The organism is Nonomuraea turcica (assembly GCF_030718205.1).
GTDB lineage: Bacteria > Actinomycetota > Actinomycetes > Streptosporangiales > Streptosporangiaceae > Nonomuraea.
Genome location: NZ_JAUZQF010000019.1, coordinates 1 through 114,158 on the forward strand (window position 1 = coordinate 1; position 114,158 = coordinate 114,158).

Here is a 114,158-nt window from a genome sequence, read left to right on the forward strand (position 1 = left end):
CCCCTCGAGCGCACCAGCCAGCCGGACAGGGACCTCTCGACGATCCACCGGCGCGGCAGAACCTGGCCAGCACAGTTGGATAGTGCCAATAACCATGGCCATGTTCCAACTAACGTGTCACGGCTCACGAACTCGGGCTCGCGCAGATTGAACTGGCGACCGCGCGGGCCTCAGCCAGGCGAAGATCTCTCGCATCGAGGGCTCCGACACCGTCCCCCCACTGCCCCTCCTCGCCAGGCTGGCCGAGGCCCTGGACACCACTCTCAACGCCCTCGACAACGACGACACCCAGGTGAGCTTCTCCGGATACCGCACCGACGCTGCATGAGAGCCCATCAAGCACTCCGCGCTTCGGTGGTGTGACGGGGACTATCAATGTGCGGTCGGCCTGGGCGAGGTGTCAGTGCATGAAGGGGCGCGTCAGTGAGCGGTCACGTCGGCGCGCAACGCCTGCTCGATCCAGCGGTAGGCCGCCGTCTGAGGCCATGGCTGCTCCATGCCCCGGACGATCGCCACCAGCTCCCACAGCCGCTCCGACCGTGGATCATGCTCGTCGAACCCGCGCAGCATCTCCTCACCGCTCTGCCCGGCTAGTTCCAGGACGCGTTCGAGCACGGGAGCGGCCTCGGGGGAGTCAGGGGCGATGCCTGCGGTGAGCGCGGCGCCGACCTCATCGAGCAGCGCGGCCGAGGTCCGCCGCCAGGCGTCGAGGTCCTCGCGCGGCCGCGCCCAGAAGTCCTCGCTCATCGTGCGCAGGCTTTCCTGGAAGTCAGGGTCGGCCAGCAGGCCGGCGAGCTCCAGCCAGGCGTCGAGTTGCGCGCTGGTGGGTTCTTCGGGGAGGTCGGGCAGCATGGCGTCGCGCATGCAGGCCAGCCACTCGCGGCGGGCCGCGACGTCGCCGCCGACCTCGTCGATGAACGCGTCGAGCAGCCCGGCCATCTCGGCCTTGCCCACCCGCCCGAGCGCGTGCAGCCTGCGCAGGTCCTCTTCGGCGGGGTCGTCGTTGTCCAAGGTGGCGCGCAGGACCGCCCTGGTCCGCTGGAGCGCGGAGATCTGGGTCTCGACCACCTTCAGGTGCAGGGCCAGGACATCCTTGAGGCGGCGGCGTCCCAGCGAGCGGATCGTCGCCAGGTCGAGGCCGATCTCGCGCAGTGTGCGTACGAGCTCCAAGTGGGCCCGGTGCTCCTCGGTGTAGCGACGGTAGCCGGACGGGGTGCGGTCGGGAGCGGGCAGGACGCCCTCGTCCGAGTAGAAGCGGATCGTCTTGACCGGCAGCCCGGTGAGCGCGGCCAGCTGGCCGATCGAATAATGCACTTGAGTCTCCAGTTACGGGAGACTTTAGCGTACCGCGCATGGCAAAGAACAAGATCGCCAGGGCTGTCACGCTGCACCTGGCCGCCGGCGAGGCGAACCCGGCGAACGTCGGCAAGGACCTCGGCCCGCTCGGCATCAACCTCATGGAGTTCTGCAAGCAGTACAACGCGCTCAGTGCCGCCCTGCGCGGGCACGTGGTCCCCGCTGTGGTGACCGTCTTCGAGGACCGGTCCTTCGAGGTCCGGGTCAAGCAGCCGACGACGGCGTCGCTCATCCGCAGGGTGGCGGGGCTGAACGGTGGCAGTCCGCGGCCGGGGCACCAGAGCGGCGGTGTCGTGACCATGGCGCAACTCAAAGAGGTGGCGGCGGCCAAGCTGGCCGACCTCAACACCACGGATCTGGACCAGGCTGTCAAGATCATCGCCGGTACTGCCCGGTCTATGGGGCTGACGGTCAAAGAGTAATCAGTCGCATGCGCTGCGTGACGTTGGGTAGTAGGTCCGGCATGATGATCAATCCGTACGCAGGATCGCCTTTCAGTTACGTCGCCGAGCCGGCCGCGGCGCCGTACTCGATCGTCGAGCTGATGCCCGGGGCCCGCAACCTGGTGGAGTACGTGGGGTTGCGGGCCGGCGAGCGGGTGCTGCTGCTCATGGAGCACACCGTCGACCCGGTCGTCGTCCAGGCGATCGCCGCGGCGGCCGCCTACCGGGATGCCGACGTGCGGATCCTGTCGGTGGCGCCGTTCAGCCCTGGGGGATGGGACCGGGAGGCGCCGCTGGAGATCGAGGCGGCCGCGTTCCGGGAGTCCGACGTCGTGATCAGCGGGACGTGGTGGGGCGAGGTGCACACGGCGCCGCTCTTCTTCGACCAGATCGCGTCCCGCTCCGCCCGGTTCCTGTCCCTGCATATGACCGCGACGGCCGGAGCACTGCTCACCGGAGGGCGGCTTCCCACCGAGGTCTTCTACGCGCTGCTGGGCCGCGCGCTGCGGCAGTTGTCGGGAGCCCGGTCGATCCGGGTGATCTCCGAACGGGGAACCGACGTGACGTTCTCCGGGCTGACGTTCGAGTCCAATCCGGGTGGCGCGTTGCGGCCCGGTGACTGGCGGCCCTTCCCGTACGGGGGCGCCAACTTCTGGCCGACCGACACCGAGGGCGTCCTCGTCATCGAAGACTGCACGGTCACCGGCGTGCCGGAGGAACCCGTCCGGGTCACCCTGGAGGGCAACCTGGTCCGGAAGATCGAGGGCGGGGCGGCCGCCGAGCAGCTGCGGCGGTACGCGCCCGGCGGCTACTACATGCGGCACGCCCTGTTCGGGCTCAACCCGAAGGTCCGGGTGTCCGGAGGGACGCAGTTCGAGCGGGAGAAGCACGCAGGGGCCTTCTACTGCGGCCTCGATGGGCTGACGGACGGGGTGCCGGTCACGACGGGACCCGGGTTCGCGCATTGCGACTGCCAGGTCGACCGGCCCACCGTGCTGGTGGACGATGAGGTGTTCGTCGAGCGCGGGCGGCTGCTGATGCTCGATGAGCCGGAGATCCGCGAGGTCGCCGCCGCGTTCGGGCCACCGGAGGTGATCCTCGACGACAACCCCGTCATGATCCTGCCCCGCCGCTACACCGGCGCGCCCAAGAGCGTCAGCGGTGTGGGCCGCAGCTCCCCCTGATGATCAGCTCGGTCGGCAGGACCACGCTGCGCGGTTTCCTGCTTGCGGCGCGCAGCACCAGCTCCGCCGCCCGATAGCCCATGTCCCGTCCTGGCTGGGCGATCACCGTCAGCGGCGGGGCGCACAGCTCGGCCCAGGGCACGTCGTCGTACATCACCAGGGACACGTCCCGCGGCACCCGCAGGTCCAGCTCTCTGGCCGCCAGCACCGCCGCCTCCCCGAGGACGTTCCCCCCGGCCACCACCGCCGACAGGTCGGGGCGGCTCTGGAGCAGGCCGGAGGCGGCGGCGTAGGCGGAGTCGCGGCTGCCGGTGCCGAACACCACCAGCTCCTCGTCCACCGGCGCCCCCACCGCGTCCCTGAAAGCCGCCGCCCGGCGATCGTGGCCGGGCCCGCCGAGGAAGGCGATGCGCTTGTGGCCCAGGCCTCGCAGGTAGCGGACGGCCGTGCGGATGCCGGCCCGGTCGTCGGCCACCACGGCCGGCACGTCCAGCGGGCGGGCCTGCGCGGCGGCGGACAGGCCGTCCAGGGCCATGAGGTCCGCCAGGGTCGCGGGCCCGAGGTCCTCGTCGGCGGCATGGGAGGGAAGGCGGTCGGCGAAGACGACGGTCATGCCCGCGCGGATCGCCGGGGTCCAGGTCTCGGCGTCGCCTGACGGCACCGCGATCAGGCGGTCCACGCTCTGCTCCAGCAGCATGCCGATCAGCTCGGACTCCTGCTCGGGGTCGCCGCCGGTCGAGCCGAGCACAACCGGCTCGCCGGCCGAGCGGGCGCAGGCGAGCACGCCCTCCGCCAGCTGGCCGTAGAAGGTGTCGGTCAGGTCGGGGACGAGCAGCCCCATGCCGCCGGTACGGCGCTGGCGCAGGTTGCGCCCGAGCGCACTGGGGCGGTAGTCGAGCTGCGCGGCGACGGCCAGGACACGTTCCCTGGTCTGCGGGCTGGCCGAGCCGCCCGACAGCACCCTGGATACGGTCGCGACGCCGACGCCGGCCGCCTCGGCAACATCTTTGATCGTCGCCCGCCTCTCCATGGAAACGATTCCATCATGGTTTTCACTCAAGGGGAAGACTCACGCAGCGACAAAGGCTGGTCACACGGGAACCCTTGACACCGATGTCCTCTTTCGGGTGAGATGCTTGAAAACGTATCCACGGAAGTGGGCACACGGTACAAACATCCGGGCTACCGCCCTGGAGCGCGAAGGAATGTCATGGCATCCATCGTTCTGACGAACGTCGACAAGATCTACGCCGGTGGCGTAAAGGCCGTGAACGGGCTCAACCTTGAGATCAAGGATGGCGAGTTCATGGTGCTGGTCGGTCCGTCCGGTTGCGGTAAGTCGACCGCGCTCCGGATGATCGCGGGCCTCGAGGACATCAGCGGCGGTGAGATCTCCATCGGCGACAAGGTCGTCAACCACCTGCCGCCCAAGGACCGCGACATCGCGATGGTCTTCCAGAACTACGCGCTCTACCCGCACATGACGGTCGAGGAGAACCTCGCCTTCGGCCTCAAGCTCCGCAAGATGCCCAAGCCGGAGATCCAGAAGCGGGTCAACGACGCCGCCAAGATGCTCGGCCTGGAGCAGTACCTCAAGCGCAAGCCGGCCGCCCTGTCCGGTGGTCAGCGCCAGCGTGTCGCCATGGGCCGCGCCATCGTTCGTGAGCCGCAGGCCTTCCTCATGGACGAGCCGCTGTCCAACCTCGACGCCAAGCTCCGCGTCTCCATGCGCGCCTCGCTCAACACGTTGCATGAGCGCCTCGGCGTCACCACTGTCTACGTCACCCACGACCAGGTCGAGGCCATGACCCTGGGCGACCGCGTCTGCGTGCTGCGCGACGGTCTGCTCCAGCAGGTCGACACCCCTCAGAACCTGTTCGACAAGCCGGTCAACCTGTTCGTGGCGGGCTTCATGGGCTCGCCGTCGATGAACTTCGTCACCGCCGAGCTGGTCCGCGACAACGGCGCCGCCGTCACCTTCGCCGACATCAAGCTGTCGATTCCCGAGTCGACCTTCACCGACAAGCCCGGCCTCGACCAGTACATCGGCAAGAAGATCATCCTCGGCATCCGCCCGTCCGACTTCGAGGACGCCACCTCCGCGGGCAACCACGCCAACGGCTGGGCCACGCTGCCGGTCAAGGCGGAGGTCACCGAGGAGCTGGGCTCCGAGATCAACGTCCTGTTCCTGATCGACGCCCCGCCGGTCGAGCACAAGGACACCGTCGCCGCCGCCGACACGGGTGACGACGACGAGGCGGCGCTGCCGCTCGTGGGCGACAAGTCCCTGTGGACGGCCCGCGTCAACGCCCGCAGCCACGTGCGCCCCGGCCAGAACATCGAGCTGGTCGTCGACACGCACAACATGCACTTCTTCGACCCGGCCTCCGGTCTGGCGATCGGCCACGAGGCCAACCGCTGACCGCGAGCCGCAGTTCTCGATCGTGAGCCAAGCTCACGATCGCTGGGCCCCCACCGCGACCCCCTCCCGCGGCGGGGGCCCTTCCATGTCCGCAGGCGGAATCCCGCCAGCGTCCGTTCCTCAACGTCCGAGCTTGCCCGACACGAGGCTCTGCAGGCTGCGCGGCACCAGCCTGCCGACCGCCACGATGGCCTTGTAACGGATGTCCGGCACCGACACCCGCTTGCCCAGCGCCAGATCGCGCAGCGCTTCCCGTACCACGTTGTCGGCCTTCAACCAGAGGAAGCCGGGAATGCCGGAGGTGTCCATGGAGGCCCGCTGGTGGAACTCGGTCCGCACGAACCCGGGGCACAGCGCCATGATCTTGATGCGCGGATTGCCGACCTCGGCTGCGGCGGACTCGCTGAAGTTCACCACCCATGCCTTGGAGGCGCTGTAGGTGCCGCGCGTGAAGAACGCCGCCACGGACGCCACGTTGATCACCGCCCCGCGGTCGCGCTCGCGCATCCCGGGCAGCGCGGCCAGCGTGAGCCGCAGCACGGCCTCGCAGTGCACCTTGAGCATGCGCACCTCGTCGGCGACCGGCACGTCGGGGAAGCTGCCCGGGTGACCGAACCCGGCGTTGTTGATCAGCAGGTCGACGCCGTCGCGCAGGCGGGATTCGACCGCGGCGATCCCGTCGTCGGTGGCGAGGTCGGCGGGCAGCACCTCGACGCTCACGCCGTACCTGAGCTTGAGCTGGCCGGCGGCCTCGGCCAGCCGGCTCTCGTCCCGCGACACCAGGACGAGCGAGTAGGCCTCGGCGGCCAGGCGCCGGGCGAAGGCGGCGCCGAGGCCGGCGGTGGCGCCGGTGATCAATGCGGTGGGCATGCCTGAACCCTAGCGTCCGTGACAGGATGAACGGCGTGCGCCTCGTCCTGGCTGTGCTCCTTTTCGCCGTAGCTGTCACCGCCTGCTCGCCTGAGGCTTCGCCGCCTGCCGGGACGCTCACTCCGCGTGCCGGGACGACGACCGCCGCCCCGCAGGCCCCGCAGAGCCAGGAGACGACCCCGGCCGAGCGGGGCGAGTTGCGGTTCAGGAAGATCGGAGAGTTCGACAAGCCGGTGGCGTTCGCCGTGCGCGAGGGGGATGACCGCCTCTACGTCGCCGAGCAGACAGGCCGGCTGCGGACCTCAGACGGCAAGACGGTGATCGACCTGTCGGGCGAGGTGAGCGGCGGCAACGAGCAGGGCCTGCTGGGCGTCGCGTTCCACCCGTCCGGCCGGTGGGTCTACCTCGACTGGACCGACACCCAGGGCCGCACCCACGTCACCGAGTGGGCCTACGACGGCTCCCAGGCGACGGGCCGGCGCGACGTGCTCACCCAGGACCAGCCCTTCCCCAACCACAACGGCGGCCAGCTCGCCTTCGGCCCCGACGGCCACCTCTACATCGCGCTCGGAGACGGCGGCGGCGCGGGCGACCCCGAGGGCAACGGACAGGACATCGGCACGCTGCTCGGCAAGATCCTGCGCATCGACCCGCGGGCGGGCCGGCCCTACAAGGTGCCCGAGGACAACCCGTTCGTCGGCAAGGACGGCGCGAAGGCCGAGATCTGGGCGTACGGGCTGCGCAACCCGTGGCGGTTCTCCTTCGACCGCGAGACCGGCGACCTGTGGATCGGCGACGTCGGGCAGAACGCGTGGGAGGAGGTCGACTATCAGCCGGCGGGTTCGGAAGGCGGCGAGAACTACGGCTGGAGCCTGCGCGAAGGCGACAAGTCCTTCAAGGGCGGGAAGGAGCGCGAGCTGGTCGACCCGGTGCTCGTCTACCCGCTCAACCAGGACGGCAACTGCTCGGTGATCGCCGGATACGTCTACCGGGGCGAGAAGATCCCGTGGCTGCAGGGCCAATTCCTGTACGGCGACTTCTGTGCCGGATGGATCAAAGCCGCCCCCGTCGACGAGTTGGAGAAGGCGGCCGAGGTCGGAGAGGTGGAGCAACTGTCATCGTTCGGCCAAGGGCACGACGGCGAACTCTACGCGCTCAGCCTCCGGGGCCCTGTCTATCGGATCGAGCCTGCCTGACGCGCTCAATCAAGCTCTCCACCTGGTCGTTCAGCATCGCCCCGCGGGCCCAGCCCGCGTAGTGGGCGAGGAAGACCACCACCTCCCGCAACTCCGTCTCGCTGAGGTCGCCGGCCCGCAGGGCGAGGTCGAGCTGGACGTCCGTCAACTGGTCGAGGCCCTGGCCGACGAGCAGCCCGAGCAGGAGCAGGCGGCGCTCCCTGACCGACAGGACCGTCCTCGACCAGACGTCGGCGAACTGGCGTTCGGCCGACATGCCGAAGGAGTCCACGGTCTCCATGGCGGGTTCTGTCATCCCATGCTCCGATGTCGATACGGATCCTCATATCTTTAGCTACTTCCTGAGTTGAACCAATGGGGGTTGCATGAACGTTGTACGGGTCCGCGAGCCATGGAGCGAGGACCCCACGACGTGCGGCTTTTTGATCTGTAACAAGTAAAGCCAACCTTCGGCCAAGATTTGGTCAAGATTTCTCACCCTGCAAGGGGCTCATTCCGCCTGAAAGCGGGCACAACAACTCCGTTGGTCCGTAAATGCGGAGGTAAGCCCTGGTGAAAAAGACACGGGCTTTGATCGCGCTCCTAGCCGCGATCTTCATGCTGTCGGCGTGCGGGCAGCCGGAATTCACCTATGTCCGGGACCGGACGGGCACCACGTACTTCAAGGTGCCGGCCTCGTTCACGCAGCTCAACGCCAGCGCCATCGAGATGTATCTGTCCGGCGACCATCCCAACTCACAGGCGGCGCAGCTGCGGGCGCAGCGGGTCTGGTCGACGGCCTTCGACCAGTCCACGGAACCGTCGGTCGACCACATCCTGGGCTCGGCGGATCCTTTCGTCTACGCCACCGTGCACCAGCTGACCGAGGAGCAGCGGGACGCGATCTCGCTCAACAGGCTGCGCGACTTCGTCCTGCCGGTCACCGAGCAGGTGCGCGAGGCCTACCTCCAGCAGTCGATCGCGACCGGCCAGCCGCCGACCCTCAACAACTTCGAGCTTCTCAACGACGAGGTCCTGACCCTGGACGCCGGCGCCCGGGGCGTCCGGGTCCGCTTCAACTACCAGATCGGCAACGACGTCCAGACGTTCGACCACACCGCCATTCTCGACGAGAAGGGTTCCACGGTCTCCGTCATGCTCATCGGCTGCCAGTCGCTCTGCTTCAGGAAGCGCGCCGGCGAGTTCGACAAGATCGCGAGTTCTTTCAAGCTGCTCCGGCTGCCTGGATGAGGGAGCACCATTGACCACGACCATTCACCATGAAGGGCTGCGTGCCCCAGGCAGCGGGCCTTCCGATCCCGAATCCGTGACCAGGAAGAAAATGCAGTTCTGGGATCGGAGCAAGTTCCTCATCGTTCTGGTGGCGGCCTACTTCATCCTCACGTGGAAGGTGATGGCCGACTTCGAGGGCGTCGTCACGTTCCCCGAGGCCGCCCGGGCGATCGCGCAGGCGTACCAGTGGATCTTCTGGTTGCTCGGCGCGGAGCTCGTCCGCCAGCTGCACTTCTTCGTCAGTGAGCACTGGTCGGCCTACCACCGGTTCTGGAGCCAGAAGGTCTTCGGCGGCTTCGACCGCTGGACGCATCGCCGATTCGACGACTGGACGAGATACCGGCTCTCGCGGGCACTCAAGATCACGTTCTTCGTCGTGCTGATCGCCTTGGTGCTGGGGGCGGTGCTGGACGTCAGCCCGTTCCAGGCGTTGTTCCAGGTGCCCGCGCTGATCTGGCAGGCGCTGCCGTTCTTCCTGCAGATCGTCTTCCTGTTCTTCTTCGTCATCATCCAGTTCGTGGGCCTGTTCTGGTTCCTGTCCAGGGGCGGCGTCGAGACCTACTTCCCCGACGACATCAAGACCCGCTTCCACGACGTGTGGGGTCAGGACCACGTGGTCGAGCGCGTCCGGGAGAACATCGTCTTCCTGGAGCGGCCCGACGAGATCGAGAATCGCGGCGGGTACGTCCCCAGCGGCCTGCTGCTGTGGGGTCCGCCGGGCACCGGCAAGACCCTCATGGCCGAGGCCGTGGCCGGTGAGACCGGCAAGCCGTACGTGTTCGTGGATCCGGGCGCGTTCACGAACATGTTCATGGGCATCGGCATCCTCAAGGTGAAAAGCCTGTTCAGGAAGCTGCGCAAGCTGGCGCTCCGGTACGGCGGCGTGATCGTCTTCTTCGACGAGGCCGACTCGCTCGGCAAGCGCGGCCGGCTCGCCCAGCAGGGCCCCAACGTGCCGGGCGGCGGCTTCTCCGGCCTGTCCGGGTACGCCGGCTGCCACGGGCTCAACTACCTGTCCGAGGAGACCCGCCAGGTGCTGGCCTTCCGTGCCCGGCGCGAGGACGGGGAGGAGCCTGGCCGGCGTAACCGCTTCATGATGGGCGGCGGCATGATGGGCAGCGGCGATCCCGGCACCCTGCAGGCGCTGCTCACGGAGCTGTCCGGGCTCAAGAAGCCGCGCGGGTTCTTCAACCGCCTGGTCAGGCGGCTGCTCGGCATGCGGCCCAAGCCGCCGCCCAAATACCGCATTCTCGTCATGATGGCCACCAACCGGCCCGACGCGCTCGACGAGGCGCTGCTCCGGCCCGGCCGCATCGACCGCATCTACAAGGTGGGCTACCCGTCCAAGGCCGGGCGGGTGCGCACTTACCAGGGCTACTTCGACAAGGTCGACCACGAGCTCACCGAGCAGCAGATCGACAAGCTGGCCACGATCACCCCGTACGCCACCGGTGCCACGATCAAGGACCTGGTCAACGAGTCGCTGATCACCGCCATCAGGGACGGGCGCGAGATCATCACCTGGTCGGACGTGCTGCGCGCCAAGCGGCTCAAGCAGCTCGGCCCGCCCGAGGATGTGGAGTACATCGAGCGCGAGCGGCACGCCGTGGCCGTGCACGAGGCCTGCCACGCCGTCGTGGCGTACGTGACCCGCTTCCACCTCGAGATCGACATCGCCACCATCGAGAAGGGCGCCGATTACCTGGGCATGGTCGCCTCGATCAAGCCCGAGGACCAGTTCACCCGGTGGAAGTCGGAGCACGAGGCCGACATCATGGTCTCGCTGGCGTCGCTGGCCGGGGAGCGGATGTTCTTCGGCGAGGACAACTCCTCCGGCGTGTCCGGCGACCTGTTCTCCGCGACCTACCTCACCGCGATGATGGAGTCGTACTGGGGCATGGGCTCGGGCGTCACCTCGCTGCCCGCGCTCCAGGAGCTGGAGATCATGGGCGGCAAGGCCGTGCGCAAGCCCCTCCCCGGCGGCGGCTCGATCGGCATCACCGAAAGGGAGCCCAGCAAAAAGGAGCCCGACCTCACCCCCGACGTGCTGGGGGAGCGGATCGAGTTCAACCTGGTGCGGCTGCTGGAGAAGACCGGGGAGCTGCTGCAGGAGCACCGCAGGGACGTGCTCTGCGTGGCACACGCGCTGGAGACGCACAAGACGCTCAACGGCGACGACGTGGTGGCGATCATCCGGCGGGAGCCGGGGCCGCTCATCGACGGCACGATCTACGCTTCCGACGAGCTCTACCAGGAGCTGGAGGAATACCACCGCGACGCGGCCAGGGCGCACAAGGAGCACAGCCGCATCGATCGCGACCTGCCCGGGGCCGTCGAGCGGGAGGCCGAGCCCGTGCCGGTCGCCCTCGGCGGGCACGGCGTCACGGTCATCCCGCCGGCGCCTCCGTCCTCGCCGCCGGTCACGACCATCCAGCCGCCGGTGATGGCGCCGCCGGCCGCGCCCGGCTACCGGATCGCCGGCGACGCCAGCCAGGCCTCCGCCGCCGATCAGGTCGATCGGCCGGAGTTCGTGCCGTGGGCGCCCGAGTCGACCTCGGCGCCCCCACCGGTGCCCGTCATGGTCCAGCCGGCCGCCGCGCCGCCGCCCCCGCGGCGGCGGAGCCCCGGCCGGGTCTGGCTGGTCATCGCCAGCCTGCTCGGGCTCGTGGCGCTGTCCGCCATCGCCGCGCTGGCGGTGACGGGCAACGGCGCGAACGGGGCGGGCTCCTCCCTGGTGGCCTCGCCGGGCCTGCTGTTCCTGCTGTTCGTCGTGATCGTCGCGGTGATCGTGGGCGCCGGCCTCGCACTGGTGGCGATCAAGGGGGTACGCGCGGCGCAGGCCAAGGCCGAACGCGAGCGCGACGAGGCCCACGCCCGGGCCCAGCTCCTGGCCGCGGCCATGGACCCGGACACCGCCATGCGGCTGCTCGGCTACGACGGCAACGGGCGCGACGGCCGTACCTGAGCGTGGCGCACGACCGGCGCGGGCTCAGCGCCGGTCGTGCTCCTCGTGGACCCTGCGCAGCAGCGCCATCAGCTTCTCCTCTTCGCGGATGCGCCTGCGGTATTTCTCCGGCAGCTTCTTGAGCTGCTCCTCCTCGTGGCACAGCTTCCCGAACAGCTCCTCGCGCGGCTGCGGGTCGTGCTCGACCTCCAGGTACGCCTGGGCGTGCCGCCGCGCCGCCGAGACGGCGTTCTGCGCGCGGCCCTTCGCGCTGGTCAGCGAGGCGACCACGGTGATCACCAGCACACCCACGATCACCGACAGGGACAGGCCGGTGCTGATCTCGGTGACCGGCACGGGCTGGCCGTCGTTGATGAATGGCACGTTGTTCTCGTGCAGCGCGTGCAGGACGAGCTTGACCCCGATGAAGCCCAGGATGGCGGCCAGGCCGATGGCGAGGTAGATCAGCCGGTCGAGCAGGTCGTCGAGGAGGAAGTAGAGCTGCCGCAGCCCCAGCAGGGAGAACGCGGTGGCGGTGAAGACGATGTAGATGTTCTGGGTGAGGCCGAAGATGGCCGGGATGGAGTCGAGGGCGAACATGATGTCCGTCCCCCCGATGGCGATCATGACGAGCACCATCGGGGTCATGACCCGCTTGCCGTCCTGGACGGTGAACAGGCGGTCCCCGTCGTAGACCTCGGTGGCCGCGAAGAGCCTGCGGGCCAGGCGGACCATGACGTTGTCGGTGTCGTGGCTCTCCTCGCTCTCAGGCTTGAGCAGGTTTCCGGCCGTGACCAGCAGGATCAGGCCGAACACGTAGAACGCCCAGGCGAAGGTGTTGATCAGCGCCGCGCCGATCAGGATGAACCCGGTCCTGGCCAGCAGCGAGAACACGATGCCGAACAGCAGCGCCTTCTGCTGGTTGGCCCGCGGCACCTTGAAGCTGGACATGATGACGAGGAACACGAAGAGGTTGTCGACCGACAGCGCCTTCTCCGTGATGTAGCCGGCGAAATACTCCGTCCCCGGATCGGGGCCGCCGAAGATCCACACGCCGGCGCCGAACACCAGGGCGATGCCGATGTACAGCGCCGACCAGATCGTGGCCTCGCGCAGCGAGGGGACGTGCGCACGGCGGACGTGGAAGACGAAGTCGAACAGCAGCAGCCCGACGATCCCCGCGATCGTCAGCCACCACACCAGCGGCGAGACGCCCATCAGCCGCGCACCCCGCAAGACAGTACGTGCATGAGCAAAATACCCCTCGATGATCGTACGGTGAGGCGAACCCGATACGTATGACCCGCGCCTTACGGGTTATGCGTGGCTCGTCCGGCCGCCCTCGTGTGCGCCCTGCTCACCGGCTGGCGCCGCAGGACGCCAAGGGGAGCAATCGTGACGGCTTCATGACGGGCGCAGGCGTTTGGCTTGGTAAAACTTGTGCTGATTAACACGGCGTTCACATGTGGGCAAAAACGGGGAAACGGCTGTCCATAAGACTCGGCGTGGCTGGAAGGAACCCTGAAAGGACCGCCGTGAGCTACAAGGCTGAGTACATCTGGATCGACGGCACCGAGCCCACGGCTCTGCTGCGCTCGAAGACCAAGATCCTTGCCGATGGGGCCGAGCCTCCGGTCTGGGGCTTCGACGGCTCCAGCACCAACCAGGCTGAAGGGCACTCGTCGGACCGCGTGCTCCGCCCGGTGTTCGTCTGTCCCGACCCGATCCGCGGCGGGGACAACGTCCTCGTCCTGTCCGAGGTCGAGGAGATCAACGGGGACCCGCACGTCAGCAACACCCGCGCCCTGCTGCGCCCGATCGCCGAGCAGTTCGCCGACCAGGAGTCCTGGTTCGGCATCGAGCAGGAATACACCTTCTTCAAGGGCAGCCGCCCGCTCGGCTTCCCCGAGGGTGGTTTCCCCGCCCCGCAGGGCCCCTACTACTGCGGTGTCGGCGCCGACGCCATCTTCGGCCGCGAGATCGTCGAGCTGCACCTCGACCGCTGCCTCGCCGCCGGCCTGGCGATCTCCGGCATCAACGCCGAGGTCATGCCCGGCCAGTGGGAGTTCCAGGTCGGCCCGGCGAGCCCCGTCGAGGTCTCCGACCACATGTGGATCGCCCGCTACCTGCTCTACAGGACGGCCGAGGAGTTCGGTGTCGAGGCCACCCTCGACCCCAAGCCCGCCCGCGGCGACTGGAACGGCGCCGGCGCGCACACCAACTTCTCCACCAAGGCCATGCGCGAGGGCTACGACGCCATCGTCGCCGCCTGCGAGTCGCTCGGCGAGGGTGACAAGCCGATGGAGCACATCTCGCAGTACGGCTCCGGCGTCGAGTCCCGCCTCACCGGTGCCCACGAGACCGCCCCGTGGAACAAGTACAGCTACGGCGTCTCCAACCGTGGTGCGTCCGTGCGTATCCCGTGGCAGGTCGAGGTCGAGAAGAAGGGCTACATCGAGGACCGTCGCCCGAACGCCAACATGGACCCGTACGTCGTCACCCGCCTGCTGGTGAACACCGTCTGCGCGGCCCTGGAGAAGAAGGGCCTGGTCTGACCTTCCTCGTGAAACGGGGCCCCCGGGCGGGGGCCCCGTTTTCCGTTCACGGGAGGCGGAAGTCGAGGTCGGGAACGATCTCCGCGACATCCATCTGCGCCTTCTGCAGCCGGCCCGAGTGGTCCCAGTTCATGGCCTGCCAGCGGGTGAACTGGTCGAGCACCCACACGCCGGACTGTCGGCTGCCGTTGCCGGACTTGCCGTTGCCGCCGAAGGGCAGGTGCGCCTCCGCTCCTGAGGTGGAGTTGTTGACGCTGACCATGCCGGCCGAGATGCCCTCGCGGAAGCGGAAGGCGTGCTTCGGGTTGGTGGTGTAGATCGAGCTCGACAGGCCGTAGCCGGGCAGGTTGGCCAGCTCGACGGCCTCGTCGAGAGTCGCGAACGTGGTCACGCCCACGATCGGGCCGAACGTCTCCTCCATGAAGAGGCGGTCGCCGGGCTTGACGCCGTCCACGACGACCGGGTGGTAGTAGAGGCCGCCCTCTCCGTCGAAGTCGCCGCGCGGGTTGTCCTTGGTGATTTTTCCGGTATTTCCGGACACGACCCTGTGGTGGGGCTCGATCCAGTTCAGATACTCCTCGTACCGGTCGGCGAACTTCTGGTCCAGCAGCGGACCGGCCAGCACGTCCTGCGCGGGGTCGCCGATCCTGGCCTCACCCACTGCCCGCGCGAACCGCTCCACGAAGGCGTCGTGCACGCTCTCATGCACGATGACCGTGCCTAGGCTGGTGCAGCGCTGGCCGGCGGTGCCGAAGCCGGAGAACAAGGCGCCCTCGACGGCCAGGTCCAGGTCGGCGTCCGGCATGATCACCATCGGGTTCTTGCCGCCCAGCTCCAGGCAGGCCGACTGCAGGTGCCGCCCGGTCAGCTCGCCGATCTTCCTGCCCACCTCGCTGGAGCCGGTGAACCCGACCTTGTTGACGCTGCCCTCCTCCAAGGCCAGCTCCAGGCCGCGGAAGGTCTCCGCGCCGTCGGCGAAGACGACGTTCAGCACGCCGTCGGGCAGCCCGGCCGCCACGAACAGCTGGAACATCGCGTGCGCGGAGGCGGCGGCGTATTCGGCGGGCTTCCAGACGACGGCGTTGCCGCACAGCAGGGCCGGAACCAGATACCACGACGGCACGGCCACGGGGAAGTTGCCCGCGGTGACGACCGCCGCCACACCCACCGGGTTGCGGAAGGTGAAGAGGTTTTTGTCCGGCATCTCCGACGGCACCGTCTGCCCGTAGAGCCTGCGGCCCTCGCCGAGGAAGAAGTCGCACGTGTCCACGATCTCCCGCACCTCGCCGAGCGCCTCGGCGTACGGCTTGCCGATCTCCTCGGTGACCAGCCGGGCCAGCCGCTCGGTGTTGGCCTCGACCAGCCGCCCGATGGAGGCGATCACCCGGCCGCGCACCGGGGCGGGCACCTTGGCCCACTCGCGCTGGGCCTCCTTGGCGGTGCGGCAGGCGGCGGCGAACGTGCCGGCGTCGGCCATGCCGACCTGGGCCACGACCTCGCGCGGCCGGGCGGGGTTGGTCGATTCGTACGTGCTCGTGGCGGCGGCTTCCTTGCCACCCACGAGGGAAACGATTTGTCGGCTCACCGGGGCCCTCCTTATAGGTTCTGCGGACAGACAATCATCCCGCCGCAAGAAACCCAACTTTCAGGCGCTCTCCTGAGCCAGCCTACGCAGCTCCGGGCCATAGGCCGGATCGGCGAGGGCCGCGGCGAACTGGGCCTTGAGGTAGTTGAGCGGCGAGCCCGTGTCCCACCACGTGCCGTCGATGACCTGCCCGTACACCGGGTGGGCGGCGGCGTGGCGGTCCAGCGCGTCGGTGAGGTAGATCTCGCCCTCGGGGTTCTCGTGCCACTTACGCGTGGCGGCCTCCAGCTCCTCCACGACGCCGGGGGTGACGACATAGCCGCCGATGGCGGCGTACCGGGACGGGGCCCGCTCCGGCGACGGCTTCTCCACCAGGCCAGAGATCCGCAACCGGCCGCCGCCCAGGTCCTCCTCGACGACGGGCACGCCGTAGCGGGAGGCGTCCTCGACCGCCATCGGCATCAGGGCCAGGACGGGGGCCTTCGTGGCCTCGTACGCGCTCTTGAGCTGCTTGGCCCGCGGCACCTCGGCCACGAACACGTCGTCGGCCCAGAGCACCATGAACGGCTCGTCGCCGATGACGCGGGCGGCGTTGAGCACGGGCGTGCCGTTGCCGTAGGGGCCGTTCTGGTACAGGTAGGTGATGTGGGCCAGGGACGACAGCTCGGCCACCGCGTCGGCCAGGTCGTCCTTGCCGTCGGCGCGCAGCTGCTGCTCCAGGTCGGCGTCCGGGGCGAAGTGCCGCTGCACCAGGTCCTTGCGGGCCGAGGTGACGATGGTGATCTCGTCGATGCCGGAGTCCACGAGCTCCCGGATGGTGTGCTCGATGACGGGTTTGTCGCCGATCGGCAGCATCTCCTTCGGCATTGCCTTCGTCAGCGGCAGCAGCCGGGTGCCCAGGCCGGCCACCGGGATCACGGCTTTGCGGACCATACGACTCTCCTTGATCGATCGACGGGGAGAGTGCCGACGTTACCTCAGGCACATTCCATGATCACCGCCTGGATCGTGTGCCGGGCGTTGGACGCCATCGCGTGGTTCGTGTGCTGGTAGTAGTCCAGCTGGCCGACCGCCATGGACAGCGCCCAGCCACGGCCCCGCGCCCAGGTGTCGTCGTCCACGTCCAGTCCGGTGCGGAAGGCGTCTCTGGCGTCCGGAGTGAGCAAGTTCCACGCGAGGATCAGGTCGCAGGCCGGGTCGCCCACGCCGGCCGTGGCGAAGTCGATCACGCCGGTGAGCCGGCCGTTCTCGACGAGCAGGTTGCCGGGCATCAGGTCGGAGTGCGTCCACACGGGCGGGCCCGGCCACTCCGGCGTGCGTGCCGCCGCGTCCCAGATCGCCGTCGCCGCCGCCGTGTCGATCAGCCCGTCCAGCTCGCCGATCGCGTGCCGGGTCGCCTTGTCCAGCCGGCTGAGCGGCCCCGCCCGGTATGCTCTCGGCCCGTCCGGCAGATCCACCTGCCGGAAGGCGGCCACGAACGCCGCCAGATCCTTGGCGAGAGGCTCGTCCCCGGTCTCGGGGTTGGCGCCGGGCAGCCATCGGCACACCGACCACGGCCAGGGGAAGCCCTCACCGGGCACGCCCGCGCCGAGCACCTCGGGAATGGCGAGCGGCAGCAGCGGGGCCAGCCGCGGCAGCCACAGATGCTCCTTCTCCACGTCGCCGACGCCCCACTCGGCGAGCGGCAGCCGTACGGACAGGTCGTCGCCGAGGCGGTAGACGGCGTTGACCGTGCCCGGCGAGGGGAAGCGCTCGATCGGCAGGTCCGCCCACTGGGGGAACTGCGCGGCCAGCAACCGGCGCACGAGGGTCTCGTCGGTCTCCACCTCGTCGTCATGCATTTTGCCCATGGACCGCCATACCAGCGTTCCGGCAGGCGGCCCGTCAACTCGATATTCGTCGACCCGGCGGGGCGGGCCGGGGACAGGAACGTGCTTACCAAGAGCGGCTCGAGGTGGGGAAGTCGGCAGAGCTCGCGATGTCCCGCTGGGTGATGACCGCCAGCCGCTCGGCCAGGTCGGCCAGGGCGCGGGCGGCCGCCAGCTCGTCCCCGATCTCGGGCACCGCCGGGTCGGACGGGTTGCGCCTGGCACGGCCGTTGCCCGTGATGACGGTGTCGTCGTCGGTGGTGAGCGCCGCCCGCGCCGCCGTGTCGTCACCGTCCTCGGTCAGCAGGATGCGCACGTTCCATTCTTTTGCTTTCATGGCCACACGCGCTTCCCTTCGACCCTCCGGTTATGCGGTGAAGTCGGCAAAATCGAAGCCCGGCGACACGATGCAGCTCACCAGCACGGGCTCGTCGCCGGCCGGCCGGGCCGACTGCCACACCCCGCCGGGCACGATCGCCTGCGGCGCCTGGCCGACCTCCACGTCCGGCCCCAGGGTGACCATGGCGTCGCCGATCGTCAGGCTGAGCGGGCCGCCGCGGTGCCACAACCACACCTCGTCCGACCTGACCATGTGCGGCACGGACTCCTCGCCCGGGTTGAGCAGGAAGTAGATGCCGGTGGCGCTCGCCCGCGGCCCGGAGTAGCCGTCCGGGTGGAACGTCACGGGCGACCTCCACGTCTCGCGGAACCAGCCGCCTTCCGGGTGGGGGAGGAGGTCGAGGGCGGCGGCGACGGGCGGTCGCTCGACGAACGCGACCGGGGCGCCCGTGACGTCCCTGCGCAGGAACCGGGTGCCGTCGAGGACGACCTGCCCCTCCAGCGGACTGGCCAAGGCCGCGGCCTCGTCGGGCACCTGGACGGACGGGCCGTCGGGATAAATCTTCAACTCCACCTGACGCATTTTAAGTCGGATATTTCTGGGGCCGGGCGGCCGGTTCTGACCTTGCGTCTTTACCCGCGATTCGGCTTTGTGTCCCAATGTGTTCATCGCCTCATGAATGGATACCCCGGGCCATCCGATCAACAACGAGGCGATAACCGATGAAAGCGGATCAACGGCGCAACCTGCTGGACAGTCGCGCCTCCCGGCGTCAGGTGCTCACCTACGCCACGGGCGTGGCCGGGGTCATCGCGCTCGGCTAGGTGCCGAGCGGGGCGACCGACCCCGTGCCCGCTTTATCCGCCAACCCCTTCACGCTGGGCGTCTCCTCCGGCGACCCGCGCCCGGACGGCGTGGTGTTATGGACCAGGCTCGCCACCCAGCCGCTGGCCGACGACGGGATGGGCGGCATGCCGCGGACGCCCGTGCCGGTCCGGTGGGAGATCGCCGAGGACGACGGCATGCGGCGCCTGGTGCACAAGGGGGTCGCCACCGCCCGCCCCGAGCTCGCCCACGCCGTCCACGTCGAGGTGAACGGGCTGCGCCCCGGCCGCGAATACTGGTATCGGTTCACGGTCGGCGACGAGACCAGCCGCGTCGGACGCACCAAGACCGCGCCCGACCCGCGCTGGGCCACCGAAGTCGCCTTCGCGTACGCCTCCTGCCAGCAATGGGAAGCGGGCTTCTACACGGCCTTCCGCGACATGGCCGCACAGGACCTGGACCTGATCGGCCACCTCGGCGACTACATCTACGAGTACGGCATCGGCGCCACCGGCGGCCAGCGCAGGACGTCCCTGTCGGCCGCGCACAACGCGCCCACGATGACGCTCTCGCAGTACCGCCTGCGCTACGCCCTCGTCAACTCCGACCCCGACCTGCAGGCCGCCCGCGCGGTCGCACCCTGGTTCTTCACCCCGGACGATCACGACGTGGAGGACAATTGGGGCAGCGACCTGTCGCCCACCGGCGGTACCCCGGAGAACTTCCTGCGCCGCCGCGCCGCCGCCTTCCGCGCCTACTTCGAGAACCAGCCGCTGCGCCCCTCGACCCTGCCCACGGGCCCGGACATGTCGGTCTACCAGCGCATCGGGTACGGCCGGCTGGCCACGTTCCACGTTCTGGACGAGCGGCAGTTCCGCAGCCCCGCCAACATCACCGCCCGCCTGGACCCCTCCCGCTCCATGCTGGGCGAGCAGCAGGCGGCGTGGCTGCTCGACGGCCTGGGCCGCTCCCGCAGCAGCTGGAACATCCTGGCGAACCAGGTGATGATGTTCCAGCTCGACCGGCTCACCGACCCCGGGCTCCAGCAGCTCAACCCCGACACCTGGGACGGCTACACCGCCGAGCGCGACCGCCTCTGGGCCGGCATCGCCGAGCGCGAGGTCGCCAACCCGGTCGTCATAACCGGCGACGCCCACGTCAACTGCGCCGCCGAGCTCAAACGCGACTTCGCCGACCCGGACTCGCCGGCGGTCGGCGTCGAGTTCCTCGGCACCTCGATCACCTCCGGCGGCAACGGCGCCGACATGACCACCGGCGGAACCGAGTGGCTCGCCGCCAACCCGCACCTGAAGTTCTTCAACAACCAGCGCGGCTACGTCCGCTGCCGCGTCGCCAAGGACACCATGCGGGCCGACTACGTGGTCGTGGACAAGGTCACCACGCCCGACGGCACCGCGTCGGTACGCAAGTCGTTCGTCGTCGAGTCGGGCCGGCCGGCCCTCCAGGACGTGTGAGATCATGAGGAAATCGTTCTTCGCCGCCGCCGTGCTCGCCGTGCTCGCCGTGATCCCCTTGGGCGCCGTGCCCGCGGCCGGCTCGACCATGGACCCCGAGCTGCCCAGGACGCCGGCCGGCCAGGTGCTCGTCGTGCACGCCAACCTGCAGGACTCGGTCCGTCCGGCTGACGCCGGCGACACCACCGATCTGGAGAACTTCGCCGCCCGCCTGGCCACCAAGGTCCCGGCCGCCCCCGACGCGCTCGTGCTCAACGAGATCCTCGGCCCGGGGGCCCGCCGCCTGGCCACCAGCCTCAGCAAGGCCACCGGGTACAGGTACCGGGTGGAGGTCGCGGGCGAGCGGTCCGCGTTCCAGGCCGACGGCTCCGTCCGCGAGAGCGCCGTCATCCTCAACACCGACACCATGACCGTCGCCAGGCCCGGCGGCTTCGAACGCGTGCAGGACGAGGACCAGGCGCACGTGGGCGCCGCCAGGCGCGACGGCACGCTGCGGGTGCCGCTGCTGGCCGTGCACCCCGGCGGTGACCCGGCCCCCGCCGCCGCCACCTTCGCCGCGCTGGCCGACGCCAGGTTCCCGGACCCGTCGGGGGTGACGGTGATCGGCGGAGACTTCCGGGCCGGCCGCTGCGCCGTGCCGAGCGAGGACCAGGCCGTGGGTTGCGCGCCGCAGGCGTTCTGGGCGGATCTGACGGGTGCCAAGGCGTACAGCGACGCGTTGTTCGACAAGGCCGACGCGCAGAGCAGGAACCACAGCGGGTACGTGTTCGCCCGCGGCCAGGTGCTCGCCGCCGGCCTCGACACCGCCTACGACGCCGACCTGCCGGACCGGGCCTCCTGCAAGCCGCACTTCGACGCGGGACGGCCGCGCTCGGCGCCGGGCGCGTGCCGCGGCGTCTACTACGCCGACGCGCCGTTCGGCTGGGCGCTGCTCGGTGCCGGGCAGCCGGTCCAGCAGTCGGTCGCGCCGAGCAGGATCGTGCTCGACCACTGCGAGCTGGCCGTACGCCAGGCCGAGGTGGCGGCCAGGATCGTCAACAACACCGGCGACGCCCTGTCCAGGCCCGTCACGGTGACGGCCGCCGCCCCGCTCACCGCCACCCCCGCCACGACCTCCCTCGACGTCCCCGCCGGCCAGGGCGCGCTCGCCATCGTCAAGATCACCGCGCCCCGGGAGACGCCGCCCGGCGAGCACCGCGTGACCGTACAGGTCGGCGACCAGACCACCGAGCTCCCGGTCACCGTCACGCAGACGTGCGTGGAGCCCAAGGTGTACGCCAGCAGCTTCCACGCCGGCTTCGGGCCCGAGCGGGCGGTCGACGGGGACATCGCCACCTTCTGGCACTCGGAGTATTCGCCGCCCACTCCGCTGCCGCAGTCGATCACGCTCAGCCTGGGCGAGGTCAAGCGCGTCGGCAAGGTCGATTACCAGCCTCGCTTCGACGGCAACCTCAACGGCACGCTCTTGGACTACAAGGTGTACGTCAGCGCCGACGGCCAGAGCTTCACCGAGGTCACGGCCGGCACGTGGGCGGGCGACGCCCGGCTCAAGACGGCCACGTTCACGCCGGTGGACGCCCGCTACGTGCGCCTCGAGGGGCACCGGGCGCTCGGCGGCTCCTACCTGTCCGCCGCGGAGGTCACGGTCGGTTGACGGCGGCCGGGGGATCTCCACGACTCGCGGCGAAATGTCGGTCGGGCTGGCTAGTCTGCGGCAGGTGATCGAACGGTGGAGCCGGGATCAGGTGCTCGCCCTCGCCCCTGACGCCTCTTCCCAGAAGGCTGCCCAGGGGATCGCGGCGCCGGGGAAGTGGTCGTCGCGTGGCACGACGGGCACGGTCCTGTATGGCGAGTGCAAGGGCAGCGGGGCCAAGCCCTACCTGGCGTGCGTCGACCTGACCGAGCCCGCCTACCGGTGCAGCTGCCCGAGCAGGAAGTTCCCCTGCAAGCATGCGCTCGGGCTGCTGCTCATGTGGTCCGCGGACGGGGTGCCGGAGGCGCAGGCGGCGCCGCAGTGGGTGACGGAGTGGCAGGAGGCGCGGGCGGAGCGCGCGGCCAAAGCCGCGGCCCGCCTCGACGCCGCCCGCGCCAAGGCCGCCGCCGACAGCCAGGTGGACGCGGCACAACCAGGCCCGGGCACGCCAGCCGGCCCCAGCACCGGCGCCTCCGGCCACGGGCAGGGTGCGGCAGGGCCGGGCGCTGGGCTCGGCACGGCCTCCGGTCCGCAGGGCGCGGCAGGGCCGGGCGCGGGGCCCGGCACTGGTGCCTCTGGTCAGGGGCAGGGTGCTACGGGGCCGGGCGTCTCGGGCGGGGCGGAGTCGCCGCGTCATGCGCGCGTCGCCTCCGGGCTGGCCGAGGTGGAGCGCTGGCTGGCCGACCAGGTGCGGCAGGGCTTGGCGGGGGCCGCCGAGCACGACTGGGACGGCCTGGCCAAGCGCCTCATCGACGCCCAGGCCCCAGGCCTCGCGGGCATCGTCTCCCGCCTGGCCCAGGTGCGGGCGGAGGACGACTGGCCGGGCCGGCTGCTGGAGGAATACGCCCTCATCAACCTGCTCGCCGTCGCCTACCGGCGGCGGGCCGAGCTGCCCGGTCCGCTCGCCCAGACCGTCCTGATCCGCACCGGGTTCCCGGTCACCAGGGAAGAGGTGCTTGCCGGGCCGGCGGTGCGCGACCACTGGGACGTGCTGGGCAGGCGAGAGGAGGTGCAGGACGGGCTGACGGCCCGCCGCGTCTGGCTCCGCGGTCGCCGCAGCGGCCGACCGGCGCTGATCCTGTCCTTCGCTCCGCAGGGCCGGCCTTTGGACGCCTCCCCGGTCACCGGCATCGTCATCGACGCCGACGTGGCCTTCTACCCGGGCGCGGCCCCCTTGCGCGCCCTGATCGCCACCCACCACGGCACCCTCACAGCTCATGGCACCGCTGCCGAGGCCGGCCCTGCGGCCCCGCGCGCTGCTGCCGAGGCCGACCCGACGGCCCCGCGCGCCGCTGTGCCGCAGGCCGTTCCTCCCGGCCTGTCGCCGGAGCAGGCGCTCGATGAGGTCGCAGGGGCGCTGGCCGAGGATCCGTGGACCGAGTCCTGGCCGCTCGTGCTGGCCGGGGTCGTCCCCGAGCGGACCTCGCTCGGAGGGCTCCCGCTGCACCCCAGATCCCGTGACCCGTGGCGGCTGATCGCCGTCTCGGGCGGACACCCGCTCACGGTCGCCGCCGAATGGACTCCGCAAGGCCTGCGCCCCCTGACCACCTGGGACGACGAGGGAACGGCGGTGATCGTGTGAGCACCTGGGAGGAGCTGGCGTCGGCGGCGCTGGTCGGCACCGACCGCAGGCCCTACCACGGGGTCCTACTCGAGGACGCGGCCGTCGCGGTGGCCAGGAGGCGGGCCGGGCGCGCCGCCGAGCGCCTGGTCAGGATCATGGGGGGCGAGCACGAGAGGCTGCTGCCCGAATGGCTCGCCGCGGCGGCGGGGACCGGTCGCCGGGTGCCTCCTTATGCGCTGCCCGAGCTGCTCGAACGCGGCCGCCGCGACCGCTCGATCCGGGTCCACCTCGGCGTGCTGGCCGGGCAGCGCGGCAGGTGGCTGGCCGGTCACAACCCGGCGTGGGCCTACCTGCTGGAGGAGCCGACGGGCCAGACGTGGGAGCTGGGCGGTTCGGCCGACCGGCGGGCGCACCTGCGTGCGCTCAGGGCGGCGGATCCCGGCCAGGCCAGGCGGCTGCTGGAGAGCACGTGGGAGCGTGAGACGCCCGACGACCGCGCCGAGTTCGCAGACGTGCTGGCCGACGGGCTGAGCATCGACGACGAGCCGTTCCTGGAGTCGGTGCTGGACGACCGGCGCAGGGAGGTGCGCCAGGCCGCCGCCAACCTGCTCGCCGGCCTTCCCGGCTCGCGCCTGTCCCAGCGGATGGCCGAGCGGGTGCGGGCGTGTGTCGCCATCGCCGGCAACGTCATCACCATCGAGGCCCCCCGCGAGTGCGACAAGGCCATGGAACGCGACGGCGTCAGGCCCAAACCCCCTCGGGGCATCGGCGAGCGGGCCTGGTGGCTCCAGCAGATCATCGCCCGCGCGCCGCTCGCGGTGTGGGGCCACCCGCCCGCCCGATTGCTCAGGATGCGGATCCCCGACTGGGACGCCGACGTGAAGGCCGCCTGGGTGCGTGCCGCCGTGCTGCAGAAGGACCCCGAGTGGGCGCGGGCGATGTTCGGGTGGGACCCGATCGCCGACCTCCTGGAGTCCCTCCCGGCCGACGAGCAGCAGGAGCTCGCCGCCGATTTCGTCCGCACGCACGACCTGGACAGCCAGCTCATCATGGTCCTGGGCGGCGTGTCCTCCCACTGGCGCGAAGGGCTGGCCACCGCCGTTCTCCGCAAGATCGTGAAGGTGGCCGCCACGCAGCCGTGGAACCTCGGCGAGCTGGTCAAGCTGGCCGGCGAGCGCATCGACCCGGCGTTGTTCCCGCTGGCGGAGAGCTACTCGCCGGTCGAGTCCATCCAGCAGGTCGCCGCGCTGCTGCGCTTCCGTGCCGACATGTACAAGGAATTGAAGGAGACCCCGTGACCGTTCTGCGCCCGCACGCGGAGGACCAATACGCCGAGGAGCTGGCCCTCCTGGCCAAGGACGACGACCGGCCCCGACCGCCGGGCTGGAAGTTGTCGCCGTGGGCCGTCACCACCTACATCCTGGGCGACGGCGACCGCGTCACCCCCAAATACGTGGGCGCGCGCCGCATCGTCGAGGTGGCCGTCGCCACGCTGGCGACCGACCGCGCGTTGCTGCTGCTCGGCGTGCCCGGCACCGCCAAGACGTGGCTGTCGGAGCACCTGGCCGCCGCCATCAGCGGCGACTCGACGCTGCTCGTGCAGGGCACCGCCGGCACCGCGGAGGAGGCCATCCGGTACGGCTGGAACTACGCCAGACTGCTGGCCGAGGGCCCCTCGATCGAGGCGCTGACTCCTTCGCCGGTGATGCGGGCGATGGCCGAGGGCCGCATCGCGCGCGTCGAGGAGCTGACCCGCATGCCGTCGGACGTCCAGGACGCGCTGATCACCGTCCTGTCGGAGAAGACGCTGCCGATCCCCGAGCTCAACCGGGAGGTGCAGGCCGAGCGGGGCTTCAACGTCATCGCCACCGCCAACGACCGCGACCGGGGCGTCAACGAGCTGTCCAGCGCGCTGCGCCGCCGCTTCAACACCGTGGTGCTGCCGGTGCCGGCCACCGCCGAGGAGGAGGTGGACATCGTGGCCCGCCGCGTCACCCAGCTCGGCCGGGCGCTGGAGCTGCCCGAGACCACGACCGGCCTGGAGGAGATCCGGCGCGTGGTGACGGTCTTCCGCGAGCTGCGTGCGGGCGTCACCGAGGACGGCAGGACCAAGGTGAAGTCGCCCAGCGGGACCCTGTCCACGGCAGAGGCGATCTCGGTCCTCACCAGCGGCATCGCGCTGGCCGCCCACTTCGGCGACGGCGTCCTGCGCCCGTCCGACGTGGCCGCCGGCATCGTGGGCGCGGTGGTGCAGGAGCCGGTGTCGGATCGGGTGGTGTGGCGCGAATACCTGGAGACCGTGGTCAGAGAGCGTTCCGACTGGCGCGACTTCTACCGCGCGTGCCGCGAGGTCTCATGAGTGTGCATGTTCTGGGCGTGCGGCACCACGGGCCGGGGTCGGCGCGGGCCGTCCGGGCCGAGCTCGAGCGCCTGCGCCCCGACGCGATCCTCATCGAGGGCCCGCCCGAGGCCGACCCGCTCATCCCGCTCGCCCCGGAGCTGGAGCCGCCCGTCGCACTGCTCGCGCACGTGCCGGGCGACGCCGCCAACGCCGCTTTCTGGCCGTTCGCCGGGTTCTCGCCGGAGTGGCAGGCCATCCTGTACGGCACCTCCGCGGGCGTCCCCGTGCGCTTCTGCGACCTGCCCGCGGCCCATTCGCTGGCCGGCCGGACCGATGAGGAGGTCTCGGAGCTGCGGGCCGACCCGATCGGCTCGCTCGCCGCGGCCGCCGGATACGACGACCCCGAACGCTGGTGGGAGGACGTCGTCGAGCACCGCGGCGACACCCCCTTCGAGGTGATCGCCGAGGCCATGGCCGCCGTACGCGAAGGCTACGAGCCGGACGAGCGGGAGGCCAGGCGCGAGGCTCACATGCGCAAGACCCTCCGCGCGGCGCTCAAGCAGGGCTACGGCAGGATCGTGGTGGTCTGCGGGGCCTGGCACGTTCCGGCGCTGGCCGGGCCGCTGCCGCCCGCGACAGCGGACACCGCGCTCCTGCGTGGGCTGCCGAAGGTGAAGGCCGAGCTGACCTGGGTGCCGTGGACGTACGGGCGGCTGGCCTCGTGGAGCGGCTACGGCGCGGGCATCACCTCGCCCGGCTGGTACCACCACCTGTTCACCGCGCCCGACCGGCCCGTCGAGCGATGGCTGGCCGAGGCCGCCGCCGTGCTGCGCGATGAAGGTCTGCCGGTGTCGTCCGCGCACGTCATCGAGTCCGTACGCCTGGCCGGCAGCCTGGCCGCGCTCCGCGGCCGCCCGCTGGCGGGGTTGAGCGAGGTCACCGAGGCGGCCAGGGCCGTGCTGTGCGAAGGCGACGACCTGGCCGTGGAGCTGATCCAGCGCCGCATGGTCGTGGGCGACCGGTTGGGCCACGTCTCCGACGGCACGCCGATGGTGCCGCTCCAGCGTGACCTGCGCGAGCAGCAGCGGCGGCTGAAGCTCAAGCCGGAGGCGCTCGACCGCGAGATCGACCTCGACCTGCGCAAGCCCCTCGACCTCGAGCGCAGCCATCTGCTGCACCGGCTGCGGTTGCTCGGCGTCGGCTGGGGGACGCCGGGGCAGACGCGCGGCAAGGGCACGTTCAGGGAGACATGGACGCTGCAGTGGCGTCCGGAGCACGATCTCGCCCTCATCGAGCACGCCGCCCTGGGCACCACCGTGAGGGCCGCCACCGCCCAGCGGGCCAGGGACCTGGCGGGCGCGCCGGGGGCGGCGCTGGCGGACCTGACGTCGCTGGTCGAGCAGTGCCTGCTCGCCGACCTGTCAGAGGCGCTGCCCGAGGTGCTGGCCGCGCTGTCGGCCAAGGCGGCGCTCGACACCGACGTCACACACCTGATGGCGGCCCTGCCCGCGATGGTGCGTGCCCACCGTTACGGCGACGTACGGGGCACGTCGGCCGAGGGGCTGGCGGTGATCGTGCGCTCGATGCTGGAGCGGATCTGCGTCGGGCTGCCGGTGGCGGTGACCGGGCTGGACGACGACGCGGCGGCCGATCTGCTCGAACACGTGGACGCGGTGCACGCCGCCGTCGCCCTCCTCACCGACCCGCCCTCCGACGGTGGGGCGTCGGCAGGGGAGGGCGTGTCATCCGAGGGCGTGTCATCCGAGGGCGTGCCATCTGAGGGCGGAGAAGCCGGGGCGGCGCCGCGGAGCCGGTGGCTGGTCACGCTGCGCGGGATCAGCGACCGGCAGGACCTGCACGGGCTCATCGAAGGGCGGCTGACCAGGATCCTGCTGGACTCGGGCGAGCTCCAGGACGCCGGTGACCGCATGTCCAGGGCCATGTCCAGGGGGCAGACGCCGGCCAGGGCGGCGGCGTGGGTCGAGGGATTCCTGGCCGGAGGCGGGCTGCTGCTGGTGCACGACGCGAGGCTGCTGGCCCTGGTCGACGACTGGATCGGCGGGCTTTCTGGTGACCAGTTCACCGACGTGCTGCCGCTGTTGCGCCGTACGTTCGGCAGCTTCGCCGTGCCGGAGCGCCGGGCCATCGGGGAGCGCGTCCGCTCGGCCGGGCGCGTGGAAGCGGAAGGGGAGCAGGACGTGGACGAGTCGCGCGCGGCGGCGGCCGTCACCACCGTGCTGGCGATCCTCGGAAAGGCGGGCGGATTCGGGCAGGCGGACGAGCTCCGGAAGGCGGATGGACTCGGGAGGGCGGGCGGATGAGCGCGGCAGATGACGAGCGGATGCGCCGGTGGCGGCTGGTGCTGGGCGGCGGGGACGCCGACGGCACCGGGTGCGGGCTTCAGGGCGCGGACGTGCAGATGGACGCGGCCCTGGCCGCCGTCTACGACCAGGATGGCCGGCAGGGCGGGCTGGGCGCGTCGGCGCCGCGGGTGGCCCGCTGGCTGGGCGACATCAGGACCTACTTCCCCTCCACTGTCGTCCAGGTCATGCAGAAGGACGCGATCGAGAAGCTCAACCTCACCAGGCTCCTGCTGGAACCGGAGATGCTCGAGGCGGTGGAGCCCGACGTGCACCTGGTCGGCACCTTGCTCGCGCTCAACAAGGTCATGCCCGACCAGGCCCGCGAGTCGGCCAGGGCCGTGGTGCGCACGGTGGTGGCGGAGCTTGAGCGCAGGCTCGCGCAGAAGACCAGGGCGGCCGTGACGGGCGCGCTCGACCGCGCGGCCAGGACACATCGCCCCAAGCGGGTGGCCGACATCGACTGGAACCGGACGATCAGGGCGAACCTCAAGAACTACCTGCCGGAACGCAACACCGTCGTCCCGTCACGGCTCGTCGGCTACGCCCGGCGCCAGCGGTCGGTGCAGCGCGAGGTGGTGTTGTGCATCGACCAGAGCGGGTCGATGGCGGCCTCGGTGGTGTATTCGAGTGTGTTCGGGGCGGTGCTGGCGTCGATGCGCTCGCTCAAGACGTCGCTGGTGGTGTTCGACACGGCGGTGGTGGATCTCACCGAGCGGCTGCACGATCCGGTCGAGCTGCTGTTCGGCACCCAGCTCGGCGGCGGCACCGACATCAACCGGGCCATCGCCTACTGCCAGGGGCTCATCACGAGGCCGGCCAACTCGATCTTCATTCTGATCAGCGACCTGTACGAGGGCGGCGTGCGGCAGGAGATGTTGCGCAGGGTCGCCGCGATGACGCAGGCCGGCGTGCAGGTGATCGTGCTGCTCGCGCTGTCCGACGAGGGCGCGCCGTTCTACGACCACGACAACGCCGCCGCGCTGGCCGCGCTGGGGGTGCCCGCGTTCGCGTGCACGCCCGACGCGTTCCCCGACCTGATGGCGGCGGCGATCGAGCGGCGCGACATCGCCCAGTGGGCCGAGCGGCAGGTGAGCGCGTGAGACCGCGACCCCGCATCGGGGCCGCGGTCACATGACGCTCAGTGGGCGGCCTGTTCCGGCCGGGCCCGGCGGGGCATCAGGAACGACAGCGCGAGCGTCAGCACCAGCAGCCCGACCTCGACCCATACCGTTACCTGCATCGACGCCCCGAAGCTCCACTCGGCGGCGAGCAGGTTGAAGAACAGCGTCCCCAGCACGGCGGTGCCGAGCGCAGCGCCCAGCTGCTGGATCGCGGTCAGCGTGCCGGACGCGGAGCCGGACTCGTGCGGCTCGACGCCGGCGAGCACGATGTCGAAGAACGGCGCCATGGTCAGGCCCATCCCGATGCCGACGAGGCCGAGACCGGGGGCCAGCTGCCAGCTGGTGACCTCGACGCCGGCCAGGTGGATGGTCAGGGCGAGCACCGCCGCGCCGGCCGCCATGACGACGGTGCCGATCTGCAGCAGGCCCCGGCCGAGCTTCTCCTGCAGGCCGGACATCGCCAGGCCGAAGCCGAGCACGCCGCCCACCGCCTGCGGCAGTCCGGCCAGACCGGCCTGCAGCGGCGTGAAGCCGAGCCCCATCTGGGTGTAGAGGCTGAAGACCAGGCCGAAGCCCATCATCCCGGCGAAGAAGGCCAGGCCGGCCACCAGGCCGCCGGTGAAGGCACGCTTGCGGAACAGTCCGGGCGTGACCAGCGGGTCCTTGCCCGCCTTGGCGCGGCGCGACTCGTAGCGGCCGAAGACCGCGAACAACACGATCGAGGCGGCCATCGACGCGAACGTCCACGCGGGCCAGCCCAGCTCACGGCCTTGGATGAGCGGGTAGATCAGCAGGAACGCGGCCGCCGACACCAGGGCGACGCCGCCGAGGTCGAGCCTGGTGGCGTTCGAGAGGCGGAACTCGGGCAGGAACCGGATCGCGGCCAGCGCGGTGGCCAGCCCGATCGGCAGGTTGATCAGGAAGATCATGCGCCAGCCGGTGCCGAAGAAGTCGGCGTCGACCAGCCAGCCGGCCAGGATGGGGCCGCCGACCGACGAGATGGCCATGACCGGGCCGAACAGGCCGAACGCCTTGCCCAGCTCGCGCGGCGGGAACATCTCCTTGATCAGGCCCAGGCCCTGCGGGATCATCACGGCCCCGAACAGGCCCTGCAACACCCGGCTGCCGACCAGCATCGCCGGGCTGACCGCGACCCCGCACAGCAGCGAGGCGGCGGTGAAGCCGAAGGCGCCGATCAGGAACATGCGCTTCCTGCCGTACAGGTCGCCGAGCCGGCCACCGGTGATCAGGCCGACGGCCATGGCCAGCGTGTAGCCGGCGCCCAGCCACTGCACGAGGCTGTCAGAGCCACCGAGCTCCTTCTGGATGGTGGGGGCGGCGATCGTGGTCACGAGCGCATCGAGTAAGTCCATGACCTCGGCGGCCAGGACCACGAAGAGCGCGACCCAGCGCCAGCGATAGGGCTGGACCTCGGTCGTCGCCATGGAGGCGGTGGTCGTCATGGGGACTCCTTCGTCATAACGGTGTTCTACGGACGAACGCTGTTCGTTACGAACACTGTTTTAGTGACGAACGGCGTTCGTGTCAAGTACGATGTTCGTATGGATCGCGAGAGGACAGAAAGCGTGCCGGCGCCGCCCTGGCGTAAGTCGCGCACGCCGGCGCCGGCCAAGCGGCAGCTGAGCCAGGACCTGATCGTCGATACCGGACTCCGGATCCTGGACGCCGAAGGGCTCGACGCGCTCAGCATGAGACGCGTCGCCCAGGAGCTCGACACGGGCCCCGCCTCGCTCTACGCGCACGTCGCCAACAAGGACGAGCTGCTGGAGCTCGTCTACGACCGGGTGCTCGGCGAGATCCGGCTGCCCGAACGCGATCCGGCGCGGTGGAAGGAGCAACTCCGCGCCTACGCCATGGAGGTGCACGGCGTGCTCGCCGGCCACGCCGACGTGGCCAGAGTCGCGCTGGCCAACATCCCCACGGGCGAAAACTCGGTCCGCATCGGCGAGTTCGTCTTCGGGCTGCTGATCGAGGCCGGCATGGCGCCGCGCCAGGCGTCCCTGGCGATGGACCGGCTCTCCCTCTACGTCGTCGGCGACGCCTACGAGGGCACCGTTCACTACGCGCGGATGCGATCGGCCGGGCTGACGGACCCCGGGGAATACTTCGAGCAATTCGCCGGGCAGATCGCCGCCTACTACCGGGAGCTGCCGGTGGAGCGGTTCCCGACCGTGACCAAGTTCGTCGACGAGCTGATCGCCGGCGACGGCGAGGACCGCTTCCGTTACGGGCTGGAGCTGCTGCTGGACGGCATCGAGGCACGCATGCCGTAGACCGCGCCCGCATGCCGTAGGGCTAATGGCCCAGGACCGTCTAGGTCCCGCGCCCGATGTGCCGGCCCGTGGCCCGGCCATAGCGTTGCCCGCCATGACGACGACTGTTGAGAGATCGGAAACGGCGGGCGTGGTGTCCGCCCCGTACCGGGCCCTGAGCTTCGGGCTGGTCGCGATCGTGACGTTGCTGGCGTTCGAGGCGATGGCGGTGGCCACGGCCATGCCCGTGGTGGCCCGCGAGCTGCGCGGCATGCACCTGTACAACCTGGCCTTCAGCGCCACTCTGGCGGCCAGCGTGATCGCGACGGTGCTGGGCGGGCGGTGGAGCGACCGGCGGGGCCCGGTGGAGCCGATCACGGCCGGCGTGGCGACCTTCGTGGCCGGGCTGCTGCTGGCCGGGTTCGCGCCGACCATGGAGATGTTCGTCGCCGGCCGGTTCGTGCAGGGGCTCGGGGCCGGGGCGACCCAGGTCGCGCTGTACGTGCTGGTCGCCCGGGTCTATCCCAGCGCGCTGCATCCCAAGGTGTTCGCCCTGTTCTCTGCCGCTTGGGTGGTGCCGTCCATGGTCGGGCCCGCGATCGCCGGCTTCGTGGTCGAGAACGCCGACTGGCGGTGGATCTTCCTCGGCGTCTCACTGATCGTCGTTCCTTCGGCGCTCCTGCTCTGGCGCGGCACCGCCGGCCGTGAGTTGGGCGGCAGCACCGCCGGCCGCGAGCTGAGTGGCGGCAGCGCCGAGCCCGCCCCCGGCCTCGGTCGCAAGCTCGTCTGGGCCTCGCTGACCGCCGTCGCCGCCGCGCTCATCCAGTACGGCAGCGCGCTCAAGCTCGTCGGCCTGCCGCTCCTCGCCGCCGGCGTCATCCTGCTGGCCGTGGCCCTGCCCAAGCTTCTCCTCCCCGGCTCCCTCAGGGCCGCCCCCGGCCTGCCCACCGCGCCCGTGCTGCGCGGCCTCGCGTTCGGCTCACTCACCGCCGCCCAGGTCCTCATCCCGCTCATGCTGATGAACGAGCGCGGGCTCAGCGCCACGGCGGCGGGCGTCGTGCTCACCGTCGGCGCGCTCGGCTGGTCCACCGGCTCCTGGATCAAGGGCCGCGGTCGCATGAGCCACCTGACCGCCATCCGCGGCGGCGCCGCCCTGCTCACGCTCGGGCTCGCACTGGTGACGCTCGTGCTGATCGACGCGGTGCCGATCGCGCTCGCGTACGTCGCCATGCCGCTGGCCGGACTGGGCATCGGCACGCTGCACCCCACCGTCTCCGTCCTGGTGCTGGAGATGTCGGCGCAGGGAGAGGAAGGCCAGAACAGCGCGGCCGTGGGCGTGGGGGAATCGGTGTTCACCGTGGTGGCCGTCGCGGGCAGCGGCGCCCTGTTCACTGCCACCGCCGAGAACTACGCCATCGGCCTGGCCTCCACCGTCGCGCTCGCGTTCCTGGCCTTCCTTCTGGCCCCGCGTTTGGTGCGTTCCGCGCGAGCAGGCAGTATGGAGGAAACCGCGTCATAAAAGGGGGGTACATGCCGCGAGTGCGGGAGCTTGAGGTCTTCCGGGTGGTTCTGCCATTCGGCAGGAGGTCGGAGACCCTGCTGGTGAAGCTCACCGACCACGGCGGCATGACCGGCTGGGGCGAGGCGACCTCCCCCCAGCCCAAGACCTGGTCGAGGCTCGAGGAGACGCTGGCCGCCCTGCTGATCGGCGTCGACTGGGAGCACCCCGACGCCGTGCCGAGCGGCGACTCCGCGGTGGACATGGCCTGCTGGGACCTGTGGACCAGGATGCGCGGGGTGCCGCTCGCGGAGGCGATCGGCGGCACCCGCACCTCGCTCATCGCCACCGTGCGCCTGACGCCCGACCCGTCGCCCGAGAGCCTCGTCTCCCGGGTCAACCAGCAGGTCTGCGCTGGATACGGGCACGTCACGCTGGACATCAGGCCCGGCTGGGACGTGGAGCCGGTGCGCGCGGTGCGGCAGGCGTACCCCGCACTGACCCTCGCCGTCGACTGCGGCAACGCCTACACCGACCTCGGCCAGCTCGTCGCGCTCGACTCCTACGGCCTGGAGGTGATCGAGCGGCCCTTCGCCGCCGGCGACCCCTACGCGCACGCCGCGCTGCAGGACCAGGTGGCCGCGTCGGTCGCGGTCGAGGTCGGCTCGACCGCCGAGCTGGACGACTACCTGACGCTGCGCGCCGCCCGCGTCCTGCTGCTGCGGCCGGCGGCGTTCCCCTCGCTGACCGAGGCCCGCCGCGCACACGACCGCGCCGCGGCGGCGGGCTGGGACATCCAGTGCACGGGCGGCCAGGGCGCGGGGCTGGCCAGGGCGGCGACGGTGGCCGTCGCCAGCCTGCCGGGCTGCACCCTGCCGTGCGACGTGACGCAGCCGCCCCGCCAGAACCAGATCGTCACCCCGATCGTGGGCGCCAACGCCGGCGTCGTCGCCGTCCCGCTGACCCAGTCCGGCCTCGGCCACGACATCGACGAGATGCGGCTGCGGCGGATGGTCAAGGAGTCGTTTCGCGCGTAAGGTTCCTACCTGATCATTTCGCGCGTGGGAGGCTCGGCCGTGCGGTTGACTCGGTGGCGCGTGTTACGGCTCCGGCTGGCTCTCGAACCGTCCGGCCTGTTGCCCCAGCCCGTGAAGCTGGCCGCAGGCGTGGTGGCGATCATGGGCGCCGGTGCCGGCCTGGTGCTGGTCAGCGGGGCCGTCGAGGTGGGGCCGATCGTGGCCGCCGCGTTCGCCGCCGGCGCGGTCGCGTTCGTGGTGGACAGGGTGCCGAGGCTCGATCGCTGGCGCGACCCCATGCTCCGGGTGGATGACCATCCCCGGTTGGCGCAGATGGCGGCCGACGCCGCGCGGGTGGCGGGCTACGACAGCCCGCCCCGCGTGCGACTGACCGCCCTGGCCTCCGTACGGGCCGACCGCAGGTGGCGCGGCACGCCCGAGCTCCTGCTGGGGCCGCCCCTGCTCATGGGGCTGAGCGCGCCGGACCTGCACGCGCTCATGGTCAGGGAACTGCTGGCGGTGAAGCTGTGGCGGCCGCATGAATACCGGGCCGTCCATCTGTTCCCCTTTCGCGCCACCTAGTCGGACGAGCTGCGGGATGCGTGCCGGCCACTGCGGCGCACCGTCTGGGGCGCGACCCGCTCCGCGGTCGGCGGAGAACACCTGTCCGCCGCCTCGCTGGCCGAGCTGTTCGTGACAAGCGCCTTCAACTGGCATCTGACCCGCTACGTGGCGCCGTTCGCGCACCGGGGTGGCGCCTTGGACGTCTACGAAAGCTTCCAGTGGAAGATCCAGCAGGATGGACTGATGGCTCGCATCGCGCCGCACGTCGACGCGTTCGCGGACGAACATCCGGATGAGAGGGAGCTGTTCGGCGAACGCCCCTGGACCATCCCTGAGCGCGTGCCCTCAGGGGTGGTGTCGCGGGTGGAGGGCAGGCTCGAGCGCCGGCTGGGGAAGGTGATCAGCCATCAGCTGCTGGGACGTGGCGGCTTCGTGCTCGGCCTGAAGCCGTTTCGGCTGGACGAGCTCCCGGTCGAGAGCTGGAAGGGCGTCCTGGTGGCGGAGCGCGAGTCCGTCCTCGAGGCCGCGACCAAGCTACTCGCCCGGCCCGCCACCGCGCTGGACGTCCTCGAGCTGGTGGTCGCCGGCCGGGCGGGCGAGCTGGAGTGGCGGCATGCGGAGCAGCCCTGTCCGCATCCCACGCCCGGCGTCTGCGTGCTGCTGCCGCTGTTCGACGTGGTGCTGCGGCGCAAGGGGTACGTGCACGACCACCCCTTCGTGCAGCGCGAGCTGGTCGGCCCGCTGGGCGATCGGGTCAATCTGGTAGAACTGGCAGCGAAAGCGGAGCGTGGCGAACCATACGGGATCCTGCTGGGGGCATGGATGACGGGGAGAGATCCTGACGAGGACGCCATCAGGCTGGCCGCCGAGTCGCTGGCTTCCGGAGATCCGGTGGGCTGGTTCGAGCGGCTTTACGCCGAATCGGCGAACGGGGACGCGATCGTGCCGTGGGACTCACGGTCGCCGCACTTCCTGCTGTCCGAGTGGGGCGTCCCCGGGACGGGGCGGGCGCTCGTCGTGGGGGCCGGGCTGGGGGAGGACGCCGAATACGTGGCGGGGCTCGGCTACGAGACGGTGGCGTTCGACGTGAGCGAGTCGGCCGTACGGCTGGCGCAGGAACGCTTTCCGGAGAGCGCGGTGCGCTATGAGGCCGCGGACCTGCTGGACCCGCCAGCGGAGTGGCGGCAGGCCTTCGACCTGGTCGTGGAGATCATGACCGTGCAGGCGCTGCCCGAGCAACTGCACGCCGCGGCCATCGCGCGGATCGCGAAGTTCGTCCGGCCCGGAGGCACGTTGCTGGTGATCGCCTCTGGGCGGGAGGAAGATGGGCCGGTGTTCGCGCCGCCGTGGCCGCTGACCCCGTCCGAGATCGCGGCGTTCGCGACGGACGGGCTGGAGAAGGGGACGATGGAGGACCTGCGCGACGGGGAACGGCACCGCTGGCGCGCCACCTTCCACCGCCCCGCATGACGACATATGTCAGAGTGGAACGCCCTGCCGATGAGGATGTCCGTGCCGTCGCTACGTAACCTTTTCCAGGCCAACCGCTATCCGGGCCGGAGTGTGGTGTGGGCGAGAACGCTCGACGGCGCGATGTGCGGCGGCTACCTGCTGACCGGCCGCAGCCAGGCATCGCGGGAACGGGCCCTGCGTGTGAGCGATCAGGAGCTCATTGTCGGCCCGACCGGTCCAGCCGCGAATGATCCGCTGCGCCACTACGTCGCGGCCATGCAACGTGACGGCTGGCTCGTGTTCGGCAACGGCGAGCAGGTGTCCACCGTTGCAGACCGCCTGCTGGAGGGGCAGCCGGCAGCCGTCGCGCTGGACGGCCTGGACTACGAGCCCGACCCGCCGATCTTCACGCCGCGGATCACGGTGATCGTGGATGTGAGCTCTCCGGCGGACGCGTGGTTCGGGGCGGCCCTCCGCAGCCTGGGCGACAGAACATCGACCAACGTGCTCACCCTCTCCGTCCGGGACCTGGCCCCCGGCGATGCCGTGCTGATGACCACGTACGTCTCCGACGGCCACCGCATCGTCACAGGAGAGCCATTCCTTGAAGGCCTGACCACGGCTGCGGACCAGGGTGGGCTGCTGGACGAGCTGTGGGAGGCACTCGATCCGCAATTTCGGGTGGCGGCGGCGACCTTCACGCCCCACCACCTCGCCGATGCCACCCTGCGCCACGCAAGCCAACGATGAGGCGGGCACGTCCCGCTGGGTTGGCGCGCAGACCTCAGCCGGTGAGGACGGGTGCCTCCTCCTGGCCAAAGGCGATCACGATGTATCTGCCGTTGGCGTAGCTGACCACCGGCCGCCCGAGCATGTCACCCACCCTGCGGGCGACATTCTGGAACATCTCCACCATCTCCGGCGTGTCGGCGGACACCCTGAACCGTCCATTGGCGAGGAGTTGCTCGGCGACCAAGGGGGAGAAGTTCGCCTCGGCCCGGACCTTCTCCTCAGCGCTGAGAGGGGTGCGCTGGGGCGCGGGCTGCGTGCCGAAAGAGTGGGACATTGATGATCTCCTCCTGATCGCCGTCGTTCTAGGATGCCATCCGCTCCGCACGCCTGGCCATGCCGCAGCAGTGCCGGCACCAGCGGCCGTACTCTGCCCGGGAGCGCGCACCCGGCCGAGCTCGTCACAGCCTGCTAGGCAACGCTCTGGCTGCCGCTTGGCCCGGGCGCGAGTCCTTGGACCAGTGGTGATAGAGCTCTGCGTAACGCTCGCCCCAGTCGATCAACTCGTCGTGGGTGCCCTGCTCGACCAGCCGTCCCTCGTGCAGCACGAAGATGACATCCGCCGCGCGGATCGTGTCGAGCCGATGCGTGACGGCGATGGTCGTGCGGCCGGCGAGCAGCGGGAGCAACGCTTGCTGAACCTGTTGCTCGCTTTCGGCGTCGAGGGCTGAGGTGGCCTCGTCAAGGATGAGGACGCGGGGGTTGTTCAGGATGGCGCGGGCGATGGCGAGCCGCTGTTTCTCGCCCCCCGACAGCCGGGAGCCGCGCTCGCCTACGACGGAGTCGTATCCGTCCGGCAGCCGCAGGATGCGGTCGTGGATCCGCGCGGACCTGCACGCGGCCTCCAGCTCGGCCATCGTGGCCGCCGGCTTGGTGTAGCGAAGGTTGTCGGCGATCGTCGCGTGAAGAAGCACCGGCTCCTGGGTCACCACGCCGAACAAGGCGGCCAGCGAATCGCGCGTCACGTGACGGAGGTCGGCGCCGTCGATGGTGATCTCGCCCTGGTCCGGATCGTGGAGCCGCATGATCAGGTGCGTCAGCGTGGTCTTCCCCGATCCGCTCTCCCCGACGATCGCGGCGAATTGACCAGGGCGGATCGTCAGTGTTACGTCGCGTAGCGCGGGCTGCCCATCGTGCAGGAACGTCACCCCGTTGAGCCTGATCTCACCCCGGATCGACTCCCGGCGTAAGGCGACCGCGCCCGGCTCCTCGATGAGGCCCGGTGTGTGATCGAAATACTCGAAGATCCGCTCGAACACCGCCGTGGCGGCGCGAAACTGAACCGTGACCTGCATGAGCTGGCCGGCGGGAAGGAAGAGCCGGGCCTGGAGCGAGGTGAAGGCCAGCAGGGTTCCCGGCGTTGACGTCTCCGCGAACCCGGCGGCGACGTAGACCACGGCCGGCATGACCAGGAAGAGGGCCTGGAGTGCCGCGCCCAGCGCCTGCGCCGACACGGCCGCCCGGAGCTGCAACCTGGACAGGCGCCGGCTCTCGCTCTGGAACCGCCGTACGCCATGGTCCTGACGGCCGAAGACCCGGGCGAGCAGGATTCCGGAGATCGACAGGGTCTCCTCGGCGATGACGCTCATCTCTGCCCGCGAGTGCTGGACGGCGGCGATGACCCGGCGCTGGTGTACGGCCACCTTCGCCGTGAGCCAGGCCGCGATCGGCAGCAGGCAGATCGAGACCAGCGTGAGCCGCCACGACAAGGCGAACAGGCACGACAGCGTGGTCACGCAGGTCAGCATGTTGGCGAGCATCGTGGGTACGGTGGTGCTGACCGTGGTCTGCACCTCCGCCACGTCACCGATCACCCGGGACTGGATCTCTCCCGTCCGCGTGCGGGTGAAGAAGGTCAGCGGCAGCCTCTGAAGGTGCGAGTACAGGCCGGTCCGCAGCCCCTCCATCACATCCTGCCCCATGCGGCTCGACAGGTAGGACTGCAGCACGCTGACCCCGCAGCCCAGCGCGGCGATCCCGGCCATCACGCCCAGCAGGCCGCAGAGCAGGCCGATCCGCGGTCCGCCGGGCGCGAAGAGACCCAGGTCGACCAGGTCTCTGGTGAGGAACGGGAGCACCGCACCGAGCCCGGCCGACACCAGGATCAGGAAAGTGATCAGGAGCACCTGTCGCGTGTACGGCCGGAAGAGCGACAGCACTCGCCGGTTCATCTCGTTGCTTCGCCGTACAAGAAGTCGGTGAACGTCTCGATCAAGGGCAAGCCTGTCATGCCTTCGACGAACAGCCACTGGCCTTGAGGGTTGACCTCGAGCCAGACGTATTCGCCGTCGTCGGTGAGTTTGAGGTCGAAGACGCCCATGGTCAGGTTCAGGCGCCGCAGCAGGGCGCGCAGGGCGTCCTCGATGCCGGACGGCAGACGGTGTTCGGCTGCGGCGATGTCGAGGTTCGGCCTCCAGTCCAGGTCATCGGACTCCAAGAGGGCGGCCAGCACGCGGTCTCCGAAGACCTGCACGCGGACATGGCGCCGTCCCGGGACCAGCTCCTGGTAGATGGCCGGGCACACGCGCATCGCCGGTTCGTTGGCCAGCAGCTCGTCGCTGACGGTCATCGTCTTGGCCGGAGCCTGCATCACCCCGCGGACGGCTTTGACGATCGCCCCTGGGTGTATGTCGCAGAATTTGCGGATCCGCTCGGGTGACTGGCTGACCAGTGTTTCGGGAATCCGCAGGCCGAGCTCGAAGGCCGCCCTGAGCTGGATGACCTTGTTCTGCGCCTCCCAGAACGGCGTCGGATGATCGACCCACCGCCCGCGGAAGTCGGTCATCAGCATGCCGAGCGCGGCGGCGTTGGTGTCGACGTTGATGAGCTCACGATCGACGGGATCGGTCACCTCGGGATTGGCCGACGTACGGGTGTTGCCCAGCCGCCGGAACCAGATGGCGTCGATCGCCCGGAGATCCACGGCCGTACCGTCGGTCGCCGGGAACACCGGCTCGGTGAATTCCTGTGGGGACCAGCTGAGGCCGGGAGCCTTGCTGAAGTGATCGCTTTCGAAGATGTGCACGGTCGCCGGGTAGCGCCGTTCCATTTCCGCCTTCACGGCGTAGGCGTGTAGATCGCGCTCATGCGTGACGACGGCAATCCGCGCGGACTTTTCGTGGATACGCATGAGCGCAACCCCCCTCTATTCGATGGTTAGTGTGGTGCGACGCCTACTACGGCATGTAGTCGCAGTCGTCCCAGCCGTCGCCGGAGCCGCTGATCGTCTCGTCCGGGTGCATCGACTCGATCTTGTTCAGCGCCCACTCCAGCTCGAGCCGCTCGATCAGGTTGCGCTCCCACTGCGCCAGCTGGGGGGCCGGGGCCACCGTCATCCGCTCCTGGCCCACAAAGATCGCGGGCCGGACCTGCGTGTCAACCGTCATCGTTCTTCCCTTCGACAGGGGCGGGACGTGAGTTCGCCCGCCTGCATCGAAGCTTGGCGGCCGGCACTTGTCGATCGCTTGGGTTCGGCTTGGACGTACGGCAGCCCTGCTGGGACGGTTTCCTGGAAGACCGACTAAGGCTGGGTGAGGGCGGCTTCGAGGAGGAGGGCGCCGGCGCCCAGCAATGCGGCGTCGCGGCCTGCTCTCGCTGGGGCGATTTCCAGGTCTCTGGTGGCCAGGGGGAGGCAGCGTTCCCAGACGGCGGCGCGGATCGAGGTGATCAGGGGTTCTGCTGCCGACAGGCTGCCGCCCACTGCCACCACGTCCGGGTTGAAGAAGTTCACCAGGACCGTCAGCACCTCGCCGATGCGGCGGCCGGCGTTGCGGACCAGGCTTGTCGCCTCAGGGACGGCGTCGTGCACCAATCCCACGATGTCGGCCGGGCGGGTCACCTCGATGCCGGCCTCCGACAGTGCCGTCATCAGGGCGGCGCCGCTCGCGTACGCCTCCAGGCAGTCCGGGTGGCCGCAGGCGCAGATGACGGAGGAGTCGGAGCGGACCCGGACGTGGCTGATGTCGCCGGCCGCGCCGCGGCCGCGGTGCAGGCGGCCGTTGACGATCACCCCGCAGCCTATGCCGGTCCCTGCCTTGACGACCATGAGGTTCTCGTGGTCCGGCCACCAGCGGGCCTCGCCGGCCGCCATCAGGTTCGCGTCGTTCTCGACGAGGATGGGCAGGTCGTAGCGGGTGGCGAGGTGGTCGGCGACGGGGAAGTCGTTCCAGCCGGGCATGCGGGAAGGGGTGACGACGCGGCGGGTGGCCGGGTCCACCGGGCCGGGGATGCCGGTGCCCACCCCGCGCAGCGGCACCCCGGCCGGTACGTGCGCCGCCACCAGCTCGTCGAAGGCGTCGGCGATGCGGTCGAGCGTGGTCCGCGGGCCGTCGGCGATCTCGCACGCACGCTCCTCCATCAGGAGCGGGGTGCCGCTCAGGTCGAGCAGACCCAGGCGTACGTGGTGAGCGCCCAGGTCGGCGACGGCCAGCACGCCGGCCGTGGGGGAGAGGCGGAGCAGGCGCGGGCGGCGGCCGCCGCGGGAGGCGCCGGAGCCCTCCTCGGCCAGCAGGCCCGCGTCGATGAGCTCCTCCACGCGCAGCGACACGCTCGACGCGGCCAGGCCGGATAAGCGGGCCAGGTCGGCACGGGACTCCGCCTTGCCGGTGGCGACGAGTCGCAGCAGGTCGCCCTGTGCCCCCTGCACGGGCAGCCGCTGATCCATGTGAGATACCTACCATGCAGAACTTCCGCCAGCAACGTATTGACTTGCTCCGAAATATCCCACTACGGTCCGGACTATCTTCGAAATCGAAGGAAGTGGACCGTTCATGAAGAGGTTTGTCGCTGTCGCCGCCGTCTCCCTGTTAGCCCTGACGGCCTGCGGTGAGTCGAGCAGCCCCGCCGTCCCCGGGGCCACATCCCCCCAGAGCGATGTCCTGGCCAAAGCGCCGGTCGCGACGGCGGCCGAGATCCTGCCCGGCTCCACCATGGAGAAGATCAAGCAGCGCGGCGAGCTCCTCGTGGGCGGCTCGCTGGACGCGCCCCTGTTGTCCCAGCAGAACCCGGCCACCGGCGAGGTCGAGGGCTTCGACGCGCAGATGGGCAAGGCCCTGGCGAAGTACATCCTGGGCGAGCCCAAGGTGAAGATCGTCAACTCGGCGTCGGAGACCAGGGAGGCGCTGCTCGCCAACGGCACCGTCGACGTGGTGTTCCAGACGTACACGATCACGGAGGAACGGGCGAAGCAGGTGGCGTTCGCGGGCCCGTACTACACCTCCGGTCTGACGATCGCGGTGAAGAAGGGCACGACGGGCATCACCAAGCCGGAGGACCTGAACGGCAAGAAGGTCCTGGCAGGCGCGAACACCCCGGCCATCCCCGCGATCAAGAAGCTGGCGCCGCAGGCCGAGATCATCACGTTCGGCAGCGACCCCGAGTGCATCCAGGCGCTCAAGCAGGACCGCGGCGTGGCGTATGTGCAGGACGAGACGATCCTCATCGCCGACGCCAAGAAGGACCCGTCGATCGAGATCGTGACGAAGCCGTTCACCGTCGACCCGTACGGGATCGGGCTCAAGCACGGCGACGACCAGATGAAGACGTTCGTCAATGACTGGCTGAAGAAGATGCAGGACGCCGGGGTCTGGCAGGAGATCTGGAAGACCTCCATCGGCACCGTCGTGACCGGCGAGGCGCCGGCGCCGCCGCAGATCGGCTCCGTGCCGGGGTCCTGATGGGAGTCCTTCTCGAGCACCTGCCCGAGCTGTGGCAGGGGTTGATCGTGACGTTCCAGCTCACCGCCGCGTCCTTTGCGGGCGCGGCGGTGCTGGGCGTGCTGGTCTGCGCGCTGCGCGTCAGCCCGGTAGGGGTGCTGCGCGCCCTCGGCACGGCGTACGTCGAGACGCTGCAGAACCTGCCGCTTCTGGTGCTGCTCGTCCTGGCCGTCTTCGGCCTGCCGGAGATCGGCATCCAGGCCGACTTGATGGCGACCGCCGTCGTGGTGATCGCCGTGTACGAGGCCGCCTACATCGGCGAGGCGCTGCGCTCGGGCGTGAACTCGGTGTCGAAGGGGCAGGGCGAGGCGGCCCGGGCCATCGGGCTGACGTTCGGCCAGTCGCTGCGGCACGTCGTCCTGCCTCAGGCGCTGCGCACGGTGGTGCAGCCGATCGGCAACATCTTCATCGCCACCACGATGAACACCGCCCTGGTCGCGGCCGTCGGAGTCGTCGACCTGACCGCCGCCGCCAACCGGGTGAACCTGGTCGAGGCGCAGCCCATCCCGATCTTCGTGGGCGCGGGGGTCGCGTACGGGCTGATCGCCGCCGCGGCCGGGTTCGTCACCGGCAGGCTGGAGCGCCGGCTGGTGGTCTTGCGATGAGCACCGTCCTGTTCGACGAGCCGGGGCCCAAGGCGCGCCGGCGCATCCGGGTCGGCACCGTGCTCGGCACGCTGGCCGCCGTGGCGCTGGTCGCGCTGGCCGTGCGGCAGTTCGCGGCGAACGGGCAACTCGACGCCGCCCGCTGGCAGCCGTACGCGACGTGGCCCATGTGGCGGTATCTGCTGGACGGGCTGTGGTCGACGTTCCTGGCGGCCGTCGTGTCGGCGGCGCTGTCGATGGCGCTCGGGCTGGCCCTGGCACTGGGGCGGGTCTCGCCGCGGGCGTGGGTGCGCGGCCCGGCCGCCGTCTACGTCGAGGTGGTCCGGACGATCCCGGCGTTGCTGCTGGTGTACGTGGTGCTGTTCGCGCTGCCGCGGTACGGGCTCGACCTGCCGCTGTTCTGGAAGCTGGTCGTGCCGCTGACAGTGTCCAACGCGGCCGCGTACGCGGAGATCTTCCGTGCCGGGATCAACTCGATCGAGCGCGGCCAGAGTGAGGCCGGCCTGGCCGTCGGCCTCACGCGCCTGCAGACGATGCGGCTGATCGTGTTGCCGCAGGCCGCCCGCCGGGTGCTGCCATCGCTCGTCAGCCAGTCCGTCGGGCTGCTCAAGGACACCTCGCTCGGCTTCGTCGTCAGCTACGGCGAGCTGCTCTACAGCGGCAAGGTCCTGGCCGCCTACAACGGCCTGCTCATTCAGACGTACCTGGTCGTCGCGCTGATCTACCTGGTGGTCAACGCGTCGCTGTCCAAGCTGGCCCGCACGCTCGAGGCCCGCCAGCCCGTCACCCTGAGAAGGAGAATCGCCCGTGCCTGAGCTCGCCGTCCTGGCCGAGGTGATCCGCTCGGGATTCGTGGAGAGCGTCCACTACGGCAGCGCCGTAGGCCTCGACCCGTCGGGGCGGGCCGCGGTGACGCTGGGCCTGGTGGACGCGCCGGTGTTGCCGCGCTCGTCGGCCAAGCCGTTCCAGGCGCTGGCCTGCCTCACATCGGGTGCCGCGCTGGCGGGGCCGCGGCTGGCGATCGCCGCCGGCAGCCACACGGGTGAGGATGTCCACGTAAGGCTGGTGCGGGAGCTGCTCGCGGACTACGGCCTGGACACCGGAGCCTTGCGCTGCCCGGAGTCCTGGCCAGAGGACCAGCCCACGATGCACGCGCTGATCAGGCAGGGCGCCGGCGTCTCGCGCGAGCGGATGAACTGCTCGGGCAAGCACGCCGCCATGCTGGCCGCCTGCGTCGCGAACGATTGGGACGTGCCCGGCTACCTGTCTCCCGGCCACCCCCTGCAACAGCGCATGCGATCGGTCACCGAGGAGCTGGCGGGGGAGAAGACCGCGCACGTGGCAGTGGACGGGTGCGGGGCTCCGCTGTTCGGGCTGTCGCTGACCGGGCTGGCGCGCGCGGCCCAGGCGCTGGTGCTGGCCGCGCCGGGCAGCGGGCCGCGGCAGGTCGCGGACGCGATGCGCGCCCACCCCGAGTACGTCGGCGGCACCGGCCATCAGAACACCGAACTGATGCGCGCCCTGCCCGGCGCCGTGGCCAAGGGCGGCGCGGAAGGCGTGCTGATGGTGGCGATGGCGTCCGGGCACGCGGCGGCGGTGAAGGTCATCGACGGCAGCCCGCGCGCCACCACGGCCATCGCGCTCGGCGTGCTGCGGCTGATGGGCTGCGACGTCACGTCCGCCGCCGCGTTCGAGCACGTGGACGTGCTGGGCGGCGGCGTCCCCGTGGGCCGGATTGCCGTCATGCCGGCTTAGCGCATCGGTCGCACGACTTCGCAGCGCTCGTTCACGCGCCTGCCTTTCCGCTGTGACGCGCCGTGAACGCGAGGATACGGTGCCAGGCGTCGGTGCACGCCTCCTGCCACTGGTCATAGGAGTCGTCGAAGAACGAGTGCGGTGCGCCGTCGTACACGTGCGCCTCGTATGTCTTGCCGGCCTGGTCGAAGGCGGCGGTCAGCGCGGCGTACTGCTCCGGGGTGGTGGCCACGTCGTCCCCGGCGAGCAGCATGAGAAGCGGCGCGGACGGTTGGGCCGTACGGTCGCCGAGGAATCGGGGCGGCCCGTAGAAGCCGACGGCGCCTGCCAGGCCGAGCCCGGAGGCGGCGAGCCGCCAGGAGTAGCCGCCGCCGAGGCAGAAGCCGACGCTGAACAGCGGGCCGGGATGCCAGGCGCGGATCGCGTCGGCGGCAGCGGCGGCGTCGGTCTCGACGTGGTGCGGTTCGAGCAGGGCCAGGTGAGCGAACCCGTCGAACGCGTCGTCGCGGGAGCCGGTGCCGGCGCTGCGCCCGTAGTAGTCCATCACGAGCGTGTGGAAACCTGCTTCGGCGAACCGGTGGACCAGGCTCGCGTAGAACGGGTGGAAACCGCGCACGTCGGGCAGCAGCAGCACATTGCTGCCGTTGGGCACGGCCGGGGCCGCCCGGTAGGCCCGGAAACGGTTGCCGTCGGCGGCGCCGATCTCCAATGCCGCGTGTGCGGCCACCCCTCCGGTGACGACGGGGGCGGCGGGCGGCCTGCTGTCGATGTCGTGGCACATGGTGGTCTTCTCCTTCAGGTCTGGTGAGGGGAAGCCTGCCGGGCGGGACGCGGGCGTTCCCAGGCCCTGGAGATACGGGTACTGGCAGGGCCACCATCCGCAACCGGCGAAGCCGACATACTGGACCTCATGGGAGATCGACCCGAGCTGGCACGCTTCCTTCGGTCCCGCAGGGGGCGGATCAGCCCCGAGAGCGCAGGGATCATCGGCGGAGGCCGCCGCCGGGTGGCCGGACTACGCCGAGAGGAGGTCGCCCAGCTCGCTGGAATCAGCGTGGAGTACTACCAGCGACTGGAGCAGGGACGTGCCGCCCATCCGTCTCCCGAAGTGCTCGACGCCATCGCCGCCGCACTCCGCCTCGACGACGTGGAACTCGAGCACCTGCGCACGCTGGCCCTCGCCGTACGGGAACACCGGCGCAGGGCGGCCCGGACCGGCCCGCCGGCCGAGGTCGCCCGGCCGGAGCTGGTGCGGATGCTGGACCTGGTCCATACGCCTGCCATGATCATCAATGACCGGTTCGACGTCCTCGTGGCCAACGGCGTGGCCGCCCGCCTGTTCACGCTCGAAGCGATCTTGTCGGCGCAGCGGCCGAATCTGGCCAGGCGGCTGTTCCTCGCCCCCGGCAGCAGGGATTTCTACGTCGAGTGGGACGAGGTCGCCGCCGTGACCGCAGGGCAGCTGCGGGTGGCCTCAGGGCTGTACCCGACGGACGCCGAGCTGGCCGAACTGATCCGCGAGCTCCGCCACGGCAGTGAAACGTTCCGCACGCTGTGGAGCGCCCGCGACGTCAGCGTGCGGACGAACGGGGTGAAAAGCTTCCGGCACCCCGCTCTAGGAACGGTGACGTTCAGCTACGAGCATTTCATCCCAGCCGGCGACTCCCGGCAGCGCCTGGTCGTGCTCGTCCCCGTCGCCGGCAGCGCCACCGAGGCCGCGGTCCAGCTGCTCGCGACCTGGGCGCACACAGCACGACCCAGAACCACAGCGTTGGTGACATAAGAACGGCCGCGCCTGCCAGGGGCATCGGCGCGGCCGTGGGCGCCACGGTAGATGTTCACCGTGCAATGGTCACCACGATAGCGCTGCGAGGCCGGCGGGGTGCCGGTTATCACCTTTCTCCGGGCGTCCCGATAGGTTGCGCAGAGGATCACTCATGGAAAGGAACGACGGTTGGCTGTCGATTTGGTGATCTTCGACTGCGACGGGGTGCTCGTGGACAGCGAGCCCATCTCCGTACGCGTGGGCACGGCCGCGCTGCGCCGCCTCGGCTGGACGATCGACGAGGCGGAGTACGCCGAGCGGTTCGTCGGCTGCACCAACGAGTACTGGGCCGAGCAGATCGGCGAGACGCCGGCGGGCTGGTGGGAGGAGTTGATCGATGAGTACGCCGCCGCGATCAAGGCCGAGCTGTGCGCCGTCGAGGGTATCGAGGAGGCACTCGACCGGCTGACCGTGCCCAGCTGCGTGGCCTCCAACGGGCGGCACGCCACGATCCGCCGCAGCCTGGAGGTCACCGGGCTGACGGAGCGGTTCGCGGGGCGGGTGTTCAGCGCCGAGGACGTGGCCGAGGGCAAGCCGGCGCCGGACCTGTTCCTGCACGCGGCCGCCACGATGGGGGTGACGCCGGAGCGGTGCGTGGTGGTGGAGGACAGCCCGTTCGGGGTGATGGCGGCGGTGAGTGCGGGCATGCGCTGCCTGGCCTATGCCGGCGGCCTGACCCCGGTCACCCGCCTGGCGGGCCTGGGCGCGACCGCGCTCTTCCACGACGCCGCCAAGCTGCCTGACCTGATCGGCGCCCTGGACTGACCTGCCCCGATCGCGGCCCGGCGACGTACGGTGAGGTCATGGCGCAACCTCCGTATGTGGTGGTGCACGTGGGCGTGTCCGTCGACGGAGCGACCACCGGGTTCCAGCCCGACGTGGCGAGGTTCTACCAGCTGGCCCAGACGTGGAGGGAAGACCTCACCCTGGCCGGCGCCGACACCATCCTCGCCCAGGAGGAAGCCCTGGCGCAGGGCGAGCGTCCCGGCCCGGCCGAGGGCGGCCCGCTGCTGGCCGTCGTGGACGGCCGCGGCCGGGTCAGCCAGTGGGAGGCGCTCCGTGAGGCCGGCCACTGGTCCGACGTCGTCGCCCTGCACTGCGCGATTACTCCCCCGCGCCCGCCGGGGCGGCAGGTGCGCGAGATCGTCACCGGCGTCGACCGCGTCGACCTCGCCGATGCCTTGCGGACGCTGGGCCGGGACGAGGGCGTCAGGGTGGTGCGCGTGGACAGCGGCGGCGGGCTCACCAGCGCGCTGATGACCGCCGGGTTGGTGGACGAGATCAGCCTGCTCGTCCACCCGTGCCTGGCCGGCGAGCGGGCCACCCGCTTCTGGTACGGCTCCGCTCCCGCCGCCGCGCCGCTCACTCTCGCCGCCGCCCAGAGCCTGCCCGACGGCCTGGTGTGGCTGCGCTATCACCGCTGACGAGCCCGCCCGTCGCCGTCCAGATAGTCGCGCCATGACCGCTTCGGGTTCCAGCCCAGCATGCGGTGGGCCTTCGCGCACGAGATGCCCGAAGCGTCGGGGCGGGCGAGTGGCCGCAGCTCGATCTGGTCACCGAAATACTGCCGCAGCGCCGCGGCGAAGTCGTGACCGCCCGCACTGTCCGGCGAGGCGATGTAGAAGACCTCGTGGCCGGGCAGCTGCGACTCGACGGCCAGGACGATGGCGTCGGCGAGGTCGTACACGTCGATGTAGCTCCACAGCCCCGCGCCGGCGAGGGAGGGGTCGCGGACCACCGGGCCGAGGTTGCGCTCATAGTTGCCCTCGTGCTGGACCCAGCTCGGCCGCAGCGAGATGCACCTGATGTCGGAGCGGCGGACGGCGGCGTCCATGAGCTGCTCGCCGAAATGCTTGGCCAGCGCGTACGGGTCCTGCGGCCGGGCCGGATGCTCCTCGTCGACCGGCGCGTAGTCGGGCAGGAATTTCCGTTCGGGGAAGAAGTATCCCGGGACGGTCTCGCTGGAGATGTTCACAAACCGCGGCACGCCGAACCGCACGGCCGCCTCGATCATGTTGAACGTCGACATCAGGTTGTTCTGGAACACCACATGCGGCGGGTTGTGCGTCGGGTCCGGGAGAGCGGCGGCATGCACCACCGCCTCGGCCCCGCGGACCACCGCGAACGCCTGCCCGGCATCGGTCAGGTCGGCCTGCAGGTAGCGGGGTTCGCCCGGCTCGTCCCGCTCCCAGACCGGGCGGGTGAGGTCGACGGCGGTCACCTCGTGACCGGCCTCCATCAACGCCTTGACAGCCGCACGCCCGACCTTGCCGTGGGCTCCTGTGACGACGACGCGCATGGGTGACTCCTTCAGTGAGCGACCCGATAAGCGTAGATCTCCGCGCGGCGGGCCGGAGACGCCGCTACCCCACTCCGATGGCGGCGAGCGTGGAGCCCGTGCGGGTCTTGGTGACCTTGAGCTGGGCGGTGATCCGGGAGCGCAGCTCGGCCACGTGGCTGACGATGCCCACCGCCCGGCCCCCGTCGCGCAGCCCGTCCAGGATGTCGAGCACGCCGTCCAGCGTGTCCTCGTCCAGGGTGCCGAAGCCTTCGTCCACGAACAGCGTGCCGATCTCCGCGCCGCCCGCCTCCGCCGTGACCACGTCGGCCAGGCCCAGCGCCAGGGCCAGTGAGGTGATGAAGCTCTCGCCGCCCGACAGGGTCGCCGGGTCCCGGTCGACGCCGGTCCACCCGTCCGCCACGCGCAGCCCCAGCCCGCCGCCCGATCTCCCCCGCGAGCCGGCCGTCTTGCGCAGGTCGTGCCGCAGCAGGTAGCGGCCGGCCGACATGTGGTCCAGGCGTTCGTTCGCGGCGTCCACCACCTGCCGCAGCCGCTCGCCGAGCACGTAGGAGGTCAGGCTCATGTTCCACTGGTTGTCGCTGGACGTGCCGCCGGCCAGCGCGGCCATGCGCTCGGCCAGCCGGTGCCGGTCGGCCGCCGGGCGCCACCGCTCGACGCACGCCGTCAACTCGCCGTGCAGCTCCTCCAGGCGGCGCGCCCTGGCCGCCGCGCGGTCGCGGGCGCTGGCCAGCCTCGTGTACGCCGCCTCCGCCCCATCCCGCTCGGCGCCGATCGCCGCCAGATCGGGCACGGGCTCGGCCGCGGCGGCGGCCAGCTCGGGATCGGCCAGCGTCTTGGTGACGGCGGCGTGCTCGTCGTCCAGCCTCCGCAGCCGCTCCGCTTTGTCCTCACGCTCGGCCTGGTTCCGGTATGCGGCCTGCGCGTCCGGCACGTCCGCGAACCCTGCTGCGAGCGCCGCTTCCTGAGCCTGCCGGCGGGCCCTGTCCAGCTCGTCGGCGGCCGCCACCGCCGCCTGCGTGGCCTCCAGCGCCTCGCGCAGCAACTCGGCCTCGTCGCCGAGCCTGGAAAGGCGGGCGGTGATCGTCGTGTCGTCGCCTCGTGCGGTATCCAGCCTGGCGCCGAGCCGCGCGGCGTCACCGCTCAGCTCCTCATGCCTGGTGCGGCACGCCGCCAGTCGCGCGGCCACCCTCCGGCCCTGCTCCTCCAGCCCCGAACGCTCCCGCCCGAGCCCGGCCGCCTCCTGTGCCAGCCGCGGCTCCCCGCGGGCGGACGCCTGAAGCCTGCCCAGCTCCCGCTCGGCCGCATCGAGGACCGCCACGCCATCCAGCTCGCCCCCGGCATCGGTCCGCACGTCACGTGCACCGGGATGCCGCCCTCCGGGCGCAGGGCCGGCGTCCGGAGGGCGGGGAACGTCGGCGTCGCCGCCGCACCCCTGGACCGCTTTCGCCGCCGATGGCATGCCGTCGGCGACCGAGCGGGTCACCGCCCCGATGCCGTCGATGGCCGTGTGGATCTCCGCGTCGAGGCCGGTGGTGACCGTGTGGGCCTCAGCGTCGAGGCCGGTGGTGACCGTGTGGGCCTCAGCGTCGAGGCCGGTGGTGACCGTGTGGATCTCCGCGTCGAGGCCGGTGGTGACCGTGTGGGCCTCAGCGTCGAGGCCGGTGGTGACCGTGTGGATCTCCGCGTCGAGGCCGGTGGTGACCGTGTGGATCTCCGCGTCGAGGTCGGCGGTGGCCGTGTGGATCTCCGTCCCGAGGTCGGTGGTGGCCGTGTGGATCTCCGTCCCGAGGTCGGTGGTGGCCGTGTGGACCTCCGCGTCGAGGCCGGCGGTGAGGCGGGAGCGGAGGCGGGCCCGTTCGGTTGCCAGGCGGGTGCGGTGGGCGTGCTGGGCGGCGAGTGCCTCGGCGATCTCCCTGGTCTGGTCCCTGACGCGTTCGCGTTCGGCTTCGGCCCGGTCGAGCGCGGCGGCCAGGGCGGGTTCGCGGTCGGCCACCGCCTGGAGGCGGGCCAGTTCCTCCTCGGCCTGCCGGACGGCGGCCTCGGCGGAGTCGGGGTCCAGACCGCCCGTGGCCTCGACCGCGGCGGCGTGCCGGGACTCGAGCGAGGCGAGGGCGCGTTCGGCCGCCTCCCGCTCGGCCAGGGCGACCTCGTGCGCGTCTTCCGCCTCCCGCTCGTCGTCGGCCGACGGTGCGCTGGGAGCAGGCGACGCCGGCTGGGGGTGGTGGTCCGAGCCGCAGACCGCGCACGGGCGGCCGTCTGCGAGGTCGCGGGCCAGCTCCGCCGCCATGCCGTCCATGCGGGCCTGGCGCAGGTCGAGCCAGCGTTCGCGGAGCGTCTGGGCGTGGTCCACGAGCACCTGGTGTGCGGCGGCCGCCGCGTCCAGCTCGGCGGCCAGGGCGTCGCGGCGGTGGGTCGCCTCCAGCGCGGCCCGCGCCGCGTCGAGGTCCGCGGAGGCCGCCGGGATGGCCGCCGCCTGCGCGCGCGCCTGCGCCAGAGCCGCGCCGGCATCGGCGACGCGCTCGGGCAGCTCGGCGTCGGCGGCGGATGCCTCGGCTTCGCGCTGCGCCAGCGCGTCGAGCTCCACGGCCAGCCCGGCCAGCTCCCGCTCGACCTCGATCAGGTCTGCCGCCGCGTCGCGTACGGCCTGCACGGCCGGGATCCTGGCGGCGTCCGCCCGCGCCTGGGCCAGCCTGCTCTCGGCCTGCTCCATGAGTCCGGGCAGGAGGGCCAGCCGGGCCGCGACAGTGTCGTCGTCGGCGACCAGCTCGGCGAGCTCCGCCTCCACGCGCAGGAGGTCTCGTCGGACGACGGAGAGCCTGGCCTCCTCAGTGAGCAGCTCCGACAGCCGCGCGATCTCCGCCTGCCGCTGCCGCTCCAACAACGCCAGCTCGCTCACCGAGGGCGCCCCAAGAGCGGCCGGTGTCCCCACCACAGCGCCGTCGGCACTGAACGCGCCGTCGGCACGTTCAGCGCCGTCGGCACGGCCAGCGCCTTCCGCACGGCCAGCGCCACAGGCACGGCTAGCGCCGTCGGCACGGTCAGCGTCATCGGCACGGAACGCGCCGCCTGCCCGGGCAGTGCGGCCGTCTGCGAGGCCGGGGCCGGGGTTCTGGAGAGCGTCGGACACCAAGGGCCGGGCCTGGGACGAGGCGTCGGAGTCCGGAGGGGCGTCCGGCGGGAGAAGGCCGGCCCGGACCTGGGCGTCGGCGGCCAATGTGCCGGACAGGAGGGGACGGGCACGGGCCTGGGCGTCGGCGGTCAATGTGCTGGACAGGAGGGGACGGGCTCGGGACAGGGCGTCGGCGGCCATGGTGCGGGTCTTGGTGGCGGCCTCCTCGCGTTGCCTGGTCGCGGTGATGAGGGGCATCACGCGGTCGGCTCGGGCGGCGTCGTCGAGGATGGCCTGCAGGTCGGCTCGTTCGTCGGCGCGCTCGTCGAGCGTGCGGCGGGCGGTGAGCGCCTCGCCGTAGCGGCGTTGCCGGTCGGCGAGGGCGGCGGCCTGGTCGAAGCGCAGGCGCGCCGCACGCAACACCTGCCCCGCCGTCTCGTGGTCCTCATCAGTCCGCACCACGGCGGCCCGCGCGGCGTCGAGCAACGCCCCGGCCCATCGCAACGGGTCCGCGTCAGGTGTCGGCGGCACATCGCCACTGTCGCCGGACCGACCGGCCGGGCCGGTGCCGGAAGCCGATGGCACGTCGAAGAGAGCCTGTGGGGGCCCGGTCGGGGCGAGGGTCGCGGGCGTGAGTGCGGTGCGGAGGCCGTCGCCCGCCGCCTCCTCCACCCGCTGGATGGCGAAGTCCACCTGTTGCCGCAGGTCCTGGGCCGCTCGCCAGGCCAGCTTGCGCTGCTCGGCCAGCCACGACTCCGCCGCCGTGAACACCTTGACCGTGAACAGCCGCTCGAGCAGCTTCGCCCTCTCCTCCCCGTCCGCCCGCAGGAACTTGGCGAAATCCCCCTGGGGCAGCATGGCCACCTGCCAGAACTGGTCGGCGTTCATGCCGAGCAGCCCGCCCACCAGATCTCCTGCCTCGTCCAGCCGGGTCGTCAGGCCATGCCAGGAGGTCCCGTGCCGCTCCGAGACGACGACCTTGGCCTTCTCCTCCGTGAACCCCGTGCCCCGCAGTTTGGGCCGCTGCCAGGAGGGCGAGCGCTGGATGCGGAGTAAGCGGCCGCGGATCGACACCTCCAGGGTGACCGACGGCCCGGCCGAGGACGGGGCGTGGTCGCAGCGCAGGCTGCGGGCGCTGTTGCGTTGCCCGGGGACCTGTCCGTAGAGGGCGAAGCACAACGCGTCGAGGATTGTGGTCTTGCCCGCCCCGGTGGGTCCGTGGACGAGGAAGAGGCCGGCCTCGGCCAGGGCGTCGAAATCGACCGTCTCGGTGCCGGGGAAGGACCCGAACGCCGTCAGCGTGAGCCGGTGCGGCCGCATCTATGCCATCGTCTCCTTCGCCCTCGACGCCTCGATCGCCTGTCTTAGCAGGTCTTCCTCCTCAGGTGCGGCAGGCTCGCCGCGGACCTCCTTGACGAAATCGAGCGCCACCTCCGCCTCGGGCCGCCCGGCCACGCGCAGGGGCTGGGCCGACGGCACTGCGCCGACAGGGTCGAAGGAGAGGGCGAGGGTGTGGGGGAAGCGGGCGCGCAACCGGTCCATGGCGGACTTGGGGCGGACGGCGTCGGTGAGGGTGATCTGCAGCCAATGCCCTTCGAGATCGGCATATTTGGGGTTTGTCAGCAGCTCTTCCAACTCCCCGCGCAGCCGCCCGACGGGCCGGGGCACCGGCGCCGGCACGAAGGCGATCGAAGAGCCCAGCTCCACCAGCCACGACCCCTTGACCTGCCCCACCTCGGAGAAGGAGTAGGCCAGCGGCGACCCCGAGTAACGCACGGTCTCCGCCATGCGCTGCCGCCCGTGCAGGTGCCCCAGCGCCACGTAGTCCACCCCGTCGAAGGCCGCCAGCGGCACGTGGGCCACCCCGCCGACGCTGATGTCCCGCTCGCTGTCGCTGGCCTGCCCTCCGGTCACGAAGCAGTGGGCCAGCACCACCGACGCGCGACGGCGTGCGGAATCGGCCCTGACCCGGTCCATCGCGTACGTGATCGCGGCGGTGTGACTGCGGTCGGCCAGCTCCCACGGCGCGCGGACCAGCTCCGGCTCCAGGTAGGGGATGCCGTAGAAGGCCACCCCGTCCACCAGCACCGGCTCCCAGGCGAGATCCGGCGCCGTGCGCACGTGCACCCCGGCCGCCTCGAACAACGCCGAGCCGAACCGCAACCGCAGCGCCGAGTCGTGGTTGCCGCTGATCAGCACCACCCGCGCCCCCGCCGACACCAGCCGGCCGAGCGCCTCGTCCAGCAGGGCGACTGCGTCGACCGGCGGCAACGCCCGGTCGTAGACGTCGCCGGCGACCGCGACCACGTCGACCCGCTCGGCCCGCACCGTCTCCACCAGGTGATCGACAAACGCCGCCTGCGCGGCGAGCAGGCTCTCGCGGTGGAAGGTCCGCCCCAGATGCCAGTCGGAGGTGTGCAGGATCCGCATGTCGCAGGAAGCTAACAGTTCTCACCGACAAAAGCGGTCCCTGTAGCCCCACCCGCCAGGAGTAGGCTGGAAGATCGGAGCGGGCAAAACAATGCACATGGGGAGGCCGATGCGCACAGGCCGTGGCACCTTGAGCGTAGCCGCCGGTCTGGTGCTGGTGGCTCTTGCGACGGTCGGCTATGTGTTGCCGCCCGCGTTCGATCCGCCGCCGCTCAAGGTGGATCCAGCTTTCCAGGCGATCGCGCCGCAGCCGGCGGGCGAAGTGCGGCCGGTGGCGGCGCTCGCGCCTGTCCGCAGGCAGGAGATCTCGCTTCCCGCCGAAAGTCAGCGGCTGGAAGGCACGCTGCGGATGCCCATGACGCCCGGGCGGCATCCGGCGATGGTGTTTGTGTCGGGGTCGGGCAACGGCTCGCGTACGGAGTTCACGCCGCAGGCGGAGTTCCTGGCCAAGGCGGGCGTGGTGACGATCGCGTTCGACAAGCGCACGATCGGCTACAACTTCCGCGAGCGCGACTTCGGGCTGCTCGCCGACGACGCGCTGCGCATGGTGGAGTATCTGCGCACGCTGCCCGAGGTGGATCCCACGCGGGTCGGGATCTGGGGCGTCAGCGAGGGCGGCTGGGTGGTCCCGATCGCGGCCGCCAAGAGCGCGGCGGTGGGCTTCGTGGTGCTGGTGTCCTCGCCGAACGTCTCGCCGCTGCGTCAGGTCGCCTGGGCGCTGAACGAGCAGCTGCTCAGGCTGCGTGCCCCGGTCGGCGCGCGCGACCTGCTGACCAGGGCGATGGGCGGGGTTGGCTTCAACTTCCTGCGTTACGACGCGATGCCCGCTTTAAGCCAGATCAAGCAGCCGGTCCTGGCGTTCTACGGCACCACCGACCCCTCGATCCCCTTCGTCGAGTCCACCAAGGCGCTCATCACGGCCATGGACAAGGCGGGCAACGACCACTACACGATCCGGTTCATGGCCAAGGGCGACCACGCCATGCGGGTCCAGGGCGGCCCGTTCACCCAGGGCTACCTGGAGACCCTCACCAACTGGATCACCGGCCTGCCCACCACTGCCAAGCCCGCGATCCACATGGCGGGCGCCACCCCGGTGCAGCGGTTCGAGGCCAGCGACGTGCCCGAGGCCCCCTGGTACGCGGGCGGCACGATGCTGGGCCTGACGATCTGCCTGGCCGCGGTCGGCTATGTGGCCGGCCCCGTCGCCGCCGTCCTCGTCCGGCTGCGCGGCCGCGGTCACCTGACCGTCGAGAGCAACGCCCGCCTGTGGCGGCCGATCAGACGCCGGCTGGTCAGGATGGCGTGGACGAGCCTGGGCCTGCTGGCGTCGGTGGTGGCGTTCATCATGCTGCTGGTGCTGTTCTCGATCAACCAGGCGGGCGCCTGGCCGGCCGTGCTGGCCGGGTGGCTGGTCGTGCGGCTGCTGGCCGTGCTCATGCTGATCCAGGAGGTCACGGCGGTGGCGGCGTTCGTGTCGGCGCTGCGCGAGGGCATGCAGCCGAGCCGCTGGCAGCACGTCGCGGTCGCGGGCGTGCTGGGCGGCACCGGGCTGCTGATGGTGGCGGCGGCCTACTACGGGCTGTTCTCGTTCCCCTGGTAGACGAAGGCGTTCATCCAGCGGTCGAGCTCGGCGAACACCTGCTTGCGCACGGGCTCGGCCGACAACACCAGGTCGTGCACGCCGTCCTGGATGCGGACGCACGTGACGTGCGGCCCGACGGAGGTGGCCCAGCGGGCGATCTGCCGCGGGTCCAGCACGACGTCGGCCGAGCGTGCCTCCGGAACGAAGTCGCGTACCCGCAGGCCCGTCGTCGAGCAGAGCACCAGGACGGGCACGTCCACCGCGAGACCCGCGTGCAGGCGGCGCTGGGCGCGGCGGATGGCGGCCAGCCACGTGGCGTGCACCGCGAACCCGCCCAGTGGCTTGAGCTCCAGGTCGTAGTCCCATTCGCCGTGATGATCGCGGTGCAGGGTCTGCCCGTACGCGGTGCTGATGCCCAGCGGGAGCGCCCTGCGCGTGTACGACATCGGCGTCTTGAGCAGGTCGGCGGCCAGGCGGAACGGCGCGGGCACGTTGAGGTCGAAGAACGGGCTATTGAGCACGAGACCCTGCACCAGGCCGCGGCCACGTACCCGGTCGGCCCACAGCGGGGCGATCAGGCCGCCGGTCGAGTGCGCGTTGATCGTCAGCTCGTCGTGATCCCGCCTGATGATCCGTACGGCCTCGTCGATCTCGGGGAAGTAGTCGGTGACGCTCCTGATCAGGCCCCTGGTCTGGTGCGGCAGCAACGAGCGGCCGTATTTACGCAGGTCGAGCGCGTAGAAGTCGACGCCGCGCTGGACGTAGTAGTCGGCCAGGTGGTCCTGGAAGAAGTAGTCGGTGAACCCGTGCAGGTAGAGCACTGCCTTGCGGGATCCGGCCGTCCTGGAGACCAGCGTCGCGACGACCTCGCCCTCGAAGTCGTCCGGGAGTCGCAGCGTGGTGACCTCGTACATGTTAGCCACGATAAGGATTTTCCGGCCAGAACGGCACACCTGACGGCAGATCCCGGCTCACCTTCATCGGGAAGTTCGCCTCCTCGTCGTCGGCGTCGGCGAGGTCGAACGCCTCGGCCAACTCGCCGCCCATCGCGAAGGTCAGCGCGTTGAGGCGATCGGGGCGGTTCAATGTGATGGTAGCGATGCGATCGGCCACGCCGTACTCGATCTCAGAGAAGGGCATGTCCGAACTTTATTCGGTTACTGATGTTCACTCTCCGATAAAGACATATTTCGTATTCCATGCGTAGGCTGCCGACTCAATTCATGCCTAGGGTCGGCACACGGGGAAACGGGGATGGCGTGCAGCAGGCGAAGGGACCGGCGAGTGCCGGTGAGGTCCTCGGCTGGCTGGTGCTCTCGGCACTGGCGCCGGGGGCGGCTCACCTGCGCGCCGGTTGGCGCAAGACCGGCCTCGTCCTGATCTCCTGCTACGCCGCGGGGCTGCTGGCGCTGCTCGCGGTGTGGCTGATGAACGACCTCGACAACCTCGCGGGCTCGCTGATCGACAACTCCCGGCTGACCGCGATCATCGTCGGCGCCGGGATCCTCGGGCTGGCGTGGTTCGGGCTGATCGTGCACTCGTTCGTGGTGCTGCGGCCGGGGCGGCTGACGCAGAACGGGCAGATCGTCAGCGGCACGGTGGCCGGGCTGCTCGCGGTCGTGGTGATGCTGCCGTTCGGGTGGGTCGGGCAGTTCGTGTGGACCTCGCAGCAGACGCTCAACGACATCTTCCAGGAAAACCCGTCCGACGGCGAGTCGCCGGCCCTGGCCCAGCCGAAGCCCGAGGATCCGTGGGCGGGGCGGCAGCGGGTCAACATCCTGCTCCTCGGCGGCGACGCCGACGATCATCGGGTCGGCGTGCGTACCGACAGCATGAACCTGGCCAGTGTGGACGTGAAGACCGGCAACACCGTGCTGTTCAGCCTGCCGCGCAACCTGGAGAACGTGCGGTTCCGCCCGGGCACGCCCATGGCCGTGCGGTTCCCCAACGGGTTCCGGCTGCCGCCCGACGCCGCCGGCGGGCGCAGCGACCTGCTCAACAGCGTCTGGGAGTACGCCGACGCGCACCCGGAGATCTTCGGCGGCAGGCAGCACCAGGGCCCCAAGGTCCTGATGGACACGATCGGCTACACCCTCGGCGTCAAGGTCGACTGGTACGCCCTGGTCAACATGTGGGGCTTCGCCCGCCTCATCGACGCCATCGGCGGCATCACGATCAACGTCGAGACGGACGTCGTCTTCGGCAAGTACAACGAGGGCCTCGTCAAGGCCGGCACGCGCAAGCTGAAGGGCGCCGACGCCATGTGGTACGCCCGCTCGCGCACCAACAGCGACGACTACACCCGGATGCGCCGCCAGCGCTGCGTGCTGGGCGCCCTGCTCGACCAGGCGGATCCGGGGACGGTGCTGACCAGGTTCAACAAGATCGCGCTGGCCACCAAAGAGCTGATCAGGACCGACATCCCGCGGCGCTGGCTCACGCACCTCGTGCCGCTGGCGCTGAAGGTCAAGAACGCGAAGGTGACGAGTGTGCAGTTCGTGCCGCCGCTGATCAACACCGGTTACCCCGACTGGGAGAAGATCCGCGCCGTCGCGACCAAGGCCATCCGCGACTCGTCCGCGCCCAAGCCGGCCCTCGCCGCCACCGCCTCGCCCGGCGTGTCGTCCAGCCCGACCCCGAAGAAGACCCCGAAGAAGACCACCGGCACCAGCACCAACCCGGCCAAGGGCCTCACGGAAGGGTGCGGCGGGGCGCTCTAGTCCGGCCCAGAAGGGCTGCGGGCGGGTGCCCCTCCACCTGTGCGGGCCCCCGTTCCGCACAGGTGGCCTGGGTCATGCGCTGCCGAGGGCGGTGCGCAGTGTGCTGATGGCCTGGTTGATGGCGGCGCCGGCGGCATGGGTTTCGCGCAGGGCGTTGAGCATGACGAAGTCGTGGATGATGCCCTGGTAGCGGACGGCCGTGACGGGGACACCGGCCTGGCGCAGCTTGTTTGCGTACGCCTCGCCCTCGTCGCGGAGGACGTCGGCCTCAGCGGTGATGACCAGCGCCGGTGGCAGGCCGGCCAGGTCGTCCAGAGAGGCCCGCAGCGGGGAGGCGGTGATCTCGGCGCGCTGGGCGTCGTCGGTGGTGTACTGGTCCCAGAACCACTGCATGGCGTCGCGGCGCAGGAAGTAGCCGGTGGCGAACTGGTGGTAGGAGCCGGTGTCGAAGCTCGCGTCGGTGACCGGGTAGAAGAGCACCTGCTGCACCAGCGGCACGTCCCCGCGTTCCTTTGCCATGAGGGTGAGCGCGGCGGACATGTTACCGCCCACGGAGTCGCCGGCCACGGCGATGCGGGTCGCGTCCAGGCCATGGGTGGCGCCGTCGGTGACGATCCAGCGGGCGACCGTGTAGTTCTGCTCGATGGCGATCGGGTAGCGGGCCTCGGGGGACAGGTCGTACTCGGGGAAGACCACGGCGGCCCGGGTGCCGACCGCCAGTTCGCGCACCAGCCGGTCGTGCGTATGGGCGTTGCCGAACACCCAGCCGGCGCCGTGGATGTAGACGATCACCGGTAGCTGCCCGTCGGCGTCGGCCGGCCGGACGATGCGGGCCTGGACGGATCCCGTGGGCCCGCCCTGGACGGTCACCCACTCCTCGGTGACCTCGGGTTTGGCGATGTCGCCGGACTGCACCTCGTCCACGACCTTGCGGCCGTCGGCCGGTCCGAGGTCGAACAGGTATGGCGGGTTGGCGGTGGCTTCGGCGAACGCGGCGGCGGCCGGCTCCAGCACAGGACTGATGACGTGTTCGGACATGGCGTGCTCCTTGTCATGGGCGCCGAAGTGGCGACAGCCGAAACAGTAGCGCGCAATTAAGTCGTGCACAACTTATTTGGGTACGACTTGGTCGTGTGCGCCTCGGGTTGGCTAGGATGACATCGTCATCGATCGTGCGCGCCAGGGAGGAACGGGTGGATCCGGCTCCGAACGTCAACGTCCAGGAGGGCTCTCTCCTGCTGGACGACCAGCTCTGCTTCGCCCTCTACGCCGCCTCGCGGTCGGTCACCGCGCGATACCGCCCCCTGCTGGAGGAGCTCGGGCTGACCTATCCCCAATACCTGGTCATGCTCGTGCTGTGGGAGCAGGGCTCGGTCTCGGTGCGGGAGCTGGGCGCCGCACTCCAGCTGGAGTCCAGCACGCTGTCCCCCCTTCTCAAGCGCCTCGAAGCCGGCAACCTGATCCGCCGCGAACGACGCGCCGACGATGAGCGATCGGTGGCCATCACGCTCACGGAGGCGGGCACGGGGCTTCGCGAACGAGCGCGTACGGTGCCCCTCGCCATCGGCGACGCCATGGGCCTGACCCCCGAACAGCACACCACCGTCAGACACCTGCTCCGCTTGCTCATCGCCAACGTCGGCCGCGGTTGAAGGCGTGTTCCCCGTAGGCCATGGTCTCCGGCGCATCGACGCTGACGCCGGCGTCGATGCGCTGGTGCAGCGGGCCGAGGTCGGCGACCTCAGCCGCCTTCGTAGCCTGGGAAGAGCAGGGACAGCTCGCGTGGATACGTCGCGATCAGGCGCAGCTCCTCGTCCGTGAGCGGCCTGCCGGTCATGGCGTTGCAGAGCTGGACCAGCCGGAACGCCAGGTCCTCGTCCTCCACCGCCTCGACCCCGAGCCCCTCCATGACGTGCCGGAACCCGGCCTTTCCGCCGTACTCGCCGGTCAGCACGACCCGCCCGCTCCTCGCGTGCCAGTCCTCGGGGAACGGGCCCAGCGTCGCCTCGTCGTACAGCTCGTAGTTACCATGATCCTTCAGCGCGCCGTCGGCGTGAATGCCCGACTCGTGCGCGAACGCATTGCGCCCCACCCCCACCTGGTTGTACGGCAGCGGCTGCCCGAACGCGTAACTCGCCCACAACCCGAACCGGCGTGCCCAGGACAGGTCGAGCGCGTCACCGATCTCGGCGTTCAGCCCGAAGCCGTGCTCGAAGGCCAGGATGGTGGACAGCAGGTCGGCGTTGCCGGAACGTTCGCCGATGCCGTTCACACACGTGTTGATCCACGCGTCCTGCCCGGCATCGAGGTCGCCGAGCGCGCCGGACACCGAGTTGGCCACGGCCATGCCCAGGTCGTTGTGGCAATGCGTCTCTACCGGCATCGCGGTGGCCGAGGCCAGCTTCGCGAAGCGCTCACGGATCCGGTCGGGCGTGTCGCCGCCGATCGTGTCGCAGTAGCGCACCCGGTCGGCGCCCGCCTGCTTGGCCGCCAGCGCGAACTCCAGCAGGAAGCCGTCATCGGTACGCGAGCCGTCCTCCGCGTTCACGCCCACGGTCAGCGCGCCCGCGTCCTTGGCCACGCGGACCGCCGCCGTCATCTCCCTGATGATCGCGCCCCTGTCCAGCCGGCCGCGGAACTTGTTCTGGATCATGTAGTCGGACGTCGAGATGGACAGGTTGTAGTGCTTGAGTCCGAGCGGCGCCGCCCGCTCCACGTCCTGCGGCACGCCCCGGCACCAGCCGGACAACCGCAGCTCACCGAACGCCCCCGCCTCGGCCAGCGCCAGCTGCGCCTTCACATACGGGACCTCGTGAAACAGGAACGGGAAACCGATCTCGGACTGCGCCACCCCGAGCCTGGCCAGATAGAAGTTGACCATGGTCTTGCCGAATTTCGACAGGCCGGTGCGCGCGGTCTGCACGCCGTCCCGGTTGGTCACATCCAGGAAATGAACCTTTGGCATGCCCCCACGTTGACACCCGTGCTCGTCATGGATCAATATTGATTTTAATCAACATGGAGGATGGGGTGGAGTGGATCGACGCGGCCACGGCGGCCGAACGGCTCGGGGTCAAGCCCGCCACGCTGTACGCGTACGTGAGCAGGGGAGTGCTGCAGCGGCGGCGCAGCGACGACGGGCGGCGCAGCCTCTTCTCCGCCGAGGAGATCGAACGGCTCGCCCGGCGGGGACGGCCGCGCAGCCAGCCGCCGGAGCTCGTCATCGAGTCGGCCGTCACCGCCCTCGGCGTCGACCGTCCCTACTACCGGGGGGTCGACGCGCTGGAGCTGGCCGGGACGACAGCCTTTGAATCGGTCGCAGAATGGCTTTGGACCGCCGACCCCGGCGTGCTGCCGGGCCCACGCCGACGGCGGCCGGCTGCCCCTGCGGAGCCACAGGGCGACGGGCAGCAGCCGCGACATCGCGCGTCCGCCGGTTCGCCCGCGATGGCGCGGCAGCGCGACCCCGGCCCAGCGCCCGATACCGGAGTGGTGTCGTGGCGGTGCGAGCCGGGCGCGTTGCAGGCTGCGGTCGTGGCCCAGCGCGGGCTCCCGGACGACCTCCTGCCTCTCGACCGCCTGCAAGTGATCACCACGGTCCTCGGCGCGTCAGACTCCCTGCGTTACCAGCTCGACCCCGCCTCCGTCGCCGCCACCGGCCGCCGCCTGATCGCCGGGCTGGTTGATGCGCTGCCCCAGCTCAGCGAGCCGCAGGGGGAGTCGATCGCCGAGCGCCTGTGGTCCCGCCTGTGCCCGCACCCCGCTTCGCCGGCCCTGCTCGACGCGGTGCAGGCCGCGCTCGTGCTGCTCGCCGACCACGAGCTGGCCGCCTCGACGCTGGCCGCCAGGGTCGCCGCCTCCGCGAAGGCCGACCCGTACGCCGTGGTCCTGACAGGGTTCGGCGTGCTCGGCGGCCCCTTGCACGGCGGCGCGTCGTACGGAGCCGAGCGGCTGCTCGCCGAGATCGCCGAGCCCGGCCAGGCCGCGCGGGCGGTCGCCGAGCGGGTGCGGCGCGGCGAGCGCATCCCCGGCTTCGGCCACAGCATTTACAAGAACGGCGACGGTCGCGGCGGCCTCCTGCTCGACCTGGTCAAGGAGGCCGCGCCGGGACATGAGCGAATCGCCGCGGGCATGGCCGTGCTGGCGGAGATGCGCCGGCGGCGGCTCCCCGAGCGCAACATCGACTTCGCCCTCGCCATCCTCGCCGCCGTCAGCGGAATGGTCAGGGGCGCGGGGGAGGCCGTCTTCGCGGTCGCCAGGGTGGCGGGGTGGCTGGCGCACGCGATGGAGGAGTATGAGCGAGGCACCCTCCTACGCCTGCGCGCCTCCTACACCGGCCCGCCGGTCCGCGGCGCGTGACCTCTATCGGCGGGGCACGGGAACCGTCTGACCGCGCCGCGCCGCCTCACCGGCCAGCCGGGGCCGCGAGCGCCCGTCCGCTGGGTGGCCATCATGCGCAGCTGCCGCAGCCTGCCGTGGGAGGCCGCGTCAGCTGCGGTCGACGTACGCCGCCAGCGCCCGCACCCGCTCGGCGTGCTGGTCATGCCCCACGATCACCGGCGGCTCGTTGTACGGCATCGCGTCCGACGAGCGCCGCAGCTTGACGTATTGGCCGCAGGCGTCGATCGCGTACGGCTCCATGTCGTCCTGCAGCGCCCCGATCACCGTGATCCCGTAGGTCTCGCCGATCCGCCTGAACAGCGCCACCGCCTCCCTGCGGTGCTCCTTGCCCAGGTTGCGGCCCAGCTCGTCGAGCACCAGGCACAGGTGCCCGCCCCCGGACGACGCGATGGCCGCCGCGCACACCAGCTTGACGGCCTTCTCGTCCATGAGCGCGGTGTTGGCCCGCCGGTTGTACGGCACGAACCCCTGCCCCTCGCCGCGCCGCCATTTTGGTGTCACCCGCCACTGCCAGCGCTGCTCGGGATCGGCGGGCGCGGGCGGCACGGGGAACTCCAGTGTCGCGCCGTAGCCGCCGTAGGACGTGTCGAGCTTCTCGAACTCCTCCGCCACCCGCGTCAGCCGCGACTTGATCGCTGCCGTGAGCGCCGCCCGGTGCACGGCCGTCGACTGCGCCGCCTCCTCCGCGCCCCTGGCCGCCGCCGCCAGGTCGCGCTGCCTGGAGACGATCTGCGCCTCGATCTGCCGCCGCTGGTGCCGCTCGTACTCCTCCTGACCTCGGAGGTACGACGCCAGCGCGCCGCACACCGCCGCGAACGTCGCCTGCTCGCGCGCCGTGCTCCCGCCCCGCTCGTTCAGCAGGAACCGCAGCTCCTCAGGGATCTCCGCGTCCTCCTCCGGGAACGTGTCGCGCAACGCCTGGTCGAAGTGCCGCTCGGCGATCCGCCACCACTCCTCGGCCGTGCGCGGCCGCTCCTCCTCCGCCAGCGTGTCCAGCCATTCGCGGGCGGTCTCCACCGTGCCGCCCCAGTCGGCGGTCAACGCCTCGAGCTTGAGCGCCTGCCGCTCGGCGGCGACCTTCGTCTCCTGGTCGCGGGCCTGTGCCCGCTCGCTCTCGTGCCGCTGCCGCCGGCCCTCCAGCCGTTCGATCTCCATGTCCCGCGTACGGGCGCGGAAGTCCAGCGTCCCGGCCAGCCGCTCCGCCTCGGCGATCTTAGGAGCCAGCTCCTCGATCGCGGTGTTGAGCTCGCCGAGCCGGATCCGCCGCTCGCTCAGCTTCGCCTCGACCTCGGCCAGCCGCACCCCGGCCCTGGCCCCCTCCAGCCGCCGCTGCGCCTCCGCGACGGCCTCCTCCCCATTGCGTACGGCCTGCGCCGCCGTCTCCTGAACGTCCTTGGCCCGGTGCAGCCGCTGCTCGGCCGCCTTGATCCGGGCCTCCCGCCCGGTCGCCACCCCGTCGAACGCCCCCACCACGCTCACCCCGGCCGCGCTGACCAGCACCGACCCGGGCAACGCCGCGAGGGCGTCGGCCGCCGAGGAGAGCTGGGCGGCATCCACGACCACGGCGTGCTCGTGCGGCCACCCGCGCAGGCCACCCGGCTGCCCGGCCTCACGCGCCTGCTCGGCCACGTCCAGCGCGTCCAGCAGACCGGTCGCGCCGATGCCCGCCGCCGCGAGCGCGTTGAGCTGGGCCGCCGCCGGGCCGCCCTCCGCGTCGTCCAGCGCCGCCTGGGCGGAGTGCATCTCCTGGTCGGCCACGCCCAACGCCTTCAGCGCCTCGTTGAGACGGAGCCGGACCTCCCGCAACTCCCGCTCCGACGTGGGCACGTCACGCCCGTCGGCGAACCTGCGGGTCTCCTCCAGAGCCTGGATCTGGCCGCGCAGCTCGTCGGCGGAGTTCTCGGCCACGGCGCGGTCCGCGTCCAGCTTGGCGGCTCTGGCCTGCAGCGCCGCCAGCTCCTTGCGGGCCTGCGACACCTGCCGGTCCAGCGTGTCCTCCCTCAGCGTGGTGATCTCGGCCTTCACCATCGCGATCGCCTCGGCCGCCCTCTCGCCGGCCGCGCGGTGCCTTTCGAGGTCGGCGGCCAGCGACTCGTCCTTGGCCGCCGCGTCGGCCAGCCTGCGCGCCTGCCTGCCGCGCCAGCACCGCAACGCGTCCGCCAGGCGGATCCTCGCCTGATCCCGCCGGTCGAACGTCGTCAGCAACGCCTTCGACTCCGCCTCGAACTCGGCCAGCCGGTCGCCCGCCTGCGCCGCGCGCACCCGCTTGGCATGCTCGTCCCTGCGGGCCTCGCGTTCCTGCTCCAGCTCGGCGTCCAAGCCGGTGAGCGCGGCGATGGCCTCGAAGACCCGCTCGGGGGAGATCTCGTTGAGCGGCTGGGAGAGCAGGTTGGTGGCCACCTTGCTGCGCACGGACGTGGACAGGAACGACACACACCTGATCCGGTCGCCGTAGAGGACCTTGGTGAGGTCGCGGGCCACCACGTCGCGCCGCCCGGCCGACCTGGGCAGCGACGCCCAGATCTCGTCGGCACGCGCCACCCGCTCCGCCTCCGACGGTGCGGCCGCCAGGTGCACGCCTTCCCGCCAGCGGATCTCCAGGTGCGGGGCCTCCTGGTTGACCTTCAACCAGACGGTGAGCGCGCCGCCGGAGGTGTCCGGCACCTCGAACAGCTCCGCACTCGCCTCCTCACCATCCGGCCCGCCCAGAACAAGCTCCCCGGAGGCCTCCGCCCCGCGATACGCCCCCGCACCGGCGTCCCCTGCCCCGGTCGCGCCGCCCGCGCCGGTCGCGCCGCCCGCGCCGGTCGCGACAGTCGCGGAGCCGGGAGGCGTCGTGAGGGCGGGCAAGCTCGACGCGCCCGCGGCGGACGTGCTGAGGCCGGCAACCGCTCGCGTGCCGTAGGCCTCGGCGGGAAAGCCGTCCATGCCGGGCGGGGCGAAGACGCCCACGATGTAGCCGTGGTCGGCGCTCGCCCACTGGCGGGCGCCCGCCCCGCTGGCCAGCTCGGCGTTGAACAGCAGCTCCGACACGGCCTTGGCGCCCGAGGCGAAGCGCCACTGCTCGTCCCCGAGCAGCGCTGTGATGGAGGCGATGAACGACGACTTACCGGCGCCGTTGGAGTCCTTCGGCCCGGCGCCCGCCACGACGATGAGCGTGCCGGGGACGGTGGGCACCGGATGGGTCGACAGCCGCGAAATGTTGACCGCCTGCACGGCGATCAGCACCCGGTCCCCGACGACGTTCTCCACCTGCGACACCTGTGACCCCCGTAGACCTTCCAGAGAACATGCTCATTGCGCGGACCTCCGCGCCCGGACAGCGACCGCGAGCGGCGTGTTCGGCCCCGCAGCCAGGATCAGCTCCTCCTGCAACCGCCGCCGCGCCGCCGGGGTGAGCCGGTGGAACTGCGGCCCCGGCACATAGCCGCCCGCCTCCTCACCGGCCTTCACCTGGCTCAGCAGCCCGGCGTGCCGCAGCGTCCGAAGCGCCGCCTCCAGCTCGCCGATCGGCAGTTGCGTGTGACGGCGCAGCTCGTCGGCGGGGGTGGGGTGCGGCGACAACCACGAGTCCTCGGGCAGCAGACCTTCGGCCCGCGGAATGGCCACCGAGTGCACCAGCACCAGCGTCAGCACCGCCCGCTCGCTCACCCCCAACGGGGTTGCGCCAGGCTCCACGGTGGTGAGGGCGTCGTCGTAGCCGGAGATCCAGCGGTCGCGGTGCTGGATGAGAGTGCGGCCGCGCCGGGCCAGCATCTCGCCCAGCGTGCGGCGCAGCGCAGGGTCGCGCAGGGCGGTGAAGCGGACTTCCTGCACCGGCTCGGCGGCGTGCTCCACCACCATGAACGCCGCCACCAGCTCGGCTCGCCGCCGCTCGTCGTAGCCGCCCAGCAGATCGTCGAACTCGGCCGTGCCGCCCTCGGCGCGCACTCCGGCCTCCGCCTCCGGAGAGGGGGCCGCCTCGGCGGGGCGGGCGGCGGCCACGATGTCGGCGTCGCGCACCACGGTGAGATCGGGCCGCTCCGGCTCGGGCAGGCGCCGCACCAGCTCCTGGAGCTGCGCGTGCGACTCCACCGGCCACAGGGCGCAACGCGGGCCCAGCACCACTACGCCGTCGTCCAGGACGATCCACGCCGAGTCGTGCAGGCGACGCAGCGCCCCGATCGCCCAGTTGCGCATCAGATCGTCGGTACGCCCGATCAACGCCCGGTAGGTGTCCAGCACCAGCTCCACGGGGGCCGGATCCCCCGGCCACGGATCCATGGACAGGTCCGTCCAGCAACACTTCAGCACGGCGGCCAGAACCCGCCTGGTCTCGCCGGCCCGCTCCACGGGGACGGCCGCTACCTGGTATTCGTCCAGCAGCGACGGCGTCACCCCGTCGGGCCACACCGGCACGGCATGCCCGGTGGAGTCCGGCCACGTCAGGCGCACCATCCCGGCGGGCGCGGCCACCGAGGCCCCGAGCGGCAGCGGCCCGCCCGAACGGGCCCGCGCATGCGCGACCCGCCCCTCGAGCGCCCCGGCAAGAGTCTGCGCGGCGCCGGGCTTGTCCGTCGTGCTCATTGGACCCGCTCCAGCCATCCGTGCGACAACCACGCCGGCTCGCGGCCGGGATCGATCGTCAGCTCATCGGACCAGGCCAGCCGGTAGGGCAGCTCGGGACGCAGGTCGACCGTGGTCAGGTCGGCCAGGAGGCGGCGGGCCGACGGCCAGTCGGGGCCGAGCACGTCGGCGAGCGCCACCCGGGAGGCGTCGCCCAGCAACGACTCGGCCACCGATCGAAGCCGCTCCATCGCCGCGCCCGGTGAGGAGTCGAGCGCGTCGGAAGGCCCGGGATCGGGCAGGGTGGAGCGCGGGGGAGTGGGCTGGGCAGGCGCCGGTCGCGGCGCCTCGTCCACGGCGCGGGCGATGGCGGCCGGGTCGTGCCACGGCGCCGGCGCGTCGAACACGAACCCGTCGAGCACGGCGGCCAGCCGCTCCTTCGTGGCGGTCTGCGCGAACGTCCGCCACGTCTCCGTCGGCAGCAACGTCAGATTGCGCGTGGTGCCCGCCGAGTCGGCCAGGCGACCGGCGGCCCGGCGGGAGGCGTCGCTGTAGGAGTAGATCGCCGCCCGCAGATCGGTGCACACCCGGTCGAGCTCGGGCCAGCGGGTCAGGATCGTGCCATGCAGCCCCTGCGCGCGCCGGGCGATCTCCTCGGTGCCCCACAGCTTGGGCGCCTGCTCGCGCAGCTCCTCGATCGTGCCCGTGGTGAGCGTGATCAGCTCCAGCGCCCAGAGCCGGAACGCCCGCGCCAGGTTGACCGCGCTCTGCCTGGCCTCCTCCATCGTGGTGCGCGGGTCGGCGACATTGAGGTCCTCGAGGGCCAGCAGCCGGTGCATCTCCGACTGCCCGCCGTCGTCCATCATCCGGCGGATGAACATCAGCCCGACCACGCTCGTGAACGACGCCCGATAACGCAGCTGGTTGGGCTTGGGGAACACCTCGCGGATCGCGCCCAGCCCCTTGAGCACCCGCAGCCGGTTGTCGAACTGGTCGCTCGGATAGGCCCGGCAGGCGAAGCGCATCTGCTCGTGCGTCAGCCACTCCTCGCCCGCCTCCGCGAACGCCGCGAACAGCGTCTCGGCGATGTCCACCAGGGCCGGGTCGTCCACCACGGCGCCGCTGTCGCGGGCCAGCGCGGCGAACATGCGGCGGTAGGTGGACAGCACCGCCTCGTCGGTGAGGACGGTGTCGAGGGTCAAGGGCTGTTCGGGCACGCGCACTAAGGTACGGCGTCCGACCGACACTCACGGAACCCAACGCGGCTACCAGCCGGTACGCGTACGCCGGCGGCGCAGCGGGGTGCCCACCACTCGCCTGCGCCGGCGACTGCTCTTACGATGATCCACGCGATGAGAAGCATCGAGGCACAACTCCTGCACCGCCCGTCCGGCCTGACCGCGGGCGGGATCGTCCGACGCCTGGGGGCCGTGCAGGCCCAGGACGTGCCCGCCGCCCTTCTGGCCTTCCGCGCCCGCTCGGCCACCCTCAGCCCGGCCGACGTCGAGACCGCCTGGCACGGTCGTGAGATCGTCAGGACCTGGGGCCCGCGCGGCACACTCCACTTCGCCCACATCGACGACCTGCCCTGGATCCACGCGCTGACCAGGAGCGACACGCACATCCTGCGCCGCCTGCGCGAGGAAGGCGTCACCGCCGACGACCCCCTCGGCCTCATCGCGGGAACGCTCGACGGCCAGGGCCCGCTCACCAAGGCCGACCTGGAGGACCGCCTGGCCGGCCGCGCCCGGGGCCAGGGGATCGTCGCCCTCGTGGCGCTGGCCGCGTACCACGGACTGGCCGTGCTGGGCCCGCTCCGCGCGGGCAAACCCACCTACGTGCACGCGGCCGACTGGCTGGGCGCTCCCGTCGTCCCCGAGCCTGACCGCGAACGCGCGCTCAAGGAGCTGGCCATCCGCTACCGCCGTGCCCACCACCCCGCCGCGCCCGAGGACCTGGCCGCCTGGTCGGGCCTGCCGCTCGGCCAGGCCCGCGCGGCCTGGGGCCTGAGCGTGGACGAGTCGCCGCCCGACCGCGAAGGGCCGGGGGCACGCCTGCTGCCCGCGTTCGACGAATACCTGATGGGCTGGCGGAGCAGGGACCCGATCCTGGCCGCCGAGTACGCGAAGCAGGTGTTCCCCGGCGGCGGCGTCCTGCGGCCCGTCGTGCTGGTGGATGGCGTGATCAAGGGTGTCTGGGGGAGGAAGGGCGCGCAGGTGAGCGTGCGGCCGTTCGAGGCACTGCCGGCCGGCCTGCTCGACGACGAGATCGCCGACGTGCGCCGCTTCCTCGCGGGGGAGCCGTGAAAGCAAACCGGTGTATCGGGAGATAACAAACGACCACTGATACATCGGAAGGTTGCACATGACGGGGGAGACCATCGCGACGGCGGTGCCGTGGGCCGCACGCGCGCCCGGGGCCCTGCACGCCGACGGGTTCGCCGAGGTGTTCGGCGCCTACTTCGGGGAGATCCACACCTATGTCGCCCAACGGCTCGGCCCCGACCACGCCGAGGACGTCGTCGCGGAGACGTTCCTCATCGCGTTCCGCAAGCGCGCCACTTATGACCCGTCCCGCGCGGCCGTACGCACCTGGTTGTACGGCATCGCCACCAAGCTCATCGGCAAACACCGCCGCCTCGAGGCCCGCGCCCTGCGCGCGCTCGGCCGCTGCGGCCCCGACGGGGACTCCCCGGGGCATGAGGACGCGGTCGCGGTCCGGGTCAGCGCCCAGAGCCTGCGCCCCGAGCTGGCCGCCGCCCTGGCGGAGCTGGACCGGCGCGACCGGGACGTGCTGCTGCTGGTCGCGCTCGCCGGGCTGAGCCACGACGAGATCGCCACCGCGCTCGGCATCCCGTACGGCACCGTCGGCTCCCGGCTGAGCCGGGCACGGAAAAAGCTGCGCGCCTTGCTCGGCGAGGCGGTGCTGGTCCATGGATGACCTCGAGCTCGTCCGCGACCTGTACGGCCGGCCGCGGCCCGGCCCGGACGCCCAGGACCGGGTGTGGCGGCGGGTGGTGTCCCGGCGCCGGCGTCGGCGGTTGTCATGGCTGGCGGTCGTCCCGGCCGTGGCGGCGGCGCTGGCCCTGGTCTTCACCGTCCATCAGCCCCAAGAGCTGTCCGGCCGGTCGATCCTGCTCTCGGCGGCCACCACGGCCGCCTCCGGATCGGGCGGGACGTACTGGCACGTCAAGAAGCTGCACGACGACGGCCGGGTGACCGAGCTCTGGGTGACCAGGCAGGGCCAGGCGTGGGCCGCAGAACAGGGCAGGATCACGCGCGTGACCGGCAGGTCGCCGTTCAGCATGGCTGGGCGGGACCTGACGGTCCAGCAGATCCAGAGCCTCCCGGCCGAGCCGGGCGCGCTGCGGAAGCGGGTTGCCGCGATGTTGCCCACCGGCTCGGAACGGCTCCTCGCCGACGCGCTCGCCGGCCTGCTGTGGACCAAGCCGTCCGCTCCCGCCGTGCGCGCCGCCGCCTACCGGGCGCTCGCCGACCTGCCCGAGGTCCGCTACCTCGGCGCCCGTACGGACGCGCGGGGCCGCGCCGGGGAGGCGTTCTCCTTCGGCCTGCCCTCTGGCGGCCGGCGCACCCTGATCATCGACCAGGCCACCTCACAGGTGTTGTCCAGCGTGGACAGCGGCGGCCGCGCCGAGATCGTGCTCGGCGCGGGCTGGACCGACCGCGGCCCCGACCTTCCCTGACCCTTCCCCCGCAACAGGAGCCGCGAGGTGTTCTGGCGTGCCCGCACGACGTCAGGCAGGGCCATCTGCCTGAGCGACCGGTTTCCCGTGATCAAGGTGGAGGAGGTGATGCGCGGCCGGGTCACGTTCGCCGGGCTGCCGCCCGTCGAGCTCGGCGCCGACGTCGACTGGACCGCGAACCCGCTCGGCAACCGCTCCTGGGCGCTCAACCTGCACACCCTGCGCTGGCTGGGCGGCCTGGTCGCCGCGTACGAGCGGACCGGCGAGAGCGCGTACCTGGACCGCGCCCGCGCCCTGGCCGAGCACTGGATCCGCGAGAACCCGCGCGGCGGCCACGGGATCAGCCCGTGGGCGTGGGCCGAGCACGCGGTCGCCCTGCGCGCCCCGGTGCTGGTGTGTCTCAGCGAACACCTCCGCACCGGCGTCCTGTGGGACAGCCTGGCCGAGCACGGCGAGATCCTCGCCGACCCCGCGCTCTACCGGGCCGGCCACAACCACGGCCTGGACCAGGACATCGGGCTGCTGGTCGTCGGCTGCCGGCTGGGCCGCGCCCGCTGGCGGGACCTGGCCGTGCGCAGGATGACGGCCTCCGCCGAGCTGGCCATCGACGCCCAGGGCGTACTGCACGAGCAGGCCCCCCGCTACGGCCTGTACGTGCACCGGCGGCTCGGCATCGCCCTGCGGGCCATCCGCGAGAGCGGCGCCGAGCCGCCGGAGCGGCTGGTGGCCAGGCGGACGGCGCTGGAGGCGTACATCGCGCACGCCACGCAGCCGGACGGCCGGCTCGTCCCCATCGGCGACAGCCCGGCCGACGCGCGCGCGGACGGGTTTCCCCATGACGGGCCGGTGGTGCGGGTGTTCGACGGCGGGTACGTCTTCGGGCGGACCGCCTGGGACGATCCGCGTTCCGCCTACTACTCGATCAGGTTCGGCCCGGGGCGGCGGCTGCACGGGCACGAGGATCACCTGGGCGTCACCTACAGCGCCCGAGGCCGCCGGATCCTGGTGGAGGCCGGGTTCCACTCCTACGAGCGGACCGGCTTCGTGGAGTGGACCCGCTCACCCGAGGCGCACAACGTGCCGGTCGTCACCGGGACCTTCAGGCCCGGCACGGCCACCCGCCTGACCGGCTCCACGATCGGGCCGTCGCGCCAGGCCTTCGAGCTGGCCGACGAGGCCTACGGGGCGCGGAGGACCCGGCACGTCCTCGTCAACCACGGGCCCGACCTGATGGCCGTGCGCGACACCGTCCGGCGCGGGACGCTACGCAGCCTGTGGCACTTCGACCCGGCGCTGGAGGTGGTCTCCCGGGGCGACGGCGCGGTGGTGCTCGGCGACGGGGACCGGCGGGTGACGCTGCTCCAGCTGCCGGGGGACGGGCAGGCGGTGCGTCCCGGGCTGGTGTGCACCGGGTACCTGCATACCGCGCAGGCGGTCACCGTGCTGTCCCCCGAGGCGGCCGGCGTGCTGACGGTGATCGTCCCGGGCGAGGCCAAGCTGTCCGCATCCGGAAACGTCGTGACCGTCCACACGCCGGACGGCCCCGTTCAACTGCCATACAGCCAGTCGACGTAGGTGTGGCTCGCCATGTCCCTGGTGCGGAACAGCTCGTTACGCAGCACCCTCGCCACCCCGTCCACGTGCCAGATGTCGCCCCACAGCCGGGCCGTGGTCTGGATGCGCGCCGTGCGCGGGACGCGGATCTCCTGGTAGGCGGCCAGCGCCCGGTCCCAGTCCCCGCCCGCCGCCTGCTCGGCCAGGACGTGGGCGTCCTCGATCGCCTGGCAGGCGCCCTGGGCCAGGTACTGCAGCATCGGGTGGGCCGCGTCGCCGAGCAGGGCCAGCCGTCCCCGTACCCACGTGTCGATGGGCGGCCGGTCGAGCATGGGCCAGTGGCGGTCCCGCCACAGGTAGGGCAGGCCCTTGCCGATCTCCGCGCAGCAGCCGCCGAAGGTCGCCTCCAGCTCGCCGGGGCCGCGGAAGACGGCGACCTGGTTGAGCAGCTCGCCGCCGCGCAGGGCGTACTGGACGAAGTGGCACTCGGGCCCGATGTACGCGACCACGTCCGCGGTGTCGAAGTCCTCCGGAAGCGGACACGTGCCTCTATAGGCGACATATCCGGAATTCTCGGGTTCGTCGGACGCCAGCTGCGCGCGCAGACCCGACTGCAGCCCGTCCGCCGCCACCACCACGCTGCCCTCGTGCACCGAGCCGTCCACGCAGTGGGCCCGCGCCCGCTCGCCCTCGGTCGTCACCCGCTCGACGTGCTGCCCGTTCAGCAGCTCGACACCTGCCTCGGCGCAGGCGTCGAGCAGGATGGCGTGCAGGTCGCTGCGGTGTGCCACGACGTACGGCGCGCCGTAGCGCCGCCTGAATTCCTCGCCCAGGTCCAGGTGCGTGAGCTCCTCGCCGGTCAGGGCGTCGCGGAAGACCAGCCGCCGGGGCAGCACCCCGGCCGCGACCACCCGGTCGAGCAGGCCCCAGGCGGCCAGCACGCGCGTGGCGTTCGGGCCCAGTTGCAGGCCCGCGCCGACCTCGCCGAACTCGGGCGAGCGCTCCAGCACCCGCACCGACCGCCCGGCCCTGGCCTGCGCAAAGGCCGCCGCCAGCCCGCCGATCCCACCGCCGACGACCAGCACCTCACTCACGACCACACCTGTCTCCCGCGCGCCGGCCGGCACTCATCGGCCATGGCGGCGGGCGGTGTTCACCAGTTCCCCGACCCCGGCGATCCGCGTCACGACCTTGCTGCCGTCCGCCAGGTAGCGCGGCGGCTTGCGGGCATGCCCCACGCCGCCGGGCGTGCCGGTGGCGATGACGTCGCCCGGCTGCAAGGTGAGGATCTCCGACAGGTACGCGATCAGCTCCGCGGGCGAGAACACCAGGTCGCCGACGTCCGCCTGCTGCATCCCCTCCCCGTCCACCTCGCACACCATGGTCATCGGAGCCCCGTCCACCTCGTCCGGTGTCACGAGATAGGGGCCGAACGGCGTGGTGGCCTCGAACGTCTTCCCCTGGAGCCACTGCAGCGTGCGGTTCTGGTAGTCCCGGGCCGTCACGTCGTTGAACACCGAGTAACCCGCGATGCACGCCGGCGCCTGCTCGGCGGGCACGTGCCGCGCCGTCGTACCGATGATCACCGCCAGCTCGGCCTCCCAGTCCATGGCCTGGGAGACGGCCGGCAGCACGATGTCGTCATACGGCCCGATCAGCGCCTCGGCGAACTTCGCGAACACCGTCGGATGCTCGGGCAGCTCCCGCCCCATCTCCAGGATGTGGTTGCGGTAGTTGAGCCCCACGCAGATGATCTTCCCAGGCCGGGGCACCACGGGCGCGAGATCGGCCGTGGACAGCGGATGCCTGGGGCCGTCGGCGGCGGCCGCGATCTCCCGCCACTGCGGATCGGTCAGCAACGCGCCGACGTCGGGCGCGCCGATCTCCACAGCGTGATCATCGTCGATGCGGGCGGCCGTCGTCCGGCGCGGCAGCCGCAGTGTCGCGAGCCTCACCCGAGCCCTCCTTGGGGCGTGCCGTCGAATACGAGCGTCATGGGCCCCCACGCTATGAGATGCGTTCCGCGCGCCGCATCAGCGTTCTGCTGTGAAGAACGAGCCCCTGCTCGCCCTCGGCTATCCGCCGTCGCCCACCGGCGGAGCGGGAGTGAAGCGCACGGGCATGGACTCGTACCCGGAGACGAAGTTGGCGGCGCGGTAGGCGGGCTCTTCCTCCTCGACCGGCTCCATGTCCGGGAGGCGGGACAGCAACCGCTCGAACATCACCCGTAACTCCAGCCGGGCCAGGCTGTTGCCGAGACAGAAGTGGCCGCCGAGCCCGAACGCGATGTGGTCGTTGGGCCGCCGTCCCACATCGAAGCGGTCCGGAGCGGTGAAGACGTCGGCGTCGCGGTTGGCCGAGGGGTAGAGCAGCAGGACGTTGTCACCCTTGCGGATGAGCTGGCCGCCCAGTTCGACGTCCCGGGTGGCGGTGCGGTTCATGTTCTTGATCGGTGACACCCAGCGCAGCATCTCCTCCACCGCGACGGGAATGCCCTCCGGATCGTCGATCAGCTTCCGGCGCTGCTCCGGATGCTGAAAGAGCTGGTACGCGCCTCCGGACAGGACGTGCCGGGTGGTCTCGTCCCCGCCGATCAGAATGAGCAGCGACTCGTACACGAGCGAGTCGTGATCGAGCCGCTCGCCGTCGGTCTCGGCGTGCACCAGCACGCTGATCAGATCCTCCCGCGGCCCCGCGCGGCGATCGGCGATCACCGTGCTCACGTAGGCCTGGTACTCCTCGAACGCCTCACCCGCGCGGATCAGCGCCATGTCGTCGGAGATCCCCGTCAACCCGCGCAACATGTCGTCGGACCACCTCATGAGGTCCTCGCGGTCTTCCGGCGCGACCCCGAGGGCGTCACCGATCACGATCAGCGGCAGCGGCGCGGCGAGGTCCCACACGAAGTCGCAGGTGCCGCGCTCACAGACCCGGTCGATGAGGCCATCGCAGATCATCCGGATCCGGTCCTCCTGCGCGGCGACCCGGCGCGGTGTGAAGCCCCGGTTCACCAGCCTGCGCCGGCTGAGATGCTCGGGGTCGTCCATGTCGATCATCATGGGCAGCCGGCCGGTCTCCACCCGGATGCCTCCGGCGCTGGAGAAGATCTCCGGGTGCAGCGACGCGTATCGCACGTCGCGATGTTTGGCCAGGCCCCATGCGTTGGATTCGTCATCCCGGTACACCGGGGCGTTCTCCCGCATCCACCGCAGCTCGTCGTGCGGGTTACGGCCCCAGAACGCGCCGCTGATGAGCGCGATGGCGTCGTTGGTCGGATGGTCGGCCATGAGACTCTCCCTTGCGGAACCGGAGCCGGTAGCGCGCCTCACAGCGATCATTACTCGGCTGCTCGATATACGCCATCGCCATCTGCCCGACCTAGCCACATAACCCCATTGGGGTTACAGTAGGGGCATGCCAAAGATCAATGTGTATCTGCCCGACGAGCTGGCTGAGGCGGTCAAGCAAGCCGGCGTGCCCGTGTCGGCGGTCTGCCAGCGAGCGCTGGAGCAGGCTGTGCGCCGGGTGGCCGCCATCAGGCAGACCGTGCTGTCCGATCTCGACCTGGACGTGCCGACCGGCGCGCTGACCCATCTGACGGCCAGGGCCCGCACCGTGCTCAAGCTCGCCGCGGAGCGGGCCCGCGCGGAAGGGGCCGCGAGCGTCGGAACCGAGCACCTCCTCGACGGCATGCTGACCGAGGGCGCCAACCTGGCGCTGCACGTCCTGCGTGCCATGGACATCAGCCTCGAACAGGTGAAGAGCGACCTGGCCCGGCGGCAGGCACCGGCCGCGAACGCGGAGGCGGGCGACGTGCGGAGCTTCGGCGGACCCGCCGCCAACGCGCTGGAGTTCGCCGTCAACGAGGCGACCTCACTCGGCCACAACTACGTCGGCTGCGAGCACCTGCTGCTGGGCCTGGTCGCTGAGCCCGATGGCACCGCCGGCCAGGTCCTGCGCGCCTTGGGCGCCGAGACCCGTCTCACCCGCCGCGCTGTCGCGGCGGCCCTGGCCGGTTATGTCCACCTGCGCGCCCAGACCCAGCAGGCCGACCTGGCCCAGGGCCAGGGCCAGATCGCGGCGCTGTCCGCCGCGATCAGGAGCGAGCTGCAGCCGCTCGTCCAGCGCCTGGAACGCCTGGAGGCGCATGTCGGGCTGGAGACGTGAGGGTTTGGAGTGCCGTCGGCCGGAGGTGGGCGCTCGCTGCCGTCCGCCTCACCCTCGCGACCCTGATCCTGATCGGCCTCGTCGTCGCGGCCTTGTAGGACGTCGCCGTCCAGCCGCTCATACGCGGTTGATCACGAAAGGTGAAGACTAGAGCCAATCCCGCCGTTTGAAGACCACATAGAGGACGAGACAGACGACGGCCATGAGCAGGATCGCGAACGGATAGCCGAACGCCCAGTGGGTTTCCGGCATGAAGTCGAAATTCATCCCGTAAATGGTCCCCACCAAAGTCGGCGCGAACAGGATGGCCGCCCAGGCGGAGATCTTCTTGACCTCTTCACCCTGCTGGATGCTCGCCTCCGTCATGCGTGCCATCTCCGCGTTCTGCGCCTGCGTCACCAGCGTCGAGTTGACGACCAGGATGTTCTGCAGCATCTGCCGGAAGGCCGAGATCCGCTCCGCGACCGTGATCGCGTGGTCGGCCACGTCGCGCAGGTAGCTCTGCAGCTCGTCGGTGACTCCGTACTTCGCGGCCCCTGCGATGAAGCCGTGGATCATCCCGACCAGCGGCGCCGTGGCTCGCTGGAACTCGATGACCTCGCCGGACAGCTCGTACACGCGGCGCGACACCGACGGGTCCCCGCCGAAGACCTGGACCTCGATCTCCTCGATGTCCTTCTGCAGCCCGGCCACCACCGGCGCGTAGCCGTCGACCACGGCGTCGAGTATCGCGTAGAGGACCGCCTGCGGGCCCTGCCGGAGCAGGTCGGGGTCGGACTCCATGCGCTTGCGCACCGCCTGCAGATCGGGCGCCTCGGCATGCCGTACGGTGATCACGAAGTTGGGGCCGATGAAGACGTGCACCTCGCCGAAGGCGACCTCCTCCACGTCGTCCAGGTAGCGGGCGGCGCGCAGCACCACGAACAGCGTGTCGCCGTAGCGGTCGGCCTTGGGCCGCTGGGAGCCGACGATGGCGTCCTCCAGTGCCAGCTCGTGCAGCTCGAACTCCTCGCCGAGCTTGACCAGCTCCCACTCCTTGGGGCGGTACAGCCCGATCCAGGCCATGCTGCCCGGCATCTCGTTGAGGCGTTCGAAGGCGTCGGCCAGCGAGCCGGGGTTGTCGACGCGCTCACCGCCCTGGTAGATCGCGTTGTCGATGACCGTCGGCCGGTATGGAGGCTTTTCTGCGGCCCGTGGGTCCATCGAGTGTTCGGGCGCCTCCTCGCGGGCCTCGCCGCTGCGCCTGAAACCTCTGACCCTGGCCATGTTCACACTCCCGAACGACTGCTATGCGGGGCCGAGCTGCTGCGCGGTACGGTCCCTGATGGTCTTGCGCCACATCGGCGTCCACCCGAAGAGCAGCCCGTGCGGCCGGCCGCGACCAGTGTCGGACCTCGAGCCTGTCGTGATGGCGGACAATCAGATTGTCGTCGAATCTGAACTGTGCGTCGATTTCGCCATCCATCCCAGAATGTTGTTCTGTGGCCGCGGCCGAGACTTCGCCCGGATAGGGTTTCTCCTCGATGGACAACTTCTGGGCCCACCTGATCAAGGTTCAGCCTGACCCCGACCCTTGGGTCGTGGTGGTCTCGGCTCTGGTCGCGCTCGTGATCGTCGGTTTCCGCATGTCCTGGCAGCTGTCCCGGGGCCTGATCACGATCGCCCACGAGGGCGGCCACGCGCTGATGGCGCTGGTCACCCGGCGCAAACTCGAAGGCATCCGCCTGCACTCCGACACCTCCGGCGTGACGTTGACGCGGGGCCGGCCCACCGGGCCCGGCATGATCCTGACCGCGCTGGCGGGCTATCTGGCGCCGCCGCTGCTCGGGCTGGCCGCAGCCTGGCTCACCGCGCAGGGACGCATCACGCTGCTGATCTGGACCGTCCTGTTGTTCCTGGTCTGCATGCTGCTGCTGATCCGCAACCTCTACGGCGCGCTGATCCTCCTGGCGACGGGCGGCGCCGTGTTCGCCCTGATCATGTACGCGGCCGCCGAGATCCAGCAGGTCGTCGCCCTGGTCGCGGTGTGGTTCCTGCTGCTGGGCGGGATCCGGCCGATCATCGAGCTGCAGCAGAAGCGGCGCAGGCGGCAGGCGAGGGACTCCGACGCCGACCAGCTGGCGCGGCTGACGTTCCTGCCGGGCGGCTTTTACGTGTTCTTCTTCTTTCTGGTGTCCCTCACGGCCGCGGTCTTCGGCGGATATCTCATGAATCCGCTCTAGTCCCGAACATTCGCACAAGCTCACCCGCAGCACGGCGAGAGGTGCACGGGCCTCAGCCGAGGAGCTTGCGTGCCGCCTGCTCGATCTCCTCCTCCGACAGCAGCACGTGATCGGCCGCCGCCCCCAGAGGGATGAAGCTGTCGGCCGAGGTCACCCGGGCCACCGACCCGGTGTATCCGGCGTCGGCCAGCTCGGCCATGATGCCCTCCGAGACGGCCCCGGTGTGCCGGGTCTCGTCGGCGATCAGCACCTTGCCCGTCAGCTCGGCGGCCCGCAGCAGGTCGTCCAGCGGCAGCGGCGCCAGCCAGCGCAGGTCGAGGACGCGGCAGCCGTATCCCTCCTGGGTCAGCCGCACGGCGGCCCGCAGGCTCATCCGCAGCCCGTTGCCGAACGTCACGATCGTCAGGTCACGCCCGTCGCCGTAGGAGCGCGCCCGCCCGATCGGCACGTGTGTCTCCGCCCACCGCGCGGGCGGCACGTAGGGCGACAGCCACCCCCCGTCGCCGTCGTCGAACAGATCCCGCGTGTGGTAGAGCGCGATCGGCTCCAGGAACACGCACACCGACCCGCACGTCTGAGCCGCCGCCAGGCAGGTGCGGAGCATCGCGGCCGCGTCGTCCGGCCGTGACGGCGAGGCGATGACCAGCCCCGGGATGTCGCGCAGCGCGGCGATCGCGTTGTCGTTGTGGAAATGCCCGCCGAACCCCTTCTGATAGGCGTACCCGGCCACCCGCACCACCATCGGGTTGCGGTAGGCGTGGCGCGAGAAGAACGACAGCGTGGCCGCCTCGCCGCGGATCTGGTCGAGCGCGTTGTGCAGGTAAGCCAGGTATTGGATCTCCGGCACCGGAAGCAGCCCGGACACGCCGGCGCCGAGCGCCAGCCCCAGGATGGCCTGCTCGTCCAGCAGCGTGTCGAACACCCGCGCCGCCCCGAACCGCTTCTGCAGCCCTCGGGTCACGCCATAGACGCCGCCCTTCTTGGCGACGTCCTCGCCGAACACCGTCATGTCCGGGTAGACGGTCAGCGCGTCGGCCAGCGTACGGTTGATCGCCATCGAGAGCGTCATCGGCTTGTCGTTCTCCGGCAGCGACCCGGCGAACGCCTTTTCCCTGTCCTGACCCGACGCCGCCATCGGGCTGATCTTGGCGATCAGCTCGGGGTTGCGCGGCGCGATCGGCTCCATGATCTCCCTGGCGGTGCCCAGCCTCGGGCTACGCGTGGTCTCCAGCGCGATGCGCAGGACGTGCTCGCGCATGGACTCGTAGGTCTTGAGCAGCTCCTCCGGAGTCTCCAGTCCCGCCTCGACCAGCAGCGCCGCCGTGCGCACCAGCGGGTCGCGCTCGAGGTCGGCCCTGATCTCGCGCTGCGTGCGGTAGGCCACCTCGACGTCTGACCCGGCGTGCCCCATCAGCCGCACCATGGACAGGTGCAGGAACGCGGGGGAGCGGTGGGTACGCACATGCTCGACGGCGCGTACGGCGATGTCATAGGCGTCGGCCAGGTCGCAGCCGTCGGCGGCGAAGTATTCGATGCCAGGACGCCGCGCGGCCGCCTCCACCCAGCCCTTGGGCGTGCGGACGCTGATGCCGATGCCGTTGTCCTCGCACACGAACAGGATCGGCAGCGGCTGCCCCTGGAAGGTCGCGTAGGAGGCGGTGTTGAAGCCGGACAGCGCGCTCGCGTGGTTGATCGAGGCGTCGCCGAAGCTGCACACCGCGATCGCGTCGTCCTGCTTCCACCGGGAGGGCGTGCCGAGGGCCCTGGCCCGCTCGATGGCGAAGGCCACTCCCACAGCCCTGGGCAGATGGCTGGCGATCGTCGAGGTCTGCGGGATGACGGCCAGGTCGGGGTGGCCGAACACCTTGTGCCTGCCGCCCGCGATCGGCTCTTCCGCCGATGCGGCCAGGCCCATGAGCACATCTCTGATGCCCTGCTCGGGGACCCGCTCCGCCTGCTCCGACCGGGTCAGGTAGAACGCGCCGGAACGGTAGTGGAGCAACGCGGGGTCACCGGGCCGCAGCGCGGCGGCGACGGCGGCGTTGCCCTCGTGGCCGGCCGAGCCGATCGTGTAGAAGCCCTCGTCCTGCTCGCGCAGCCAGCGGGCGGCGATGTCGAGCAGGCGGCTCTCGAGCTGGCGGCGGAACAGCGACCTGCACTGCTCGCCGGTCAGCGTCGTGCCCGCGCGGACCGGCAGACCGGGATCTCGCGCGGGACCTGCCGTCAGCGTTGCAACCGTCTGGGTGAAATGAGTCTCAACAGTGTCGCGCGCCACACCATCGATTATGTCTTTGATCGGCGCTGCCGTCTGCTGGACGCCGGTGACATGTTGTGGACCGGTGTTATTGACCCCGATCAATAACGGTTTGTCAGTATCCACAACTTTCTCGGCCGTGTGCACGTCTACTGAGATGACACACGTGGCACCCTCAATGCCGCGTTGGACGACAGGGGTCTCCAGAAAGGAACCCACATGTTACAACGCATCCGTGTCGCCGCCCTCGCCGTCATAGTCGGCGCGGGGGCCCTGGTAGCCCTCGCACCGACCGCCGCGACGGCGGCCCCGGCACCCATCCTCACTCCCGTGGGCATCAGTCCCAGCCCGCCGATCGACGTCACCAAGGGCGCGGTCACGGCGACGTTCAGCTTCCTCACCAAGAACGCGGGGAAGGCGGAGCTCATGCTCAAGCCGCCCGGCGAGGTGAGCGTCGAGTCGCCCGTCACGCTGACGCCGTCCCCGCACGGCACCTGGACGAAGTGGACCGGCACCAAGTCCTTCGACTCCGCGAACGCCGGCAAGTGGAGCTGGCGCGCCCTCGCCCAGGGCGACGGCGACGCCTCCCGCAGCGGCACGTTCGAGGTCGTCGTCAAGAAGGTGCTCGACACCAAGATCGTCGACTTCGACGCCCGCCCGGACCTCGTCGACCGGGGTGACCTGATCAAGGTCTCCGGCCGGCTCCTGGCCGACGGCGAGGGCTACCCCGGTCAGAGCGTCTCGATCACCTTCCGCGAGCGCGGCTCCGACACCTACCGCGAGGTCACCAAGGTGACGACCGGCCGCGGCGGATGGTTCGGCGCCACCGTGCGGGCCAACGCCACCGGCTGGTGGCGGGCCGAGTTCGCGGGTACGTCCGCGGCCAAGCCCTCGGTCAGCGACGCCGACCGGGTCGACGTCAAGCGCCGCAACCTCGGTAGCAAGATCGTCGGCTTCGACGCCAGGCCCGAGCCCGTGGACAAGGGCGACAAGCTCTCCTTCACCGGCGCCCTGCTGGTCGAGGGCCGCGGCGGCGTGGCCGGCGAGCGCGTGTCGATCTTCTTCAAGGCCGGCGGCTCGTCCAGGTGGGAGTACGTCACCAGTGACGTGACCGGTCGCCACGGCCGCTTCTGGGTCTCGGCCGAGGCCGTCACCTCCGGCTGGTGGCGCGCCGAGTACGCGGGCACACGCGGCGTCAACGGCTCGGTCAGCGCGGGCGACTGGGTCACGGTCGAGCAGCCCGCCCCGCCGCCCGTGGAGAAGGCGGACACGCGGCTGTTCAAGTTCAACGCCTATCCTGAGCCGATCAAGCGCGGCCGATACCTGAAGTTCACGGGCAAGCTGCAGATCGACGACGAGGGGTCCTGGGAGGGCTACTCGGGCAAGGTGGCGCTGTTCTTCAAGCCGCTCAAGTCGAAGAAGTGGCAGTACGTGAAGTCGTTCTGGTCCAGCGACAGCGGGCGGCTTTACACCAAAGTCAAGGCCTGGAACTCCGGGCATTGGAGGTTCGTGTTCGGCGGTGACGAGGACACCTACGGCTCCAGCAGCCGCAAGGACTATGTCCGCGTGAAGCGCTGAAGGTCATGAAATGAGCTGAGGCCCGGGGCACACCACCCCGGGCCTCAGCTTTGCCCCGCTTAGTTGACCTGCTGGTCGGGCAGCTTGCTCTCGATGCGGACCAGGATGGTCTTGATGTCGGCGATCTCGCCATCGACGGCGTTGAACCGCTCGTCCACGGCGTTGAACCGCTTGTCCACGGCGTCGAACTGCTTGTCCACCTCGTTGAACCGCTCGTCCACGGACTTGAACCGCTGGTTCACCTCGCGCGCCTGCTTCTCCATGAGCGCTTCGAGGTGCTGGAACCGCCCATCGTGCTGGTCCAGCCGGACGTTGACCTTGTCGAGCCGCAACTCGACTCTCGAGATGTCGCCGTCGACTCGATCCAGCCTCGACGCTGTTGCCGTCGTCAAGCCGTCGATCCGCCGACTCATGTCGCGGATCTCCTCATCGACGGTGCTGAAGCCTTCGCTCATCCGCTGATCGACATCGTTGAAACCCTTGCTCATCTGCGTCGTGATTTCGGCTGCCTTTTCGTCGATCTTGTCGAGGATGTTCTGCCCGACGAGGCTGACACGGTTGTGGAGCCCGTCGAAGCGTTCGGCGATGCTGTTGCCAGGCACGCCACTAACAGTAGCGTCTTCGGTTCTCTGTGTTTACCTGAGTAAAACGGACATCAGCGTGGCCTTGTCGCATGCCGGCCGAGGCCGGGAGGCGATCCGGTGGAAGCCGATGCCGCGTCCGTCGGGCGAGCCGGGCGGACCGTGGCTGAGAACCGCGTTGTCGGGGCCTGACTCCGCATTCCTGGAGGGAGTGCGGCTCTTGGGCCACCGCCCCGCCGGACGCTGTCCCGTTGGTGCGGACACCAATGGGGGCGGGGACCGTGCGCCGATCAGGCACCCGGCTGTGACTGAACATTACCGTCCGATTACCTTCAGTCGCAACCGGTCGGCCCAGAGAAACCGACCACAGTTCTGCAGGTAACCACAGGTTCACATAGCGAGCGCCCGCAACAGTTCATACCCTTCTCCAGCGCTGCGACTCGGACATCGAGCTCACGACACTTGGCTCGGAGATCGAACATCATCGGGTGTGCTCCTTTTCGAGCGGAGGGAGACGGAAGGCCGCGCGGCGCATCAGGAAAGTTACCCTCCGTACATGATCGACCGCAGCCCGAACCCGAAAGCCCGTCCTATTCCGCCCGTCGGAACTCCGCGATCCCGATCCCCAGCAGCACGGCACCCAACGCCGCCACGACCCCCAGCTCCAGCGGCACCGGCACCTGGTAGCCGAACCACTGCACCCCCGGGTTGAGCATCGCGTTCACCTGCGGCGGCACGTCCAGATGGGCGAAGACCGCCTGCCGCATCGGATCCACCGCGTACGTCATCGGGTTGACCACGGTCAGCACATGCAGCCACGAGGGCAGGTTCGCCAGCGGGAACATCGCCCCCGACAGGAACATCATCGGCATGATCGCCATCTGCATCAGCCCGAAGAACGTCTGCATGTTCTTCATCCGCGCGGCCAGCATCACCCCGAAGGCCGTGATCGTGAACGCCGCCAGGAACATCTCGGCCAGCAGCGTCACCATCAGCACGGGCGAGTAGGGCACCCCCACCAGCCCCGCCATGGCGAGGATGATGATGCCCTGCGCGGTGGCGACGAGCGCGCCGCCCAGGCACTTGCCGACCACGATCGCCCCGCGGGAGACCGGTGCGACCAGCATCTCCCGCAGGAAGCCGAACTCGCGGTCCCACACGATGGACCCGGCCGAGAACATGCCCGTCATGATCACGGTCATCGAGATCATGCCGGGATACATGAACGTCCGGAAGTCGATCCCGGGGATCGAGCCCTGCACCAGCGACCCCAGCCCCGTGCCCATGACGAACAGCCACAGCACGGGCTGCACCAGCATCGAGAGCATACGGGTGCGGTCGTTGACGAAGCGCAGGATCTCCCGGTGGAGCACGATCTTGATAGCCCGCAGGTCGTGCCCGGCGCTGCGCGCGGGCACCCGGACGCTTATCGCCTCAGTAGCCATGACGTCATCGCCTCGCCATCGCGCGCATGAAGGCCATGTTGCCGTCGCCCGCCTCGGCGTCGCGGATCGTGGAGCCGGTGTACGACATGAACACGTCGTCCAGGGACGGCCGCGCCACGCTCACCGCCTTGATCGGCATGCCGAGCTCCGCGAACAGCCTGGGCACGAACTCCTCGCCCGACGCGACCGCGAACGTCACCGCACCCTCGCGCACGGCCGCCTCCAGCCCGAACCGCTCCCGCAACGCCTCGATGGCCTTGGCATCATCGAGGGTGTGGATCTGCACGCGGTCCTTGCCGACGCTGGCCTTCAGCGCCTCAGGCGAGTCGATCACCACGACCTCGCCGTGGTCGATGATGGCGATCCTGTCGCAGTACTCGGCCTCGTCCATGTAGTGCGTGGTCATGAAGATGGTGATGTCCTCGGTGAGACGCAGCTGGTTGATGTACCCCCAGATGGCCGAGCGGGTCTGCGGGTCCAGACCGACGGTCGGCTCGTCCAGGAACAACACCCGCGGGGAGTGCAGCAGGCCGCGGGCGATCTCCAGCCGGCGCTTCATGCCGCCGGAGAAGGTCATGACCTTGGCGTCCTTGCGGTCCCACAGCGCGACCATCTCCATCACCTGGCGGATGCGGTCGCCGACGACGTCCTTCGGCACGCCGTACAGCTCGGCGTGGAAACGCAGGTTCTGCTCGGCGCTCAGGTAGCCGTCGAGGGTGGGGTCCTGGAAGACGAGGCCGATGTTCCTGCGTACCTCGTCACGCTCGCGCACCACGTCGTGCCCGGCCACGGTGGCGCTGCCGCCGGTGGGATTGACCAGGGTGCAGAGCATGCTGATGGTGGTGGTCTTGCCGGCGCCGTTCGGGCCGAGGAAGCCGAACACCTCACCGGGACGCACCTCGAAGTCGACGCCCTTGACGGCCTCGACCTTCCCGTACGTCTTTCTCAGGCCCCGTACGGCGACGGCCGGCTCGCCGCTCATCAGTCCTCCGCCAGAATCTGGAAAACGGCTTTGCGGGTCTTCTTGATCAACTGTTTGGCCTCCTCCACCTGCCGGTCCCCGGCCGTGCGCACCAGGTGGGCGAAGGCCTCGTTGAGCTGGGCCCACAGCAGGCGCAGCTCGTGGCGGTCGGCCGGAACCGACCTCGCGACCTCCTCCCACGGCGCCTCCTCGGCGCGCCGGGCGGCCTGCTCGCGGCCCCGCTCCGTCAGCTGGTACGTGCGGCTGCCGCCCGACTCGTTGGCCGTCACCAGTCCCTCGTCCTCCAGCTGCTGGAGCGCCGGGTAGACCGAGCCGGGGCTGGGGCGCCACACGCCGCGGCTCCGCTGCTCGATGTCCTGGATCATCTGGTAGCCGTTCTGCGGCCCCTCCAGGAGCAGGGCCAGCAGGGCCGCCCGGACGTCGCCGCGGCGCACGCGCGGCGCGGGCGCCTCCCAGTGGATCATCGCGCCGAACTCCGGCGCAGGCGGTGCGAACGGGTGGTCAGGCCCGAACGCCGCCCGCCGTAACCTCTCCGGGCCGGGCGGCGGGCCCGGCGGACCCGGCGGGAACGGGGGAGTGGGAGGGACAGGGGGCGGCGGGGCGTCCCAGAAATCTGGATCTCGCATGACGTCCTCCAACTATCGAGATACCGTGACGATATATCTAGATAGTTGGGCCAACAAGGCCTTTATCGACAAAGCAGATGAGTTAGCGTTCGCTAACAGCGGCGGCGATCGCCGCCTTCGCCATCGCGTGCAGCAGCGGCCGCATGTCCCGTCCCGGCAGCTCGCCCGCGCTGTGCGGGGTCGAGTTGAGCAGGCCGAAGACGGCGTGCGTGGCGGCGCGCAGGCGGGCCGCCGGGCACCCGGGGTGCAGCTCGGCCAGCACGGTCACCCACTCCTCGACGTAAAGCCGCTGCAGCCGCCTGATCTGCCGCCGCTGCGGCTCGGGCACGTTGCCCAGCTCTCTGTCGTGCACGGTGATCAGCGCCGGCTGCTCGATGGAGAACGTGATCTGCACGTTGAGCAACGCGTCGAGCGCCTGCCGGGGGTCCGGGGCGGAGGTGGCGACCGCGACGGCCGACTCGCGCAGCCGCGAGCTGATGTCCAGGAGCATCTCGGCGAGCAACGCGTCCTTGCCGCTGAAGTGCCGGTAGAGGGCCGGACCCGAGACGCCCACCGCGCCGCCGATGTCCTCGATCGAGACGCCGTGGAAGCCGCGTGCCGCGAACAGCCGGGCGGCCGCGTCCAGGATCTCCGCGCGCCTGTTGCGCCGAGGGCGGGTAGAGGTGGTGGGAGCCGTGGTCACGTCTCACATACTAGACGACTACGTTAATGATGACTAACATCCGTGCCATGAGAGGGGACTCATGAGCAGCGACTGGCCGGTGCTGAAGTCGGTCGCCGACCCGGGGAGCGAGGCGTACAAACACAACTCCGAGCTCAACGAGCGGCTCGCCGCCGAGCTGCTCGAACGCCTCGCCGCCGCCGCGCTCGGCGGCCCCGAGCGGTCCCGGCAGCGGCATGTCGAGCGCGGCAAGCTGCTGCCGCGCGACCGCGTCGACGGCCTGCTGGACCCGGGCTCCCGCTTCCTGGAGCTGTCGCCGCTGGCCGCGAACGGCCTCTACGACGACCAGGCGCCCGCCGCCGGGATCATCACCGGGGTCGGCCGGGTCTCCGGGCGCGAATGTGTGATCGTCGCCAACGACGCCACCGTCAAGGGAGGCACCTACTACCCGATCACCGTGAAGAAGCACCTGCGCGCGCAGGAGGTGGCCCTGCACAACCACCTGCCGTGCGTGTATCTCGTGGACTCCGGTGGAGCGTTCCTGCCCAAGCAGGACGAGGTGTTCCCGGACCGCGAGCACTTCGGGCGCATCTTCTACAACCAGGCCACGATGTCGGCTCACGGCATCCCGCAGATCGCCGCGGTGCTCGGCTCCTGCACGGCGGGTGGCGCGTACGTGCCCGCGATGAGCGACGAGGCCGTCATCGTGCGCGGCCAGGGCACGATCTTCCTGGGCGGCCCGCCGCTGGTGAAGGCGGCCACCGGCGAGGAGGTCACGGCCGAGGAGCTCGGCGGCGGCGACCTGCACGCGAGGGTCAGCGGCGTGACCGACCACCTGGCCGAGGACGACGCCCACGCACTCGCCATCGTCCGCGACATCGTCTCCACGCTGGCCCCGCATCCCCCTCGGCCGTGGGAGACGATCGCGCCGGAGCCGCCCCGGCACGACCCGCGTGACCTGTACGGGATCGTTCCCGGCGACACGCGGCAGCCGTACGACGTGCGCGAGGTGATCGCCAGGATCGTGGACGGCTCGCGTTTCCTGGAGTTCAAGGCGGAGTACGGCTCGACGCTCGTGACCGGGTTCGCCCACGTTCACGGCCACCCGGTGGGGATCGTGGCGAACAACGGCATCCTGTTCAGCGAGTCCGCCATGAAGGGCGCGCACTTCATCGAACTGTGCGACCAGCGCCGCATCCCCCTGGTCTTCCTGCAGAACATCAGCGGGTTCATGGTCGGCAAGGCGTACGAGGCGGGCGGCATAGCCAAGCACGGCGCCAAGATGGTCACCGCCGTGTCCTGCGCGCGAGTGCCCAAGTTCACGATCGTGATCGGCGGGTCGTTCGGGGCCGGGAACTATGCGATGGCCGGGCGGGCGTACGCGCCCAGGTTCCTGTGGATGTGGCCGAACGCCCGCATCTCGGTCATGGGCGGAGAGCAGGCCGCGAACGTTCTCACCACTGTCGGCAACGCCGACGCCGATGCGATCAGGGCCCAGTACGAGCACCAGGGGAACCCGTACTACTCCACGGCCAGGCTCTGGGACGACGGCGTGATCGACCCGCTCGACACCCGCACCGTTCTCGGCCTGGCGCTGTCCGCCGCGGCCAACGCCCCGCTCGAGCCCGCAGGCTACGGCATCTTTCGGATGTGACGGATGTGACCATGTTGTTCGACCGTGTTCTCATCGCCAACAGGGGCGAGATCGCCGTACGGATCGTCCGCACCTTGCGCGGGCTCGGCCTGACATCGGTGGCCGTGCACACGGCGTCCGACGCGGGCGCCAAGCACGTGCTCGAAGCCGACATAGCCCTCCAGGTGCCGAAATATCTCGATATTGAGGCGATTGTGGGGGCGGCTCGGGATTCCGGGGCGCAAGCCATCCATCCCGGATACGGGTTTCTCGCCGAGAACGCCGAGTTCGCGCGGCGGTGCGCCGCGGCCGGGCTGGTCTTCGTCGGCCCGCCGGCCGAGGCCATCGAGGCGATGGGCGACAAGATCCGCGCCAAGGCCACCGTGTCGGCCGCCGGAGTGCCGGTGGTGCCGGGCGCGGCCGAGCCGGACGACGCGCTGGAGAGCTGGCGGGACTTCCCCGCGCTCATCAAGCCGTCCGCCGGCGGCGGTGGCAAGGGCATGGTGCTGGTGCGGTCGGCCGCCGAACTGCCCGACGCGCTGGAGTCGGCCCGCCGTACGGCACGGGCCGCCTTCGGGGACGGCACCCTGCTCATCGAGCGGTTCGTCGAGCGCCCCCGCCACATCGAGATCCAGATCCTGGCCGACGGCCACGGCAACGTCGTGCACCTGGGCGAGCGCGAATGCAGCCTGCAGCGCAGGCACCAGAAGATCATCGAAGAGGCGCCGTCGCCCTTCGTGACGCCGCCGATGCGCGCCCGGATGGGAGCGGCGGCGGTGGAGGCCGCGCAGGCGGTCGGTTACGTCGGCGCCGGCACGGTCGAGTTCATCGTGGACGGTTTCACCGGGGCCTACCACTTCATGGAGATGAACACGCGCCTGCAGGTCGAGCACCCCGTCACGGAGCTGGTCACCGGTGTGGACCTGGTGGAGCTGCAGCTGCGGGCGGCGGCGGGGGAGCGACTGCCGTTCTCCCAGGAGGACGTCCGGCTCGACGGGCACGCGGTCGAGGCCCGGGTGTACGCCGAGGACCCGGCCCGCGGCTTCCTCCCCACGGGCGGCCGCGTCCTTCTCCTCCGCGAACCTGGTCACCTCCCTCCCGGCGGCGTTCCTTCGCGCGCGCCTGGCGATCTTTCGCGCGCGCCCGGCAGCCCTTCGCGCACGCCTGGCGACGCGCCGCTCGGGCAGCCGACTGGGGACTCGGGCGGGCCGGCTCGGGCCGGTTCGCGCAGGGCGGCGGCGTCGGTCGTGCGGGTGGACTCCGGGCTGGTCGAGGGCGGGGTCGTGGGCAGCGAGTTCGACCCGATGTTGTCCAAGGTCGTGGCCTGGGCGCCGGACAGGGAGGCGGCGCTCGGGGCGCTCGATCGGGCCCTGGCCGGCACGGCCGTCCTCGGCGTGGTCACCAATGTCCCGTTCCTGCGCGCTCTGGCCGCCCACCCGGGCGTCGTGGCGGGCGAGCTGGACACCGGCCTGGTCGAGCGCGTCCTCCCGGGCCTGATTCCCGGCGTTGAGGTGCCGGACGAGGTGCTCGCCGCCGCCGCGCTGGTCTTCCACGCCCTCCCGCAGGGCGACGACCCGTGGGAGGTCACCGACGGCTGGCGCGTCGGCGAGCCCGCGTGGACGACCTGGCGGCTGGAGTCCCGGGACGGCGTGCACGCGGTCCAGGTGCGCGGCCTGCCCGAAGAGTCCGCCGAAGTCCTGATCAACGGTGAGAGGGTGGCCGCGCGGATCCGGAAGGGCAGCGGTGAACAGGCCGGGCTGGCGGTCAGCGTCGGCGGCCGTACCGAGCACTACCTGCATGTCCGCGACGCCGACACGCTCTGGCTCGGCAAGGACGGCCGGGCGTGGGCGTTCACCCGTCACCTCATCGGCGACCCCGGCGACCGCCCAGGCGCGGCGGCGGCCGGCGACGGCGTGGTCAGGAGCCCCATGCCGGGCACCGTCCTGGTCGTCAAGGCGCAGGTCGGCGAGCGGGTGAGCGAGGGGCAGCCGCTGGTCATCGTGGAGGCGATGAAGATGGAGCACACGGTCACCGCCCCGTGCGACGGCGTGGTCTCCGAGCTGTCCGTGGAGCCCGGCCGGCCGGTCGACATGGACGCCGTCCTGGCCGTGGTAGACACCGAGGAGGCGTGATGCCGTACCCGATGGAAGGCCTTCCGCAGCAGGTCACGATCTACGAGGTCGGGCCGCGCGACGGGCTGCAGAACGAGTCCGCGGTCGTGCCCGTCGAGGTCAAGGCCGAGTTCATCGACCGGCTCGCGGACGCGGGGCACAAGGTGATCGAGGCGACCAGCTTCGTGCACCCGAAGTGGGTGCCGCAGCTGGCCGACTCCGACGAGCTGCTCACCAGGCTGCACCGCAGGTCGGGCGTGCGCTACCCGGTGCTGGTCCCGAACCTGCGCGGCCTGGACCGGGCGCTCGACCGGGGCGTGGACGAGATCGCGATCTTCGCCAGCGCCACCGAGACGTTCGCGGCCAAGAACCTCAACCGGAGCCTGGAGAGCCAGTTCGAGATGTTCGAGCCGGTCGTCGCCAGGGCGGTGGACAACGGCGTCCAGGTGCGGGCGTACATATCGATGTGCTTCGGCGACCCCTGGGAGGGGCCGACGCCTATCTCGCAGGTGGTCACGGTCGGCGAGCGGCTGCTCGGGCTCGGCTGCTACGAGCTGTCACTCGGCGACACCATCGGCGTCGGCACGCCCGGCCACGTGACGGCGCTGATCAAGGCGTTCCGCCGGCCGGACCGGCTCGCCGTGCACTTCCACGACACCTACGGCCAGGCGCTCGCCAACACGCTGGCCGCGCTGCGGGCGGGCGTGACCACCGTGGACGCCTCCACGGGCGGCATCGGCGGCTGCCCATACGCCGAGTCCGCCACCGGCAACCTCGCCACCGAAGATCTCGTGTGGATGCTGCGCGGACTCGGCATCGAGACCGGGCTGGACCTGGGCAAGCTCGTCGCCACCAGCACCTGGCTGGCGGAGCTGCTCGGCCGGCCCAGCCCATCCCGCGTCGTGCAGGCCCTGTCCAAATAGGCGCTGTCGAAATAGGCCCTGTCGAAATAAGCGCTGTCGAAAGGCTGACATGCTCAAGGACGAGTACGAAGAGCTGCGCAAGACGGTCGAGGCGTTCGCCCGCGACGTGGTGGCGCCCGTGATCGGCGACTATTACGAGCGCGAGGAGTTCCCGTACGACATCGTGCGTCAGATGGGCGTGATGGGCCTGTTCGGCCTGCCGTTCCCCGAGGAGTACGGCGGGATGGGCGGCGACTACTTCGCCCTGTGCCTGGCCCTGGAGGAGCTGGCCCGCGTCGACTCCAGCGTGTCGATCACCCTGGAGGCGGCGGTATCGCTGGGCGCGATGCCGATCTACCGGTTCGGCACCGAGGAGCAGCGCGCGCACTGGCTGCCCAGGCTCACCTCCGGCGCCGAGCTGGGCGCCTTCGGCCTGACCGAGCCGGGCGGCGGCACGGACGTGCCGGGCGGGATGCGGACCACGGCCGTGCTGGACGGCGCGGAATGGGTGATCAACGGGACGAAGGCGTTCATCACGAACTCTGGCACCGACATCACCAGCGTCGTCGGCGTGGCCGCGCTCACCGGTGAACGGGAGATCTCCACGATCCTCGTCCCCAGCGGCACCCCGGGCTTCACCGTCTCCAAGAAGTACTCCAAGGTCGGCTGGAACGCCTCCGACACCCGCGAGCTGTCCTTCGCCGACTGCCGCGTGCCCGCCGGCAACCTCCTCGGCGGGCACGGCCGCGGCTACGCCCAGTTCCTCCAGATCCTGGACGAGGGCCGCATCGCGATCGCCGCGCTCAGCGTGGGACTGGCCCAGGGCTGCGTGGACGAGTGCCTGAAGTACGTCAGGGACAGGAAGGCGTTCGGCCATCCGATCGGCCACTACCAGGCCATCCAGTTCAAGATCGCCGACATGGAGGCGCGCGCCCACACCGCCCGTCTGGCCTACTACCACGCGGCCGAGCGCATGCTGGCCGGGCAGCCGTTCAAGAAGGAGGCGGCGATCGCCAAGCTGGTGGCGTCCAACGCGGCCATGGACAACTCCCGCGAGGCCACGCAGGTGTTCGGCGGGTACGGGTTCATGAACGAGTTCCCCGTCGGCCGCTTCTACCGCGACGCCAAGATCCTGGAGATCGGGGAGGGCACGAGCGAGGTCCAGCGCATGCTCATCGCCCGCCAGCTCGGCCTCGGCGACCTGTAGGGGGTATTTGCGCAGGCGATGCAGCACCGTCTAATGTCATTGGTCATGACGGCTGACGATCTTCTCATCAGGAGGGCGGAGAAGTCGGACGCGGACGAGGTGTTCGCGTTGGCGCGCGACTTCGGGCTGACGTTCCGGCCCGAGCGCGAGGCTTTCGACGCCGCCCTGCCCGAGCTGCTGGCGAACGACGACGCCCTGCTGCTCACGGCCGTTGTGAACGGGCACGTCCACGGTTACCTGCTGGGGTTCGTGCATTTGACGTTGTTCGCGAACGGGCCCGTCGCCTGGGTCGAGGAGGCCATGGTCCAGCCAGGGTCGCGCCGGCAGGGGCTCGGGCGGGCGCTGCTGGAGGAGTTCGAGCGGTGGGCCCGCTCACGCCAGGCGGGATACGTGGCCATGGCGACGCGGCGGGCGCCGGAGTTCTACCACGCGCTCGGATACGAGGCCTCGGCCACGTTCTTCCGCAAGGTGCTGCGCTAGCTCCTGCTTCCCGCACCCGGCGCCGGCCGCCGGCCAGGACCGTCACCGGAGTGCGGCCGTCTCAAGGGCTGGCGTGCCGGAACTTCTGTCGGAGACGGATGGCATCCTTGCCTACGTGAGTATCCACGCCGTGAGCCCCTTGTTCGTCGGGCGTGCCCGCGAGCTCGCCGTGCTCGGAGACGCTCTGGCCAGAGCGCGTGCCGGGGTGCCGTCCACCGTGCTGGTCGGCGGCGAGGCCGGGGTCGGCAAGACGCGGTTGGTCGGCGAGTTCGCCGGCCGGGCCGACGACGCCAGGGCGCTCGTCGGCGGCTGTCTGGAGCTGGGCACGGAGGGCCTGCCGTTCGCGCCGTTCACCGCCGTTCTGCGCGGGCTCGTGCGGGAGCTGGGCCGCGACGGGGTCGCGGCGCTCGTGCCCGGAGGCGCGACGGGCGGTCTGGCGCGGCTGCTGCCCGAGTTCGGCGAGCCGGACAAGGACGGCCCTGAAGCCAGGGCCCGACTGTTCGAGCTGGTGCTGGGGCTGCTGGAGCGGCTGGCCGAGGAGCGCGCCGTCGTGCTCGTGGTCGAGGACGCGCACTGGGCCGACCGGTCCACCCGCGACCTGCTGTCGTTCCTGGTCCGCTACCAGCGCACCGCGGGCCGGTTACTGATCGTGGTCACCTACCGCACCGACGAGCTGCACCGCACCCACCCGCTGCGGCCGATGCTCGCCGAGCTGAGCCGGGTGGAGTGGGTGGCCAGGGCCGACCTGCGCAGGCTGACCCGCCGGGAGGCGGTCGCCCAGGCGGCCAGCATCCTGGAGCGGGAGCCGTCCCCCGCCGACATGGACCTGATCTACGCGCGCAGCGAAGGCAACCCGCTGTTCGTCGAGGCGCTGCTCAGCGAGGCCGGCGGCGGTGACGCGCTGCCCGAGTCGCTGCGCGACCTGCTGCTCGCCAGCGTCGAGCGGCTGCCGGAGGAGACCCAGGAGCTGCTGCGGGTGGCCAGTGCGGGCGGCCAGCGCCTCGAGCACGACCTGCTCTCCGCGGTCGCCGGGCTCGACGAGAGCGCGCTCTCGCGCGCGCTGCGGCCCGCCGTGGCCGGCAACGTGCTGGTGGTTGACGGCGAGGGCTACAGCTTCAGGCACGCGCTCATCCGCGAGGCGCTCCACGACGACCTGCTGCCCGGCGAGCACACCCGCCTGCACGTGCGCTACGCCGAAGCGCTGGAGCGCGACCTGTCGATCCTGCCCGCCCCGCGCGGCGCGATCGAGCTGGCCCACCATTGGCACTCCGCCCACGACTCCACCTGGGCGCTGGTCAGCGCATGGCACGCGGCCGCCGCCGCCCGCAAGTCCACTGCTTACGACGAGCAACTCGGCATGCTGTCCAGGGTGCTGGAGCTGTGGGACCAGGTGCCCGACGCGGCCGAGCGCATCGGCTGCGACCGGCTCGACGTGCTCAAGCAGATCGCCACGGTGGCTCACCTCGCCGGCGAGTACGAGCGGTCCATCGCCCTGGCCAGCGCCGCGCTGGCCGAGCTGGACCAGGAGGCCGACCCGATCAGGACCGCCGTCGTGCTGCGCCAGCGCGGGCTGACCCGCTACGACCTGGGACGCTCCGGCTACCTCGACGACCTGCGCCGCGCCGCCGAGTTGGTGCCCGCCGACCCGCCGAGCAAGCTCCGCGGGCAGGTGCTCGAGACCTTGTCACGCATGCTCCACGGGCCCGAGGACTGGCCGGAGAAGATCGCCACGGCCGAGCAGGCCAGGCAGATCGCCCGCGAGGTGGGCGATGCCAACGTCGAGGCGCACGCCCTCATCAACCTGGCCTGGGCGCGCTTCGGCTATTCCGAGGTCGAAGCCCAGATGGCGGCCTTCGCCGAGGCGCGAGGCATCGCCGCCGGCGGGGGCGCTTACAACGCGCTGATGCGCTGGGCCATCTCCGAGTCCGACGCGCTGGAGGGCGCGGGCTGGCACGAGCGGGCCGCCCAGGTCGCCAGGGACGGCGCCGAGGAGGCCGCCCACTACGGCCTGGCCCGCACGTCGGGCGCGTTCCTGGCGATCAACCTGGCCGAGCCGCTGGTGTCGCTCGGGCGGTGGGACGAGGCGCTCCAGGTCATCGAGCACGCGCTCGACCTCACACCGCCGGCTCCCTACCGGGCCAGCCTGCAGGGATTCGTCACGGACATCGCCCTCGCACGTGGGCAGTTCGACCGGGCGGAGCAGATGCTGGGGGCCTCGCGCAGCGTGTTGTCGCGGGGCACATACCGGGATCAGACGGTGCTGCCGCATCTGTGCAGGGAGGTGCAGCTGCTGCAGGGGCGCGGTCAGATGGAGGAGGCGGTACGCGTGGCGGCGCGCGTGCTGGAGGAGCGCGATCTGGTGTCCAGTCCGCGTTATGTCTGGCCGGTGCTGGTGACCTTCGCCCGGCTCCTGCTGGCCGTCGTGCCGCCCGCGCTCCGTTCCTGGTCCACCGCCGGTCTCGCCCAGTCCGGTGCCGGTGTGGGCGCTGCTCAGTCGGGCACCGGTGTGGGCGCTGCTCAGTCGGGCACCGGCGGAGGCGCTGCTCAGTCCGGCTCCGCCGCGGGCGCTCAGTCCGGCTCCGCCGCGGGCGTGGGCGCGGCGCACGCTTCCGGCGCGCTAGCGCAGTTCGGTCTGGCGCTCCTGCCGCGGCTGCGGGCGCTGGGGCAGGGGCTCGCGGTCGTGGGGGATCTGCAGCAGGCGCACCGGCTCACGTTCAGCGCGTTGACCGGGCCGGAGACCCCGATCGAGGACGCAGCGGAGCTGGCCGCCTGGCAGGTCAAGGCATGGGATCTGGCGGCGGGGGCGTGGGCGGCGCTGCGACAGCCGTACGCGGAGGCGAGGAGCACGCTGGGGGCCGCGCAGGCGGCGCTGGCGACCGGGGACCGGCAGGAGGCGGCCGTGCGGCTGACGCGGACGCGGGAGCTGGCCGCGCACCTTGGGGCCACGCCGCTGCTGGAGCAGATCGACGTCTTCGGGCGGCGGGCCAGGATCGGGGGCTCCGAGGAGTCGGCCGCGGACGGGCAGCCGACACTGGGTCTGACGGCGCGGGAGCTGGAGGTGCTGCGCGAGGTGGCGAACGGGCGGAGCAACCGGGAGATCGCCGAGGCGCTGTTCATCTCGGTCAAGACGGTGAGCGTGCACGTATCGAACATTCTGGCCAAGCTCGGGGCAGCCACCCGAGGCGAGGCCGCCGCCACCGCCCACCGCCTCCACCTCTTCGACGCCCCGTGACGGGCGCACCTCCCGCGCCGAACGGCCGCTCGTGCTATCGACCGCCCGCCTATCGCCCGCCGCGTCCGTGACCCGTGCTGGCCGTGCCGGTCTCGTGCTGGCCGAGCTGGCCCGCCCATGCTGGCCCGTGCCCGTCTGCCTCGTGCTGCCCCGTGTCCGTGCTGCCCCGTGTCCGTGCTGCCCCGTGTCCGTGCTGTCTCGTGCTGGCCGTGTCCGTGCTGGCCCTGCCCATCTGATCCGTGCCCGTGCTGGCCCGTGCCATCTCGTGCTGGCATGTGCCGTCTCGTGCCGGCCTATGCCGGTCTTGTGCTGGGCCGCGTTGGTCCCACGCTGGCTTGGTGGTTTGGCTTTGTGCGGGCCGGGGCGCCGTGCAGCCGTTGCGTCGCTCGTTGCTCGCGCTTCGGCAGCGCGGCCGATTCGCACCTTGCGTCGCGCGGCCGTGTGGCTTCGTGCGGGCGTGGCTTCGGGTCCCAGACTCCTCAGGTGCACGGTGGCTGGTGCTTCTGCGTCGTGCCGGGCTGTGGCTCGTCTCATGGCACGGCTGCGCGCCTTGGCCGCTGGGGTCGACAGCGCGCGTCGGCGGCCGCAGCTCTCCAGACGCGGGCTTTCCGTTCCACCCCCATCTTGTACGGCTTCGCCACGTGGACCGCCACCCGCCGCACGTGGCCGGGGGCCTCCAGGAAACGCCCTCTGACCCCGCACAGGGCCGGGCGCCGTTACGTGCGCACCGGACCCGATGGCCGTGGTGAGCGCTCAGGCGGTCAGCTGGGCTTCCAGGCGATAGCCGTCCACCGTGACGTACACCTGGTCGCCCGGGCGCGCGTTCAGCCGCATGAGCACCGGCTGGAGCGAGTCGAAGACCGGCTGGTGACCTTGCCAGACCAGGACGATGGCGTTGTCGCCGGGACCGGTGACCGACAGCAGGGTGCCGGGACGCATGCCGAGTTGCGCGGCGTAGCCCTCGGGCACCGGCACCGGGCCGCCGCGCAGGTGCTCGGGGGTGACCTCGATGCGCTGCCAGCGGCGCGGGTCCGAGGACGGGCTCGGCAGCGGCGGGGGCGGGGTGGCCGGGGCGCCCGCCACGGGCAACATGCCGGAACGGCCGCCCGACAGTGCCGACAGCGTGGCCAGAGCGGCGGACGGGTCGATGGAAGCGGTGGTCGCGGGCGGGATGGGCTGGCCGCCCCGGTGGTGGTGGCCGTTGGCGCCCGGGGTGCGGCGAGGCAGAGGCTGGGCCGGCGACTGGGACGAGGCGACCGGGTCGGGCGCGGTCTCGGAGGGCAGGGCGTCGAGCCACGCCTTGGCCGAGTGGGCGCGGATGCCCAGCTCCGCCATCAGCTCGACGACGTCGGCGTCGGGCGGGCTGGAGGCCAGGAGTTGCCGCGTACGGGCCTGCAGGCCGTGGATATCGCCCACCACCAGCCAGCCGTCCTGGAGGCGCCGGTCGGGCATGAGCGTGACCAGCACCCGCCACAGCGGGGTACGCAGCGACGGCACCGTCACGGGGTGGGCCGGGTCGGCGCCGATGAGCTGGTCTTCCGTGGCGGCGGCGCCGAGCCACTCGGTCAGGCGGAACATGTGTCCCGTGACCGGGGCGGACTCCGACGAGCGCAGCCAGTGCAGCACACGCTCCTCAGCGGTGCGCTGGGCATGCGAGAGCGCATCCCGCTCGACCAGCATCTTGTGTGCGAGCGTGCGCAGGCTGACCGGGTCCTCGGCGAACAGCCGGTGCACGGCCACCGCCAACTCGAGTTTGTCCAGGCCGCGGAACAGGTTGTCCACCACTCGAACCATGGCGTGGTCGGTGTCGGACGGTACGGGGCCGGCGGATGCCGTGCCGGGCGTCGGGTACGCGGGAGTCCGCGGGGCGCCGCCCTTGGAGGTGTCCCCCCCAGGGACGGCGGGCAACGATCCGGTGCTCGGACCGCCCGGGATGGCCGGGAACGATCCGGTGCTCGGACGGCCGGGGACGGCCGGGAACGACCCCGTGCTCGGACCGCCGGGGACGGCCGGCAACGATCCGGTGCTCGGACGGCCGGGGACGGCCGGGAACGACCCCGTGCTCGGACCGCCCGGGATGGCCGGGAACGACCCGGTGCTCGGACCGCCGGGAACGGGCCCGCCCGAGGTCGGGATGCGGGGCAGGGAGCCGGTGTCCTGGCGGCCGGGCTGCGGGCCTGCGGGGCGCTGCGGGAGGCGTTCGGGCTGACCGGGGCGCTGGGGGAGGCCGCTCTCGCCCGCGTGGCCCTGGCGCGGGCTGCCGCCGCCTTGCGGCTGCGCGGGGAAGGAGCCGGTCTGGCGCTGTGGGCCGCTCTCCGGTTGCGCGGGGAAGGAGCCGGTCTGGCGTTGCGGGCCGCTCTCCGGCTGTGCCGGGAAGGACCCCGCCTGACGCTGTGGGCCGCTCTCCTGCTGGGCGGGGACGGACCCGGTCGGGCGCCCGCCGTCCGATGGAGGCGCCGTCTGGTGCTGGGAGCCGGCGTCCGCGGCAGGGAAGGAGCTCGCCGGACGCTCCGGCGGCTGGCCGGGGAAGCCGGCGTTCTGGCGTTGCGGCGGGCCGTCACCCTGGGCGGCGGCGAAGGGGCCGGCGGTTTGCGGTTGCCGCGCGGGGCCTTCGGGCCGCGCCGCGGGGGAACCACCCTGGGCGGGGGCGAACGGACCACTCTGGGCGGCGAACGAGCCGGTCTGGGGCTGCGGCCCCGTCCTTGTGGTCTCATCCTGCGCGGGGGTGGCGTCGCGCTGCAGCGGGCGCGTCACTTCCGGGTGATCCGGCTGTCCGGCCTGGCGCTGGACGGGGATGCGGCCGAGGATCTCGCGGAAGATCGAGCCGATCACGACTTCGGGCGTCGCGGACGGGGTGCTCAGGTCGCTGGGGGACAGGCGGCGCAGCCGCTGCCAGCCGCCGAGACCGGTGATCGCCGTACGGGTGGCCTCGGGCCAGCCGGGCAACGCCGGGTCGACCTGGTGGACGGTCAGCGCGGGCAGCAGGTCGATCAGCGGCAGGTGGTCCCAGCGAGAGAAGGCCAGCCTGGCGAGACGTTCGCAGATCCAGTCGAGGCCCGCCATGCCGAGCGCCTTCGACAGGGCGAGCGAGGACCACCACCCCGCGGGCAGGCGCGGATCGCCCAGCGCTTCGGCCACCTGCTGTGGTCGGCTCCAGCGCAGAGCAGGGACTAGGTCGCTCAGGCAGATCGATGACTCGACTTCCATCGGCGGACCTTATCCTCCCCAGTGAGCCGCGTGGTGGCGCCCGTTACGCATGTGGCTAATGGTGCAGCCTACGCGGCAAGCTATCAATCAGTGTGAATAGGGTAAAGACGGTTCAGGTCCAAACCGTACCGTGGACGGCCGCCCACCTGGGCCACACATGCGGCACCCGCACGGCAACCTGACTCCAAAGCGCCCCGCTCGCCGACCCCCTGCAAACTTGCTGTGAGAAACCCCGCGGCGAAGGCGTCACCTGCTCCGGTGGAGTCTACGACCTCGGCGGGCAAGGCGGGGGCGGTTGCCACGATCGCGCCGTCCACAGCGCCCAGCGCGCCCTCGGCGCCCTGCTTCACGACCGCTGTGCCGTATCTCTCACTCAGCAGGACGGCGGCGCGCTCCGCGGTTGAGGCGCCGGTGAGCAGAAGGGCTTCGTCGAGGTTGGGTATGACCAGGCCGGCGGCGGCGCTCTCGCACAGGAAACGTTCAACGCCGAAGTCGCGCAGCGGTCCCGTCGAGGCCGGGTCGACGCTGATCGCCACGCCCGCGGCCGCCGCGTCCGCCATGGCAACCCTGGCCAGGCGCAGACCAGGCGCGGTGAAGAACACGTATCCGGACAGATGGAGCCGGCCGACGCCGTCCAGCAGGGCGGGGTCCCAGTCCTCGTCGGAGATCAGGCCGCCCGCGCCGCGGTTGGTGAGCATCGAACGCTCGCCGCTTCTGTCCACCATCGCGATCACCACGGCGGTGGGATGGTCGGGATCCACCGTCACGTGGGGGCGCACCCCGGCCTTGACCAGTTCGGCGGTATGCCAGTCGCTGCTGTCGTAGCCGAGCCTGGCCAGCAGGCGGGCGTCGGCGCCCAGGTGGGCGGCCCAGGCGGCGGTGTTCGCGCCGGAGCCGCCGGGGCGCACCACGATGTCGGCGGCCGTGTCGGTGCCCGACATGACCGGCGAACCGTGCAACGCCACCACATCGGTGACCACGTCGCCGATGACCAACAGGCCGCGGTCCGTCACAGCGGCCTCAGATGTCACCGTCGCGCCCAGGCAAGGGCGATCCGGGCGGCCAGGGCGGTGTTGCCGCGTACGGCGGCCAGGTTCGCCTCCAAGGAGGCGCCGCCCGTGCCGTTCACCAGGTAGCCCAGCAGGAACGGGGTGATCGCCTGCCCCTTGACGCCCTCGCGCTCGGCGGCGGCCAGGGCCTCGGCCAGCACGCGGTCGTGCAACTCGGGGTCGAGCTGAAGGTCCTCGGGCACCGGGTTGGCGACGATCAGCGCCGTCTCCTGGCCCCCGAGCGCGTCCTGGCCACGCATGATCTGCGCCGCCTCCTCGGGGGACTCGATCCGCCAGTCGATCGGCTGGCCGGAAGAGTGCAGGTAGAAACCGGGGAAGGTGTCGGTGCGGTAGCCCACCACGCTCACGCCCCTGGTCTCCAGCCGCTGCAGTGTGGCCGGCACGTCGAGGATGGACTTCACGCCCGCGCACACGACCGTGATGCGGGTACGGGCCAGCGTGTCGAGGTCGGCGGACTCGTCCTGATCCTCGGTCCAGCCCCGGTGCACGCCGCCGAGCCCGCCGGTGGCGAACACCCGGATCCCGGCGCGCGCGGCCAGGAACGACGTGGCCGACACGGTAGTCGCGCCGCTGGCCTTCAGCGCCGCCGCCACGGGCAGGTCCCGCTGGCCCAGCTTGCGCAGCCCGGACTCGGTCGCGATGCGCTCCAGCTCCACCTCGGTCAGGCCGATCCTGGGCACGCCGTCCAGCACGGCGATCGTGGCCGGCACGGCTCCCGCGGCGCGGACGACTCCCTCCAGCTCACGTGCCACCTCCAGGTTGCGCGGCTGCGGCAGTCCATGGGAGATGATCGTGGACTCCAGCGCGACCACGGGCGCGCCGTCGGCCAGAGCCTCGGCCACCTCGTCGGACGGCTGGAGTGCGGAGTCGGTGGTGCGGCGCATGGTCGGTTTCGTGCTCCTCGCGTGATCCTTGCCCTGCTCAGGGCGAACGTGGAAGTTTACGACATTTCCGGGGATCCGTCGGTCGGCGAGCCTCGGTGTTCCCCATGAGGTGATGTTTCCTGGAACGTGCCGTCCTGAGCAGCATCGCATCGCGAGCCCGAGCCGATCAAGAAACCCTTCCCGTGGCGTTGACGAGGGGCGTGGTTTGGGCTTTAAAGTGCGGGGATGAGGTCGTATGACGTGATTGTCGCAGGGGGCGGGCACAACGGGCTGGTCGCGGCCGCCTACCTGGCCGGGGCCGGCCGGCGGGTCCTGGTGCTGGAGCGGCTAGACCATGCGGGCGGGCTGGCGATCTCGGCGCGGGCGTTCCCCGGCGTGGACGTGCGGCTGTCGCGCTACTCCTACCTCGTCAGCCTCCTGCCCTCGAGCATCGTCCGCGACCTAGGGCTCGACCTGGAGCTGCGGCGGCGCCGCTACGCCTCGTACACGCCCACAGGTGACACCGGGCTGCTGGTCGACAACGAGGACGCGGCGCGTACGGCGGCCTCGTTCGCGGCCGTCACCGGCGGCGGAGCCGATCACAAGGCCTGGGACGACTTCTACGGCATGACCGCGCGGGTGGCGCGGGCCCTGGCCCCCACCCTGCTCGAACCCCTGCGCACCCCCGCCGAGATCGAGCGCCTGGTCGGCGCCGAAGCGTGGCGTGAGCTGTTCCAGCGGCCGATCGGCGAGAGCGTCGACGAGCGGTTCGGCGACGACACCGTGCGCGGCGTCGTGCTCACCGACGCGCTCATCGGCACCTACGCCGATCCGGCCACCGACCTGCTGGCCAACCGGTGTTTGCTCTACCACGTGATCGGCGACGGCACCGGCGAGTGGAACGTGCCCGTCGGCGGCATGGGCGCGGTGTCCGGGGCGCTCGAGGCGGCGGCCCGGCAGGCGGGCGCCGAGATCAGGACCGGTGCGGAGATCATCGGGATCTCGCCGTCCGGCGAGGTCGCGTTCGTGGACGCGGACGGCGAGCACGCGGTGAACGGCGGGCATGTGCTGGTCAACCTGCCGCCCGCGGTGCTGGACCGGCTGCTCGGCAGGCCGGAGGCGGTGCCCGAAGGGGCGCAGCTGAAGGTCAACATGGTCCTCAGCAGGCTGCCGAGGCTGAAGGACACCTCCGTCGATCCGCAGGCGGCCTTCAGCGGGACGTTCCACATCAACGAGGGGCGCGACCAGATGGCGACGGCGTACGCGCAGGCGGCGCGGGGGGAGATCCCGGCGCTGCCGCCGGCCGAGGTCTACTGCCATTCGCTGACCGACCCGTCGATCCTGGGGCCCGGGTTGAGGGGGAGAGCGGAGACGATGACGTTGTTCGGGCTGCACATGCCCGCCCGACTTTTCCGGAAAAATCCCGATAAGGCGCGTGACGATGCTCTCCGCGCCACCTTCGCCTCCATCAATTCCGTTCTCGCCGAGCCCATCGAGGACTGCCTGCTCCAGGCCCCCGACGGCACCCCGTGCGTAGAGGCCAAGAGCCCGGTGGACCTGGAACGGGAGGCCGGGCTGCCCGGCGGCCACATCTTCCACACCGACCTGAGCTGGCCGTACGCCGAAGAAGGCCAGGGTGGATGGGGCGTGGAGACCGAGCACGAGCGCATCCTCATGTGCGGCGCGGGTGCCCGCAGAGGCGGCGGCGTGAGCGGCATCGGCGGCCACAACGCCGCGATGGCCCTCCTCACGTCCTGATCCTCAGGAAACATGGGTGAGCGCGTTTATGAGCTTTTCATGATGAGCCCTTAGCGTTTGCACCATGAGTGAGCCCGCACGGTTGCTGGTGGTGGACGACGAGCCCGCATTGCGCGAGGCGCTGCAGTCGAGCCTGGAGTTCGAAGGCTACAAGGTCGTCACGGCCAACGACGGGCAGGCGGCGCTGGACGAGCTCGCCCGCGAGTCCTATGACGCCGTGCTGCTCGACGTCATGATGCCCCGCCTCGACGGGCTGACCGCGTGCCGCAGGCTGCGCGGCTCCGGCAACCACATCCCCGTCCTCATGCTCACGGCCCGCGACGCGGTCGGCGACCGCGTGTCCGGGCTGGACGCCGGCGCCGACGACTACCTGGTCAAGCCGTTCGAGCTGGACGAGCTGCTCGCGCGGGTCCGTGCCCTGCTGCGGCGCGGCGCGCTGAGCACGGGTCCTGAGGAGGACGGCACGCTGTCGTACGGCGATCTGCGCATGGACCCGGCGACCAGGGAGGTCACCCGGGGCGCGCGCCGGCTCGACCTGACCAGGACCGAATACCTGCTGATGGAGCTCTTCCTGGCGCATCCACGGCAGGTGCTGACGCGGGATCAGATCCTGAGCGAGGTGTGGGGGTTCGACTTCGAGCCGACGTCCAACTCGCTCGACGTGTACGTGATGTATCTGCGGCGCAAGACCGAGGCCGAGGGTGAGCCACGGGTGATCCACACGGTGCGCGGGGTGGGTTACGTGCTTCGGAACACGCCGTGATCTGGAGCAGCCTGCGCACCCGGCTCACGCTGCTCGTTACCATCGCCGTGGCGTTGGCGGTCGCCGTCAGCGCGGGCGCGTGCTTCCTGATCGTCCGGCATCAGGTCTACGAGCAGGTGGACCGGCAGCTTGGGCCTCACCCGGGCGAGGACCCGCGTAAGCAGCAGTTCTCCCTCGAGCGTGACTGCGGTCCCGTCCCGGAGAACGAGCCGCACTACGGGCCGATCCATTCGACCCAGATCATCTACGCCGATGGGCGTCCCCCCTGCTACATCGGGCCCGCCTTGAAGATCATCCCGGAGGACTGGCAGGTGGCCGCCGGTACGTGGAAGGGGCCCCGGCACTTTCACAACGGTGTCACCGAGGACGGCACGGAGATGCGGGTCCTCACCGAGTACGTCAAGCCCGGCGTGGCCGTGATGGACGCCGTGCCGTTGCGAGGCATCCGGAACACCCTGCAGATGGTGGCGTTGCTGCTCGGCGGCGTGGCCGTACTCGGGATCCTGGTCGCGGCCACCGCCGGGTTGCTCATCGCCCGTGCCGCGCTGCGCCCGGTGGGGCGGCTCACACGCGCCGTCGAGCACATCGCGCAGACCGAGGACCTCGACACGCGCATCCCCGTCAAGGGCAACGACGAGATCGCCCGGCTCAGCTCCTCCTTCAACGCCATGACCACCGCGCTCGCCGGTTCTCGCGAACGACAGAAACAGCTGGTCGCCGACGCCGGCCATGAGCTGCGCACCCCCCTGACGACCCTCCGTACCAACATCGACCTGCTGCTGCGCAGCGAGCAGACCGGCCGCAGCCTCGACCCCGAGGCCAAGCGGCGCCTGCTGGTCAACGTGAAGGCGCAGTTCGCCGAGTTGTCCACGCTGGTCGCCGACCTGCTCCAGCTGGCCAGGGGCGACACCGAGCACGAGCCGCACGTCGAGCTGCCCTTCCATGAGGTGGTGACGGCGGCCGTGGAACGGGCCAGGCTGCGCGGCGCCGAGGTCGTCACGGACCTCACCCCTTGGTACGTCGTCGGCAGCGCGGCCTCGCTCGAACGCGCCGTGCTCAACCTCATCGACAACGCCGCCAAGTTCAGCCCCGACGGCCAGGTCGAGGTGTCGCTGAAGGGCGGCAGGCTCACTGTGCGCGACCACGGCCCGGGACTGCCCGAGGAGGAGCTGCCGCACGTCTTCGAGCGGTTCTGGCGCTCACCGTCCGCCCGTGGCCTGCCCGGATCCGGGCTCGGGCTGGCGATCGTCGCCCAGTCCGTCCAGGAGGCCGGCGGCAAGGTCAGCCTGGCGAACGCGCCGGGCGGCGGGGCGATCGCGACGATGGATCTCCCGGGAACGCTCAGCCGAGGCTCGGAATCGGAGACGCTGAAATCCTCCGGAACTCTCATCCGTAACTCAGAATCGGATAAGTCCGGTTAAAGGCGTGAACCGTGTGCTAGATGCATGCACACGACAGCAATCAGGACGCGCCTGGTCGAGGTGGTCGTCCCGGTCTACAACGAGCAGCGGGCGTTGCGCGCGAGCGTCACCCGTCTGCACGCCTACTTGACCGGGAACTTCCCCTACGGTTTCCGGATCACCATCGCGGATAACGCCAGCACCGACAACACCTGGCAGATCGCCACCGAGCTTGCTGGGGAGCTCCCGCACGTGCGGGTCGTGCACCTCGAGGAGAAGGGCCGCGGGCGGGCCCTGCGGCGGGTCTGGTCGCAGAGCGACGCCGACGTCGTCAGCTACATGGACGTGGACCTGTCCACCGACCTGGACGCGTTCCTGCCGCTCGTGGCGCCGCTGCTGTCGGGCCACAGCGACCTGGCCATCGGCACCCGGCTGGCACGCGCGTCGCGGGTCGAGCGCGGCCCCAAGCGCGAGTTCATCTCCCGCTCGTACAACCTGCTGCTCCGCTCGGTGATGGGAGCCGGGTTCTCGGACGCGCAGTGCGGCTTCAAAGCCGTCCGTACGGAGATCGCCCAGGCCCTGCTGCCCGGTGTCGAGGACGAGGAGTGGTTCTTCGACACCGAGCTGCTGCTTCTGGCCGAACGCCACGGGCTGCGCATCCACGAGGTGCCCGTGGACTGGGTGGACGATCCGGACAGCCGGGTCGACGTCCTCCGGACCGCCCTCGACGACCTGCGTGGCATGGCCCGGGTGGCGCGCAGGACGCTGTCCGGGGCCGCGCGCATCCCCGTGCCCGCGCGAGTGCAGCGGGCCGAGCTGCCGAAGGGGATGGCCAGGCAACTGCCCAGGTTCGCGCTCGTCGGGGTGGTCAGCACGCTGGCGTACCTGGCGCTGTACTCGCTGCTGCGGCAGCTGGTCTCGCCGCTGGCCGCCAACGCGGCCGCGCTGCTGGTCACGGCCGTGGCCAACACCGCCGCCAACCGGCGCTTCACCTTCGGCGTCACCGGCTCGGCCGGGGCGATGCGGCACCAGTTCGAAGGGCTGATCGCGTTCCTGGTCGGGCTGGCGCTCACCTCGGGCAGCCTGTCGCTGCTGCCTGACGGGGTCTCGCACGGGGTGGAGCTGCTCGCGGTCATCGTCGCGAACGCCGCCGCCACGCTCGTGCGCTTCCTGCTCCTGCGCGTGTGGGTGTTCAACCCGAAGCGGAGGACCGTACGATGACCGCCACCGCGCTGCGGCCCGCGCACCGGGCCGCCGAGAGCCGTTCCCTGCCCGCCCGCCTGTTCCTGGGAGCCGAGGGAGATCCTCGCTGGTCGCGACCCGCGTTGTGGGCGGTGCTGGCGACCGCGTCCGTGCTCTACACATGGGCGCTGAGTGGCAACGCCAACGCTTACTACGCCGCCGCCGTCGTCTCGGGGACCCAGAGCTGGAAGGCGTTCTTCTTCGGCGCGCTTGACGCCGGGTCCTTCATCACCGTGGACAAGCCGCCGCTGGCCCTGTGGGTCATGGGATTTTCGGCGCGGATCTTCGGCTACAGCACGTGGAGCATGCTGATCCCGCAGGCCCTGGCCGGCGTGGCGGCCGTCGGGCTGGTCCACTCCGCCGTGCGGCGGGCCTTCCCGCCGGCGGGGGCACGGGCGGGACACGTGGCCGCGCTGGTCGCGGCCGTCGTCATGACGCTGACGCCGATCACCGTGGCGATCAACCGGGACAACAACCCCGACACGGTGCTCGTGCTGCTGCTGGTGCTGGCCGCCTGGTTCTGCCTGGAGTCGCTGCGGACCGGGCGGCTGCGGTCGCTGCTGTTCGCCGCGTTGTTCGTGGGGCTGGCGTTCAACGCCAAGATGTTGCAGGCGTACCTGGTGGTGCCGGCGTTCGGGGTGGCGTACCTGACGTGCGCCCGGGTGTCGTGGCTCAAGCGCGTGGGGCATCTGCTGGCCGCGGGCGCGGTGCTGCTGGTGTCCAGCGTCTGGTGGATGGTCATCGTGGACCTGTGGCCGGCCGAGTCGCGACCCTACATCGGCGGCTCGACCGACAACTCCGTCTGGGACCTGGTCATCGGCTACAACGGCCTCGGCCGGATCTTCGGCCAGGGCGGGCCCGGCGGCGGGGGCGGCGGCGGTGCCGGCTTCGGTGGGGAGTCCGGGGCCGGGCGGCTGTTCAACGACATCATGGCCGGGCAGATCTCCTGGCTGCTGCCGTTCTGCGTGGCGGCGCTCGCGTTCGCGGTCGTGATGCGGGTGCGGCGCATGCCGTCCGAGGACGCGCCCTCGGGGGCGGCGTGGCTGGTGTGGGGCGGCTGGCTCGTCGTCCACTACGTGGTGTTCAGCTTCTCCAGCGGCACCTTCCATCCGTACTACACGACCGCCATGGCGCCTGCCGTGGCCGCGCTGAGCGGGATGGGCGTGATCGTCATGTGGCGGGCGTACCGGCGGTCCCGGGCCTGGGCGTGGGTGCTGCCGCTCGCGGTGGCCGTGACCGGTGGCTGGTCGTTCACGGTGCTGCGTCGTACGCCGGACTGGGCGCCGTGGCTGGCCTGGGTCGTGCTCGGGGCGACCCTGGTGGCCGTGGTGGTGCTCGTCCTGGCCCGGATGCGGGCGCAGGTCACGGTCACGGTGGCGGGGATCGCGCTGGCGGCCACCGTGATCGCCGGGCTGGCGGGGCCGGCCGCGTACGCGGTCACCCCGCTGCAGTCCCAGGTGAACGGGACCAACCCGACCGCCGGGCCGGCGACGGGCGGCTTCGGGCGGGCGGGTGGCATGCCCGGCGGCGGTCAGTTCCCCGGCCGCCCGCCCGGACAGGACGGGACCACGCAGCGGCCTACCGGTGCTTTCATGCGAGGTGGGCCTGGGGGCGGGGTAAGCGACACCGTCGCCAAATACCTCGTCGCCAACCAAGGCAAGGCCACGTGGCTGGTCGCGGTGAGCAGCGCGCAGCAGGCGTCGTCCCTGATCTTGTCCACCGGCAAGCCGGTGATCGCCATGGGCGGCTTCACGGGCAGCGATCCGGCCATGACGGTGGAGCGGCTCAAGGAGCTCGTGTCGTCGGGACAGCTCCGTTATGTCATGGCGGGTGGTGATCAGGGTGGGCCCGGTGGCCGGGGGAACGCCGAGGTGACGAGTTGGGTGCAGGAGAACTGCACGGCGGTGGATGGGCAGGACGGTCTATACGACTGCACGACGTAATTACACAAGGGGCGCCGCGCGGTCGGCGCCCCAATTATTTTCGCCCTGATATAGACGGATAGGTCCGGATTTAGTGCCGTGATTAGCCCCCTGACCTGGAGAAACTCTTTTCGGATTCGTTTCCGAGCGGCGATCAGCGGGGTATTCTCGACGCAGTCAACGGGACCGGAGATGCGATATATCCCCGGTCCCTCCCCCCAACCTACGGGAGATCATCTTGGGTTACAAGGAAATCGGCTGCGCGCTCGGCACCTCCCTCGACAACGACTTCATCCAGGTGCGCGCCGACCACGCCGAGCTGGCACAGGACCTCACCGAGCGGATCAACGGAGTGGCCAGCCGCGTCAAGACCCTCGACGGGAAGGTGACCGTGCTCGATGAGCGGGTCACCCGGGTCGAAGACAAGGTCGACAAGCTCGACGCCAAGGTCGACAGGCTCGAAACGAAGATGGACGCCAAGTTCGAGCAGGTCGACGCCCGGTTCGAGCAGGTCGACGCCCGGTTCGAGCAGGTCGACTCGAGGTTCGACCGGCTGGAGTCGAAGGTGACCGATATGCAGGGGAGCCAGCTGGAGATGATGCAGATCCTCGTCGCCATCCAGCGCAAGCTCGACATCGACCGGCCCGACATCGACAAGGCCGACCTCAACTAACGCGTCCCCATGCCGAAGAGCGGGCCCGTCTGTGCCACGGGCCCGCTCTTCTCAACAGCCGACGTCAGGCGGGCAGGGCCGCGAGGAGGAAGGCGAGGCGGGCGGCGGCGGATTCCACGTCGTCGGTCGTGCCCAAGCGGTAACCCCACGACGTAATGAACGCCCCCTCGTCCGAACACGTCACGGTCTCCGCGAGGGTGGCCGAGAAACGGTTACGGACCGATACGTAGGCCGGATCGCTCGACAGCGCCAGGGTCTGGACGGACAGGTCGGCGTGACGACCTGCGTGCCAGGCGAACCGCTCGAGGCTGAGCGCGGTATCAAGCATCATGTGTCACCTCCGCATCGTCTCGCGCCAGAATTGCACGATCTTGCGGTGGGAGGCAAGCAATTGCGGCAGTTAATGTGGGCCTTGTTTACGGTAAGCGTGAAGAATGCGGATCAGAACCTCCCGCCCGCCCTCATCGAACTCGGCCACTTTCGCATAGGCGTCGAACGCGTTGACGTAGAAGGCGATGTCATCGGGATCGCGCAGGACCAGGTCTTTCGTCATGGTGGCCACGCCCACCATGCCGTCGTTGTAGATCCAGAACCCGTTGATCGGCGCGGACGGCAGCTCGGTGCCGAAGGGGATCACGCCGAACTCGACGTTCGGCAATGTGCTGACCGCGAGCAATCGATCAAGCTGGCCGCGCATGACGTCGGCAGGGGCCAGGGTGGTGTGCAGCGCAGACTCCGGCACGACGAACCTGAAGGTCCTGCTCCGGTCGTAAAGGATCTCCTGGCGCTGCATGCGCACCCGCACCGCCGCGTCGATCTGGTCGGCGGCGCTGTAGAGGCGCTTGACCTTGCGGAAGACGTGCCTGGCGTATTCGGCGGTCTGGAGCAGGCCCACGACGATGCCGGGCTCGAAGGCCCGGAACAGTTTGGTCCGGGCCTCGAGGTCCCGCATGTCCTCTTGAATGGCGGCCAGGCCGCTGCGGTAGCGCTGCTTCCAGCTGTCGTGCCGCTCCGCCAGGGCGATGACCTGCCTGATCAGCTCGTCGGTCGTGTCGGGCGTGGCGCTGACGGCCTGCGCCCACGCGACCACGTCATCCTCGGTAGGCGTCTGCCGGGCGTTCTCCAGCCGTGAGACCTTGGACGGCTGCCAGCGCAGCCGCTCGGCCAGCTCTTTGCCCGACAGGTGGACGGCCTCGCGCAGCTGCCGTAGCTGACCGCCGAGGTCGATGCGCGCCTGCTGAAACGACGTCACGCCGCAAGAGGCTAGTCCCGATTGCGTCGATCATGCCAGTGCCCGCCGCAATTGTGATCAACCGGTTGCCGTGGGTGTTTCTCCGCTGGTTGGGAAAGCGGTTGCCGCGCCGTCGGGCAGGACCCGGCGGGCGATTTCGGTGATGAGTTCGCGGGGGACCTCGACCGCGGTCTCGCCGTCGAGGACGTCGCGGAGGTCCGCGAGCGCCTCCGCGTCGGTGACTTCGAGTCCTTGTATGACGATGGTGCCGCGGTCGGTCTCGTACAGGGTGGGACAGGCGCCCGCCTCCGAGGTGGAGCCGAGGAACCGCATGCGCATGACGATCCTTCCCCGAAATATCAGTGCAATTGCGCGCAATTGTACGTCTCGGAGGGGAGCGATGATCGTGCTTTCCGAAAATTGCGATATACGGTCAGCCGAGAACGCCGTCCCTGAACTCCCGCGCCCGCTCGAACAACTCCAGCGTCGTCGCGTGCAGCAGGTCGCCGATGTCCTTGGGCGCCTTGCCGGCGAACGCCCGGGCGTGCGTGCCCTCCAGCACGATGCCGAGCTTGAAGCAGGCCATGACCGCGTACCAGTCGATCGCCGACAGGTCGCGCTCGGACAGCGCCGCGTAGTAGGCGACAAGCTCCTGCGGCGACGGCAGCCCGGGCACGTGCCCGTTGTTGACGGGCCAGGTGGCCAGCAGCCAGCCCAGGTCGAGCAGCGGGTCGCCGATCGTGCACATCTCCCAGTCCACGATCGCGGCCACGCGGGGGCCGTCGCAGGCGAACATGAGGTTCGCGAAGTGGAAGTCGCCGTGCATGATGCCGGGCGTGAACGATCGGGGGAGGTGGCGGGTCAGCCAGTCGGCGGTCTCGCGCAGGCCGGGGATGTCGGGGCCGGGGTAGCCGTCGAGGTCGCCGTAGGAGTCGAGCTCCTTGAGCCAGCGCGGCACCTGCCGCTCCAGGAACCCCTCGGGCCGGCCGAAGCCCGGCAGCACCCCCGGATCGACTCGCCCCAGCTCGGCCAGCGCGGCGGCGGCCTCGAGCCCCATCCGGTGCCTGATCGCCGGGTCGGACGCGTGCGGTTCGGGAAGCCCCACCGACGGGTTGAACCCGTCGACCGGCTCCATCAGGTAGAAGACCGGCTCCCGCGCTGTCTGCGCCGCCACCAGCGCGGGCGCGGGGACCGGCGTGTCACGCAGCGCCGCCAGCAGCCGCGCCTCGCGGCGCAGCACCTCGTTGCTCTTCTGCCGGGCGTGCAGGGGCGGGCGGCGCAGGACGTACGGGCGGCCGCCGCGTTCGAGCCGCACCATGACGTTCTGCGTGCCGCCCAGGACCGGCGCCACATCCGTGATCGGGCCCCCAGGCAACCCTTGGCCGTCCATCCACGCGCCGAGCGCGTCGAAGTCGATGGCGCCGACGTCGATGTGGGTGGAGGTCATGTACCGCCCCTCAAAGGCCAGCTCGCGCACAAAGCCGCCGAGCCGCCGCCGGCCGGCCCACTACAGTATAGAACGATATTCTGGTCGTGACCCTATGAAGGCGCCGCGCCCCGGTCAACCCAGGGCCTGCATGAACGGCAGAAACTGGCGGGCGGGATCGCCGGGCAGGCCGCTGCCACGCACCATGCGCGAGACCTGCCACGAACTAGTGACGCCATGCTCGCCCGCCCACCTGATCATGGACTCGTGGGTGAGGTCGAAGTCCATCCGCACCTCGCCCTCCGCCCCCAGAGCCAGGTCACCGATGAGCGCCCGCGCGGTCTCCTCGTCCCGCGCCACGACGGGGCCGATGACCGTGTTGTCGTCGTTGCGCCAGCGGTGACCGAAACCGCCGTCGGCGATCCTGACCTCCTCGCCGAAGGTGAACATGCGGCGCAACACCGCGGACCTGTCCGTGCCCAACGCCTCGGCGTCCAGTGCCAGGATCGTGCCGAGGTCGTCCGGGGTGGCGGGGCGCGTCCGGCCGGAGGGCTCGCCGCTGAAGCGGCCGGCGTGCTTGCCCGCCGTGCGGACGACGCGGAAGCCGAGTCGTTCGTAGAGTGGGCGGCCGTACTCGGTGGCGTAGAGGGAGACCGTCCGGTCCCCGGCCCGCTCCAGCACGTGCTCCATGAGGCGGCTGCCCAGGCCGCGCCTGCCGAACCTGGAAGCCGTGAGCACCATGCTGATCACGGCGTGGTCGTCGCCGTAGGAGGTCAGGATGTTTGTCGCGGCCAAGCCGTCGCCGTCCGGCGCGTCGATGCCGTACGGCTCGCCGACCTCGAGCAGCAGGCGCCACTTGTGCTGTTCGGGCAGCCAGCCGCGGTCCTTGGCCAGACGCGTGCAGTCGTCCAGGTCGTCGAGAGTGAGACGGCGAGGGGTCATAGGGGACATCTTTCTCTATGGGGGATGCTGATCTCAAAGTGATTGTTGGAGGGCGGGATGGAATGCGTTGCGGCGGTCGATGTCGGCGGGACCACCATGAAAGGTGGACTTGTCGCCCGTGACGGGACGATCCTCTACGCCGAGCGCCGGCCCACGCCCCGCGCGGAGGGGGCGGAGCGGGTGATCGCCGCCATCTCGGCCTTCGTCAGCGACCTGTGCGGCCCGCGGGCCGGGATGCGGCCGGTGGCCGTGGGGCTGGCGGTGCCAGGGCTCGTCACGGCCACGCACGCGGTCTTCTCCGCGGCGTTCGGGTGGCGAGACGT

General features: G+C 70.9%; 96 protein-coding genes and 1 pseudogene (1 of these 97 running past the window's edge). 52 read left to right on the forward strand and 45 right to left on the reverse strand.

Going from position 1 to position 114,158, the window contains the following annotated elements:
- Nucleotides 1–166 precede the first annotated feature (166 nt).
- Nucleotides 167–328 (forward strand): annotated as a pseudogene (locus Q9G87_RS60910) (helix-turn-helix domain-containing protein); the annotation flags it as partial.
- Nucleotides 329–420: 92 nt separating this feature from the next.
- Here the strand turns inward: Q9G87_RS60910 and Q9G87_RS39795 are convergent.
- Entirely contained in the window at nucleotides 421–1,314 is an 894-nt protein-coding gene (locus Q9G87_RS39795; protein WP_305921763.1) for a MerR family transcriptional regulator, read from the reverse strand.
- A gap of 38 nt (nucleotides 1,315–1,352) precedes the next feature.
- Between Q9G87_RS39795 and rplK the strand changes: the two genes are divergently transcribed.
- Both rplK and Q9G87_RS39805 read left to right on the forward strand, forming a co-directional pair.
- Nucleotides 1,353–1,778 (forward strand): 50S ribosomal protein L11, encoded by a 426-nt coding sequence (gene rplK / locus Q9G87_RS39800; protein WP_305921764.1) that lies wholly within the window; start codon nucleotides 1,353–1,355, stop codon nucleotides 1,776–1,778.
- A 41-nt stretch (nucleotides 1,779–1,819) separates the two neighbouring features.
- Nucleotides 1,820–2,983: a hypothetical protein gene (locus Q9G87_RS39805; protein ID WP_305921765.1), complete on the forward strand. Its 1,164-nt coding sequence runs from the start codon at nucleotides 1,820–1,822 to the stop codon at nucleotides 2,981–2,983.
- Here Q9G87_RS39805 and Q9G87_RS39810 read toward each other — a convergent pair.
- Nucleotides 2,955–4,013, reverse strand: coding sequence for a LacI family DNA-binding transcriptional regulator (locus Q9G87_RS39810; protein WP_305921766.1), 1,059 nt, complete (start codon nucleotides 4,011–4,013; stop codon nucleotides 2,955–2,957). The two genes, Q9G87_RS39805 and Q9G87_RS39810, sit on opposite strands and share 29 nt — an antisense overlap.
- Before the next feature lie 180 nt (nucleotides 4,014–4,193).
- Between Q9G87_RS39810 and Q9G87_RS39815 the strand changes: the two genes are divergently transcribed.
- Nucleotides 4,194–5,405 carry an ABC transporter ATP-binding protein gene (locus tag Q9G87_RS39815; protein WP_305921767.1) on the forward strand — a complete coding sequence of 404 codons (1,212 nt, stop codon included), beginning with the start codon at nucleotides 4,194–4,196 and terminating at the stop codon, nucleotides 5,403–5,405.
- Between the two features lie 120 nt (nucleotides 5,406–5,525).
- Here Q9G87_RS39815 and Q9G87_RS39820 read toward each other — a convergent pair whose 3' ends face one another.
- The gene (locus tag Q9G87_RS39820) at nucleotides 5,526–6,275 is read right to left on the reverse strand and encodes an SDR family NAD(P)-dependent oxidoreductase (protein ID WP_305921768.1); all 750 of its coding nucleotides are present in this window, start codon (nucleotides 6,273–6,275) and stop codon (nucleotides 5,526–5,528) included.
- 26 nt (nucleotides 6,276–6,301) lie between these two features.
- On the opposite strand from Q9G87_RS39820, the gene Q9G87_RS39825 reads away from it, so the two are divergent.
- A complete protein-coding gene (locus tag Q9G87_RS39825; RefSeq protein ID WP_305921769.1) occupies nucleotides 6,302–7,471 on the forward strand; it encodes a PQQ-dependent sugar dehydrogenase in 1,170 nt (389 codons plus the stop codon).
- Here Q9G87_RS39825 and Q9G87_RS39830 read toward each other — a convergent pair.
- Nucleotides 7,431–7,766: a carboxymuconolactone decarboxylase family protein gene (locus tag Q9G87_RS39830; protein WP_305921770.1), complete on the reverse strand. Its 336-nt coding sequence runs from the start codon at nucleotides 7,764–7,766 to the stop codon at nucleotides 7,431–7,433. The two genes, Q9G87_RS39825 and Q9G87_RS39830, sit on opposite strands and share 41 nt — an antisense overlap.
- 257 nt (nucleotides 7,767–8,023) lie before the next feature.
- On the opposite strand from Q9G87_RS39830, the gene Q9G87_RS39835 reads away from it, so the two are divergent.
- On the forward strand, nucleotides 8,024–8,701 hold the full coding sequence (locus tag Q9G87_RS39835) for a hypothetical protein (protein WP_305921771.1): 678 nt from the start codon (nucleotides 8,024–8,026) through the stop codon (nucleotides 8,699–8,701).
- Between the two features lie 10 nt (nucleotides 8,702–8,711).
- Nucleotides 8,712–11,708, forward strand: coding sequence for an AAA family ATPase (locus tag Q9G87_RS39840; protein ID WP_305921772.1), 2,997 nt, complete (start codon nucleotides 8,712–8,714; stop codon nucleotides 11,706–11,708).
- Between the two features lie 24 nt (nucleotides 11,709–11,732).
- Here the strand turns inward: Q9G87_RS39840 and Q9G87_RS39845 are convergent, their stop codons facing one another.
- On the reverse strand, nucleotides 11,733–12,905 hold the full coding sequence (locus Q9G87_RS39845; protein WP_305921773.1) for a TerC family protein: 1,173 nt from the start codon (nucleotides 12,903–12,905) through the stop codon (nucleotides 11,733–11,735).
- Between the two features lie 317 nt (nucleotides 12,906–13,222).
- Between Q9G87_RS39845 and glnII the strand changes: the two genes are divergently transcribed.
- Nucleotides 13,223–14,242 (forward strand): glutamine synthetase, encoded by a 1,020-nt coding sequence (gene glnII / locus Q9G87_RS39850; protein ID WP_305921774.1) that lies wholly within the window; start codon nucleotides 13,223–13,225, stop codon nucleotides 14,240–14,242.
- 46 nt (nucleotides 14,243–14,288) lie between these two features.
- On the opposite strand, the gene Q9G87_RS39855 is transcribed toward glnII, so the two are convergent.
- The 5 genes from Q9G87_RS39855 to Q9G87_RS39875 form a co-directional block, all read right to left on the reverse strand.
- Nucleotides 14,289–15,827, reverse strand: a complete 1,539-nt coding sequence (locus Q9G87_RS39855) for an aldehyde dehydrogenase family protein (protein ID WP_305921775.1) — start codon at nucleotides 15,825–15,827, stop codon at nucleotides 14,289–14,291.
- A 60-nt stretch (nucleotides 15,828–15,887) separates the two neighbouring features.
- Nucleotides 15,888–16,760: a UTP--glucose-1-phosphate uridylyltransferase gene (locus Q9G87_RS39860; RefSeq protein WP_305921776.1), complete on the reverse strand. Its 873-nt coding sequence runs from the start codon at nucleotides 16,758–16,760 to the stop codon at nucleotides 15,888–15,890.
- Between the two features lie 44 nt (nucleotides 16,761–16,804).
- The gene (locus tag Q9G87_RS39865; protein ID WP_305921777.1) at nucleotides 16,805–17,668 is read right to left on the reverse strand and encodes an aminoglycoside phosphotransferase family protein; all 864 of its coding nucleotides are present in this window, start codon (nucleotides 17,666–17,668) and stop codon (nucleotides 16,805–16,807) included.
- A 94-nt stretch (nucleotides 17,669–17,762) separates the two neighbouring features.
- Nucleotides 17,763–18,032: a dsRBD fold-containing protein gene (locus Q9G87_RS39870; protein ID WP_305921778.1), complete on the reverse strand. Its 270-nt coding sequence runs from the start codon at nucleotides 18,030–18,032 to the stop codon at nucleotides 17,763–17,765.
- A 30-nt stretch (nucleotides 18,033–18,062) separates the two neighbouring features.
- Nucleotides 18,063–18,608: a cupin domain-containing protein gene (locus Q9G87_RS39875; protein ID WP_305921779.1), complete on the reverse strand. Its 546-nt coding sequence runs from the start codon at nucleotides 18,606–18,608 to the stop codon at nucleotides 18,063–18,065.
- Nucleotides 18,609–18,859: 251 nt separating this feature from the next.
- Between Q9G87_RS39875 and Q9G87_RS39880 the strand changes: the two genes are divergently transcribed.
- The 7 genes from Q9G87_RS39880 (at nucleotide 18,860) to Q9G87_RS39910 (ending at nucleotide 29,396) form a co-directional block, all read left to right on the forward strand.
- Nucleotides 18,860–20,335, forward strand: coding sequence for an alkaline phosphatase D family protein (locus Q9G87_RS39880; protein WP_305921780.1), 1,476 nt, complete (start codon nucleotides 18,860–18,862; stop codon nucleotides 20,333–20,335).
- 4 nt (nucleotides 20,336–20,339) lie between these two features.
- Nucleotides 20,340–21,989 (forward strand): discoidin domain-containing protein, encoded by a 1,650-nt coding sequence (locus Q9G87_RS39885; RefSeq protein ID WP_305921781.1) that lies wholly within the window; start codon nucleotides 20,340–20,342, stop codon nucleotides 21,987–21,989.
- A gap of 64 nt (nucleotides 21,990–22,053) precedes the next feature.
- Entirely contained in the window at nucleotides 22,054–23,610 is a 1,557-nt protein-coding gene (locus tag Q9G87_RS39890; protein ID WP_371825898.1) for an SWIM zinc finger family protein, read from the forward strand.
- Nucleotides 23,607–24,890 carry a DUF5691 domain-containing protein gene (locus tag Q9G87_RS39895; protein WP_305921783.1) on the forward strand — a complete coding sequence of 428 codons (1,284 nt, stop codon included), beginning with the start codon at nucleotides 23,607–23,609 and terminating at the stop codon, nucleotides 24,888–24,890. The genes Q9G87_RS39890 and Q9G87_RS39895 overlap by 4 nt, the downstream gene beginning before the upstream one ends.
- Entirely contained in the window at nucleotides 24,887–25,951 is a 1,065-nt protein-coding gene (locus Q9G87_RS39900; protein WP_305921784.1) for an ATP-binding protein, read from the forward strand. The genes Q9G87_RS39895 and Q9G87_RS39900 overlap by 4 nt, the downstream gene beginning before the upstream one ends.
- Entirely contained in the window at nucleotides 25,948–28,254 is a 2,307-nt protein-coding gene (locus Q9G87_RS39905; protein ID WP_305921785.1) for a DUF5682 family protein, read from the forward strand. The genes Q9G87_RS39900 and Q9G87_RS39905 overlap by 4 nt, the downstream gene beginning before the upstream one ends.
- A complete protein-coding gene (locus Q9G87_RS39910) occupies nucleotides 28,251–29,396 on the forward strand; it encodes a VWA domain-containing protein (RefSeq protein WP_305921786.1) in 1,146 nt (381 codons plus the stop codon). Before Q9G87_RS39905 ends, Q9G87_RS39910 begins: the two co-directional genes overlap by 4 nt.
- A 38-nt stretch (nucleotides 29,397–29,434) precedes the next feature.
- On the opposite strand, the gene Q9G87_RS39915 is transcribed toward Q9G87_RS39910, so the two are convergent.
- Nucleotides 29,435–30,880 carry an MFS transporter gene (locus tag Q9G87_RS39915; protein WP_305921787.1) on the reverse strand — a complete coding sequence of 482 codons (1,446 nt, stop codon included), beginning with the start codon at nucleotides 30,878–30,880 and terminating at the stop codon, nucleotides 29,435–29,437.
- Nucleotides 30,881–30,979: 99 nt separating this feature from the next.
- Between Q9G87_RS39915 and Q9G87_RS39920 the strand changes: the two genes are divergently transcribed.
- The 6 genes from Q9G87_RS39920 (at nucleotide 30,980) to Q9G87_RS39945 (ending at nucleotide 36,970) form a co-directional block, all read left to right on the forward strand.
- Nucleotides 30,980–31,711: a TetR/AcrR family transcriptional regulator gene (locus Q9G87_RS39920; RefSeq protein WP_305921788.1), complete on the forward strand. Its 732-nt coding sequence runs from the start codon at nucleotides 30,980–30,982 to the stop codon at nucleotides 31,709–31,711.
- Between the two features lie 94 nt (nucleotides 31,712–31,805).
- Nucleotides 31,806–33,209: an MFS transporter gene (locus Q9G87_RS39925; protein ID WP_305921789.1), complete on the forward strand. Its 1,404-nt coding sequence runs from the start codon at nucleotides 31,806–31,808 to the stop codon at nucleotides 33,207–33,209.
- 11 nt (nucleotides 33,210–33,220) lie between these two features.
- The gene (locus Q9G87_RS39930; protein ID WP_305921790.1) at nucleotides 33,221–34,225 is read left to right on the forward strand and encodes an enolase C-terminal domain-like protein; all 1,005 of its coding nucleotides are present in this window, start codon (nucleotides 33,221–33,223) and stop codon (nucleotides 34,223–34,225) included.
- 39 nt (nucleotides 34,226–34,264) lie between these two features.
- Entirely contained in the window at nucleotides 34,265–34,786 is a 522-nt protein-coding gene (locus Q9G87_RS39935) for a hypothetical protein (protein WP_305921791.1), read from the forward strand.
- Between the two features lie 111 nt (nucleotides 34,787–34,897).
- Nucleotides 34,898–36,238 (forward strand): class I SAM-dependent methyltransferase, encoded by a 1,341-nt coding sequence (locus Q9G87_RS39940; RefSeq protein WP_305921792.1) that lies wholly within the window; start codon nucleotides 34,898–34,900, stop codon nucleotides 36,236–36,238.
- Between the two features lie 42 nt (nucleotides 36,239–36,280).
- Nucleotides 36,281–36,970 (forward strand): IMP cyclohydrolase, encoded by a 690-nt coding sequence (locus tag Q9G87_RS39945; RefSeq protein WP_305921793.1) that lies wholly within the window; start codon nucleotides 36,281–36,283, stop codon nucleotides 36,968–36,970.
- A gap of 34 nt (nucleotides 36,971–37,004) precedes the next feature.
- Here the strand turns inward: Q9G87_RS39945 and Q9G87_RS39950 are convergent, their stop codons facing one another.
- From Q9G87_RS39950 to Q9G87_RS39970, 5 genes are all read right to left on the reverse strand, one after another.
- A complete protein-coding gene (locus tag Q9G87_RS39950; RefSeq protein ID WP_305921794.1) occupies nucleotides 37,005–37,286 on the reverse strand; it encodes a hypothetical protein in 282 nt (93 codons plus the stop codon).
- A 124-nt stretch (nucleotides 37,287–37,410) separates the two neighbouring features.
- Nucleotides 37,411–39,180 carry an ABC transporter ATP-binding protein gene (locus tag Q9G87_RS39955; protein ID WP_305921795.1) on the reverse strand — a complete coding sequence of 590 codons (1,770 nt, stop codon included), beginning with the start codon at nucleotides 39,178–39,180 and terminating at the stop codon, nucleotides 37,411–37,413.
- Nucleotides 39,177–40,139 (reverse strand): ATP-grasp domain-containing protein, encoded by a 963-nt coding sequence (locus tag Q9G87_RS39960; RefSeq protein ID WP_305921796.1) that lies wholly within the window; start codon nucleotides 40,137–40,139, stop codon nucleotides 39,177–39,179. Before Q9G87_RS39960 ends, Q9G87_RS39955 begins: the two co-directional genes overlap by 4 nt.
- Before the next feature lie 46 nt (nucleotides 40,140–40,185).
- The gene (locus tag Q9G87_RS39965) at nucleotides 40,186–40,395 is read right to left on the reverse strand and encodes a hypothetical protein (RefSeq protein ID WP_305921797.1); all 210 of its coding nucleotides are present in this window, start codon (nucleotides 40,393–40,395) and stop codon (nucleotides 40,186–40,188) included.
- A 134-nt stretch (nucleotides 40,396–40,529) separates the two neighbouring features.
- The gene (locus tag Q9G87_RS39970) at nucleotides 40,530–41,672 is read right to left on the reverse strand and encodes an ROK family transcriptional regulator (protein ID WP_305921798.1); all 1,143 of its coding nucleotides are present in this window, start codon (nucleotides 41,670–41,672) and stop codon (nucleotides 40,530–40,532) included.
- A 106-nt stretch (nucleotides 41,673–41,778) separates the two neighbouring features.
- Between Q9G87_RS39970 and Q9G87_RS39975 the strand changes: the two genes are divergently transcribed.
- The 4 genes from Q9G87_RS39975 to Q9G87_RS39990 are packed head-to-tail and all read left to right on the forward strand — an operon-like array spanning nucleotide 41,779 to nucleotide 45,083.
- Complete coding sequence (locus tag Q9G87_RS39975; protein WP_305921799.1) at nucleotides 41,779–42,684, forward strand: glutamate ABC transporter substrate-binding protein; 906 nt, start codon at nucleotides 41,779–41,781, stop codon at nucleotides 42,682–42,684.
- A complete protein-coding gene (locus Q9G87_RS39980) occupies nucleotides 42,684–43,328 on the forward strand; it encodes an amino acid ABC transporter permease (RefSeq protein ID WP_305921800.1) in 645 nt (214 codons plus the stop codon). The genes Q9G87_RS39975 and Q9G87_RS39980 overlap by 1 nt, the downstream gene beginning before the upstream one ends.
- Complete coding sequence (locus tag Q9G87_RS39985; RefSeq protein WP_305921801.1) at nucleotides 43,325–44,143, forward strand: amino acid ABC transporter permease; 819 nt, start codon at nucleotides 43,325–43,327, stop codon at nucleotides 44,141–44,143. Before Q9G87_RS39980 ends, Q9G87_RS39985 begins: the two co-directional genes overlap by 4 nt.
- Nucleotides 44,136–45,083 (forward strand): asparaginase, encoded by a 948-nt coding sequence (locus Q9G87_RS39990; protein ID WP_305921802.1) that lies wholly within the window; start codon nucleotides 44,136–44,138, stop codon nucleotides 45,081–45,083. Before Q9G87_RS39985 ends, Q9G87_RS39990 begins: the two co-directional genes overlap by 8 nt.
- Before the next feature lie 31 nt (nucleotides 45,084–45,114).
- Here the strand turns inward: Q9G87_RS39990 and Q9G87_RS39995 are convergent, their stop codons facing one another.
- Entirely contained in the window at nucleotides 45,115–45,864 is a 750-nt protein-coding gene (locus Q9G87_RS39995) for a dienelactone hydrolase family protein (RefSeq protein ID WP_305921803.1), read from the reverse strand.
- Nucleotides 45,865–45,993: 129 nt separating this feature from the next.
- Here Q9G87_RS39995 and Q9G87_RS40000 point away from each other — a divergent pair, with 129 nt between their 5' ends.
- From Q9G87_RS40000 to Q9G87_RS40010, 3 genes are all read left to right on the forward strand, one after another.
- Nucleotides 45,994–46,866: a helix-turn-helix domain-containing protein gene (locus tag Q9G87_RS40000; protein WP_305921804.1), complete on the forward strand. Its 873-nt coding sequence runs from the start codon at nucleotides 45,994–45,996 to the stop codon at nucleotides 46,864–46,866.
- A 171-nt stretch (nucleotides 46,867–47,037) separates the two neighbouring features.
- Complete coding sequence (locus Q9G87_RS40005; RefSeq protein WP_305921805.1) at nucleotides 47,038–47,673, forward strand: HAD family hydrolase; 636 nt, start codon at nucleotides 47,038–47,040, stop codon at nucleotides 47,671–47,673.
- Between the two features lie 38 nt (nucleotides 47,674–47,711).
- Complete coding sequence (locus Q9G87_RS40010; protein WP_305921806.1) at nucleotides 47,712–48,332, forward strand: dihydrofolate reductase family protein; 621 nt, start codon at nucleotides 47,712–47,714, stop codon at nucleotides 48,330–48,332.
- Here Q9G87_RS40010 and Q9G87_RS40015 read toward each other — a convergent pair.
- The 3 genes from Q9G87_RS40015 to Q9G87_RS40025 form a co-directional block, all read right to left on the reverse strand.
- On the reverse strand, nucleotides 48,323–49,207 hold the full coding sequence (locus Q9G87_RS40015) for an NAD-dependent epimerase/dehydratase family protein (RefSeq protein ID WP_305921807.1): 885 nt from the start codon (nucleotides 49,205–49,207) through the stop codon (nucleotides 48,323–48,325). The two genes, Q9G87_RS40010 and Q9G87_RS40015, sit on opposite strands and share 10 nt — an antisense overlap.
- Nucleotides 49,208–49,271: 64 nt before the next feature.
- Nucleotides 49,272–53,639 (reverse strand): AAA family ATPase, encoded by a 4,368-nt coding sequence (locus tag Q9G87_RS40020; protein WP_305921808.1) that lies wholly within the window; start codon nucleotides 53,637–53,639, stop codon nucleotides 49,272–49,274.
- Nucleotides 53,640–54,749: an exonuclease SbcCD subunit D gene (locus Q9G87_RS40025; RefSeq protein ID WP_305921809.1), complete on the reverse strand. Its 1,110-nt coding sequence runs from the start codon at nucleotides 54,747–54,749 to the stop codon at nucleotides 53,640–53,642.
- A 109-nt stretch (nucleotides 54,750–54,858) separates the two neighbouring features.
- Between Q9G87_RS40025 and Q9G87_RS40030 the strand changes: the two genes are divergently transcribed.
- On the forward strand, nucleotides 54,859–56,352 hold the full coding sequence (locus Q9G87_RS40030; protein WP_305921810.1) for an alpha/beta hydrolase family protein: 1,494 nt from the start codon (nucleotides 54,859–54,861) through the stop codon (nucleotides 56,350–56,352).
- Here the strand turns inward: Q9G87_RS40030 and Q9G87_RS40035 are convergent.
- Entirely contained in the window at nucleotides 56,325–57,248 is a 924-nt protein-coding gene (locus tag Q9G87_RS40035; RefSeq protein ID WP_305921811.1) for an alpha/beta hydrolase, read from the reverse strand. The genes Q9G87_RS40030 and Q9G87_RS40035 overlap by 28 nt on opposite strands.
- 1 nt (nucleotide 57,249) lies before the next feature.
- Nucleotides 57,250–57,474: a hypothetical protein gene (locus Q9G87_RS40040; RefSeq protein WP_305921812.1), complete on the reverse strand. Its 225-nt coding sequence runs from the start codon at nucleotides 57,472–57,474 to the stop codon at nucleotides 57,250–57,252.
- Between the two features lie 119 nt (nucleotides 57,475–57,593).
- Between Q9G87_RS40040 and Q9G87_RS40045 the strand changes: the two genes are divergently transcribed.
- The gene (locus Q9G87_RS40045; protein WP_305921813.1) at nucleotides 57,594–59,054 is read left to right on the forward strand and encodes an LCP family protein; all 1,461 of its coding nucleotides are present in this window, start codon (nucleotides 57,594–57,596) and stop codon (nucleotides 59,052–59,054) included.
- Between the two features lie 72 nt (nucleotides 59,055–59,126).
- Here Q9G87_RS40045 and Q9G87_RS40050 read toward each other — a convergent pair whose 3' ends face one another.
- On the reverse strand, nucleotides 59,127–60,092 hold the full coding sequence (locus Q9G87_RS40050) for an alpha/beta hydrolase (protein ID WP_305921814.1): 966 nt from the start codon (nucleotides 60,090–60,092) through the stop codon (nucleotides 59,127–59,129).
- A 116-nt stretch (nucleotides 60,093–60,208) separates the two neighbouring features.
- Here Q9G87_RS40050 and Q9G87_RS40055 point away from each other — a divergent pair, with 116 nt between their 5' ends.
- On the forward strand, nucleotides 60,209–60,706 hold the full coding sequence (locus Q9G87_RS40055; protein ID WP_305921815.1) for a MarR family winged helix-turn-helix transcriptional regulator: 498 nt from the start codon (nucleotides 60,209–60,211) through the stop codon (nucleotides 60,704–60,706).
- An 89-nt stretch (nucleotides 60,707–60,795) separates the two neighbouring features.
- Here Q9G87_RS40055 and Q9G87_RS40060 read toward each other — a convergent pair whose 3' ends face one another.
- On the reverse strand, nucleotides 60,796–62,019 hold the full coding sequence (locus Q9G87_RS40060) for a LeuA family protein (protein ID WP_305921816.1): 1,224 nt from the start codon (nucleotides 62,017–62,019) through the stop codon (nucleotides 60,796–60,798).
- 53 nt (nucleotides 62,020–62,072) lie between these two features.
- On the opposite strand from Q9G87_RS40060, the gene Q9G87_RS40065 reads away from it, so the two are divergent.
- On the forward strand, nucleotides 62,073–63,413 hold the full coding sequence (locus Q9G87_RS40065; RefSeq protein WP_305921817.1) for a citrate synthase: 1,341 nt from the start codon (nucleotides 62,073–62,075) through the stop codon (nucleotides 63,411–63,413).
- Nucleotides 63,414–63,542: 129 nt separating this feature from the next.
- On the opposite strand, the gene Q9G87_RS40070 is transcribed toward Q9G87_RS40065, so the two are convergent.
- From Q9G87_RS40070 to Q9G87_RS40080, 3 genes are read right to left on the reverse strand one after another with little or no spacing between them, the layout of a single operon-like run.
- Nucleotides 63,543–66,707 carry a coiled-coil domain-containing protein gene (locus Q9G87_RS40070; RefSeq protein ID WP_305921818.1) on the reverse strand — a complete coding sequence of 1,055 codons (3,165 nt, stop codon included), beginning with the start codon at nucleotides 66,705–66,707 and terminating at the stop codon, nucleotides 63,543–63,545.
- 42 nt (nucleotides 66,708–66,749) lie between these two features.
- On the reverse strand, nucleotides 66,750–68,021 hold the full coding sequence (locus Q9G87_RS40075) for a hypothetical protein (RefSeq protein WP_305921819.1): 1,272 nt from the start codon (nucleotides 68,019–68,021) through the stop codon (nucleotides 66,750–66,752).
- Nucleotides 68,018–69,217 carry a hypothetical protein gene (locus Q9G87_RS40080; protein ID WP_305921820.1) on the reverse strand — a complete coding sequence of 400 codons (1,200 nt, stop codon included), beginning with the start codon at nucleotides 69,215–69,217 and terminating at the stop codon, nucleotides 68,018–68,020. The genes Q9G87_RS40075 and Q9G87_RS40080 overlap by 4 nt, the downstream gene beginning before the upstream one ends.
- Before the next feature lie 135 nt (nucleotides 69,218–69,352).
- Here Q9G87_RS40080 and Q9G87_RS40085 point away from each other — a divergent pair, with 135 nt between their 5' ends.
- The 4 genes from Q9G87_RS40085 to Q9G87_RS40100 are packed head-to-tail and all read left to right on the forward strand — an operon-like array spanning nucleotide 69,353 to nucleotide 73,278.
- The gene (locus Q9G87_RS40085; RefSeq protein WP_305921821.1) at nucleotides 69,353–70,306 is read left to right on the forward strand and encodes a winged helix DNA-binding domain-containing protein; all 954 of its coding nucleotides are present in this window, start codon (nucleotides 69,353–69,355) and stop codon (nucleotides 70,304–70,306) included.
- A gap of 58 nt (nucleotides 70,307–70,364) precedes the next feature.
- Nucleotides 70,365–70,940: an RNA polymerase sigma factor gene (locus Q9G87_RS40090; protein WP_305921822.1), complete on the forward strand. Its 576-nt coding sequence runs from the start codon at nucleotides 70,365–70,367 to the stop codon at nucleotides 70,938–70,940.
- Complete coding sequence (locus tag Q9G87_RS40095) at nucleotides 70,933–71,703, forward strand: hypothetical protein (protein WP_305921823.1); 771 nt, start codon at nucleotides 70,933–70,935, stop codon at nucleotides 71,701–71,703. The genes Q9G87_RS40090 and Q9G87_RS40095 overlap by 8 nt, the downstream gene beginning before the upstream one ends.
- A 27-nt stretch (nucleotides 71,704–71,730) precedes the next feature.
- Nucleotides 71,731–73,278 (forward strand): heparinase II/III domain-containing protein, encoded by a 1,548-nt coding sequence (locus Q9G87_RS40100; RefSeq protein ID WP_305921824.1) that lies wholly within the window; start codon nucleotides 71,731–71,733, stop codon nucleotides 73,276–73,278.
- Here Q9G87_RS40100 and Q9G87_RS40105 read toward each other — a convergent pair.
- The 3 genes from Q9G87_RS40105 to Q9G87_RS40115 form a co-directional block, all read right to left on the reverse strand.
- Nucleotides 73,251–74,351, reverse strand: coding sequence for an FAD-dependent monooxygenase (locus Q9G87_RS40105; RefSeq protein WP_305921825.1), 1,101 nt, complete (start codon nucleotides 74,349–74,351; stop codon nucleotides 73,251–73,253). The genes Q9G87_RS40100 and Q9G87_RS40105 overlap by 28 nt on opposite strands.
- A 33-nt stretch (nucleotides 74,352–74,384) precedes the next feature.
- The gene (locus Q9G87_RS40110) at nucleotides 74,385–75,212 is read right to left on the reverse strand and encodes a fumarylacetoacetate hydrolase family protein (RefSeq protein WP_305921826.1); all 828 of its coding nucleotides are present in this window, start codon (nucleotides 75,210–75,212) and stop codon (nucleotides 74,385–74,387) included.
- A 120-nt stretch (nucleotides 75,213–75,332) separates the two neighbouring features.
- Nucleotides 75,333–76,544 (reverse strand): cytochrome P450, encoded by a 1,212-nt coding sequence (locus Q9G87_RS40115; protein ID WP_305921827.1) that lies wholly within the window; start codon nucleotides 76,542–76,544, stop codon nucleotides 75,333–75,335.
- Nucleotides 76,545–76,671: 127 nt separating this feature from the next.
- Here Q9G87_RS40115 and Q9G87_RS40120 point away from each other — a divergent pair, with 127 nt between their 5' ends.
- The gene (locus Q9G87_RS40120; protein WP_305921828.1) at nucleotides 76,672–77,424 is read left to right on the forward strand and encodes a Clp protease N-terminal domain-containing protein; all 753 of its coding nucleotides are present in this window, start codon (nucleotides 76,672–76,674) and stop codon (nucleotides 77,422–77,424) included.
- Between the two features lie 147 nt (nucleotides 77,425–77,571).
- Here the strand turns inward: Q9G87_RS40120 and corA are convergent, their stop codons facing one another.
- On the reverse strand, nucleotides 77,572–78,690 hold the full coding sequence (gene corA, locus Q9G87_RS40125; protein WP_305921829.1) for a magnesium/cobalt transporter CorA: 1,119 nt from the start codon (nucleotides 78,688–78,690) through the stop codon (nucleotides 77,572–77,574).
- Between the two features lie 257 nt (nucleotides 78,691–78,947).
- On the opposite strand from corA, the gene Q9G87_RS40130 reads away from it, so the two are divergent.
- Nucleotides 78,948–79,646, forward strand: coding sequence for a M50 family metallopeptidase (locus Q9G87_RS40130; protein WP_305921830.1), 699 nt, complete (start codon nucleotides 78,948–78,950; stop codon nucleotides 79,644–79,646).
- A 52-nt stretch (nucleotides 79,647–79,698) separates the two neighbouring features.
- Here Q9G87_RS40130 and Q9G87_RS40135 read toward each other — a convergent pair whose 3' ends face one another.
- Nucleotides 79,699–81,921, reverse strand: coding sequence for a thiamine pyrophosphate-dependent enzyme (locus tag Q9G87_RS40135; RefSeq protein WP_305921831.1), 2,223 nt, complete (start codon nucleotides 81,919–81,921; stop codon nucleotides 79,699–79,701).
- A 198-nt stretch (nucleotides 81,922–82,119) separates the two neighbouring features.
- On the opposite strand from Q9G87_RS40135, the gene Q9G87_RS40140 reads away from it, so the two are divergent.
- Nucleotides 82,120–83,478 carry a hypothetical protein gene (locus Q9G87_RS40140; protein WP_305921832.1) on the forward strand — a complete coding sequence of 453 codons (1,359 nt, stop codon included), beginning with the start codon at nucleotides 82,120–82,122 and terminating at the stop codon, nucleotides 83,476–83,478.
- A 59-nt stretch (nucleotides 83,479–83,537) separates the two neighbouring features.
- Here Q9G87_RS40140 and Q9G87_RS40145 read toward each other — a convergent pair whose 3' ends face one another.
- The 5 genes from Q9G87_RS40145 to Q9G87_RS40165 form a co-directional block, all read right to left on the reverse strand.
- On the reverse strand, nucleotides 83,538–84,080 hold the full coding sequence (locus Q9G87_RS40145; protein ID WP_305921833.1) for a hypothetical protein: 543 nt from the start codon (nucleotides 84,078–84,080) through the stop codon (nucleotides 83,538–83,540).
- Between the two features lie 569 nt (nucleotides 84,081–84,649).
- The gene (locus Q9G87_RS40150) at nucleotides 84,650–85,504 is read right to left on the reverse strand and encodes an ABC transporter permease (protein ID WP_305921834.1); all 855 of its coding nucleotides are present in this window, start codon (nucleotides 85,502–85,504) and stop codon (nucleotides 84,650–84,652) included.
- Nucleotides 85,505–85,508: 4 nt separating this feature from the next.
- On the reverse strand, nucleotides 85,509–86,486 hold the full coding sequence (locus Q9G87_RS40155; protein ID WP_305921835.1) for an ATP-binding cassette domain-containing protein: 978 nt from the start codon (nucleotides 86,484–86,486) through the stop codon (nucleotides 85,509–85,511).
- A complete protein-coding gene (locus Q9G87_RS40160) occupies nucleotides 86,486–87,112 on the reverse strand; it encodes a PadR family transcriptional regulator (RefSeq protein WP_305921836.1) in 627 nt (208 codons plus the stop codon). The genes Q9G87_RS40155 and Q9G87_RS40160 overlap by 1 nt, the downstream gene beginning before the upstream one ends.
- 82 nt (nucleotides 87,113–87,194) lie before the next feature.
- On the reverse strand, nucleotides 87,195–87,794 hold the full coding sequence (locus Q9G87_RS40165; RefSeq protein WP_305921837.1) for an SACE_7040 family transcriptional regulator: 600 nt from the start codon (nucleotides 87,792–87,794) through the stop codon (nucleotides 87,195–87,197).
- Between the two features lie 61 nt (nucleotides 87,795–87,855).
- On the opposite strand from Q9G87_RS40165, the gene Q9G87_RS40170 reads away from it, so the two are divergent.
- The 6 genes from Q9G87_RS40170 to Q9G87_RS40195 all read left to right on the forward strand — a co-directional run bounded on the left by Q9G87_RS40170 (nucleotide 87,856) and on the right by Q9G87_RS40195 (nucleotide 97,338).
- The gene (locus Q9G87_RS40170) at nucleotides 87,856–89,427 is read left to right on the forward strand and encodes a carboxyl transferase domain-containing protein (protein WP_305921838.1); all 1,572 of its coding nucleotides are present in this window, start codon (nucleotides 87,856–87,858) and stop codon (nucleotides 89,425–89,427) included.
- Between the two features lie 11 nt (nucleotides 89,428–89,438).
- Complete coding sequence (locus Q9G87_RS40175) at nucleotides 89,439–91,538, forward strand: acetyl/propionyl/methylcrotonyl-CoA carboxylase subunit alpha (RefSeq protein ID WP_305922003.1); 2,100 nt, start codon at nucleotides 89,439–89,441, stop codon at nucleotides 91,536–91,538.
- On the forward strand, nucleotides 91,538–92,440 hold the full coding sequence (locus Q9G87_RS40180; RefSeq protein ID WP_305921839.1) for a hydroxymethylglutaryl-CoA lyase: 903 nt from the start codon (nucleotides 91,538–91,540) through the stop codon (nucleotides 92,438–92,440). Before Q9G87_RS40175 ends, Q9G87_RS40180 begins: the two co-directional genes overlap by 1 nt.
- 49 nt (nucleotides 92,441–92,489) lie before the next feature.
- Entirely contained in the window at nucleotides 92,490–93,626 is a 1,137-nt protein-coding gene (locus tag Q9G87_RS40185; protein WP_305921840.1) for an acyl-CoA dehydrogenase family protein, read from the forward strand.
- Between the two features lie 45 nt (nucleotides 93,627–93,671).
- Nucleotides 93,672–94,106 carry a GNAT family N-acetyltransferase gene (locus Q9G87_RS40190; protein ID WP_305921841.1) on the forward strand — a complete coding sequence of 145 codons (435 nt, stop codon included), beginning with the start codon at nucleotides 93,672–93,674 and terminating at the stop codon, nucleotides 94,104–94,106.
- A gap of 115 nt (nucleotides 94,107–94,221) precedes the next feature.
- Entirely contained in the window at nucleotides 94,222–97,338 is a 3,117-nt protein-coding gene (locus Q9G87_RS40195; RefSeq protein ID WP_305921842.1) for a helix-turn-helix transcriptional regulator, read from the forward strand.
- Nucleotides 97,339–98,091: 753 nt separating this feature from the next.
- Here the strand turns inward: Q9G87_RS40195 and Q9G87_RS40200 are convergent.
- From Q9G87_RS40200 to Q9G87_RS40210, 3 genes are all read right to left on the reverse strand, one after another.
- Complete coding sequence (locus Q9G87_RS40200; protein ID WP_305921843.1) at nucleotides 98,092–100,545, reverse strand: hypothetical protein; 2,454 nt, start codon at nucleotides 100,543–100,545, stop codon at nucleotides 98,092–98,094.
- An 83-nt stretch (nucleotides 100,546–100,628) separates the two neighbouring features.
- Entirely contained in the window at nucleotides 100,629–101,558 is a 930-nt protein-coding gene (locus Q9G87_RS40205; protein ID WP_305921844.1) for a carbohydrate kinase family protein, read from the reverse strand.
- A gap of 14 nt (nucleotides 101,559–101,572) precedes the next feature.
- Entirely contained in the window at nucleotides 101,573–102,499 is a 927-nt protein-coding gene (locus Q9G87_RS40210; protein ID WP_305921845.1) for a pseudouridine-5'-phosphate glycosidase, read from the reverse strand.
- 225 nt (nucleotides 102,500–102,724) lie between these two features.
- On the opposite strand from Q9G87_RS40210, the gene Q9G87_RS40215 reads away from it, so the two are divergent.
- The 6 genes from Q9G87_RS40215 to Q9G87_RS40240 all read left to right on the forward strand — a co-directional run bounded on the left by Q9G87_RS40215 (nucleotide 102,725) and on the right by Q9G87_RS40240 (nucleotide 110,236).
- Nucleotides 102,725–104,236 (forward strand): phytoene desaturase family protein, encoded by a 1,512-nt coding sequence (locus Q9G87_RS40215; RefSeq protein WP_305921846.1) that lies wholly within the window; start codon nucleotides 102,725–102,727, stop codon nucleotides 104,234–104,236.
- 64 nt (nucleotides 104,237–104,300) lie between these two features.
- Nucleotides 104,301–104,999 (forward strand): response regulator transcription factor, encoded by a 699-nt coding sequence (locus Q9G87_RS40220; protein ID WP_305921847.1) that lies wholly within the window; start codon nucleotides 104,301–104,303, stop codon nucleotides 104,997–104,999.
- The gene (locus Q9G87_RS40225) at nucleotides 104,996–106,420 is read left to right on the forward strand and encodes a sensor histidine kinase (protein ID WP_305921848.1); all 1,425 of its coding nucleotides are present in this window, start codon (nucleotides 104,996–104,998) and stop codon (nucleotides 106,418–106,420) included. The genes Q9G87_RS40220 and Q9G87_RS40225 overlap by 4 nt, the downstream gene beginning before the upstream one ends.
- Nucleotides 106,421–106,444: 24 nt before the next feature.
- A complete protein-coding gene (locus Q9G87_RS40230; protein WP_305921849.1) occupies nucleotides 106,445–107,620 on the forward strand; it encodes a glycosyltransferase in 1,176 nt (391 codons plus the stop codon).
- The gene (locus Q9G87_RS40235) at nucleotides 107,617–109,584 is read left to right on the forward strand and encodes a glycosyltransferase family 39 protein (protein ID WP_305921850.1); all 1,968 of its coding nucleotides are present in this window, start codon (nucleotides 107,617–107,619) and stop codon (nucleotides 109,582–109,584) included. Before Q9G87_RS40230 ends, Q9G87_RS40235 begins: the two co-directional genes overlap by 4 nt.
- A gap of 217 nt (nucleotides 109,585–109,801) precedes the next feature.
- On the forward strand, nucleotides 109,802–110,236 hold the full coding sequence (locus Q9G87_RS40240) for a hypothetical protein (RefSeq protein ID WP_305921851.1): 435 nt from the start codon (nucleotides 109,802–109,804) through the stop codon (nucleotides 110,234–110,236).
- A gap of 64 nt (nucleotides 110,237–110,300) precedes the next feature.
- Here the strand turns inward: Q9G87_RS40240 and Q9G87_RS40245 are convergent, their stop codons facing one another.
- From Q9G87_RS40245 to Q9G87_RS40265, 5 genes are all read right to left on the reverse strand, one after another.
- Nucleotides 110,301–110,567, reverse strand: coding sequence for a hypothetical protein (locus Q9G87_RS40245; RefSeq protein WP_305921852.1), 267 nt, complete (start codon nucleotides 110,565–110,567; stop codon nucleotides 110,301–110,303).
- A 69-nt stretch (nucleotides 110,568–110,636) separates the two neighbouring features.
- Complete coding sequence (locus tag Q9G87_RS40250; protein ID WP_305921853.1) at nucleotides 110,637–111,488, reverse strand: helix-turn-helix domain-containing protein; 852 nt, start codon at nucleotides 111,486–111,488, stop codon at nucleotides 110,637–110,639.
- A gap of 57 nt (nucleotides 111,489–111,545) precedes the next feature.
- Nucleotides 111,546–111,806: a hypothetical protein gene (locus tag Q9G87_RS40255; RefSeq protein WP_305921854.1), complete on the reverse strand. Its 261-nt coding sequence runs from the start codon at nucleotides 111,804–111,806 to the stop codon at nucleotides 111,546–111,548.
- 94 nt (nucleotides 111,807–111,900) lie between these two features.
- Entirely contained in the window at nucleotides 111,901–112,914 is a 1,014-nt protein-coding gene (locus Q9G87_RS40260) for a phosphotransferase family protein (RefSeq protein ID WP_305921855.1), read from the reverse strand.
- 114 nt (nucleotides 112,915–113,028) lie between these two features.
- Nucleotides 113,029–113,835 carry a GNAT family N-acetyltransferase gene (locus tag Q9G87_RS40265; RefSeq protein ID WP_305921856.1) on the reverse strand — a complete coding sequence of 269 codons (807 nt, stop codon included), beginning with the start codon at nucleotides 113,833–113,835 and terminating at the stop codon, nucleotides 113,029–113,031.
- Nucleotides 113,836–113,892: 57 nt separating this feature from the next.
- Between Q9G87_RS40265 and Q9G87_RS40270 the strand changes: the two genes are divergently transcribed.
- Nucleotides 113,893–114,158, forward strand: partial view of an ROK family protein gene (locus tag Q9G87_RS40270; protein ID WP_305921857.1) — the beginning only. It continues 616 nt past the right edge of the window; 266 of the gene's 882 nt are visible here — the first part of the coding sequence; it begins with the start codon at nucleotides 113,893–113,895; its stop codon lies off the right edge, out of view.

Excerpts from the sequence above, each read along its gene's own strand:
- Q9G87_RS40000 (WP_305921804.1), top strand. The coding sequence starts at position 45,994 with ATGGGAGATCGACCCGAGCTGGCACGCTTCCTTCGGTCCCGCAGGGGG.
- Q9G87_RS39815 (WP_305921767.1), top strand. The coding sequence starts at position 4,194 with ATGGCATCCATCGTTCTGACGAACGTCGACAAGATCTACGCCGGTGGC.
- Q9G87_RS40265 (WP_305921856.1), bottom strand. The coding sequence starts at position 113,835 with ATGACCCCTCGCCGTCTCACTCTCGACGACCTGGACGACTGCACGCGT.
- Q9G87_RS40155 (WP_305921835.1), bottom strand. The coding sequence starts at position 86,486 with ATGAGCGGCGAGCCGGCCGTCGCCGTACGGGGCCTGAGAAAGACGTAC.
- rplK (WP_305921764.1), top strand. The coding sequence starts at position 1,353 with ATGGCAAAGAACAAGATCGCCAGGGCTGTCACGCTGCACCTGGCCGCC.
- Q9G87_RS40160 (WP_305921836.1), bottom strand. The coding sequence starts at position 87,112 with ATGCGAGATCCAGATTTCTGGGACGCCCCGCCGCCCCCTGTCCCTCCC.
- Q9G87_RS40220 (WP_305921847.1), top strand. The coding sequence starts at position 104,301 with ATGAGTGAGCCCGCACGGTTGCTGGTGGTGGACGACGAGCCCGCATTG.
- Q9G87_RS40015 (WP_305921807.1), bottom strand. The coding sequence starts at position 49,207 with ATGCGCGTCGTCGTCACAGGAGCCCACGGCAAGGTCGGGCGTGCGGCT.
- Q9G87_RS40130 (WP_305921830.1), top strand. The coding sequence starts at position 78,948 with ATGGACAACTTCTGGGCCCACCTGATCAAGGTTCAGCCTGACCCCGAC.
- Q9G87_RS40065 (WP_305921817.1), top strand. The coding sequence starts at position 62,073 with ATGGAGGATGGGGTGGAGTGGATCGACGCGGCCACGGCGGCCGAACGG.
- Q9G87_RS40245 (WP_305921852.1), bottom strand. The coding sequence starts at position 110,567 with ATGATGCTTGATACCGCGCTCAGCCTCGAGCGGTTCGCCTGGCACGCA.
- Q9G87_RS40260 (WP_305921855.1), bottom strand. The coding sequence starts at position 112,914 with ATGACCTCCACCCACATCGACGTCGGCGCCATCGACTTCGACGCGCTC.
- Q9G87_RS39995 (WP_305921803.1), bottom strand. The coding sequence starts at position 45,864 with ATGTGCCACGACATCGACAGCAGGCCGCCCGCCGCCCCCGTCGTCACC.
- Q9G87_RS40175 (WP_305922003.1), top strand. The coding sequence starts at position 89,439 with ATGTTGTTCGACCGTGTTCTCATCGCCAACAGGGGCGAGATCGCCGTA.
- Q9G87_RS40190 (WP_305921841.1), top strand. The coding sequence starts at position 93,672 with ATGACGGCTGACGATCTTCTCATCAGGAGGGCGGAGAAGTCGGACGCG.
- Q9G87_RS39870 (WP_305921778.1), bottom strand. The coding sequence starts at position 18,032 with ATGAAAGCAAAAGAATGGAACGTGCGCATCCTGCTGACCGAGGACGGT.
- Q9G87_RS39905 (WP_305921785.1), top strand. The coding sequence starts at position 25,948 with ATGAGTGTGCATGTTCTGGGCGTGCGGCACCACGGGCCGGGGTCGGCG.
- Q9G87_RS39930 (WP_305921790.1), top strand. The coding sequence starts at position 33,221 with ATGCCGCGAGTGCGGGAGCTTGAGGTCTTCCGGGTGGTTCTGCCATTC.
- Q9G87_RS40185 (WP_305921840.1), top strand. The coding sequence starts at position 92,490 with ATGCTCAAGGACGAGTACGAAGAGCTGCGCAAGACGGTCGAGGCGTTC.
- Q9G87_RS40150 (WP_305921834.1), bottom strand. The coding sequence starts at position 85,504 with ATGGCTACTGAGGCGATAAGCGTCCGGGTGCCCGCGCGCAGCGCCGGG.
- Q9G87_RS39965 (WP_305921797.1), bottom strand. The coding sequence starts at position 40,395 with ATGACGGTTGACACGCAGGTCCGGCCCGCGATCTTTGTGGGCCAGGAG.
- Q9G87_RS40230 (WP_305921849.1), top strand. The coding sequence starts at position 106,445 with ATGCACACGACAGCAATCAGGACGCGCCTGGTCGAGGTGGTCGTCCCG.
- Q9G87_RS40060 (WP_305921816.1), bottom strand. The coding sequence starts at position 62,019 with ATGCCAAAGGTTCATTTCCTGGATGTGACCAACCGGGACGGCGTGCAG.
- Q9G87_RS39845 (WP_305921773.1), bottom strand. The coding sequence starts at position 12,905 with ATGGGCGTCTCGCCGCTGGTGTGGTGGCTGACGATCGCGGGGATCGTC.
- Q9G87_RS39955 (WP_305921795.1), bottom strand. The coding sequence starts at position 39,180 with ATGAACCGGCGAGTGCTGTCGCTCTTCCGGCCGTACACGCGACAGGTG.
- Q9G87_RS39885 (WP_305921781.1), top strand. The coding sequence starts at position 20,340 with ATGAGGAAATCGTTCTTCGCCGCCGCCGTGCTCGCCGTGCTCGCCGTG.
- Q9G87_RS39960 (WP_305921796.1), bottom strand. The coding sequence starts at position 40,139 with ATGCGTATCCACGAAAAGTCCGCGCGGATTGCCGTCGTCACGCATGAG.
- Q9G87_RS40140 (WP_305921832.1), top strand. The coding sequence starts at position 82,120 with ATGTTACAACGCATCCGTGTCGCCGCCCTCGCCGTCATAGTCGGCGCG.
- Q9G87_RS40115 (WP_305921827.1), bottom strand. The coding sequence starts at position 76,544 with ATGGCCGACCATCCGACCAACGACGCCATCGCGCTCATCAGCGGCGCG.
- Q9G87_RS39820 (WP_305921768.1), bottom strand. The coding sequence starts at position 6,275 with ATGCCCACCGCATTGATCACCGGCGCCACCGCCGGCCTCGGCGCCGCC.
- Q9G87_RS40055 (WP_305921815.1), top strand. The coding sequence starts at position 60,209 with ATGACATCGTCATCGATCGTGCGCGCCAGGGAGGAACGGGTGGATCCG.
- Q9G87_RS39805 (WP_305921765.1), top strand. The coding sequence starts at position 1,820 with ATGATGATCAATCCGTACGCAGGATCGCCTTTCAGTTACGTCGCCGAG.
- Q9G87_RS39860 (WP_305921776.1), bottom strand. The coding sequence starts at position 16,760 with ATGGTCCGCAAAGCCGTGATCCCGGTGGCCGGCCTGGGCACCCGGCTG.
- Q9G87_RS39980 (WP_305921800.1), top strand. The coding sequence starts at position 42,684 with ATGGGAGTCCTTCTCGAGCACCTGCCCGAGCTGTGGCAGGGGTTGATC.
- Q9G87_RS40085 (WP_305921821.1), top strand. The coding sequence starts at position 69,353 with ATGAGAAGCATCGAGGCACAACTCCTGCACCGCCCGTCCGGCCTGACC.
- Q9G87_RS40180 (WP_305921839.1), top strand. The coding sequence starts at position 91,538 with ATGCCGTACCCGATGGAAGGCCTTCCGCAGCAGGTCACGATCTACGAG.
- Q9G87_RS39950 (WP_305921794.1), bottom strand. The coding sequence starts at position 37,286 with ATGTCCCACTCTTTCGGCACGCAGCCCGCGCCCCAGCGCACCCCTCTC.
- Q9G87_RS39920 (WP_305921788.1), top strand. The coding sequence starts at position 30,980 with ATGGATCGCGAGAGGACAGAAAGCGTGCCGGCGCCGCCCTGGCGTAAG.
- Q9G87_RS39975 (WP_305921799.1), top strand. The coding sequence starts at position 41,779 with ATGAAGAGGTTTGTCGCTGTCGCCGCCGTCTCCCTGTTAGCCCTGACG.
- Q9G87_RS39915 (WP_305921787.1), bottom strand. The coding sequence starts at position 30,880 with ATGACGACCACCGCCTCCATGGCGACGACCGAGGTCCAGCCCTATCGC.
- Q9G87_RS39925 (WP_305921789.1), top strand. The coding sequence starts at position 31,806 with ATGACGACGACTGTTGAGAGATCGGAAACGGCGGGCGTGGTGTCCGCC.
- Q9G87_RS40020 (WP_305921808.1), bottom strand. The coding sequence starts at position 53,639 with ATGCGGCCGCACCGGCTCACGCTGACGGCGTTCGGGTCCTTCCCCGGC.
- Q9G87_RS39810 (WP_305921766.1), bottom strand. The coding sequence starts at position 4,013 with ATGGAGAGGCGGGCGACGATCAAAGATGTTGCCGAGGCGGCCGGCGTC.
- Q9G87_RS40040 (WP_305921812.1), bottom strand. The coding sequence starts at position 57,474 with ATGCCCTTCTCTGAGATCGAGTACGGCGTGGCCGATCGCATCGCTACC.
- corA (WP_305921829.1), bottom strand. The coding sequence starts at position 78,690 with ATGGCCAGGGTCAGAGGTTTCAGGCGCAGCGGCGAGGCCCGCGAGGAG.
- Q9G87_RS40025 (WP_305921809.1), bottom strand. The coding sequence starts at position 54,749 with ATGCGGATCCTGCACACCTCCGACTGGCATCTGGGGCGGACCTTCCAC.
- Q9G87_RS40010 (WP_305921806.1), top strand. The coding sequence starts at position 47,712 with ATGGCGCAACCTCCGTATGTGGTGGTGCACGTGGGCGTGTCCGTCGAC.
- Q9G87_RS40170 (WP_305921838.1), top strand. The coding sequence starts at position 87,856 with ATGAGCAGCGACTGGCCGGTGCTGAAGTCGGTCGCCGACCCGGGGAGC.
- Q9G87_RS40235 (WP_305921850.1), top strand. The coding sequence starts at position 107,617 with ATGACCGCCACCGCGCTGCGGCCCGCGCACCGGGCCGCCGAGAGCCGT.
- Q9G87_RS40075 (WP_305921819.1), bottom strand. The coding sequence starts at position 68,021 with ATGAGCACGACGGACAAGCCCGGCGCCGCGCAGACTCTTGCCGGGGCG.
- Q9G87_RS39830 (WP_305921770.1), bottom strand. The coding sequence starts at position 7,766 with ATGACAGAACCCGCCATGGAGACCGTGGACTCCTTCGGCATGTCGGCC.
- Q9G87_RS40030 (WP_305921810.1), top strand. The coding sequence starts at position 54,859 with ATGCGCACAGGCCGTGGCACCTTGAGCGTAGCCGCCGGTCTGGTGCTG.
- Q9G87_RS39985 (WP_305921801.1), top strand. The coding sequence starts at position 43,325 with ATGAGCACCGTCCTGTTCGACGAGCCGGGGCCCAAGGCGCGCCGGCGC.
- Q9G87_RS39910 (WP_305921786.1), top strand. The coding sequence starts at position 28,251 with ATGAGCGCGGCAGATGACGAGCGGATGCGCCGGTGGCGGCTGGTGCTG.
- Q9G87_RS39865 (WP_305921777.1), bottom strand. The coding sequence starts at position 17,668 with ATGCATGACGACGAGGTGGAGACCGACGAGACCCTCGTGCGCCGGTTG.
- Q9G87_RS40210 (WP_305921845.1), bottom strand. The coding sequence starts at position 102,499 with ATGCGCCGCACCACCGACTCCGCACTCCAGCCGTCCGACGAGGTGGCC.
- Q9G87_RS40095 (WP_305921823.1), top strand. The coding sequence starts at position 70,933 with ATGGATGACCTCGAGCTCGTCCGCGACCTGTACGGCCGGCCGCGGCCC.
- Q9G87_RS39825 (WP_305921769.1), top strand. The coding sequence starts at position 6,302 with ATGAACGGCGTGCGCCTCGTCCTGGCTGTGCTCCTTTTCGCCGTAGCT.
- Q9G87_RS40200 (WP_305921843.1), bottom strand. The coding sequence starts at position 100,545 with ATGGAAGTCGAGTCATCGATCTGCCTGAGCGACCTAGTCCCTGCTCTG.
- Q9G87_RS39970 (WP_305921798.1), bottom strand. The coding sequence starts at position 41,672 with ATGGATCAGCGGCTGCCCGTGCAGGGGGCACAGGGCGACCTGCTGCGA.
- Q9G87_RS40255 (WP_305921854.1), bottom strand. The coding sequence starts at position 111,806 with ATGCGCATGCGGTTCCTCGGCTCCACCTCGGAGGCGGGCGCCTGTCCC.
- Q9G87_RS40050 (WP_305921814.1), bottom strand. The coding sequence starts at position 60,092 with ATGTCCGAACACGTCATCAGTCCTGTGCTGGAGCCGGCCGCCGCCGCG.
- Q9G87_RS40120 (WP_305921828.1), top strand. The coding sequence starts at position 76,672 with ATGCCAAAGATCAATGTGTATCTGCCCGACGAGCTGGCTGAGGCGGTC.
- Q9G87_RS40215 (WP_305921846.1), top strand. The coding sequence starts at position 102,725 with ATGAGGTCGTATGACGTGATTGTCGCAGGGGGCGGGCACAACGGGCTG.
- Q9G87_RS40090 (WP_305921822.1), top strand. The coding sequence starts at position 70,365 with ATGACGGGGGAGACCATCGCGACGGCGGTGCCGTGGGCCGCACGCGCG.
- Q9G87_RS40035 (WP_305921811.1), bottom strand. The coding sequence starts at position 57,248 with ATGTACGAGGTCACCACGCTGCGACTCCCGGACGACTTCGAGGGCGAG.